Origin of the sequence: Oricola sp. (assembly GCF_022763245.1) — a bacterium.
GTDB lineage: Bacteria > Pseudomonadota > Alphaproteobacteria > Rhizobiales > Rhizobiaceae > Oricola.
Genome location: NZ_JALEGV010000043.1, coordinates 112289 through 222788, shown reverse-complemented (window position 1 = coordinate 222788; position 110500 = coordinate 112289). Strand labels below are relative to the sequence as shown.

The following is a 110500-nucleotide window of genomic DNA, read 5'->3' as shown; positions in this document are numbered from 1 at the left end:
CCGAACGGCTGACGCGACAGGCGCTGGCGGCGCGCGAGGATCCCTCCGCATGGCTTTCCATGCACGACATCTTCGGCGATCTCGGCCAGGATCCGGCCTTCGCCGACGCCTTCGCCGCGGCCTTGAACAGCCTTTGGACCAAGGGCACGGCCGCGACCCTGCAGGACTATATCGGATAAGGCTTCGAGCCTGACGCGGCCGAGCCGCGTCAGCGCACGGTGGGCGTGCGCCGCTTGCCGAAACGCGGCGGCTCTTCCTGGCGCACGACGCGCTCGCCGCCGCCGGGCGGGTCCGAAAACGGGCTGCGCGGCAGGCGGTTGATCATCTCGCGCTCCTCGCGCTGCCGGCTCCTCGACGCGTATCCGCCACGCACGCGCCGCGTGCCGGCGCCGGAGATGGCCGTTTCGGCGGCGATGTCGAGCACCAGAACCGCCCGGAACTCCCGCTCGAAGCCGGCGACGAGCGCCTTTCGCCCGTCATGCAGTTCGATCAGGAGCAGGCAGTCGCCCACGTCCTCGTTGGCGAAGGTGGGAACGATGTTCTCGATCGGCCCGAGGATCGCCGCGGCGTCCAGGCCCCAGTCGAGGCTGCTCCCGATCGACGCATGATTGTCATGCGTGACCGGCTCGATCCGCTTCACCTTGGCCAAAGGTATGTTTTCAAAGGCAAATTTCGATACGGGGAACACGAGTCCCTGTATGATGCCCTCTTCTGAAGTCCGGACCGCCAAGTCGGCGTCCGAACGCCAATCTCCGCACAGTATCTTCATCTCTTCCGCCCCACGGAATGCTGAGGAGGCCATCGTGTTCCTCGGCCGGGGTAGAGTCAATTGCCAAATACTGGCACTGCCCGAAACTGAACTACATCACGCCACGTAATGACTTTCAAACATGCCAAATATTATATAATAGAAATATTACTAGGTCACTTTCAGCTTCTGGTCTCTTCGAAGCGCGCCCAGACGGCTTCGAACATCTCGACATTGAAGTCGGGCCTGCGCGCGGTTTCCAGCACGACCTTCTCGGACTCAAGCACAAGGCGCACGGCGTCCTGCAATCCGCCGACGACTTCCGGCGGAATGACGACGGCGCCGTGCCGGTCGGCATGGATGAGATCGCCCTGGCGCACCGTCAGGCCGAAGACCTCGACCGGCATGCCGAAGCCGGTGACGTGGACGAAGGCGCGGCTCGGCCCGACCGAGCCGGCGATGACGGGAAAGCCGTCGGGCAGGTTTCCGAGATCGCGCACAAGGCCGTTGGTGACCGCGCCGGAGAGGCCCAGCCCCTTGTGCACGGTCGCGTTGATCTCGCCCCAGAACGCGCCGACGCAGTCGGGATAGTCGATGTCCTCGACCACCGCGATCGCCGGATTTCGCGCCGCGGCCATGTGGCGGTAGTAGTCGAGGCGGCGTTCGCGCACGGATTCCGGGGTTTCCGGCGACGGGAAGCGGCCGGCGACCTTGCCGGTGGAGGCGTAGCCGACCATGGGCGGCGCGTCCGGGGCGGTCGCGAACGGGGTGCCGCGGGTGAAGGCGGCGAAACCGCCCCGGCCCAGCGCGGTTTCAATGGCGTTGCAGACCGTCGGCGTGTCGACCGTCGCCAGCAGTTTCAGAAGTGCGTCGTCCATCGTCCCGTCTCCAAATCGCGCCGTCTCGCGGACGGCTTGCTGCGTCGATGGTGCACAAGGGCGGCGACAATTGCCAGCCCGCAAATGCCGGATTTCGCGACAAGTTTCGCAGTGCGGCAATCTGCCGTCGGGTCAGGTGCGGATCCTGAAATCGGCCTCGACGCTGCCCTCGATGACGCGGCGCGCATTGACGAGATCGTTGCCCTCGACCTTCGTGGCGATGACCTCCGGCGGCAGGTTGAAGCCCCGCCACCGCGCCTCCAGCCTGTCGCGCAGGACGTCGAGCGTCGCGTCGATCGACACCGTCACGTCGAAGAGCGGGCGCAGTTGCGACCATGGCGCCTCGTCGAGCAGCAGGTAGTTGCCCTCGGCGACGACGATGCGGATGTCGCGGGCGATCATCCGGGCGCCTGCGCGGGCAACCTCGATGGCGCGGTCGAAGACCGGCACGGCGACCGCGTCTTCCTCGTTGGCGCGAAGCCTGCGCAGCATGTGGGCGAAACCGCCGACGTCGAAGGTGTCGGGCGCGCCCTTGCGCGCACGCCGGCCCAATTCGTCGAGCAGGCCGTCGTCATAGTGATAGCCGTCCATCGGCAGGATCGCGGCGGCGCCCGGATCGGCGCGGTTGATCCGCTCGACCAGATCCTCGGCGAGCGTCGACTTGCCGGAACCGGGCGCGCCGGCGAGCGCGACGATCAGGCGCCCTGCCCCGGCGCGGGCGATCAGCGCTTCCGCGAGGCTTGAAGGTTCGATGTCGCGGGCAACCATGGGCTCCTCCGAATGTGTGCGACGCCGCGTGCCGGACGCGGCCTCAATCCGCCTCAGCCAGCATGGCCTCGGACGCGGCGCGGATTTCCGGCAGAAGCGGCACGGCGCGCCTCGATTTGAGGTCGAACTGCGTGGTGACGACTTCCAGTTCCGCGGCGGTCTCGCCGGTGTGGCGGTCGCACATGCGATAATGCGTCGTCAGGGACTTGTTGCCCACCCGCACGACGCGGCCGAAGACGACGGTCAGCGCGCCGGCGTTCAGTTCGGCGACGAAGGTGGTCGTCATCTTCACGTCGGCAAAGCCGATGCCGGCGGCCAGATGATCCGGCGTGAAGCCGAGCGCGGCCAGGAGGTGGTAGGAGGCGTCGTCGAACATCGCGGTGTAATGGCGCGTCGTCATGTGGCCCATGGAATCGCACAGCCACGGATGCACGACGCCGCGATAGCATTCGATCCCCTCGCCCATGACCGTCGTCCTCCACGTTGCCCCGGTGACAGTCCGTCTTAAGGCTTTCGCGCCACAAGGCAATGCGGTCGCGGCGCGGCCGTCTCGGGCAGCAACACGATTTCCCCAACGAATTCCTTGTGCTAACCATCCGGGCATCGCGGGCGACGGGGCCGTGCCGCGATTTCGGCGCGATCGCCCGATAGACGCCGGACGCTCACAGGGACAGAAGACATTGGCGACGACCAGACACGCACGACCGGCACCGCGTTTCCCTTCCCCCCGCATCCGGCGCAGACATCCATGATTGCCGTGCTTGCCTATGCCGGCATCGCCGGCCTCGTGTTGAGCCTCGCCATCGGCATTCTCGGCGCCGTGATGGCGACGCGGTCCTGGCCCGCCCATGCCGCCGACTGCCGGGCGCGAAACGAGCGGCCCGGGCTGATCTGGTCGAGCCGCTATCTCGACACGATCGAGCCGGAACACCGCCGGCTCGTCGCAAAGCGCGGCGTTCTCCTGTTCTCGGCGGGACTTGCGGGCGCGGTGCTCTTCTTTCCCTTCGTCCTGCTTTCGGGACTGGCCTCGTGACGGGCCCGCGGACACGGGGCGGCGACGCGGCATGAGGCTCGTCTCGACTCTGTTCATGGGCGCCATCGCGCTCATCGTCCTCCTCGGCCTGTGGCTCACCGGCTCGCCGCCGGCCATCTCGATCTTCTGGGACCGGGCCGAAGCCACCGTCATGCGCCACGACACGCGGCAGGTGGACGACGGCTGGGGCAACGACCAACGCACCGACCCGATCGTCGAGGTCGTGAGCGGAAGCCGCGTGCGCACGCCGATCCGGCTCCTCGTCCGGGACGCGACGGAGGAGCGCGACACGCTCGTCAGCCGCTGGCCCGTGGGCCTGACGACGGCGGTGCGCATCGCGCCCGACGGCAGGATCGCCTACCCGTCCGACTGGCGGCCCTTCATGCTCGTGCCGGCGACGGTGGCGACCGTGGTCCTGGCGCTGATCGGATACGTCCTCCTGCGGCCGTTCTTCGACGCGCGCTGGCGCCGGCAGGGCGGCCCCGCGGCACGCAAGAACGCCGGCGGGGCGTTCCGGCCCTTCGCGCTGCTGTTCGGCGTGATCTTCACCGGCACGCCGCTGTTTCTGGCCTATGTCTTCTGGACCTTCGGCGACCCGCCGCCCTACTCCATCACATGGCCGCGCCACGCCGTGACGGTCCTTGCCGCCGACATTCGTCGCCACCAGGTCGGCAACGGCACCGTCGCCGCCTATCTCGACGTCACCGTGGACGCGCCGGACGGTTTCGCCGATGGCGGCGTGCCGCTTCTCGGCGTCACCTATGGCTGGGTGCCGATCCCCGAGGCCGAGGCGCTGCGGCAGGACCGCTACCTGCCGGGCGAGACCGTGCGGGCGATGCAATCGCCGAATGGCGACCTTTATGTCGTGCGCTGGCGCTTCCCCGATTTCCTCGCCCTGATGATCATTCCGCTCGCCCTGATCAGCGTGCCGATCGGCCTCTTCGCCTTCCGGCTGGCCTTCGTGTGAGCTGCGGGAGGGACGGCATGACATTCGCGCAGACCCTCGCGGCGACGATCCGGATCGGGACCCATGCGGCCGGCGTGGCCGGCTTCGTGGCGAGCGCCATCGTGGTCGCCATCATCGCCGACGACTTCATGGAGACCAAGCTTTCCTTCGTCCTGGCGGTGTCGGCGATGGTGGCGGCGACGGCGACCATGGCGCTGTTCTGGCGGTGGCTGACGCCGACGCCCACCGGTTTCAGCTATTGGCGGGCGGGACTCGCCGGCGCGCTGTCGGCGATCTCGTCGTCGATGCTGATGTGGCTGCCGACCATCGCCTTCACCTTCCAGCCCGTGGTCGGGATGCTGGCGGAGAAGTCGGAGATGCACCTGCTGCTGCCCGGCATCCTCTATCTCTCCGTGATGACCATCGTCTTCAGCGGCTGGGTCACCGTGCCGGCCGCCATCGTCGCGGCCTGCCTGGTGACGCTGTGGGCGCGGCGCAGGATGGAGACGCCATGAGCGACAAACCCCCGACCGACGACACCCGGTCCGGCTACAAGCCGGCGCTGCTGCGCGGCCGCGAATTCTTCGAGGCGGGGACGCGCGACCTGATCTGCACCGATGCCGACGGCGCCGAGAAATGGCGCATCGCCTGGCACGACATCGACGGCCTCGCCTATGTGCAGCACAGGATGCGCGGCATGCGGCTGAGCCGGCTCGACCTCAAGCCGCGCGGGACGGCGCCGAAGCGCTCGCTGTCCTGCACCAGCCCGGCAGCGAGCGCGCATTCAGATCCCGAATTCATCGGGTTTCGCGCCTCGGTGGCGCTCGTCGCGGACCGGCTGGCCGAACTGGCGCCCGACCTGCCGGTGACGATCGGCGAATATGGCCGCTCGCGGCACTGGATATTCGCCATCGGCGCGCTCACGACGGTCGCAGCGCTGACGATCACCGTGCTGGCGACCGCCGGCGGAAGGGGCGACGCGCTGGTCGGCGAGGCGCTCGTTCCGCTCGGCATGATGTTCCTGATGGGCATCGCCCTCCTCATCGGCAACGCGCCGTGGCGCAAGCCGCCGCAGGTGCCGGTGAAGTCCTTCGCCAAGGCGCTGCAGGACATGGACAAGGAACCGGAAGCGGACGATCAGCCCGGCTGACGCGCGTCGATCCAGCTGCCGTCGATTGCCGCGTATGACACCGCGATGGCGGTGAAGCCGATCTCGTCGATCTCGTCTCGAAGCCTTTCGGCCAGCGCCCGCGCCTCGCGGAAATGCGCCTGCTCCTCCTCCGGCGTCCAGTCGCGGGCCAGGGACAGGTCGAGCGGTTCGAAGATGTCGTCGAAACGGTCCTGCCAGGCGAGGAGATCGCGGCAGAGGTCGGCGGCGTCGAACAGGCTCTGCGGCGACACGCGGCGCGCCTGCCCGTCGTGAAAGACGGCCTCCAGCGGCCACTGGTCCTGCTCGGCGGAGAGCCGGAGCGCCACGAGGTCCGCCAGCGCGACATCGTCTTCCGCGTCCTCGCCGGCGTCGAGGTCTAGACCCGCCAATGGCGAGGCGACGTCTCGCGACGCCTTCACGCCGTAGACCATCCAGACGACGAAACCCGCGACGGCGAGCGCCACGGCCACGGTGGCCGGCAGACCGGCGCCCGCGACCGGCAGGAGCGCGCCGCGCGCGCCGGCGAAGATGACGCCGACCGCGACAACGCCATAGATGATCGCCGCATTGGTCGTCTGTCTGCGCCCGCGCGGATCCGGCGGTTCGTCGACGTCGAAATAGCGCGGCGCGGCGACCAGGATGTAGACGACCTGCTGCAGGAAGCCGGCGACGAAGGCCCAGATCGCCAGCGACGACAGCGCGACGAGGCTCGCGCCCGAGGCGAATGTCACGACGGTGCCGGCGAGAAGCCAGATCGTGCGGGCGCGGTCGGCCGCGTCGGGCTGCGCCCCGCCGAGCGCGTCCAGGGCCCGGTCGATCAGCATCTCCGTGCGGATGTGGCGGCAGGCGAACCAGCCGGCGAAGACGTAAAAGGCGCCGGCGAGCAGGAGAAGAATACCCGCGGGGCTGGCGAGACGATCGAAGTAAGCGGTCAACATAGGCCGGATCTGTGGTTTGTTTGGCCTGTCACGGGCCCATTTTTTGCCATATTGCAGCGTGGCACAGTGGTTTTTCCGTCACGCCAGTGCAACACGCCGAAAGAAAGCGATTACTTTTTCAGGGTAAGCCGCTTGCAAGAAATTGCACCTGGCTTACGCTGCGAAATGCCAAAATTCCAAGGAGGGGACGGCGAATCTTGACGGGTGGGGTCGGAATGCGGAGGCAGATTTCGGACCTCGGCAGATCACCAAAGATGACAGTCCGCAAGATTTTGCGAGAACCGCCAAAATTTTTCCATGCTTGCCGCAATGCTATGCAGCACAACCCTGCCGGGCGTGTGTTCGGCACGCGGCAGGGCGAGCATCGCGCCGGGGAGGCTGCGGTGCGCAATCGAGGGATCAGGATGATGACATGGGCATCCAGCGCGGCACGTGCCGCCTTGTTCGCCGGGATGACGACGGTCGTCCTTTCGGCAGCGCCGGCATGGGCGCAGACCAATCGGGCGCTGATCGTGGCGGTTTCGGAATATCCGGAGCTCGACCCGACGCTGTGGCTGACCGGCCCCGCCAATGACGCCAGGCTGGTGCGCAGCTACCTGCTCGACAACGCGCCGATCGAGTTCTTCGATTCCAACATCGCGGTCCTGGCCGACGGCGTGGACGATTCCAAGGCGCCGACCGGCGACAACATCCGCGCCGCGCTCGCGACGCTCGCCAGCGAGACCGAGCCGGGCGACTTCGTGCTGCTGCATTTCTCCGGCCACGGCTCGCAGGCGCCGGCCCTGCAGCCGGGCACCGAGCAGGACGGGCTCGACGAGTTGTTCCTGCCGGCCGACGTCGCCGGTTGGGACCAGAAGACGGGCACCATCCGCAACGCGCTCGTCGACGACGAACTGGGCGCGATGATCAACGCGATCATCGACAAGGGCGCCCGCGTCTGGGCGGTGTTCGACAGCTGCCATTCCGGCACCGTCACGCGCGCCGGGATCACCGCCGGCGATCCGCTGGACGCCGAACGCTCCCGCAAGCTCAGCCCGCTGGCGCTGGGCGTGCCGCAGGAGGTGCTGGACGCCGTCGAGCCGGTGCGCACCCGCTCCGGCAATCCGCAACCGGAAGCGGCGACGCTGGAAACCGTCGACGACGGCGACGGCGCGTTCGTCTATTTCTACGCGGCGCAAACCAACGAGACGACGCCGGAGATGCGCCTGCCCGCCGACGACCCGGACCGGGTGTCGCACGGGCTCTTCACCTTCACGCTGTTCGAGACGCTGGCCCAGAACCCGGCGCTGACCTATCGCCAGCTCGGCGAAGAGGTGCTGCGCCGTTATTCGACGGGCTATCGCGCCCAGCCGACGCCGCTCTTCGAAGGGTCGCTCGACACGCCGGTCTTCGGCAGCGACATCGGCGAAGGCGGCCGGATACAGCAATGGCCGGTCAAGCAGGACGGCGCGGCGAAAGTGTTCTCCGCCGGACGCCTGCACGGCATCTCGGTGGGCGACGAACTGGCGTTGCTGGACAGCCCGGCGGCAAGCGACGACGCCAAGCTGGCGACGATCCGCGTCACCAAGACGGACGAGTTCAAGTCGGAATTCGAGATCGTCGACGGCGGCTTCGTGCTGCTCGAACCGGGCTATTACGCGCGCAAGCCGGCGGAAGAGCTGCGCTTTTCCATCACCGCGGCCATGCCGGACCAGGACAAGCTGACGGATGCCGAGCGCGAGGCGGTCACGGCGGTGATCGACACGTTGCGGGAGACGGACCGCGAGGGCCTTCGCCTCGAACTGGTCGGCCCCGGCGAACGCGCCGACATCTACCTGCAGGCCGCCGACGGCGCCGTCTGGCTGCTTCCGGTCGGCTCGGAATGGATCAAGGACGGCGCCAACAAGACGATCTCGGTGCAGTTCGACGGGCGCGACGCGGGCGAGGCCGCCGGCCTCCTGGCCGACACGCTGGCGCGGATCGCGCGGGTCACCAACCTGATCCGGCTCGGCGATTCCTTCGGCAACGGCGAAGGCGGGCTGGAGGTCACCTATCTGGTGAAATCCGCGCGGACCGGCGAGATGACGCCGATCGCGCCGCCGGCGATCCCGCGCGTGGAACCGGGCGACGAACTGTTCGTGGAGGCCCGCAACACCAGCAACCGACCGCTCGACCTCAACATCCTCTATGTCGGCGTCAGCTACTCGATCGACTTCATGTATAACGGCCGGATCTTTCCCAACGAGACGCTGCGCGACGGCGTGCTGGATTTCGTCGAGGGCGAATACGGGCGCGAGCGGCTGATCAACATCGTCACGCAGGCCGATCCGCAATCGGCGCTGGCGGATTTCGGCTGGCTGGCGCAGCCGGCGATCGGCCGCACCCGCGAGGCGGCGGCGGAGGAAGGCGGCGGCTTCGGCGACATGCTGGCGGAGGCGGGCTTCGGCGAGACGACCCGTGCCGCTCAGCGCAAGTCGCGCGAGGACAAGAGCTCCGGCATCGCACAGGTCGTGCTGGAGACCGTCGCGCCCGGCACGCTGGAAGACTGACATTGGCGGGGACGAGGACAAGCTCATGAGGCAGTTCTTCAAGACGACCACGGTCGCTGTTTCCGTCCTGCTCGCCGGCGTGGCGAGCACGGCGCTCATCGCCGCTTCCGCATCGGCCCAGGAGGTTGTGGAAGACACGCCGATCGACCCCGCGCTGGTCGAAGCGGCGAAAGAAGGCAACGCCGCCTCGCTCTACGATCTCGGCTGGGCCTATCTCGACCGCGAGGAAACGAGTGCGGCGGCGGAGGCCTTCCGCAAGGCCATCGACGCCTATGGCGACGCCGCGGGCGAGGACCTGAAGTGGAAGGCCGAGACCTTCGCCAGCCTCGCCGGCATTCATCTCAATACGGGCGACGCCGCCGATCTGGAGCTTGCCGAAGATTATTATCTGAAGGCCGTGGACCTCTATTCGCAGACCGAGGGCGAAGACCTCGGCAGCCTGAGAGTGGCCCTCTACAATCTCGGCTGGATCTACAGCAGCAGGGGCGGCGCGGAGAATCTCGACCGCGCCCGCACCTACATGAAAGCCGCGCTCGACGCCTATGCGGGCGCCCAGGGCGACGACCTCAAGTGGCAGGCCGCGCTCCACTCCGCGATCGGTCACGTCGACATGTCGTCGGCCCGGTTCAACGACGCGATCCAGTCCTTCGACGCCGCCGGCGCGATCTGGCAGGAGATCGGCGATCCGGCGAGCAAGGCGCAAAGCCTCGTGGACAAGGGCATGGCGCTGCAGGGCCTGTCGAAATACCAGGACGCGATCGGCTTCTTCAAAGAGGCGCGCGAGATCCTCGTCCCGACCACCGGCGAAGTCAGCTCGCAAGTGGCCGACACCTATCTCAACGAGGGCATCAGCCTGGAAGGCCTGACCGACTACGACGCCGCGCTGGAGACCTATGACAAGGCGCTGCAGCTCTATTCCGAGGCGCTCGGGGACGACGCGGTGCAGATCGCCTGGGTCACCAACAATGTCGCCTGGGTGCAGCGGCGCCTGGGGAATTTCGAGGCCTCCAAGGCCGCCTTCCTGCAGGCCGAGCCGATCATCGCGACCCTGGAGGGCCGCTATTCGTTCAATCACAGCAAGGTCGCGATCAATCTCGGCATCATCGAGCATTATCTCGGCGACCAGGACGCCGCGATCCGCTGGACGATGGACGCGATGCCGTTCATCCAGGCCAATCGCGAGATCACCCTCGACGACCAGCGATGGGCCTTCGACACGCTGGCGCGGGCCTTCCGCGCCAAGGGCGACCGCACCCGCGCGATCGCGTTCGCCAAGCTCGCCGTCAACGCCCAGCAGTCCATCCGCTCGGCCAACAGCGCTCTTTCCGCCGGCGAGAGCAAGGAATTGCAGGACGAATGGCGCTGGCTCTACCAGCACCTCGCCGACATGCTGATCGAGGAAGGCCGGTTCACGGAAGCCCAGGCCGTGCTCAACATGGAAAAGGAGCAGGAGGTCTTCGAGTTCCTGCGCCGCGACGGCAGCGCCGACCTGCGCGACACGCGGGCGATCCTCAACGATTCCGAACTCGGCGAGCAGGAGAAGATCACCGCGATCGCCGCGTTTCCCCTGAGCGCCGCCCAGGAACTGGACCGGCTGGTCGCCAAGTTCCGCGCGGGCGATGCCTCCGACGACGACAAGGGACGGATGCTGCTCCTGCAAAAGAGCGTGCAACTGGCGGTCAACGACTTCAACACGCAGGTCGACGCGTTCCTGGCCAGCGTCACGGACCAGAACCAGGAGATCTACAAGGAGAGGCTGGACGCCGTCGGCTCCTACCAGGCGCTCTTGGAGACGTTCGAGGACAAGACCGCGATCCTGCAGGTCGCGGCGATCGACGACGCGACGCATATCTTCCTGACGCTGCCGGAACTGACGCTGCACCGAAAGTCCGACGTCTCGAAGGCGGACCTGTCGCGCATGACCTTCGACGCGCTGGTGTCCATCGAGGCGCTGGACCCGGCGGCCAACGACAAGCTCGCCGCGCTCTATGACGTGCTGGTGCGGCCGGTGGCCGACACGCTCGAGGAAGCCGAGGTGAAGGTCGTGATGCTCAATCTCGACGGCTTCCTGCGCTACGTGCCCTTCGCGGCGCTCTATGACGGGAAGCGCTATTTCGTCGAGGACTATGCCGTCTCGCTCTACACGACCTCGGTGCAGACCCAGTTCAAGCGCGGCGACCGGGCGGCCAACCGCAGCGCGGGCTTCGGCGTGACGGCGGCGCATCCGGGGTTCTCCCCCCTGCCCGGCGTGAAGCGCGAGATCGAGACAATCTTCGCCGGCGACGACAAGGCGGGCGTGCTGGAGGGTCCGGTCGAACTCGACGAGGACTTCTCGGAGACGAGCCTGCAACTGACCCTGCTGCTGCAGCCGTCGATCCTGCACATTGCCAGCCATTTCAGCCTCATCCCCGGGCGCGAGGACGATTCCTTCCTGCTGCTCGGCGACGGAACGCATCTGGCGCTGTCGGACATCCGCAGCGAGCAGGCGCTGTCGTTCAAGGGCATCGACCTCGTGACCCTCTCGGCCTGCCAGACCGCGCGTGGCGGAGGCGGGGACGGGTCGGAAATCGAAGGCTTCGGCGCGACCGCGCAGCTGAGCGGCGCCTCCGCCGTCATAGCGTCGCTCTGGCCGGTGGCCGATGCCGCGACGGCCCGGCTGATGGGCGATTTCTACGACGGCATGGTGCGCCAGAACCTCTCCAAGGCCGACGCGCTGCGCGCCGCGCAGATGCGCATGCTGTCCGGCGAGACGGTGGTCGCCGCCGCCGACGCGGATGACGAGCGCGCCGCGCAATCGAAACAGAAACGCAAACGGACCGACCAGGCCGGGTTCTCGCACCCCTATTACTGGTCGCCCTTCATCCTTATGGGAAACTGGCTTTGAACCGTGAACGCCGCATGGCCAGCCCCGTTGACCCCGTCATCGCAAGAGACCCGAAAACCTCGAAAGGACCTGACATGAAATCACGACTGACGAAACTGGCAGGCATCGCCGTCGCGGCGGCCCTGCTTCCGACGATGTCCATGGCCGACCCGACCTGGGACGTGAAGGACGGCTCGCCGGACATGCCGTTCAACTTCGCCGCCAGCCCGGAAAAGGCAGCGATGCTGGAAGGCAGCACCGACGCCGAGCAGGGCCGCGTGCTCAACGGCAAGATCTCCGAGGACGGAGCCTGGCCGTGGCAGGTGGCGCTGATGCGCGTCGACGTCGAAAAGAGCGTCCTGTCGCAGTTCTGCGGCGGCTCGATGATCCAGAAGGACTGGGTGCTGACCGCTGCCCACTGCGTCGTCGAGAAGCGCGACGACGGCTATTACATCATCGATCCGGCGACCACGCGCATCATGGTCGGCACGAACCGCATCTCCAACGAGGGCGATTTCGTCGAGGTGTCCCAGATCGTCGTGCATGAGGGCTACGATCCGAACGGCTTCGACAACGACATCGCGCTGATCAAGCTCGGCCGCGTGCCGAACGCGTCGTTCAAGACGATCACGATCCCGACCGCCGAATATGCCGACGTGCTGGAACGGCCGGACACGAAGACGATCGTCACCGGCTGGGGCCGCACCGAGGCGGGCACCCCGTCGCGCGAACTGCGTGAAGGCGAGATCAAGATCATCGACCGCAACATCTGCAACGCGGCGATCATGGCCGGCCCGGTGAAGGCCGCCGCCGGCTATTTCCAGCAGGCCGCCAACGCGCTGTCGCTTTCGGGCGACGACGCCAACGCGATGTGGGACGAGCTGATGAGCCACGTGCCGACGCCGCTGACGGAAAACATGATCTGCTCGGGCACGCCGGAAGGTCCGCGCGGCGCCTGCGACGGTGACAGCGGCGGTCCGCTGGTCGTGCCGGTCGGCGACGGCAAGTTCATCCAGGCCGGCATCGTGAGCTGGGGCTTGGCCTCGGCCGACGGCGTGGGCTGCAACCGCGACGCCAAGTTCTCGGCCTATACGCGCACCGGCAACTATGCCGACTGGGTGCTGACCAAGCTCGGCTACAAGTAAGCGGCTGTCGCTTCACGACATCCGGAAGGGCGGCGGCAACGCCGCCCTTTTCTTTTGTCCCGGGGGCCGGCCTATCCGTCCGGCTGGACGCGGCGCTTGCCGCGCCGGGCGATGCCCTCGATGGAGCGCAGATAGGTGCGGAAGACCGCGTGCTGCGCCAGCGCCTGCCGGCCGGCGGAAATCGTCAGGTCGACCTCGTCGCGCGGCAGCTTCAGGCGCGTCGGCACCTTGTTCAGCCGCGCCTCCATCTTGTCGCCGAGCTGGTCGAAGCGCAGTTCGGCCACCGAGAGCTTCAGGTTGCGACAATTCCAGGTCTTCGGATCGCCGCCATATTTGCGCACCTCGGCCGGTTTCAGCGAGCAGCGATAGGCGATCAGGTCCTGCTGCCATTTCTTCATCGCGGCGTTGAAGGCGTCGAAGCCCTCGCGGGTGGCCGAGGCCATGGCGGTGTCGGCGATGGCGGAGACGAGTTCCAGCCCACCGGGGCCCGCGACTTCCGTCGCCCAGTCGCCGTCAAGCTCGCGCCCGGCATTGGAAACGATGAACAGCATGCGCTTCAGCGCGACCGCCTCCTCCTCGGTGAAGGGGGCATGCCGGGTCTGGGCGCGGGCGCGGGCGATCGAGATGCCCGTCAGGCCGAAATTGTCCGTCACCGCGCCGTCGAGCAGCTTGACGTAGCGCATCTTCTCCGGATCGCGGTAATTGCGCAGCGCCCGGGCATAGGCGCGCAGCGACGCCGACGCCTCGACATTGTGGGCCGCCGTGGTCAGCCATGCGGGCTGCTGGTAGCGGCAGCGCGGGCCGTATGCTTCCAGCACGATCGGGCTGAAGACGATCGGCACCGCCGCCGACGCCGCCACGGCCTCGGCGAGCGGCAATTTGCGCAGGTCGCTGCACAGGGCGCGGAACGTCTCCGGCTCGAAGGTGAAGGGCGTTCGGTTGTAGATGTCGGAGGCGTTGATCCAGGTCGTCGTCTTCTCGTTGCGATAGAGATCGCCGAAGGTCGCGCCCTTGAACAGGTTCTCGTCGAGCCAGCGGCCGAAGCCCTGCCGGCTGTTGACGCCGCCATTGGCGGCGCGCAGCAGGTTGACCGGATCGACCTTGGAGGTGCGCAGATACTCCTCGCCGTTGCGCAGCAGGAAGGCGCTCTTGAAGTCGGCGAAAGCGGCGTCGCCCTTCAGCCCGAAATAGGCTGCGGCGACCGAACCGCCGGAGACGCCCGACAGGAAGCGGACCTTGTCGAAGGCGCTGACGCCCTCCTCGCCCGGAAAGGGCGTCGCCTTCATTTCCTCCAGCACGCCCAGCGCGAAGGCCGCGGCGCGGGTGCCGCCGCCGGAAAAGGCCAGGGCGACGAAATCGGAAGCCGGCGCGTCGCTGTCGGCCTGGGTGGTGAAGCCCGGTTCGGCCGTCGGCTGCAGGTCGGAAAAGGAGTTGAGCGCACTGTTGACGGACACGCAGCCCGCGAGCGCCGTGGCGGCCAGCAAGGCCCCGGTCCGAGACCAGATTTTCGTTGGAAACCCCAGCATCGCCGCTTCCCGTTTTCGACTGCCCCACAATGTTCTAGGTCAAAGCGCGAGAACTGCCAAGCAGCGCGCCCACTGCCCTTTTGACGCCTGATTATTGCGAAATATCGACCGTCGGGGCATTCTTGAGCCGGCTGGAGGCGCATTCATGAGACTTCTCGGACGCAGCATCACTGTTCTTGCCATGACCGGACTTGCCGTTGCGGCAAATTCAACCGCCGGCCTCTCGGCCGAAGACGACCCGCAGGCACGGTCGCTGGAACTCATCAAGCTCTCACGGACACTGTATGAACGCGCGCTGGAACGGTCGGACCCGATCCTGATGCTGGCGGCGGCGCGGCTGCGCATGGACGCCGACGCCGAGCCGGGCAAGGTCGGCAGGACGGAGCCGTCCGGTTCGGACCTCGCGCCGCGCAACGGCCCGAATGCCAGTGGAGACGGGCAGGTTTTCTCGTCGGAACAATGGCTGCAACTGGCGGTGCGCCTGTCGAACGGCAGCTCGATCATCGCGGGGCTGGCCGACGACATCCGCAGCATGAAGCCGAAGGGGCTGGAGGAAGGCGGGATCTACACCGAGGCGACCATCGCCGCGCGCGGCAAGCGCTATCACTACGACCTGAACTTCGTCGGCGGCGCCTTCGCCGAGATCTACTCGGAAGGCCTCGGCCCGGCCGACATCGACATGTTCGTCTATGACAACAACGGCGCGCTGGTGTGCTCGCAGACCGACCCCAGCAACGTCAACCAGTGCGGCTGGACGCCGGGCGCGACCGGACCGTTCGACGTCACGCTGGAAAACAAGAGCGATTTCGCCGACACCTACGCGCTGATGACCAACTGACGGTCAGCGGCAGTCGTCGAGATACCACACGCCCGTGGTGATCATGACCGGGTTGTCGGTGCCGTTGGTGCCGTACCAGAGCGCGCTGCCGAGTTCGGGCAGGAAGATCGCGTCGGGCGCGGGCTTGCCCGCCGACGGGATGTCGTCCGGATAGGCCATCAGGCGGCCGCTCTTCTCCTCGAAGAAGAAGACCATCAGGCCGTCCTCCAGCGCGGTGTCCGCGTCGGGAATGGCGTAGACGTTGCTGTAGCCGTTGGAGGCGGTCAGGGAGAAGTTGAACGGCCCGTCATGACCCTCGATGGAGATCTCGATGCCGAGATCGGAATGGGCGGTCGGCTCGGCCAGCGGGTTCATGAGCAGCATGGCGTCGTCGGCGAAGCCCATCTTGTAGATGCCGTCCTCGGCCGCGCATTCCAGCGCAAGCGCTCCGCCGGCCGGAGCCGAGAGACACAGAAGCGCGCCCGCCAGCGCCATTCGCGCGAAGGCCGGTGCGGCGTTGACGCCATTCGTTCGAGCCATGCTGTTCTCCCCCATCGCTGGTGCGCGCCGTCGGCGACGCGGCTTCAATTCGGAGCGGCGCCCGGCTCCTGACCGGAAAAGTCCAGACGGAGCTGCGGATCGACCTCGCCGTCATAATCGGCGTCAACCTCGAAGCGTTCAAGCACAAAGCCGTCGTCGCGGAAGATCCAGACCGCCTCGTCATAGGCGTCGCCGAGGCCGCGCCAGTAGGCATGCGCGGTCAGGCGCCTCGTTTCCGGGTCGAAGCGCCCGTTGGTGACGGAGAGCGAGGCGCCGTAGCCGGTCACGGTGACGGAACGGACCGGCGAATCGTAGTCCTCGGTCTCGTTTTCCACCGCGACGGAGGGGCGCGCGAAGCTCACAGGTTCGAAATAGTCGCCGCGGTCGCGCAGGAAGACCGTGCGCACATTGTAGGCGCCGGCGTCGCAGAAGAACTCGAACAGCACCGCCTGTTCGGGCGGGTCGCCCGCACTCGCCCAACTGGCCTCGTAGGTGAATTCGTAGCGGCGCGGCATCGGGCCGCCTTCGTCCTCCAACAGGCCCACCGTCTCCGCATAGGGGCGGCAATCGCCGTTGAAGGCGGCGTCGAAATAGGCGATGGCGCCGGCCTGCGTTCCCGCCTGCGCGACGGCCGCGCTTGCGAAGAGAACGCCCGAAAAGACCGCCGCGCGGGCGCACGACAATCGGACCCACGTCCCTGAAAACGCACGAAAATCGACGTAATTGAGCCAAAATTGCAACGATTTCATTCTGTAATATTCCGTTAGGTGAAGACGAAGAGGATCTTCATCGCATCGTTTTTTCAAGAGGACGACCCATGATTTCGATACGGACTTTCGCGCTCGCGACCTGCATGACCGCCTCCCTTGCCATGCCCGGCCTCGCCGCCGACGACAGTGCAGAGATGTCGGCCGGCGCACAACAGCAATTGCAACTTTCCGACCAGTTGATCGCGCTCGGCCGCGAACGCAAGGACGCGCTGCTGATCCTTGCCGGCGCGCATCTGCGCAACAACCTGACCAACGATGCGCTCGCCGAAGCCGGTTCCGTGCCCGACAAGGCCGACCTGATGCAGGAAGCCAAGGACTATGCGCAGGGCCGCAGCGACCTGATCGGCATCGCCGACGACATCGACGCCGCGAGTTCGCGCGGCTGCTACAACTGGAACGGCGGCACGGGCGCCTTCTCCTGCCCGCCGGGTTCGCAGTTCGCCAACTGACGCCTTTTCGGGGTTCGCCCCGGAACCACACTTCCGGTCCGACCAAAGCCTGCCAAACGCCGCACCCGCCTCCCGGCCGGTGCGGCGTTTGCACGCGTGCGGCTGCCATCTCGCCGGGACCTCCTCACTGGCGGGAAAGGAATTTCCACCACCACAGCATGCAAAGATCTGACTACTACAACGTGTAGTTTTAAACACGCGATACGTGTGAGATAATGCGCATGTGAGATGTCTCTTTTGCTCTCCTCAATCTGCGCAACATGGGAGACCTCTCTCGCTTCGGCGCCTGACATGGCGCCGAATTCGCAGCGCGATGGGCAAGGCGCTGCCTGTGTCGAAACAGGAGGAAGCAATGAAAAGGACTTTCCTGAGCAGACTTGCCGGATCCGCTGCAATCATCGGTTTGCTGACGGCATCCACTCCCGCGGCCATGGCCATCGATCTCGGCGTCTCCCTTGGAGACACCAATGTCAGCGCTTCGGTCGGCGGCGGTCGCGGCAGCGGCCTTGATGCCGGAGTATCCGCCTCGGTGGGCGGCAACAACGGGGTCAATGCCGACGTTTCAGCCTCACTCGGCGGCGGACGCGGTGTCGATGCGAATGTCGATGCTTCCGTCGGCGGTGGCGTCGGCGCGACGGCGGGCGTCTCACTGGGTGGCGGCGACGGCATCGGTGTCGATATCGGCGTCGGAATTGGCGGCGGCAACGGTGGAGGCGGCGGCGGATCCGGCGGTGGCGGTGGTTCCGGCGGCGGCGGTGGTGCGGGCGGTGGCGGCGCCCAGGTCGCCGATGCCTACAACAGCATGTCGGGAGGCGACCAGGCCCGCATCCGCAAGACCTGCCGCCAAGTGCTGGCACGCAGCGCGGGATACGAGGCCGACATGGTCCGCTTCTGCCGCCTGCTGAAGCAGCTTCGCTAAGTCAAACCGCGTTGGGACGAGGCCGGAAGGCTTCGCCCCTCCCCTTCACGATCATGCCCGGCCTTTCGACCCGCCGGCAAGAATATCGCGGACATCCTCGTCCGGTCGGGGCTCGAATGAACGCAAGTGATGGTCGGCATTGTCCAGATAGAGACGGCCGCATTCGGTGCACTGCCAGGCGGTGCGCGCCATGTCGTTCAGAAGCACGCGCAGGCGCATGCAGGCCGCCTCGCGCTGGCGCGGCGTGTCGCTCGTCTCGACCGCTTCGTCGATCGCGTCGGCGAGTTCGTTCCAGCGGCGATCCGGGATGACGTGCCCCTTGTGGGCGAGACCGTCGGTGCCGTCATGGATGACGTGGCCGCATTCACAGTGGATCTTCATGAACCGCCTCCTCCGCGCTGTATGTCCGCAGCATGCCCGCTCGGGCGCGGTCAGGACAAGCGGGCGGTGACGGTTCGGGTGCGCAGCGTGCGGAAAACGAAGGCCGCGATGAAGATGCCCGTCAGGATCAGGATGATGGTGGGCGCGGGCGCGCTGTCGAGCCAGAAGCTGGCATAGACGCCGCCGGTGGTGGCGACCAGCGTGACGGCGACGGCGACCGCCAGCATGCGACCGAAGCTGCGGGTGACGAGATAGGCGATCGCGCCGGGCGCGATCAGAAGGCCGATGGCGAGGATCAGGCCGACCGCCTTGAGCGTGGCGACGATGGTCAGCGAGAGGATGGCGAGCAGGCCGTAATGGAAGACGGCGACCGGCAGGCCGGAGGCTTTGGCCTGCGCCGGATCGAAGGAATGCAGGAGCAGGTCCTTCCATTTCAACAGGATCGCGCCGGACACGAAGAGCGAGATCAGCCCGGCGGTCCACAGGTCGGCCGGGCCGACGCCGAGCATGTTGCCGAACAGGATGTGGTCGAGATGCACGGCGGTCTGGATCTTGGTGTAGAGCACCATGCCGAAGCCGAACATGCCGGAATAGACGATGCCGAGCACCGTATCCTGCTTGACGCGGCTGTTCTGCTGCAGGAAGCCCGCGCCGAGCGAACAGACCATGCCGGCGGCGAAGGCGCCGATGACGAGCGGGATGTTGGCTATATAGGCAATGACGATGCCGGGCAGGACCGCGTGGCTGATCGCGTCGCCCATCAGCGCCCAGCCCTTCAGCACGAGATAGCAGGAGAGCAGCGCGGTCGGCACGGCGATGATGAGCGAGATCCAGAAGGCGTTCTGCATGAAGGCGAACTGGAAGGGCATGAGGGCCTGCTCGATCATGCGTCGGCCTCCTCCAGAAGCGCCTCGGCCGCGCGGCGGCGGGCGGCCAGCATGCCGTGCTTGGGCGCGAAGACGAAGGTGGCGAGGAAGATCAGCGTCTGCAGCGTGATGATGACCCCGCCCGTCGCGCCGTCGAGGAAGAAGCTCAGATAGGCGCCGACGAAGCTGGTGCCCGCGCCGATGGCGACGCTGAGCGTCAGCAGCCGCGGGAAGCGATCCGTCAGGAGATAGGCCGTGGCCCCGGGCGTCACCACCATGGCGATGACGAGGAACGCGCCGACGGTCTGCAGCGCGGCGACGCAGGAGGCCGACAGGAGGGTGAAGAAGACCACCTTGAGCAGGCCGGTGCGAAGCCCGATGGAGCGGGCGTGGCTCTCGTCGAAGAAGGTGACCATCAGGTCCTTCCACTTGGCCAGAAGCACGGCGAGCGAGACGAAGCCGATGATCGCCAGTTGCAGGGTGTCCTCGGGTGTGATCGCCAGGATGTTGCCGAGCGTGATGGTCTTGATGTCGACCGAAGTGGGCGAGACCGACACCATGAACAGGCCGAGGCCGAAAAAGGAGGTGAAGATCAGCCCGATGATCGTGTCCACCTTCAGGCCGGAGCGTTCGTTGAGGAACAGCATGGTGCCCGCAGCTAGGCCGCCGGCGATGAAGGCGCCGAGCGCGAAGGGCAGGCCCAGCATGTAGGCGCCGGCGACGCCCGGCACGATGGAATGGCTGAGCGCGTCGCCGATGAGCGACCAGCCCTTGAGCATGAGATAGGCCGACAGGAAGGCGCAGACCCCGCCGACCAGCGCGCTGACCCACATGGCGTTGGTCATGTAGCCATAGGCGAAGGGCTCGAGCAGGACCGACACGCTCACTGCTCCCCCGTGTCCAGCGGGTTCGGATCGGCGCGCTGCGTCTTCTCGTCATAGATGACCAGCGGGCGCTCGTCGTCGGTGAAGATCTTCACCTGACGGCGGTCGTCGTCGTCGTGCAGGTCCTGTCCGCCGAGGACGAAGTGGCGCAGCACGCCGCCGAAGGCGCGTTCGAGGTTTTCGGCGGTGAAGGTGGTGGGCGTCGGGCCATAGGCCAGAACCGTGCCCTTGATCAGGACCGTGCGGTCGCAGAATTCCGGCACCGAGCCGAGATTGTGGGTCGAGACCAGCATGACGCGGCCCTCGTCGCGCAGGTCGCGCAGGAGCGTCACGATCGCGTCCTCGGTCTTGACGTCGACGCCGGTGAAGGGCTCGTCGAGCAGGATGACGCGGCCGTCCTGGGCGAGCGCCCGGGCGAGGAAGACACGCTTCTTCTGGCCGCCCGACAATTCGCCGATCTGGCGGTGGCGGAACTCCGACATGCCGACGCGCTCCAGCGCCTGATCGACCGCGGCGCGGTCGTTCGCCGTCGGGATGCGGAGAAAGTTCATGTGGCCGTAGCGGCCCATCATCACCACGTCCTCGACCAGGACGGGAAAGCTCCAGTCGACCTCCTCGGCCTGCGGCACATAGGCGACGAGATTGCGCTTCAGCGCCTCCCGCACGGTCTGGTCGAGCACCCGGATCTCGCCGCGCGCGGTCGGCACGAAGCCCATGATCGCCTTGAACAGGGTGGACTTGCCCGACCCGTTGACGCCGACAAGGGCGGCGATGGTGCCGGTGGGGATCTCGAAGGAGGCGTCGCGCAGCGCGGTGTGGCCGTTGCGATAGGTGACCGTGATGTCGCGGACGGTGATGCCGGCGGAGGTTTCCTGCTGCATGTCGCTCTAGCGTTTCCTGTCGGGGGCCGCCGCGCGGCGGTGCGAATTTCGGGCCGCGTCGGACATGGCGATCAGTTGACCGTCCCGGCGAGGCTCTTGGCGACCGTCTCCGACGTGACGCGCAGGAGGTCGAGATAGGTCGGCACCGGGCCGTCGGCCTCGGTCAAAGAGTCCACGTAGAGCATGCCGCCATATTTCGCGCCGGTCTCGCGGGCGACCTGCTTGGCCGGATCGTTGTTGACCGTGCTCTCGCAGAAGACGACCGGGATGTCGTGTTGCTTCACGCCGTCGATGACCTTGCGCACCTGTTGCGGCGTGCCGGTCTGGTCGGCGTTCATCGGCCAGAGATAGAGCTCCTTGAGGCCGAAATCGCGGGCCAGATAGCTGAAGGCGCCCTCGCAGGTGACGAGCCAGCGCTTGTCCTCAGGCACGGTCGCGATCATCGCCTTCAGCGGCTCGATCGCCTCGCGGATCTGCTGCTTGTAGGCCTCCGCATTGGCCTTGTAGGTCTCCGCGTGGTCCGGATCGTGCTCGACGAAGGCGTCGCGGATGTTGTCCACATAGACCTGCGCGCTTTCCAGCGCCATCCAGGCATGCGGGTTGGGCTTGCCCTCGTAGGAGCCCTCCGCGATCGAGATCGGCTCGATGCCGTCGGTGAGCGTGGCTGCCGGGACGTTTCTGAGATTGGCGAAGAACTGCTCGAACCACAGTTCGAGGTTCATTCCGTTCCACAAGACGAGATCGGCGTTCTGGGCGCGCAGGATGTCGCGCGGCGTCGGATCGTAGCCGTGGATCTCCGCGCCGGGCTTGGTGATCGATTCCACCACCGCAGCGTCTCCGGCGACGTTCTGCGCCATGTCGGCGATCACGGTGAAGGTGGTCACGGCCTTGAACTTGTCGGCGGCCGCCGAAACGCCGCTCGCCGCCAGCAGGACAGCGCCGCCGAGCAGCATGGATTTCAGGAATTTCGAGATCATCTCGCGGTCTCCATTCTCATTTTTTAATGCTTATGCAAAGCATTCGCAAGAGTCAAGTTAGATGCGAATCATTCGCAACAAAGGAGGGAAAGGACATGGAAAGGCCCGGCGTGTAGGCTGGCGGCAACCGGCTTACGCAACGAAAGGGAGGCAGCGATGCGAAAACTGCAAAGCCAGGGCGTTCACCACATCACCCTCGTGGGCGCGGACCGCCGCACGTCGATCGATTTCTGGGAGGGGCTGCTGGGCATGCCCTTCGTCTTCGAGCAGCCCAATCTCGACAATGAGGGCGAAAGCCACCTCTATTTCGATCCGGGCGACGGGCGGCTGATCACGATCTTCACCGACGAGAGCCGCACGCCCGAACCGAGCCGCACGCCAACGGACATCGGCTGCGTGCACCATCTGGCGCTGTCGATTTCGCAGGCGACCTTCTGGCAATGCGTCGAGCGGCTCGACGAGCGCGGCATCAAGCACAGCGGGCCGAAGGATCGCGGCTTCATGGACTCGATCTATTTCAACGACCCGCTCGGCTTCCTGATCGAACTGGCGTCCTACCGCTTCGAGCCGCCTTTCGGCGTGTCGCACGGCCAGGTCATGCTGGAGGCGCACCGGCTGCGGGTCGCGCGCGGCGACCACCACATCGACCGAATCCACCTCGCCGACGCGATCGAGGCGCTGACGGCCAGGAGCTTCGACAGCCTGTCGTCCGACCGGAGCCCGAAGGACCCCTATTCCGGCTGATCAGGTCGGACGCCGGACGATGTGATTGTCCCAGGACAGGCGCGTCGTGCGCCCGTCGAGCCAGCCCTTGCCGGTGGACAGGAAGAAGCCGCCGGGCTTGGCCGCGGCACCGCAGACATCGGCCAGGTCGTGCCGCGCGATCACCGCGCCGTCCGCGCAGCCGATCTCGAAGGCGACATTGCCCTGCGGCGAGGTGAAGACCACGGAGCCGGCCGCCTCGTTGGCGGCGACCGAGCCGATATAGCCGCGCATAAGGCGCAGATCCTCTTCCGGCATGTCGACGAGCCGAACGTCGCCATCCGGCGACACGGACCCTGCCAGCGGCAGCAGCGCGTGGATGTCGCCCTGGTTCTGGGTGGCGAACCAGACGGTGCCGTCGGCGGTCATCGCCAGATGGCGGATGGAGAGCTTGTGCATGGCCTGCGGCAGTTCGTGCCGGGCCGACACGGAAAGGTCGGCAAGGTCGATCAGCGCCAGGTTCGGCTTCATCGTCGCCAGGTTGAGAACCGTGCGGCCGTAGTCCGGATGGGTTTCCAGGCCGCCATTGGCGATCAGCATGGACCGTCCGCCGGGCAGCACCACCATGTCGTGCGGGCCGATGCCGCCGGAATCGAACTCGCCGATGCGGCGGAAACCGTCGGTGGCGTCATAGACGCTGATCACGCCGCGGGCGTTGTCGTAGTCGTTTTCGGTGACATAGAGCAGGCGGCCGTCGGCCGAAAAGCAGCCGTGGCCGTAGAAATGCCGGCCCTCGGGCGCGTGGATGATCAGCGGCTCGGCGTTGCGGGCGAGATCGATGACGGCGGCGAAGGTGCCCGGGCGGCGGGCGAAGACCACCAGACGGCGGCCGCTCGGATCGAACTCGGCGTCATGGCCGCGCTGCGGCAGGGCGTAGCGGTGGACGACCTCGCCGGCCTCGGTCAGAAGCGCGACGCCGAACCCCTCGTATCCGTCCATATAGGCCGAGGCGTAGACCGCGTCGGCGTTGGCGAGTGCGGCGGCCGCGCGGGGGGCGAGGCTTGCCGCAAAGGCGCCGCCCGCCGCCTTGAGCAGCGCGCGGCGGTCGATCAGTCCGGTTCGCGAGAAAAGGCGCATCAGTCACCGTCCAGGGAGGAAAAGCCGACGGAGAGGCCGAGCGTGGCGGTCAATTGCTGGCCGAACAGGCTTTGCAGGCTCTGCGTCAGGATGATCACGTAATTGAGGTCGCCGGCGCGCTCCTCGTCGGCCAGGATGTCGGCGACCGGCATCTGCAGGCGCGACAGTGTCGCCTCGGCATTGTTGAACTCGAAGGCGATGGAGTTCGCCTGCCAGCGCGCGTCCTCGGGCAGGAGGTCGGCGATGCCGGCGGCGTTGAAATAGGCGCGCAGCGCCTCCAGGCCGGCGCCGACGAACTGCACGCTCAGATCGGAACGCCAGAACAGCGCCCGCTTGGGATTGGCGTCGCCGTCGCCTGGCGCGACGGGTTTCAGACGCTGGTCGCGGATGATCTCGAAGGCCTCCGACGGGATGGAGAGGAGCTCGCTGACGACCTCCTCGCCATTGCGGAACATCGCATTGTCCGGGCCGGGATGCGACCATGCCGCGGCGAAGCCCTGCGGATCGGCCCAGGCCGTGTCCAGCTCCTGCGCGATGGCGTGGATGTTCTCGCTGACCGCGGCGGCAAAGCCGCATCGATGCGCCGCGCCGGTTCCGGCCAGCGCGTCCGACCCGGTGCCGAACAGCAGGTATTCCAGCGCCGTGAAGCCCTGCAACGCGACGCTCTTGGCGGGCAGGTTGGCGGCGTCGAGCACGGTCTCGTCTTCCTGCGCGATCGCGCCCTGCACCTGGCGCAGCGCGATGCCGCGGCGATCCGGCCAGAACAGGAGCCGCTCGAGGCGGTTGTCCTGGATGAGCGGACCGATGCGCAGGAACTCGACGCCGGCGAAGGCAAGCGCGCTGTCGCGGAAGGCGTCGCGCGCGGCCTGCAGCGAGCCCGCGCCGGGCGTTTCGCACAAAGCCCCGACCGCGCCGGCCGTCTTACCGGCGGTGGCGGCGAAATTCGCAAAGCCCGGCCGGATGAAGCCATCGACGAGATTTTCGACCGAAGCGGCGGCCTGCGCCTCGTCGATCGTCAGGGTTTGCGCGGCGGCCGGGCTGGCGACCAGCATGGCGAGACCGGCGATTGCGGCGGCAAGTTTACGCATCAAAGCGACTCCAGAAAGCGGATCAGGGCGGCGCGGTCCGCCTTTTCCAATGCGGCGAAAGCATCGCGGGAGGACTGTGCCTCGCCGCCATGCCAGAGGATCGCCTCGGTCAGGTTGCGGGCACGCCCGTCATGCAGAAAGAAGGTATGGCCGTTGACGGTTTCCGTCAGGCCGATGCCCCACAAGGGCGCGGTGCGCCATTCGCGGCCGTTCGCGACGCCGACCTGCTGGCCGTCGGCGAGCCCCTCGCCCATGTCGTGCAGCAGGAAATCGGAATAGGGCCAGATGAGCTGGAAGGCGAGCTGCTCGATCGCGGCGTCGCGGCTGGTGACGAATTTCGGCTGGTGGCACGACGTGCAGCCTAGCGCATAGAAGATTTCCTTGCCGCGCAGGACCTGCGGGTCCGACACGTCGCGGCGCGCCGGGACGGCGAGGTTTTCCGAATAGAAGGTCACCAGGTCGAGCACCGGATCGGGGGCTTCTGTGTCGCCCAGGCGCGGCTGGACGCCCGTCGGCAATCGGGTGCAATCGGTCTGCACGACCGTGCAGTCGCCATGGGCGGCCGGCGTGTCGGGGGTCGAGATGCCGATGTCGTCGGTGAAGGCATGCGCGCTCTGGATGCGGATGGTCGGATTCTGCGCCTTCCAGCCGAAGCGGCCGAGCGCCAGGGGGGCGTCGGGCGCGCTGCGCACCAGTTGCGGGCGGCCGGAAATGCCGTCGCCATCCGCGTCGTCGGGATCGGCGCGTGCAACGATGTCAGCCGGCTCGATCGCCTCGACGAGACCGAGGCCGATCATCTGCGGGGTCACCCGCGGCGACAGGGTGGTCGCGGGGTGGAGCGGCCCGTAGCCGAGATCGTCGACCGAATAGGCGGGCTTGCGCAACGACACGACCTCGCCGTCGCCCAGCGTGACCGGCGTTTCCTCGTAGGCGATGCGCATGTGGCCCTCGGCCAGGAGACCGGGCACCGCGAGATCCTGAAGCTGGCCGCCATAGACCGGGTCGGGGAAGTTCAGCGCCAGATGGTCGATCAGCGCCTGGCGCTCAGCGTCGGTTTCGGCCGGCCTGGCGAGGCGCAGGAACATCGAGGTGGCGTCGGCATCGCCTTCCGGCGGATGGCCGCGGCCGTCCTTGAGGTGGCAGCTCTGGCAGGAGCGCGCGTTGAACAGCGGACCGAGCCCGTCGGAGGCCTGCGTCGAGGACGGCGAGGACACCCAGAGCTTGCGGAACAGCGCGTTGCCGAGCTTGAAATCGCGCTCCTGCTCGAAGGTCAGATTGGCGGAGAACTGGGAAAAGGCGTCGCGATTGACCTTCTTGCGCGAGGTCGCCGCGCCGCCCTGCATCAGTTCGAAGGGCTCGGCCCTGGAAAAATCCGTCGTCGGGGCCGTGACGGCCTCGACGCGGGTCAGATCCTCATGCGTCAGATCGGCGCGAACCGCGGGAAACGCGCCGCCGGGCGCGTCGCCCGCAAGCGCCGCACCCGCGCTGAGCGCAATCAGGATCGCGAGGGCCGCATTATTCGGCCTCGTCGGCACTCGTCGCATTCAACAGTCCGTATCTCTCCTCGCCGATCTTCTCCAGGAGCTCGAGCTGGGTTTCGAGGAAGTCGATGTGACCCTCCTCGTCCGTCAGAAGCTCTTCGAAGAGGTGCATCGTGACGTAGTCTTCCTCTTCGCGGCAGATCTCGCGCGACAGCTTGTAGGAGGTGCGGGCGTCATATTCGCCGGCAAGGTCGGCTTCCAGCACTTCCTTGACGGTCTGCCCGATGCGCATCGGGGCGACGGTCTGGAGGTTGGGATGGCCTTCCAGGAAGATGATGCGCTCGACCAGCTTGTCGGCGTGCTGCATCTCCTCGATCGATTCGGCGCGTTCCTTCTTGGCGAGCTTCCCGTAGCCCCAGTCATCCAGCAGACGGTAGTGAAGCCAATACTGGTTGACTGCGCCCAGTTCGAGAAAAAGCGCCTCGTTCAGACGTTCGATAACCTTTTGATTGCCCTTCATCTATCCACTCCTGTTCAGATTCGGTCGGCCCGGCGGCAGCCGGACAAGCCCTACTCGCAACAGGTCCGGCTATCAAGCCGCAGTGCGCCGCAACCTGGCCTGGCGGGCGATCATCCGTGCCGTCTCGCAGCGTTCGTGCTCGGCCCGGATCTTCTGGATGAAGGGGATGATCTTGTCGTCGGGCGTCTCGATCTCGCGGTGATAGCGCTCGGTGACGTCCACGATGATCGAAATCACGTTCGGAAAACAGCCGCAGCAGCGGCCGCGCTTCTTCATGGCGTGATAGACGACGCCCGGCGTGATCAACTGCCAGGCGTCCTCGACGAGGAGGCCGGTGATGACCTCCTCGATGTCCTTGCGCATGATGACGTTGCAGCTGCAAACGATCATGGTCGTGAAGCCCTTACTGGAAAACCGCTCCGGGATCGTCGAGGCTGTCGGAGCCCTCGAATTCTATCGCATCGAGCTCGAGCAGCGCAACGGCCCTTTCGATGGAACGGGTCTGATCGACCAGACCGTCGATGGCGGCCTGAACGACGGCGTTGCCCTCTTCATTGCCCTCGCCGATCATCTGGTCGTAGGACTCCACCGTGTCGGCGCGCTGCGACATGACGGTCATCGCGTCGATCGTGGTCTGCAGCTTGGCCTTCAGCTCGGCGTCGAGATCGGCGTCCTTGGCGGCGACGAGCTCGGCGAGCGACGGACCGGAGACGACCGAGCCGTCAACGCGCTTGTAGGAGCCCAGATAGACGTTCTGGATGCCGACGGCGTCGTAGAGATGCGACTTGTCGGTGTTGTCGGAGAAGCAGTCATGCTCCTCTTCCGGATCGTGCAGCAGCAGGCCGAGCTTCATGCGCTCGCCGGCCAGTTCGCCGTAGGAGAGCGAACCCATGCCGGTCAGCATCGCCGACAGGCCGGCAGCCGGATCGGCAGTCAGTTCGGCGCGCGCGTCACCGCCTTCTTTCCAGTTGGCGACCATTTCCTCCAGATCGGAGACCAGCAGGTCGGACGCGGCGGCGAGATATTCGGCGCGACGGTCGCAATTGCCGTTGGTGCATTCGCTGGTCGAGAAATCCGTCCACGACCGGTTGCCGGCGCCCTCGCCGGTGCCGTTCAGGTCCTGGCCCCAGAGCAGGAATTCGATGGCATGGTAGCCGGTGGCGACATTGGCTTCGATGTCGCCGGCTTCCTGCAGCGTGCCGGACAGGAACTCCGGCGTGATCGCGGACGCATCGACCTCTTCGCCGTTGATGACGATGGTCGGGTTGGCGATGACATTGGCGGTGTAGAGGCTGTTCTCGTCGCTCTCGACGCCATAGGAAGCGTCGACATAGTCGATCAGGCCCTCGTCCAGCGGCCAGGCGTTGACGCGGCCTTCCCAGTCATCGACGATCGCGTTGCCGAAACGGTAGGCCTCGGTCTGCTGGTAGGGCACGCGCGAGGCGAGCCAGGCGTCCTTGGCAGCCTGCAGGGCGTCAGCCGACGGCGCCTCGATGAAGGCGTCCACGGCCTCGTCCAGCGCCTTGGCGGTGGCCAGCGAGTCTTCGTACTTGGCGAGCGCGATGTCGGCATATGTCTTCACGACAGCCTCCGGCGTGACGTCGGCGGCCAGGGCCGGCGCCGAAACCGCGCCGGCGAGCGCCATGCCCGCCAAGAATGTGGTCGTTCGCAATGCGATCATTGTTCCTCTCCGGATCTTTCTTTTCAATGCAAGGTTGGTGCAGGTTTCACGTCACGCCACGCCCGGCGCGAACGCTCCAGAATGTCCCGCACCACCGGTGCGGGGATGGGAAGCAGGGTCTTGTCGAGACCGCGCAGGACCAGCGCGAAGCTGCCGGCCGCCAGCGCCACTTCGTCGCAGCGCGTCGCGCAGCTCAGTTCCGTCAGGCAGAGCCCGACGACTTCGTCGTCCTGGTTCTGGATGCCGGCGATGAGCCCCATGACCAGAACCTCGTCGCGGCAGATATGGCGCGAGCCGGTTTCGAAGGTCTTCAGCGGGCAGGACGCGCAACGCCCGAGGGCACCGACGAATTCCGACAGCGCCTGGACGGCGGCGGCCGAAGCGCGCGTGCCGAGAAGGCCGGAATAGAGGTCGATCGCGCGCTGCCAGGCCGCTTCATCGGCCGTCGCGACGCCATAACTCCAGTTGCGATAGCCCTCGAGCACGAGGCGCTCGGGAGGCCGCGCGAAATAGGCGGCGGAGTTCCCGTTCTGGCAATCGAAGCGGTCGTACACGGATCGGCTCGCGGCTTTCAAAGCTGATAGTTGGTGTCAGGTTTATGCCGCAGCCGAAAACTTGTGTCAAACACTCTAGTTTTTAACGATTCTAAAGAAATGGGCCGGACGGGCCCGGCGGCCTTCACTCCGCGTCGGGCTGCCTGGACGGATGCGCCTCGGCGAAGGCGGGGAGCGCCTCGCAGGCCTCGTGGATGGCGCGGATGCGGGGCATGTCGGTCAGATCGACCTTGAAGCGATGCGCGGAGAAGACCTGCGGCACGAGGCAGATGTCGGCCAGCCCCGGCTGTTCGCCGAAACAGAAGGTCGACGGCGTCTCCTGCTTGCGCAGCATCGCCTCGCAGGCCGCCAGGCCGTCGCCGATCCAGCGCTGGCACCAGCGTTCGACGCCGTCCTGGTCCTCGTCGTAATTCTCGCGCAGATATTGCAGGACGCGGAGGTTCTGGAGGGGGTGGATGTCGCAGGCGATGATGTCGGCGAACGCGCGCACGCGGGCGCGGTCGTCGGGGCTGGCAGGCAGGAAGGCGGGGTCCGGATAGCTCTCGTCGAGCCATTCCAGGATCGCCATGGACTGGCCGATCGCAAGGTCGCCCGCCTCCAGCGTCGGCACCAGCATCTGCGGGTTGAGGGCGCGGTAGCCCGCCTGTTTCTGCTGGCCGCCGTCCTTCAGCAGGTGCACGGGCACGAATTCGTAGCCGACCGCCTTCAGATTGAAGGCGATGCGGCAGCGATAGGACGAGGAAGAGCGGAAATAGCCGTGGAAACGGAGCATGGGTCCCCCAATGCGTCGCGGGTCAGAGGCCGAGGCCGCCGATGCAGACATATTTGGTGTCGAGATATTCGTTGATGCCTTCCTTGCCGCCTTCGGAACCGAGGCCCGATTCCTTGGCACCGCCGAAGGGCGCTTCCGGCGTGGTGATGACGCCCTCGTTGACCCCGACGAGGCCGTAATTCAGCTGCTCCATCACGCGGAAGGACTGGCCGAGATCGCGGGTGTAGAAGTAGCAGGCCAGGCCGTATTCGGTGTCGTTGGCGAGCGCGATCGCCTCTTCCTCGGTCTCGAAGCGGAAGATCGGCGAGACCGGGCCGAAGATCTCCTCGCGCGAGAACCGCATCTCGGCGGTCGCGTTGGAGATGACGGTCGGCTGGAAGAAGGTCTGGCCGAGTTCGTGGCGGTTGCCGCCGGACAAGACCGTGCCGCCCTTGGCGACGGCGTCGGCGATCAGTTCCTCGACCTTTTCCACAGCCGCCATGTCGATGAGCGGACCCTGCTGCGTCCCCTCCTGCGTGCCCGGGCCGACCTTCAGGGCTTCGGACTTGCGGGCCAGTTTCTCGGCGAATTCGTCATAGACGCCGGCCTGCACGTAGAAGCGGTTGGTGCAGACGCAGGTCTGGCCGGAGTTGCGGTATTTGGCGGCGACGGCGCCTTCCACCGCGCGGTCGATGTCGGCCGAATCGAAGATCAGGAAGGGCGCGTTGCCGCCCAGTTCCATCGACACCTTCTTGACCGTGTCGGCGCACTGCTTGAGCAGCAGCTTGCCGATCTCGGTGGAGCCAGTGAAGGTGATCTTCTTGACCGCCGGATTGGAGGTGAGTTCGCCGCCGATCTCGGAGGCCGAGCCGGTGACGATGTTCATCACGCCGGCCGGCAGGCCCGCCATCTCGGCGATGACGCCCCAGGCGAGGCCCGAATAGGGCGTCTGCGAGGCGGGCTTGATGACGGCGGTGCAGCCGGCGGCGATCGCCGGACCGATCTTGCGCGCCAGCATGGAGGACGGGAAATTCCACGGCGTGATCGCGCCGACCACGCCGACCGGCTCCTTGCGCACCAGGATGCGGCGGTCGGCCCAGGGCGACGGCACGATGTCGCCATAGACGCGGCGGCCTTCCTCGGCGAACCAGAGGATGTAGTTGGCGCCGATGACGATCTCGCCCTTCGCCTCGGCCAGCGGCTTGCCTTGTTCGCGGGTCAGGAGTTCCGCCAGTTCGTCGGCATTCTCGATCATCACGTCATGCATGCGCCGCAGGATCGCGGCGCGCTCGGCGGCCGTGGTGCGGGAGAAGCTCTCGAAGGCGGCGGAGGCCGCGGCGATGGCGCGCGCGGTTTCGGCCTGCCCGGATTTGGGCACCGTGCCGATCACCGCGCCGGTGGCCGGATCGGTGACGGTCAGCGTGTTGCCCGAATCGGCTTCGACCCACTGTCCGCCGATCAGGTTGGCCTCTTTCATGAAAGCGCTGGTCTTGGTGAGCATCCCTTGGTCCTCCAGGTGGCGGCGCGGCCTAATTGGTGTTTTCACGCGTGGTCTGCACCAGCGTCGACGTCGGGTCAATGCGGGTCGCGAGGCGGTGGCCGGAACGAGCCGGCCACGCCCGGATCAGCTCCTGACGATCATCACGGAGGCGGTGGTGTGCCGCGTCACGCCCTCGGCATTCGGACCGATCAGGAGATCGACCAGTTCGGGCCGGTGCGACGCCATGACGATCAGGTCGCAGTCGTTTTCTTTGGCCGCGCGCACGATCTCGCGGAAGATCTGCCCGACGGCGACATGGCGCGTCACCTCGACGCCCGGCATCTCGCGCGCGACGAGTTCGGCCAGCCGCTTGGAGGCGTTTTCGACGAGCTTCGCCTCGTAGTCCTTCGGGAAGTACTGCATCACCGTGGGGTTGCGGATGTCCTGCTCGACGGTGACGACATGCAGGCTCGCAGCGAAGGTCTCGGCCATCTTCAGCGCGACCGGGAACGCCTTTTCCCACGAACTCTCATGCTCCAGATCGACCGGCACCATGATGGATTTGTAGATCGTCATATTCTCCCCCTGCGGACCACGGCCCTGTTCTCGGTTTCGGACGGATGCGCGACCGGCATCGCCGACGAAGCGTAGCATGGCGAGGCCTGCCCGCGGGAGGAGGCAAAGCGTCTCGCGGCTGCGACATTCAGCGCTTCGCGGCGAGCAGGCCGAGCAGCACCGGGAGGATGGCGATCAGGAACAGGATGCGGAAGACGTGATGCGTGGCGACGTAGACGGGATCGTAGCCGAGCGCCAGCGCCATGGACGACATCCCCTCGACGCCGCCGGGCGCGAACGACACCCAGACCTGGCCGAAGGGCAGGCCGAGCGTGAACGACACCAGCCAGGCGCCCGCCATCGCGATCGCCACTGCGACGCTGGTGGAGACGACGCCGGCCAGCCCCAGGCGCTTGACCTCGGCGAGCGTGATGCCGGCGAAGCGCGCCCCGATCATCGTGCCGGTGACGGCGAAGCCGAAGAAGGTGAGCGGATCGGCGAAGCGGCCGGAGACGAGGCCCGCACCATGGGCGAAGCCCGAGACGAGGAGGCCGGCCATGATGATCGGCGCGGGGACGCGCAGCCGCGTGAAGAGCTGGCCGAGGCCGAAGGTGAGGACCAGCAGGACAGCGGCCGCGGGATAGGTGAGATGCTCCAGCGGGGCGCGGCCGCCCCCCTCGCCGGCGTTTTCGGCATAGCCGATCACGGGCGGCAGCAGCATGGTGATCAGGAAGAGACGGAGGCTCTGCAGGACGGTGACGAAACGCAGGTCTGCGTCGCGATCGTTGGCGAGCGCCAGCGCGTAGGACAGGGCGCCCGGCGCGGTCGCCATCATCGCGGTCGGCAGGTCGGCCCGGAACAGGCGCTTCAACAGGAAACCGCAGATCAGCATCACCATCAGCATGGTCAGCGCCAGCATGGCGATGGACAGCGGCCAGTGGGCGAGCTCGGACCAGATGTCGGGCGTGACGCCGGACCCGAGCGTGACCGCGATGACGCACAGGCCGATATCGCGCAACGGGGCCGGAAGCGCCGGCTGCAGCCGCGCCATGGAGGCCAGCGTCACTGCGAAGGTGCTGCCGAGCAGCGCGGCGGCCGGCAATTCGAGGATATGCGCGATCGACGCGCCGGCGAAACCGGCCAGAAGCGCGATGGCCGTACGCCGCCAATCGAAACCCGCCATGCGCTCCTTCCTGCCAAACCGAACCGTGAATGTTCGGTCTCTATCAGAGGGAGATCGTCTCGCGCTACCGCGCGCGACCCGGAATGCTCACAAAACGGATCTGCGAAGGCCGGCGCGCATGTGCGCCGCGCGTCAGGGCTTGGAGAAGGCGCACATATGCGCCGAGCGGGCGCCGGAACGGCAATAGGCGAGCACCACGCCGTCCGATTCCGACAGGGCCTTGCGCATGGCGGCCACCATGTCGGCGGTCACGCCGCCATGGCCGACCGGGATGTAGTGGAAGGCGATGCCGTGCTTTTCGGCCTCGGCGCGAATCTGGTCGGAGGAAGGCTGGCCCCACCCCTCGTTGTCCGGGCGGTTGCAGATGATCGTCTTGCAGCCCTCCGCAGCGAGGGCCTCGACGTTGTCCGGCTTGATCTGGCCGGCGACGAAGACGCCGTTGTCCACCGGGCGCATGCCGTAAGGCAGGTTGCTCATCTCTGCGAACTCCTTTTTTCCTCGTAATATACATTTTTCGGCATGTGTTGAGCAAGTCCGTCATTCACCCCCGAAGCTTCGGTTGATAGTCGCCGCCCGGCATTTCGCCAGCCAGCCGAAGCCTCTATGATTCTGCCGATGAGCCACCCCCGGATACACCGCCTCGACGAGACGATCGTCAACCAGATCGCCGCGGGCGAGGTTATCGAACGCCCGGCCAATGTCGTCAAGGAACTGGTCGAGAACGCGCTCGACGCCGGCGCGGACCGCATCGAGATCCTGACCGGCGGCGGCGGCAAGACGCTGATCCGCGTCACCGACAACGGGTCGGGCATGAGCGCCGGGGAACTGCCCCTGTCGATCGCGCGCCACTGCACCTCCAAGATCGACCGCGACCTGGAAGCCATCGCCACGCTCGGCTTTCGCGGCGAGGCGCTGCCGTCGATCGGCTCGGTGTCGCGGCTCGTCATCCGGTCGCGGCGGCGCGAGGACGGCGAGTCCAACGAGATCGTCGTCGATGGCGGGGCGATCGCCGGTCCGCGGCCGGCGCCCGGCAATCCGGGCACGATGGTGGAGGTCACCGGCCTGTTTCGCAACGTGCCGGCGCGGCTGAAATTCCTGAAGTCCGACCGCGCCGAGGCAAACGCGATCTCCGAGACGGTGCGGCGCATCGCGATGGCGCGCCCGGACGTGTCGTTCACGCTCGCCGGCTCCGACCGCAGCACGCTGGACCTGCCCGCGACCGGCACGGACCCGCAGGCGCTGATCGCCCGGATCGCGCAGATCCTCGGCCGCGATTTCCAGGACAATTGCGTGGCGATCGCCGGCGACAAGGAAGGCGTGCGCGTGCTGGGCTTTGCCGGGCTGCCGTCCTTCAACCGCGCGTCGGCGAGCCACCAGTTCGTGCATGTGAACGGCCGGCCCGTGCGTGACCGGCAACTGACCGGCGCGCTGCGCGGCGCCTATTCCGACATGCTCGCCCGCGACCGGCACGCCGTCTGCGCGATCTTCATCGAGGTCGATCCGCGGCTCGTCGATGTCAATGTCCATCCGGCCAAGGCGGAAGTGCGCTTCCGCGATCCGGGCCTGGTGCGCGCGCTGACGATCTCCGCGATCCGCCGTGCGCTGGCCGAGGAAGGGGTGCGCGCCTCGACATCGGCGGCCGAGGCGATGACGGCCGCCTTCCGGCCCGGTTATTCGACGCACGGCGCGCCGCAACACCACGGCGGCGCAGCGGCCCCGTCGGTCAACCGGCCGCTCGATTTCGCGCCCGGCATGGCCGAGAAGCGACAATCGGATTTCGCCGGTTTCACGCCGTCGGCCGCGATCGCGGAGCCGGCCATGGCGGCCCCGGAGACCGAACCGGCGGCGGACCATCCGCTGGGCGCGGCACGGGCGCAGATCCACGAGAACTACATCGTCGCGCAGACCGCCGACAGCCTGGTGATCGTCGACCAGCACGCCGCCCATGAGCGGCTGGTGTTCGAGGCGCTGAAGGACGCGCTGTCGCGGCGCACCCTGCCCTCGCAGATGCTGCTGGTGCCCGACATCGTCGACCTGCCGGTGGAGGATGTCGAGCGGCTGGTGGCCGAGCACGAGACGCTGGCGCGGTTCGGGCTGGAGATCGAGCGGTTCGGGCCGGGTGCGGTCGCGGTGCGCGCGACGCCGGCCATGCTCGGCGAGGTGGACGCGCAGGGCCTGATGCGCGATCTCGCCGACGACCTTGCCGACGGCAACGGCGCGCTGCGCATCCGCGACAATATCGAGAAGGTCGCCTCGACCATGGCGTGCCACGGGTCGGTGCGCTCCGGCCGGCGCATGCGCGCCGAGGAGATGAACGCGCTTCTTCGGCAGATGGAGGCGACGCCCGGATCGGGCACCTGCAACCATGGCCGGCCGACCTTCATCGAGCTGAAACTGACCGATATCGAGCGGCTTTTCGGCCGCCGGTAAGCTTACGGCGTTGACGTTTACGTCATTTTGTGGCGCTAAGGGCGCATGAACATTTTCGACATGGCAAACGCGTCGGAAGCCAAGCTTCGCTATCTGGACGCCGACTATCAGGTGCTCTCGCCCGGAGCCTTCGTGCGTTGCGCCGTCACCGGCAAGCCGATCCCGCTCGACGAACTGAAATACTGGAGCGTCGCGCGCCAGGAAGCCTATGCCGACGCCGAGACCTCGCTGAAGCGCGAGCTCGAATTCATGCAGCGCGGCTGACACCCGACCTTTTCAGACTTTTCGATTGCGTGCCTTGCCGGCGAGCGGGGCCTGAACCGCTTCAGCCGGTGATGCGGCGCTTGTGGTAGCGTTTCGCGACGTCTTCGATCAGAGAGGCGAGCACCACCTGGTTCTCGAAGACGAGGTCGACGGGGAGCGCCTTGCTGATCGCGCGCAGTTCCGCCACGGGGCCTTCCAGCCGGGTCAGGCGCACGATGTCCTTCTCGGTCGTCACGGGCACAAGGTTTTCGGCGCGGGCCATGGCGAGCAGTTCCGCGGCTTCCCCTTCGGTGAAGACGTGGTGGTCGCCGAAACTGCGTTTCGCGCCGATCGTGTAACCGGCCGCGGTCAGCGTTTCGTAGAATTTCGACGGGTCGGCGATGCCCGAATAGGCCAGCACGGACCGGCCCTCCAGCCCTTCCAGCGGCTCGGGCACGAAGTCGGCGCGCAGGATCGGCTTGGCGGCGCGCGAGGCGGCTCGGACCACGGCGATGCCGCCCGGTCCGTCCCCGATCCTGAGCAGGGCGTCGGCGTGGCGCATCTGGTCGATCAACGGCGCGCGTAGCGGCCCGGCGGGGATGACCGCGCCGTTGCCGATGCCGCGGCGGGCGTCGAGCGCGATCAGGGCGTAGTCGAAATGCACGCGCCGGCTCTGGAACCCGTCATCCATGATCATGAAGTCGATGCCGCGATCAACAAGATACTGCGCCCCGGCGGCGCGGTTGTGCGCGACCACCGTCGGCGCCACGCGGGCAAGCAGCAGGGGCTCGTCGCCGACCGCCATGGCCGTGTCGGCCTCCAGATCGACCATGTGCGGCCCGGCATGCGAACCGCCGTAACCGCGTGTGAGAAAGCCCGGAGAATAGCCCGCCGCGCGCACCGCCTTGGCCATGGCGATCGCGGTCGGGGTCTTGCCGGAGCCGCCGACTGTCAGGTTTCCGATGCACAGGACCGGCGCCATCACCGCGGGCGGGCGGGCCCTGTCCATGCGCCAGCGCGCCACCGCGCCGTAGAGCCAGCTCACCGGCGCAAGCGCGTAGCGCCCGAAGCTTCGCTGCTGATACCAGAAAGGCGGCGCCTCACTTCCAGCCAAGAGCGCTCCTTCCCGGATGTCCCGGCCCAGCGGCGCCGAGCGCATGGTGCGACTTCGATCCCTCACCGCGCAGGGCGGCCTGGACGCGCAGGGGGTGGATGTAGGGGTCGAGCGCCTGCCACGTCCGGTCGAGCGCGCCGCCCATCTCGGCCACGACGCGCGCGCCGGCCCGGCCCATCGCCTCGCAGGCCTTGGGCTGCGACAGGAGATGGTGCACCATCTTGGCCAGCGCCGTCTCGTCGTCGACGAGGCGCGCGGCGCGGGCGTCGACCAGGCGCTGATAGGCTTCGGTGAAGGCGGAGACGTGCGGGCCGCTGAGGACGGCGGTGCCGAGCATGGCCGGCTCCAGCGGGTTCTGACCGCCCTCGCCCAACAGCGACTTGCCGACGAAGGCGATGTCGGTCAGCCGCAGATAGAGGCCCATCTCGCCGATCGTGTCGCCGAGATAGATGTCCGTCTTCGGCGTCACCGGCTCGCGCAGGCTGCGGCATGTCACGGTGAGGCCCCGTTCCTCCAGCGTGCGGCGCAGCGCGGTGGCCCTGCTGGGATGGCGCGGGACGACGATGGTGATCAGGTCGGGCCTGAATTTCTGCAGTGCCTTGTGGACGCGCGCGGCGACGACCTCCTCGCCCTCATGGGTGGAGATCGCGGCCCAGCGGGGCCGGTTGCCGATCGCGATCGCCAGGCGGCGCAGCTCGCGCTCGTCGACCGGCGGCATGTCGACATCGGCCTTCAGATTGCCGGTGACGGTCACAGGTCGCGCGCCGAGCGCGCTGAAGCGCTCGCCGTCCATCTCCGTCTGCACCGCCACATGCGACAGGTGCTCGAACAGGGATTCGGCGACCGCCATGCGCTTGGCCCAGCGCTTGTAGGAGCGGTCCGACATGCGGCCGTTGATGAGCACCTGCGGGATGCGCCGCGCGCCGAGTTCCAGGATCGTCATCGGCCAGAGTTCGGATTCCGCGAAGATCGCGAGATCCGGACGCCAGTGGTCGAGGAAGCGGCTGACGGCCGGCTTCAGGTCGAGCGGCACATATTGGTGCAGCATGTCCGGCCCGAGACGGTCACGCGCGAAATTCGCCGAGGTGACGGTGCCGGTGGTGAGGATCACGTTGATGCCGAGCGCGCGGATGCGCTCGATCAGCGCGGCCACGGCCCCGGTCTCGCCGACGCTCGCCGCATGGATCCAGATCATCGGACCGTCGGGACGGCTCAGCGTGCTGCGGCCGTAGCGCTCGCGCCGGCGGCCGCGCTCCTCCTTGCCGCGCGACAGGCGCACGGCGACATAGGTGCCCATGAAGGGATAGATCGCCGCGCCGAGCCAGCGATAGGTCTGCAACGCGGTCCTGGCCCAAAGCTCGCTCATGCGTCGGCGTCCACGATCGCATGGGCCTCGTCGAGGACCCGGTTGAGTTCGTCCTGCAGGGTCAGCCGGCAGCGCTCCATGGTTTCGTCATCCGCGTCGGCGGCCACCGCGATCGGATCGCCGAAACAGAAGGCGGCACGACCGAAGGGCAGATTGAGAACCGCCTTGTCCCATGATTTCTGAAAAACACGGCGGCGTGACGACGCATAGGCGACCGGCACGATCGGCGCGCCGGACAGGCGGGCGACCGAGACGATTCCCATGCCGGCCTTGCGCGGCGTGCCATGCGGAATGTCGGCCATCATGAAGACGGACTGCCCGGCCCTGATGTGCTTGCGCAGTTCAAGGACGCCGCGAATGGCGCCCTTCTCGACCGCCCGGCCGGCACTGCGTCCGCCGGAGGCGCGCACGGTGCTGAAACCGAGCCGCTCGATGATGCGGGCATTGAGCTCGGCGTCGCGGCTGCGCGACACCATCGCGACCGAAGGCTGGCCGTTGCGCGTGAACAGGGGCGCCATGAAATGCTGGCCGTGCCAGCAGGTCACGATCACCGGGCCCTCGTCCTGCATGATATGGTCGGCGCGCTGCTCGTCGAATTCAACAAGGCGGTTGGTCCGCTGGACGAAGAGCACCCAGGCCACGAACAGGCGCGACACCAAATCCGTCGCGAAGTCGGACTCGGTCAACGGCTTTCGGATTTTCCTCCATATCCGTTTTGTCAGACGCGGGCTGGGCCGTTTTGCCGGCTTCGTGGTCTTGTCGCTGCCTGTCATCTGCTGCCGGATCGGGACTCCATATCCGCCGCCGTGGCGTTCGCCTGGCGGAGAGATCGTAGCGACCATGTCGCTCGTCCGCCTGGCTCCCGCCGGTTCGGGGTTCATTTATTGCTCGTCTTTCTCGGGGTCCAGCAGCCGGTGGAGATGCACCACGAAATACCGCATGTGGGCGTTGTCGACGGTCTGCTGCGCCTTGGCCTTCCAGGCGGCCTGGGCCGTCTTGTAGTTGGGGTAGACCCCGACGATGTCCAGCGCGTTCAGGTCGCGGAACTTCATGCCTTTCAGCGATTCCAGTTCGCCGCCGAACACGAGATGCAAGAGTTGCTTGTCGTCGTCGCTCTCAGCCATGGCTGCACAACCTTCCAAATATGAGATTCCTGCGAGTCAAGCGACGCTTAACCGAATGCATTCGCGGTCACAACACCGAACATCGCCTGCAAGGTGTCATCCGATCCGGCCAGCATCGCCGGCTTGACGACGTCGGCGCCGTTCAGCGCGACCTCGGACCCGTCGAGCCCGGCCAGGCGGGCGCCCGCCTCGCGCAGGATCAGCAGCGCGGCGGCGATGTCCCAGTCATGCGAATTCGGCCTGACCAGGGTCGCGTCCAGCGAGCCGTCGGCGACCATGGCGAGACGGTAGGCGAGCGAGGGGATGTGACCGTGCCGCTTGAAGCCGCCGGGGAACGCGCGATCGAGCTGCGTGACGGCCTTGGCCGGCCCGGCGACCACCGGCGTCTCGCGGCGCGGCGCGACCGTCAGCCGTTCTCCGTCCTTGAAGGCGCCGCCGCCGGCCGAGGCCCAGTAGCGCGACTTGAGCGCCGGGCATTCCAGCACGCCGGCCACCGGCGCGTCGCCCTCGACCACCGCGACCGACACGCACCAGACCTTGCGCCCGTCGATGAAGGCGCGGGTGCCGTCGATCGGGTCGATGATGAAGCTGCGCGGGGCGGTCCGGCGCTTGTCGCGCTGGACGTCGATGCTTTCCTCCGACAGCCAGCCATAGTCCGGCCGCGCCGCCATCAGGAATTCGCGCAGGAAGGCGTCGGCGGCCATGTCGCCGGCGCTCACCGGCGAGGTGCCGCCCTTCATGCGCACGTCCAGGTCCTTCTTGCCGCGGAAATAGGCGAGCGCGATGCGCCCGGCCTTCTCGGCGGCGACGCGGATCAGCGCGAGGTCGTGTTCGACGGAGGTCCGCTCGGCGGCGGTGGCGGGGGGCTGCGGCACGGTCGCGCCTACTGCCCGGCCAGGGTCATGCCCTCGATGACGAGCGTCGGCGCGGCCATGCCGAAATCGCGGTCGAGATCGCTGGCCGGAACCATGCGCATGAACATGTCCTTGAGGTTGGACGCGACGGTCACCTCGGAGACGGGATGCGTGATCTCACCATTCTCGATCCAGAAGCCGGAAGCGCCGCGGGAATACTCGCCCGTCACCATGTTGACGCCCTGGCCGAAGACTTCGGTGACGTAGAAGCCGTCGCCGAGTTCGCGCATCAGTTCCTCGGGCGTCTTGTCGCCCGGCTCGAGCGAGAGATTGGTGGAGGAGGCCGAGACCGAGGTGCCGCTGCGCGCGCCGCGGCCGTTGGTTTCCAGCCCAAGTTCGTTGGCGATCGAGGTCGACAGGAACCAGTGGTTGAGGACGCCCTCGCCGACCATGGTCAGCGTGTCGCCGCCCACGCCCTCGCCGTCGAAGGGCCGCGAGCCCTGGCCGCGGCGGCGCATCGGTTCGTCGATCACCGTGATCCCGGCATGGGCGACCTGCTCGCCCATCCGATCCTTCAGGAAGGAGGTCTTGCGGGCCACCGACGCGCCGTTGATGGCGCCGGCCAGATGGCCGAGCATGCCGCGCGCGACGCGCGGGTCGAAGACGCAGGTCACGTCGCGCGTGCCGACCTTGCGCGGATTGACGCGGCGCGCGGCGCGTTCGCCCGCCTCGCGGCCGATTTCCTCGGGCGCGCGCAGGTCGGCGAAAAACAGCTTGGAGGAGAAATCGTAATCGCGCTCCATCTTGGTGCCCTCGCCCGCGATCACGCTGACCGAGCGCGAGTAGCGCGACCGGCGATAGGCGCCGGAAAAGCCGTGCGAGGTGACGAGGACCAGCCCGCCGGATCCCGCCGAGACGCCCGCGCCCGACGAATTGGTGACGCCCGGAACCGCGCGCGCCGCCTCTTCCATGGCCAGCGCGTCCGCCGTCATCTGCTCGGCGGAGATCTCCGTGTCGTCGAAGAGGTCGAGATCGGGAAAGTCGCGCGCCAGCTTCTCTTCCGGCGCCAGCGTGTTGAAGCGGTCCTCCGGCGAGACCTTCGCCATGGCGACGGCGCGGCCGGCCAGTGCGCCGACATCGCCGGCGAGATTGGCCGACACGCTGGCGACCTTCTGGCCGACGAAGACCCGAAGCGAGAAATCGTCGCTTTCCGACGCGTCGGTTCCCTCGACCTTGCCGAGACGCACGGAGACGCTCTTGGAGCGCGAACGCACGACGACCGCGTCCGCGGCGTCCGCGCCGGCGCGCTTTGCGGCCTCGACGAGAGAGGCGGCGCGGTCGATCAGGGTTTGAGTTTGATCTTGCATTGTGTCTCCGATGTCAGGCCGGTTTGCCGGGCGGCAAAATGCCTATAGATAGGGCAGAACCGTGACGGGCCCGGTCGATCGGGTTTGGCGAAACGGACTTGATGAAACGCTGTTGGCGCAACGGGTTCGGACAATCATCTATTGTCCACCGGGCGCCGCATCAAGTCGCGCCGGCCGCGACGGCAACAAGACGGGAAGGAAATGAGGCCATGGCGGGCGGCACGACGCCGGAACTTTATGTCGAAGCCGTGATGCTTCTGGGCGGTGCGGTGATCGCCGCGCCGCTGTTCAAGCGCATCGGGCTGGGCACCGTGCTCGGCTATCTGGCGGCGGGCCTGATCATCGGGCCGATCGGCCGGATGATCAGCGACGGCGAGGAGATCCTGCATGTCGCGGAGCTGGGGGTCGTGTTCCTGCTCTTCATCATCGGGCTGGAGCTGAAACCGGCGCGGCTGTGGTCGCTTCGACGCGACATTTTCGGCCTCGGCCTGGCGCAGGTGATCGTCACCGGCGCGGCGCTGACCGCGCTGGCGACGCTGATGTTCGACACCGGAGCGGCCGTCGCCATCGGCTTCGGCCTCGCCCTGTCCTCGACCGCGTTCGCGCTGCAGGTGCTGGAGGAACGCGGCGAGATCAACCGCCGGCATGGCCGCAAGTCCTTCGCGATCCTGCTGTTCCAGGACCTCGCCATCGTGCCGCTCCTGGCGCTGCTGCCCTTCCTCGCTCCGGCGGCGGCCGAAAGCGGCGGCAATCACTGGATCGACCTGGCGAAGGCGGTCGGCGCGGTCGCGGTCCTCGTCTTCGCCGGGCGCTACGTCCTCAACCCGCTGTTCCAGGTGATCGCCAGGTCCGGCGCGCGCGAGGCAATGATCGCCGCGGCGCTGCTGGTCGTGCTCGGATCGGCGCTCCTGATGCAGGTCGCCGGCCTGTCGATGGCGATGGGCGCGTTCCTCGCCGGCGTGATGCTGGCCGAATCCTCCTACCGCCACGAACTGGAGGCCGACATCGAGCCGTTCCGCGGCCTGCTGCTCGGCCTGTTCTTCATGGCGATCGGCATGTCGCTGAAACTGCCCGTGATCTACGCCAACTGGCTGACGATCCTGCTCGCCGTGCCGGTGCTGATGGCGGTGAAGGCGGCGATCATCTATGCGCTGTGCCGGCTGTTCGGCACCGAGCACGACGTGTCGGTGCGCACCGCGCTCATCCTGCCGCAGGGCGGCGAGTTCGGCTTCGTCCTGTTCTCGACGGCCGTCGCGATGGGCATCTTCGACGACGACACCGCCTCGATGCTCGTCTCCGTGGTCACGCTCTCCATGGCGCTGACGCCGCTGAGCGTCATGCTCGGCAACCGGCTGGTGCGCGAAGACGAGCCGGAGGACATGGACGAGGATTTCGAGGGCGCCGGCGCCGACGTGCTGATGGTCGGCTTTTCGCGCTTCGGCCAGATCGCCTCGCAGGTGCTGCTGGCCGGCGGGTCCGACATCACCATGATCGACCATTCCGCCGACCGTGTGCGCGCGGCGCAGAAATTCGGCTTCCGCGTCTATTTCGGCGACGGCACCCGCAAGGACGTGCTTGAGGCCGCCGGCATCAAGCGGGCCAAGATCGTCGCGGTCTGCACCCAGAGGAAGGAGATCACCGACCGGATCGTCGACCTCGTGCAGTCGGAATATCCCGACGCCAAGGTCTTCGCGCGCTCCTATGACCGCGCCCACACGCTGGAACTGCGGGCGCGCGCCATCGATTACGAGATCCGCGAAACCTTCAAGTCCGGTCTGGAATTCGGCAAGAAGACGCTGGAAGCGCTCGGCCGCTCCGAAAGCGCCGCCGCCGACATCGCCGAGGATGTCGAGAAGCGCGACGCCGAGCGGCTGCGCATCCAGCAGGCCGACGGGATCTATGCCGGCGGGCACATGCTGCACACGCGGCCGGTGGTGCCCGAACCCCTGACCAAGCCGCTGCGCGAAGCCAAGGTGATCGACACGACCGACGGCGCCGGCGCGGAATCGCTCCTCGAAAAGGACCATTCATGACGCTCACACCCTTCCACCTCGCCTTCCCGGTCGACGACCTGGAGACGACCCGCGCCTTCTATTGCGACGTGATGGGCTGCGCGCCCGGCCGGTCGTCGGAAAGCTGGGTCGATTTCAGCCTGTTCGGACACCAGATGTCGGCGCATCTGCGCGGCGGGACGGGCCAGGCGGCGGCCAGCGGCGCGGTCGACGGCAAGGCCGTGCCTATTCCGCATTTCGGCGTCGTCCTGCAGATGGCCGACTGGAAGGCGCTGGCGGCGCGGCTGGAGGCGGCGCCCGGGATCGACTGGATCCACCGGCCGATGGTCCGCTTTGCCGGCGAGCCCGGCGAACAGGCGACCCTGTTCATCCGCGACCCCTCCGGCAACGCGCTGGAGTTCAAGGGGTTCGCCTCGCTCGACGCAGTCTTTGCGCAATAGGATCGATTGATGGCCCCACCCGCTGGCGACAAGGCGAAATTCACCTCCGGCTCGACCATGCGCCATGTGGTGGTGATGACGATGACAGGCTCGATCGGCCTTGTGGCGATCTTCGCGGTCGACGCGCTCAACCTTTTCTACATCTCGCTGCTCGGCCAGGCCGAGCTGGCCGCGGCGATCGGCTATGCCGGCACGCTGATGTTCTTCACCATCTCGGCGGCGATCGGACTGACGATCGCGACCGGGGCGATGGTGTCGCGCGCGCTCGGCGCCGGCAATCGCGCCGAAGCGGCGCGGCGGGGCGGGGCGGCGATGCTGTTCATGGCCGTGGTGACGACGGTGATCTCGGTCTCCGCCTGGCTGCTCATCCCGCAACTGCTCGGGCTGATCGGCGCGCAGGGCGAGACGAAGGCGCTGGCCGACAGTTTCCTGCGCATCGTGTTTCCCTCCATTCCCGTGATGGCGCTCGGCATGTGCACGACGGGCATCCTGCGCGGCGTCGGCGACGCGCGGCGCGCCATGTATGTGACGCTGGCCGGCGGCGCGGCGGCCGCGGTGCTCGATCCGCTGCTGATCTTCGGCCTCGATCTCGGCCTGCAGGGCGCGGCGATTTCCACCGTGCTGTCGCGCATCGTCCTGCTGGCGGTCGGGCTGCATGGGGCCGTGGTCGTGCACAAGCTGATCGCCCGGCCGGACATCGCGGTGCTGCGCGAGGCGATGCGGCCGTTCTTCAACATTGGCGGGCCGGCGGTGATGACCCAGCTCGCCACACCCGTGGGCAACGCCTATGTGACGGCGCAGATCGCCTCCTTCGGCGACGGCGCCGTGGCCGGATGGGCGATCATCGGCCGGCTGATCCCGGTCGCCTTCGGGGTGATCTTCTCGCTGTCGGGCGCGGTCGGGCCGATCCTCGGCCAGAATTACGGCGCCAAGCTCTATCACCGCCTGTTCGAGACGATGCGCGACGCGCTGATCTTCACGACGATCTACGTGCTTGTCATCTGGGGGCTGCTGGCGCTTTCCTCCGGACTGGTAGCGGACGTCTTCCGCGCCGAGGGCGAGGCGCGCGAGCTGGTGGTGTTCTTCTGCCTCTTCGCCGCCGCAAGCTTCCTGTTCAATGGCGCGCTGTTCGTCGCCAACGCCGCCTTCAACAATCTCGGCTTCGCGCTCTATTCGACTGTGCTGAACTGGGGCCGCTCAACCCTCGGCGTCATCCCCTTCGTCTGGCTCGGCGCGCAATGGTACGGCGCGATCGGGGTGATCGCCGGCTGGGCGCTGGGAGCGGTGGTGTTCGGCGTGGCGGCGGTGTTTGCGTGTTTTCGCGTCATCGCCTCGATCGAGCAGCGCGACCGCCGCGACCATGACGACAACCTGCCGAGCCCGCCGCCGACGGCGCAATCGCCCTTCTCGACGGGCAAGGCGGCGACGCTGGGTTAGCCGGCCGGCTCCCGGACCCGATCCTCGAGCGCGCGTTCGAGCTTGCGCCGGACCTCGTCATAGACGGGTGCGGTGACCTCGACGATCTGCCGCGCCTTGAGGAAATCCATCACCCGGAAATTGGAGACCGGCGGCTGGATGAAGACGTCCGGCGGCTGCACCTTCAGCTTCAGCTTCAGGATCGAGCGCATCATAAGCTGCGACGTGCCGTAGAGGCTGTCGATCGGCCGGGGGATGCGGCGCGAGTCGCCGCGCGGCGTGCCGACGACGTCGATGGCCAGCACGATGTCGGCCTTGCCGAGGATGTGGTCGTAGGGCACCGGGTTGAAAATGCCGCCGTCGATGAAGATGCGGCCGTCGCGGCGCACCGGGCGAAACAGCGCCGGGATGGCCGCCGATGCCGCCAGCGCGGACCACAGGTCGCCTTCCTCGAAGACGGTCTCGTGATGGCCGTAATAGTCGGTGGCGATGACGGAGAGCGGGATCTGCAGCCGGTCGAACTCATGGGGAACCGAATCCGGCATGAAGTTCTGCACGATGCGCTGCACGTCGAACTGGCCGATGCGGAAACCGCGGTCGGTCGCGGCGGCAATCGAGGCCGGGCGGCGGAACAGGCGGGCGACGATGTCGGTCGTGTTGCCGACGAGACCGAGCGTGTAGTCGCTGATCTCCTCGCCCGTCATGCCGCTGGCCATGGCCGCGCCCATGATGGCGCCGATGGAGGAGCCGCTGATCGCGACGGGCCGGATGCCCATGTCGTCGAGCGCGCGAATGATGTGGGTATGCGCCAGGCCCCGCGCCCCGCCACCGCCGAAGGCGACGGCCACCGTCGGATCCGAAGATCGCGACGGTTGCGGTTTCACCCTGGTTTCACTCGGTCCGGTCATGGTCGCCGCCAGTCATGAAGTACATACGGGTTTCGCCGAAATCACGCGTTTCGGCAAGGTGAAACCCCTGCGGCACGGTGAACCCGGCCGACGCCGCCTCCTCCACGATGACGAGCGCGTCCGGCTTCAGCCAGCCGCCGTCGCGCAGGGAGGCGAGCGCGCGCTCGGCCAGTCCCTTACCATAGGGCGGATCGGCGAAGACCAGATCGAAGGGCTCCATCGTGCCGACCTCGCCCATGCGCGTGGCGTCGCGGCGAAACAGCTTGGTGCGCCCCTGCAGACCCAGGGCCTCGACATTGGAGCGGATCAGGCCGCGGCCTTCCACCGACTGCTCGATGAACAAGGCGGACGCCGCGCCGCGCGACAGCGCCTCGACGCCGACGGCGCCGGTGCCGGCGAAGAGGTCGAGCACGCGGCTTCCGTCGAGCTTCTCCGGCCAGGCATGGGCGAGGATGTTGAACAGGCTCTCGCGCGTGCGGTCGGTCGTCGGACGAATCGCCGACGAGCCGGCTTTCGGCGAAGCGAGCGTTCGCCCGCGAAAACTCCCGCCGACGACGCGCACGACCTATCCCTTCCCTTTCGGCCCCTTGCCGGGTCGAGAGAACGATCCGGGCCGGCCGGATTTGCCGGGGCCTGACGGTTTGCCGGGACCGCCGGGCTTGCGCGGGCCGCCGGTTTTGCCGGGACCGGCGGATTTGCCGCCGCGCGGCGCGCCCTCGGGCGCCGGCTTCGGCTTCTTGCCCATCGGGCGGGCGCCGGGGGCCATCCAGACATTGGAGGAACGCCCGTGACGCTGCTTGTCGGATTCGCCGCCGGCGGCCGACGGGGCCTTGCGACGCTCGGGCTTGCGCGTGTCCAGGCGCGACAGCGCCTCGTCGCGCTCGACGCCCTTCTTGCCGCGACGTGGCGCGCCGCTCTCCGGCGAGGCGCTGACCCAGTCGCCGTGTTTCTTCACCTTGACCAGCCGCGTCTCGCCTTCCGTGCCGCTGACCGGCTTGTTGGAGAAAGGCTTGCGCACCGGCGCGTCGAAATTCGCGCCGGCTTCGGCGATCAGCCGGTCGCCGAGCTGGTCGCGCAGCGTCTTGCCGCGGATTTCCAGAACAGCGCCCTCCGGCAGTTCGCCGAGCTGGAAGGGCCCGAAGGAAATGCGGATGAGGCGGTTCACCTCGAGGCCGAGCGCGCCGAGGACGTTCTTGACCTCGCGGTTCTTGCCTTCGCGCAGGCCGACGGTGAGCCAGACGTTGGAGCCCTGCTCGCGCTCGAGCTCGGCTTCCACCGCGCCGTAGAAGACGCCGTCGACGGCGATGCCGTTCTTCAATCCGTCGAGCTGCTTCTGGTCCACCTTGCCGTGGGCGCGCACGCGGTAGCGGCGCAGCCAGCCGGTCTGCGGCAGTTCCAGCATCCGCGCCACGCCGCCGTCGTTGGTGAGCAGCAGCAGGCCCTCGGTGTTGATGTCGAGACGGCCGACGGAGAGCACGCGCGGCATGTCGCCGGGCAGCTTGTCGAACACGGTCGGACGGCCCTGCGGATCGCGGTTCGTCGTCACCAGGCCGGCGGGCTTGTGATAGAGCCAGAGACGGGTGCGCTCGATCTCGGGGATCGGTTCGCCGTCGACCAGGATGACGTCGGACGCCGTGACGTTGACGGCCGGCGTTTCGAGCTTCACGCCGTTGAGCGTGACGCGACCGGATTCGATCATGCGTTCGGCGTCGCGGCGCGAGGCGACGCCGGCGCGCGCCAGATATTTGGAGATGCGTTCGCCTTCGGCCTCGGCCGACGAATCCGCCTGCGCATCGTCACGGGCGTCGGGTGCGGCCCGGCGATCGTCACGGCGATCTTCCCGGGGCGGGCGCGAAGGCCGATCGCGATCGCGATCCGGTCTGCCGCCGAAACTGCGCGGCCTGTCGCCGTCGCGTTGCGGGCGATCGCGAAAACCGCGCGACCTGTCGCCGTCCCGCGGCGCGCGCGGCTTGTCGTCGCCGTCGCGCTGCGGCCGCTCGCGGAATGCGCGGGGCTTGTCGCCGTCACGCGCCGGGCGCTCGCGATAGGGGCGCGGCTTGTCGTCACCCTCGCGTCGCGGGGCGCCGCCGTCAGGCCGGTCCTTGAAGCCGCGCGAGCGTCCTTCGCCCTTGCCGCCCCGGGCGCCGGCCGGGCTGCCCTTGAATCCCCTGGAGCGCAGCTCGCCGGATTTGCCGCCACGTCCCTTCTGTCCGCCGCCCGCGGGTTTGCCGGAGCGCCCGCCAGGCTTGTCTTCGTTCGTCATTTGCTGTTTGCCTTCATTCGACGGCTCCCCTAGCAGTCAGGGGCCGGTCATGCGAGAGAAACCTTGTCCGAAATTCCAGCCGCAACCGCCAAATTTCCGGACTTCATGGATCGGGCGCTGAGCGAGGCCCACGCCGCCGCACAGCGCGGCGAGGTGCCGGTCGGCGCGATCGTGGTGCGCGGCGCGACGATCGTCGGAGCGGCCGGCAACCGGACACGCGAATTCAACGACCCCACGGCCCATGCCGAAATCCTGGCCATCCGGGAAGCCTGCGGCAACCTGCAGCAGGAACGCCTGGAGGGATGCGACCTCTATGTCACGCTGGAGCCCTGCACCATGTGCGCCGCGGCGATATCCTTCGCGCGCATCCGACGGCTCTACTTCGCGGCGGAAGACGCCAAGGGCGGCGCCGTCACGTCCGGCGTGCGCTTCTTTGCAAGCCCGACCTGCCACCACGCCCCGGAAATCTATCCGGGCATCGGCGAAGCGGCGGCGGCGAGCCTGCTGAAGTCCTTTTTCTCAGAACGGCGCCAATAGGCCCCGGGCGTCAGCCAAGCGTCAGAGCCAGGGAACGAAACGGCGCCAGCCGCCCGGCTTCTCGCCGGCCTCGGCCGCCTTCTTGCGGCGGCGTTCCTTGGTGGCTTCGGTCTCGCCGAGTTCGCCATAGGCCGCGGTCTGGGCCGGCTGACGATATTCCGTCGGCGGATCGGTCAGATAGACGCGCTGATTGGCGGTCGCCACCTGGCGGCTCGTCGTCTGCACAGTCACGTCCGGATCGTCGATGTCGGTCAGGGCGGGAAGCTCGCGGCCCTCGTCGATCTCCTTCTTGATGCGCTGCAGGCGCTCTTCAGGCGATTCGGGCCATTCCTGCGACGCTTCGGCGATGTTCTGCTGCGGCGGCGGCAGGACGCTCGTGTCGCTCGGCTCGACCAGGCCGGGGCGCGGCTTGTAGTCGATCCGGGTGCGCTTTCCGCCACCCAGCGTCATCGAGCTGCCGATGTCTTCCATGAACTGGGTCATGGCCGGCTTGTCCGTCCCGTAGGTGGGGCCGAGGCAACCGGAAAGGACAAGGGCGCTCGCTGCGAGCGTGCCGTAAGCGGCGATCCGCGCCGGTCGGTTGCTGTCTGTCATCACTGCTCTGCCATATCCATGGTCGAAGGCGTCACCGCCGCTCCGCCTTCGGGCTGACCGGAAAATCCGGCGAATTCATGATGGTCTAGCGAAAAACACCGAAATCGGCAATGCACCACGTCATCGCCGCCGCTCGACCACCTCTTCGTCACAGACGGCCGAGCGCGCGCAATTCACGCAGGGCCGCCGCATCGCGCGCCGAAACCTCCGGGAATTCAGCATCGGAGCCGATATCCTCGGTCACCCGCCAGGAGCGTGCGCATTTGTTGCCCATCGCCAGTTCCGGCACGACCGCCACGCCGGCGACTTCCGGCAGCGTGAAGGCACCGCTCGGCGCCGGCTTCGGCGAGACCGAGATGGCCGAGGTGATGCAGATCTCGGCCATGTCGAGATCCTCGATCGCCGCGCGCAACGCGTCGTCGGTGACATGCACGAAGGGCGCCGCCTCCAGCGACGAGCCGATCCGCTTCTCCTTGCGCTCGATCTCGAGCGCGCCGGTGACGACGCGGCGCACCTGGCGCACCTTCTTCCATTTTTCCGACAGCGCGTCGTTGCGCCACGTGTCCGGGCAGTCGCGGAACTGCTCGAGATGCACCGACACGGCCTCGGGATGGCGCGACAGCCAGGCCTCTTCCGTGGTGAAGGGCAGCATCGGGGCAAGCCAGGTGACGAGCCGGTCGAAGATCTGGCGCACGACCTGCAGCGCGGCCTTGCGGCGCGGGCTCGACGGGGCGTCGCAGTAAAGCGCGTCCTTGCGGATGTCGAAATAGAACGCCGACAGCTCGATCACCATGAAGTCGAGCAGGGTGCGGGCGATGCGCTTGAAGTCGAAATCGTCATAGCCCTTGTTGACCACCGCATCGAGCTCCCAGAGCCGGTGCAGCATCAGCCGCTCCAGTTCCGGCATCGCCGAAAGCTCCACGTTGTCGCCCTCGTCATGGGCGAGCGTGCCGAGCATCCAGCGTATCGTGTTGCGCATCTTGCGATAGGCGTCGATGTTGGTCTGGATGATCGTCTTGCCGAGGCGCTGGTCTTCCCAGTAGTCGGTGTTCATCACCCACAGGCGCAGGATGTCGGCGCCCGATTCCTTCATCACGTCCTGCGGGAAGACCTGGTTGCCGAGCGACTTCGACATCTTCTTGCCGTCCTCGGCCATGGTGAAGCCATGGGTGATGACGGTGTCGTAGGGCGCGCGGCCGCGCGTGCCGCAGCTTTCCAGCAGCGAGGAATGGAACCAACCGCGATGCTGGTCGGAACCTTCCAGATAGACGTCGGCCGGCCATTTGAGATCCGGGCGGTCCTCCAGCGTGAAGGTGTGGGTGGAACCGGAATCGAACCAGACGTCGAGGATGTCGGTGACCTGGCGCCATGTCGCCGGATCGTGGTCGTTGCCGAGGAAGCGCTCGGCGGCGCCGTCGGCGAACCAGGCGTCGGCCCCCTCTTCCTCGAAGGCGTCGAGGATGCGCTTGTTGACCGCCTCGTCCTTCAGGACGTTGCCCTCCGCGTCGGCGAAGACGCAGATCGGCACGCCCCAGGCGCGCTGGCGCGACAGCACCCAGTCGGGACGGTCCTCGATCATGGAGCGCAGCCGCGTCTGGCCGGCCTTCGGCACAAAGCGGGTCTCTTCGATCGCCTTCAGGGCGCGGGAGCGAAGCGTCGTGTCGTCGCCGAGATCCATGTCCATGTGGACGAACCATTGCGGCGTGTTGCGGAAGATGACCGGCTTCTTGGAGCGCCAGGAATGCGGATAGTCATGCTTCAGGCGGCCGCGCGCGAACAGCCGATCGGCGGCGATCAGCGCCTCGATGACGGCCTTGTTGGCGTCGCCCTTCTTGCCCTTGTCGTCGATGACGCGCGCCGGCCCGCCGTCACGATCCGGGCCGAAGCCCGGCGCGTCCTTGGTGAAGAAGCCGGCGTCGTCGACCGTGAACGGGATCACCGTGTGGAAATCCTTGCCGGCGACGACGAAACATTCGCGCGCCGCGTCGAAGAAGAAATGCTCCTTGCCCGAGGCGGATTTGCGCATCAGGTCGCCGGTGAAGTCCATCCAGGCGTCAAAGTCCTCACGGCCATGGCCCGGCGCGGTGTGGACGAAACCGGTACCGGCGTCGTCGGTCACGTGGTCGCCGTCGATCAGCGGCACGGCGAACTGGTAGCCGTCGCCGTAGCCGGCCAGCGGATGGGCGCAGATCATCGCGCCGAGTTCGTCGGGCGTGACGGTGCGCGCGCGCTTGAACTGCAGCTTCGCCTTGGCGAAGGATTCCTCGGCCAACGCATCCGCGAAGATCAGCTTGTCGCCCGGCTGCGGGCCGAAATCGTTCTCCGCCGCCGTCACCTCATAGAGGCCGTAGGCGATGCGCGAGGAATAGGAGACCGCGCGGTTGCCGGGGATCGTCCAGGGCGTGGTCGTCCAGATGACGACAAAGGCGTCGAGCAGGTCCGGCGCGCCGTTCACGACCGGGAACTCCACCCAGATCGTGTCGGACTCGTATTCCTGGTACTCGACCTCGGCTTCGGCCAGCGCGGTGCGCTCGACGACCGACCACATGACCGGCTTGGAGCCGCGATAGAGCTGGCCGGACATGGCGAATTTCAGGAGTTCGCCTGCGATGCGCGCCTCGGCGTGGAAATCCATCGTCGTGTAGGGCTTGTCGAAATCGCCCTCGATGCCGAGACGCTTGAACTCCTCCGACTGGACCTTGATCCAGTTGCTCGCGAAGTCGCGGCATTCCTGGCGGAACTCGTTGACCGGCACCTCGTCCTTGTTCTTGCCCTTGGCGCGGTACTGTTCCTCGATCTTCCATTCGATCGGCAGGCCGTGGCAGTCCCAGCCGGGCACGTAGTTGGAATCGTGGCCGCGCATCTGGAAGGAGCGCGTGATGACGTCCTTGAGGATCTTGTTCAGCGCGTGGCCGATATGGATGTTGCCGTTGGCATAGGGCGGACCGTCATGCAGCACGTAGCGCGGACGGTCCTTGGCGTCCTCGCGCAGCTTCTTGTAGAGGTTCATCTCCTGCCAGCGGGCGACGATCTCCGGTTCCTTCTTGGGAAGGCCGGCGCGCATTGGGAAATCGGTCTGGGGCAGATAGAGCGTCTTGGAATAATCCAGCGCGGAATTGTCAGCGGAATCGGTCATTCGTCTGCATTCGTTGAAGGGCTGCGAAAGGAGTTGCAGCGGTCATTAGCGGAAAATCGGTTGGGGTGCGCGGAAAATATGCGCGAGTTCCCGGTCCTGCGGCGCTGTGCTAGCGGCAGGCCGGGCCAATAATTCGGATGATGGCGAAACGGGCCGGAGTCATGACCGGGCTTTTAGCAATGGCGGCGGCGCGAATAAAGCGCCAAATCGCCTCGGTTGAGATTTTGGCCATTTGCGCATATATTTGCCGGCATCTGGCGAAGGAGCCCATCATGAGCGTTCACAGCCCGACTGCCGAACAGTTCCGCGTATCGCCGCAGCGCGCAGCCGACCTCGTCGGGCTCGGCTTTTCGTCAGAGGAAATCTACCGCATCGTCGCGCCGCGTCGAACGCTCGACCGGCGCAAGAAGAACGAGGAACTGCTGACCCTCGCCGAGTCCGACCGCGTGCACCGGCTGGAGCGGATCGTGAAACACGCCCACCGGGTGTTCGGCAACGAGGAGAAGGCCAATCGCTGGCTGCGCGAACCCAGCCGCGCGCTCGACAAGGCCGTGCCGATCGATCTGCTGGAATCGGAAACGGGTGCGCAGATCGTCGAGGACGAACTCAATGCCATCGACTACGGCATGTTCGTGTAGCCGTGCGCATCTGGCGCATTTCCAACTATGCCGACCTTTCGGGACGGGGCGGCGAGAGCATGGCGGGACGTTGGAACAATCGCGGCACGCCGATCGTCTATTGCACCGACCATCCCTCGACCGCGATGCTGGAAGTCCTTGTCCATTTCGACCCGTGGACCATGCCGGAAAGCTACAAGCTGCTTGAAATCGAGGTTCCGCACGCCATCACGCCCGTCGCACCCGATCTGCCGGATACCTGGCGCGACGACATGCAGGTGATGCGCGACCTGTTCGACGCATTTTGCGCGGAGGCGGCTTCGCCTGTCATGGTTGTGCCGAGCGTGATCATGCCGCACGCCTTCAACCATCTGATCAATCCGCGGCATCCGGACGCCGGAGCAATCACCATCACGAGCGCCATCGAGCATCCGCTCGATCCGCGCTTCCTGACCTGATCACCAAACCTCGCCGTCGAGCCGGTCGAATATCCGCTTGCGCATGGCGCGGGTCGCGCGTTGCGGGAAAAGCCGGGCGTAGGCCGCGACCAGCTTGGCGCGCAGGCCCGGCACGATGACCGACTTGCCCGCGGTCATACCGGCGATGATGCGCCTTGCCGCCTCTTCGGGCGGCATGCGGCGACCGGCTTTGGCGCCTTCCGGCGCGTGGCGCTCGGCATGGGCGGTGCGCATCGGGCCGGGAAAGGCGCAGGAGACGGTGACGCCGAGGGCGCGGCGGAAGGGTTTGCGGATCGAGCGCGCATAGATCGCGATCGCGTCCTTGGAGGCGGCGTAGCTGGCCGCGCCGGGATAGCCCGTCCAGTGCGACAGCGAGGATATGAAGACGAGATTGCCGCCCTTGGCGAGCGCGCCGCGCGCCGCTAGCGCCGAGCACAGCACCATCGGCGCCTCCAGATTGACCGCGATCACCCGGCGATGCGCCTCCATCGGGATCGCCTCGAAACGGCCGGTCGCCGAGACCCCGGCATTCAGGATGACGAGATCGAAGGGCGCGCCGGCGCACAAATTGACGATCGCCGCATCGCGCTGCGAGCGGTCCGCAAGATCGCAGATGAGCGGTGTCCACGGCACCGCGCTGTCGGGGGCGGAGCGGTCGAGCGCCGTGACCTCGTAGCCGGCAGCCGTCAGCGCGCGGCAGAACGCCTCGCCGAGGCCGGCATGCCCGCCGGTGACGAGCGCGCGTTTCGCCCGCGTCACTGGATCCGGCTCCCGAACATCGACCCGCCGGCCAGGTAGCGGCGCAGCGACAGCGTTTCCGGCGAGCGCCCGCGCTGGATTGCCGTCTCCAGCATCGCGGCCATCGTTTCGGGCGGCAGGAAGAAGCGTTCAATCCAGCCCAGTTCAAGTCCCGCCTTGGCGTGGATGGCGGTCCTGGTCGGTCCCGGATGCAGGACCTGCACGCGCACCGTGCCGCGCCATTCCGCGCCGAGGGCGCGGGCGAGCCCGTCGAGCGCCGCCTTGGACGCGGCGTAGCTTGAAAAACGCGACGACCCGCGTCGCGCGGCCACCGATCCGATGAAGGTGAGCTGGCCTTCGGCGCGCTCCAGGAAGGGGAACAGGGCGTGCGCCAGTGCGATCGCGGAAACGACATTGACGTCGAGCGTGCGCCGGATCGCCTCGGCGGTCTCGGTCTGCGGCGCGACCGCATATCCGGTTCCGGCGTTCAGGATGGCGTGGTCGAGCCGCGACTGATTGTGTTCCAACAGCCCGCGCACGATCGCCTGGGCCGCCTCCTCGGGCGCCGACTGATCGGCCTGCAGGTAGATGACGTCTTCCGGCAGCGACGCCGCCACCTGGCCACGCGGGCGGCGCCCGGTGGCGATCACGTCGTGGCGGTCGGCCAGACGGCGCACGAGTTCCAGCCCGATGCCGTCGGTTCCGCCGGTCACGAGGATCTTGCGGCGCGCCACGCTCAGCCGTCCCTGGCGCCGAAGATCAGCGCGGCGTCGAGCGCGCCGATCGGCTCGAGATCGGCGAGGATGGCGCGGGCCTCGGCCTCGTCGGCCTTCATCTGAGCGGTCAGGGCGTCCAGGCTCTCGAATTTCTCCTCGCCGCGCAGGAAGGCGCAGATCGCGACCGTGCAGGTCTCTCCGTAGATTTCCTCGTCGAGGCCGAAGACATAGGTTTCCAGAAGCGCCGCGCCGTCTTCGTCGACGGTGGGGCGGCGGCCGAAGCTGGCGACCCCGTCATGGATCGACCCGTCGGCGCGGATGAAGCGGACCGCGTAGATGCCGTGGCGCAGGACGGCGTCGTCGGCCAGCGCCATGTTGGCGGTGGGAAAGCCGAGCGTGCGGCCGAGCTGCTTGCCGCGCACGACCTCGGCCTCGACGCGATAGCGATATCCCAGAAGGACGTTGGCGCCGGCGAGATCGCCGTCATGCAGCCTTGCGCGCACGCGGCTCGAGGAGACGACCTCGGCATCCGCGTCGCGGAAGGCGTCGACCAGCGTGACATGGAAGCCGCGCGTCTCGCCCGCCTCCATCAGGAAGGCCGGGCCGCCCTGGCGGTTCTTGCCGAAATGAAAGTCGAAGCCGGTGACCACCTGCCGGGCGGCAAGCCCGCCGACCAGCACGCGGTCGACGAACTCATCGGCCGTCAGCTGCGCAAAATCGCGGGTAAACGGCATCTCGATGACGCCGTCGAAGCCCATCGAGCGCAGGATGTCGGCCTTCATCGCGGCGGGCGTGATGCGGAACAGCGGTACGTCGGGACGGAACAGCTGGCGCGGATGCGGCTCAAACGTCAGCACCATCGCCGGGCAGTCATGGTCGCGGGCGTAGCCGAGCGCCGTGTTCAGCACCGCCTGGTGACCGCGATGGACGCCGTCGAAATTGCCGATGGCGACGACCGCTCCGCGCAGCGTTTCGGGAAGTTGCTCCAGCGACTGGAACCTGAATTGCTCCATCGTGCTTCGCTCAGCGCAGTTTCGTCATCGTGGCGACGGGATGGGCGCCGAAACCGTCGAGGTGGTCGGCCAGCCGCTGCGGATCGGGCTTGCCCGGCTCGCCGTATTCCCGCGAATGGATGCCGTCGGAAATGAACAGGAGATCAAGGCCGAAATCCATCGCGCCCTTGACGTCGGTGGTCATGCCGTCGCCGATCGCCAGCACCCTGGAACTGTCGGGCTCGCGGCCGAGCACGGATGCCGCGCGGGCCATCGCCTCGCGATAGATCGGCGCGTGCGGCTTGCCGGCGATCAGCGTGCGGCCGCCGAGCTGGCCATAATCCTTGGCGAGCGCGCCGGCGCAGTAGACCAGCCTGTCGCCGCGCTCGACGACTATGTCGGGATTGGCGCAGATGAAGGGCAGGTCGCGGGCGCGCAGGCGGCGCAGTATCTCGTGATAGTCGGCCGGCGATTCGGTGTCGTCGTCGAAGAGGCCGGTGCAGACGACGGCGGAGGCCTCGCGCTCCTCGGCCATTTCTACGTCGATGCCGTCATAGAGCGACATGTCGCGGTCCGGGCCGATGTGGAAGATCATGCGCGCGTTCTGGCTGATCAGCGCGCGGGTGACGTCGCCGGAGGTGACAACATCGTCAAAGGCCTCGTCAGGCACGCCGAGCAGCGCAAGCTGTTCGCAAACCGGCCCTTTCGGGCGCGGCGCATTGGTGATCAGCACGACCGCGCGGCCGGCCTCGCGCTCGCGGGCGAGCGCCTTCCATGCGGGCGTCCAGGAGCGGACGCCGTTGTGGAGCACGCCCCAGACGTCGCAGAAGATCGCATCGTAGTCGGCGGCGATGTCCGCCAGCGCGTTTATCTCTCGAATGGCCAAGTAAGCGTTCCCGATTGCATCGCGGCCGGCCGGTCCTAGAAGGTTTCGGCGACAAAGAAAAGTCGTGCCGCGCAACGCTGACGCTCATGGCCCGCCGTCACATCGCTAAGGATCGGTAAACCGGCCGGCAAAAATACGCGCGAATGCGTGAACCGGGTGCAAATCAGCGGTTGTTAGAATTCGTTCCTGGTCCGAAAATGCAATTTGGGGTTTGCAGCATGACACGCCGTCCAGGCCTGTCTGGGGTCGCTCGCCGTAACGCGAGCGGGTATCGCGCTTGTGCGTCCGGCGCCACCGCGCTGGAATTCGGCCTGATCATGCCGGTTTTCCTGCTGCTCGTCTTCGCGATCGTCGAAACGTCGATCTTCTACTACAAGCAGAGCCACCTGAAATTCGTGCTGCACCAGGCCGGCCGCGGCCTGCAGACCGGCGCGATCCAGAAGAGCCAGTACCCCAAGGCCAGTTTCGACGCCGGCGTCTGCGACGACGCCGCGCTGATCTTCGACTGCTCCGACGTCTATATCGATGTGCGCAACTTCGACACGATCGCGGCGGTGTCCTTTCCAAAGGCCCGGTTCGATTCGGCGGGCAAGCCGACCAATTTCGTGTTCCAGCCCGGCGGATCGGCGAAGATCACCGCCATGCGGGCCGCCGCGACCCACAATTTCGTCACGCCATTCCTCGCCGACATCCTGCAGCCGACGGGCAAGCCGGTGATCGTGGTCGGGTTTTCCATCTTCAAGAACGAGCCGTTTTGAGATGAGGACGCACGCCCCCTCCATAGTCCGGATCGTTGCCGCGGGTCGCCGCCTCCTCGCCGACCGGCAGGGCGTGGCGGCGATGGAATTCATCCTGTTCTCGCCGATCATGCTGGTGCTCGCGCTCGGCGTTGCCGAGGTCTATGTCGAGCACGCGACCGAGGACCAGTTCCTGCGCTACGTGCATCAGGCCGGCGATCTCCTCTCCCGCGAACCTAAGCTCACCAGCGCGTCGATTTCCAGCATCCTGTCGGCGGCCGACCAGATGGTCATCGGCTTCGACGCGAACCGTTCGCTGCAGATCAACGTCTCCAGCGTCGGCTTCAAGGCCGACAACACGCCGGTGCTCTTGTGGACGCGCTCGGCGGGCGGATCCGCGCTGTCGCCCGACACCGCCGGCGCGGCCGGCATGGGCCTTCCGGCCGACACTGTGCTGCGGTTCGCGGCCAGGATGGATTACACCAGCCCGTTCAACTTCGTCTGGACCTCGACAAGCCGCTCGATCTCGTCGGTGGCCTGGTTCCGGCCGCGCGAGACACGCGCGATCGCGATGGACGGCGCGATCTCCGAATACGACCAGAACTGGGACTACATCCCGAGCGAATGAACCGCACCAATCCGAAGCGATTGCCATGAGCAACCGAAAGACGACATCCATCACGCAGAAATTCACCGGCGCCTTCGCAACGGTCGCGGCCCGTATGGGCGCATGGCGCGACAACCGCCGGGGCGCGATGGCGGTCAATTTCGCGCTGCTTCTGATCCCGCTTCTCGCCTCCGTCGGGCTTTCCATCGACGGCTCGCGCTTCCTCCTGACGCGCTATCACCTGCAGGCGGCCGTGGACGCGGCCGCGCTGGCGCTCGGCACGGTCTACGAGGACCAGGCGACGCTCGACTCGCTGGGCGACACCTTCGTCGCCAAGAATTTCTCGCTGGCGGACGCCTCGCTCGATTCGGTCTCGACCGTGGTCAGCGGCGACACCGTGAAAGTGAGCGGGACGGCAACGATGCAGACGCTGTTCATGTCGATCCTGCAGGTCAGCGAGGTGAAGGTCTCGGTCTCCACGACGGTCAAGCGCGCGGGCGGCGGCCTGCTGGTGAGCCTGGTGCTCGACAATACGGGGTCGATGTGGAGCGGCAGCCCGTCGAAGATCTCGGCCCTGCGCAGCGCTTCCGACATTCTCGTGGACGCCCTGTTCGACGACGACCCGGAACCGAAGGACCTGCGCATGTCGATCGTGCCCTATGCGGCGACCGTCAATCCCGGCTCCGTCGCCGACAGCCTCGTCGGCCCGCACAGCTACGGCTTGCGGTCGGACCACAAGGACCGGTGGAAGGGCTGCGTGATGGAGCGCGACGGCGCGGACTCCATCGCCGACACCGGACCGGACGTGGCCAAATGGCGTCCCTTCTTCTGGGAGCCGTCCGTCGACAACGACTACGATCTCGACAATCCCTCAACGATCGCGCCGGGCGGAGCCTACGATTCCAACGCGATCACCGGGCCGAATATCGGCTGCCCGACGCCAATCCTGCCGCTGACCAAGTCCTACGCTGCCGTCGACGCGGCCGTCGACGCCCTGACGGCGTGGAACCGCGGCGGCACGCTCGGCGACATCGGCATGGCCTGGGGCATCCGGACCCTGTCGCCCGGCCTTCCTTTCGACGAAAGCACCGAGATCGACCCCAAGACCGGCGCGACACTGTGGGACAGCCCGCGGTGGCGTAAGGCGATCATGATGATGACCGACGGCGACAACGTCTTCTACGACCTGCCGGGCAATGCCGGCCCCAACTCGGCGCATCCCGGCAAGTCCGACTACACCGGCTACGGCCGGCTCGGCGAGAGCCAGGCCAACGCGATCTTCAACACCAGCAACACGAACACCGCCAAGGGCATCGTCGACAACCGGCTGAAGTCGCTTTGCACGAACGCCAAGAACCAGGACATCATCATCTACACGGTGACGTTCGGCTCCAGCCCGAGTTCCAGTACCAAGCAGATCTTCCAGGATTGCGCGTCCGATCCGGGCAAATACTACCATGCGCCGAGCAAGACCGAACTGGAGAACATTTTCGGCGTCATCGGCGCGGAACTGTCCAAGCTGCGCATCATCAAATAGCCCGCCCGCGGGCTGCCGCAAGCAATCGTTAATCATGCGTAACCGCGCATGCTCAAACTGTGCGATCCGCATGAACGGGACGATAAGCACCCGCGTCTTACCCTAGGTCACAAGGGGAGCATCGCCACAGCGGAGCGCATGGGATTGGGACTGCTGAGACATTTCGTTCGTGACGATCGCGGTCACGTCGCGGTCATCGGGGCGCTTGCGCTTCCGATCCTCATCGGCGGCATCGCCTTCGGCACTGAGGCCGGGGACTGGCTGGTCGAGAAGACGAAACTCAGTTTCGTCGCGGACGCGACCGTTCTGTCGGCCGGACAGCTCTACAATCGCGGCAAGACCGAAGCGCAGATCGCGACGATCCTGCGCGCCAAGCTCGTCGCCGACGGTTATCCGGACGCGTCGCTCGCGCTGAACCTCACCTATCCCGACGCCGCCTCCGATCAGATCACGGCGGAGATCTCCTACAGTCCGGACAAATATTTCGCCCAGGCGATCTGGGACGGAGCGGTCGTCATCCGGGCACGGACCGTGGCCGTGATGGAGGGGGACGAGGCCTGCGTTCTGGCGCTCAATCCGACGGCGTCCGGCGCCGTGACGGTCGGCGGGTCGGCGACCATGTCGCTGACGGGTTGCGTCGTCGCCTCGAACTCGTCATCCACCAGTTCGGTCTACATGGGCGGCTCGTCCACTTTGACCACGGAATGCATCATCTCGTCGGGCGGCATCAACGGCGAAGCCCATGCGACGACGCAGTGCCAGAAGAACCGGACCTACCGGCGACCGACGCCCGACCCCTTCGCGGACCTGACGCAACCCGCGACACCCGGCCACTGCCACAACCCGCCGAATTTCAACCCGACGGGAACCTACTCGGTCAGCGCCGGCTGCTACGACCACGATTTCGACGTCAAGGGGACCGTGACCTTCGGCAGCGGCGTCTACATTCTCGACGGGGCCGACCTGAAGATCAATTCCAGCGCCATCGTGACCGGCACGGACGTGACCTTCGTCCTGAAGAACGGCGCGGAGCTCAACTTCAACGGCGGGGCGACGATCAATCTCACCGCGCCCGAAGCCGGATCGGCCGAACCCTATCCCGGCATCCTGTTTTGGGGGTCGGACACCAACAACGCGTCGCACAAGATCAATGGCGACGCCTCTTCGGTGTTTGCCGGCGCGATCTACATGCCGGACGACGCGGTGGAATTCACCGGCTCGTCGGGCATGGATTCGGCCTGCACGCGGGTCGTCGCCGACACGATCACGCTCTCCGGCAACACCGGTTTCGAAACCGACTGCTCCGACGAACTCGGCGCCTATGACCTGTCGACCGCGCAGACGGTCATCATCGTGGAATGATCCCCATGCACCGCAATCGCCCGCCCGCCCCGCGCAGGAGGCTGGGTCCCCTTTCGGTCTCGTTTCGGTCCGACCGCTCCGGCGCGGCCGCGATCGAACTGGGCATCTTGCTGCCCTTCATCACCGCGGCGCTGATCTCGATGGTCGACGTCGGCAACGCGGTCTACATGAAATATGACGTGGAGCGGAAAATGCGCCTGGCGATCGAAGGCATCGAGCGCCACGGCATCGACAGCGACAGCGTCGTCGCCTTCGCCAATGCCGACGGCAATGCCGCCTTCAACGGGCAGAACGACGTCGCGACCAATCCCGCCACGCTTTCGCTGTCGATGTCCTATCTGTGCCGCGCCGACGACCTGACCGCGACGAGCTACGACACCATCGACGACGTGCAATGCCTGGACTACGAGACCTGGTACACGATCACCGTCACCCGCTCCTACACCGGCATGTTCGGCAAGTCGTTCGACCTGAGCACGACCGCCGACGTCATGGTGGACTGACCGTGAGACCGGGACGGCATTCGCAATGGGCATGATCCTCGCCTTCCTTCGCTGCCGCGCCGGCGCGACGGCCGTCGAGGCCGCCATCGTGAGCGGCATCTTCATGGCCGTGCTTGTCGGCGTCTTCGGCGTCGGTTTCACCATGGTGATCAAGGCCGACATCGAGAATTCGATCGCGGTCGCCGAGCGCTACGCGCTGATCAACGACGAGACGGACGCCAAGATCAAGGAGATCATCCGCGCCCGGCTGACCACCTACGACCCCGACAAGCTGACCCTGTCGCTGCAGCGCGGTTCGTCCGGCGGGGTGGATTTCGTCAAGGCGCAGGTGTCCTACCGGATCGATCTCGGCACCGGCCTCGCATTCGGTCCGATCTCGATTTCCGCGACCCGCATTTTTCCGACCTGACCTCTCCGGCATTGGCCCGGCGCGCCTTGACACGGCTGGGAGGCATCACTATGTCCGCCCCGCTAGCACTCGTCGGAGGTGAGTGCTAACCCAACCAAAGCCAACGTTTCAAAGGTTCAAGTCAATGGCAGAGATGAATTTCCGTCCGCTGCACGACCGTGTTGTCGTTCGCCGCGTCGAATCCGAGGAGAAGACCGCAGGCGGCATCATCATCCCCGACACCGCCAAGGAAAAGCCGTCGGAAGGCGAAGTCGTTTCCGTGGGCCCCGGCGCCCGTGACGAAAACGGCAAGGTTCAGCCGCTCGACGTCAAGGCCGGCGATCGCGTCCTTTTCGGCAAGTGGTCCGGCACCGAAGTCAAGGTCAACGGCCAGGATCTCCTGATCATGAAGGAATCCGACATCATGGGCATCGTCGGCTAACACCGCGCCCATCATCCGAAAACCCCTAAATCAGACAATGGGCGTTTCAGCCCGGGAGTTTTGAAGAATGTCCGCTAAAGAAGTCAAATTCGGCCGTACCGCGCGCGAGCGCATGCTGGCTGGCGTCAACATCCTCGCAGACGCCGTGAAGGTGACGCTGGGCCCGAAAGGCCGCAACGTCGTCATCGACAAGTCCTTCGGCGCACCGCGCATCACCAAGGACGGCGTTTCCGTCGCCAAGGAAATCGAACTCGACGACAAGTTCGAGAACATGGGCGCGCAGATGCTGCGCGAGGTCGCTTCCAAGACCAACGACATCGCCGGTGACGGCACCACCACCGCGACCGTTCTCGCCCAGTCCATCGTTCAGGAAGGCCACAAGGCCGTTGCCGCCGGCATGAACCCGATGGACCTGAAGCGCGGCATCGACCTGGCTGTCGCCGAAGTCGTCGCCGACCTGCAGAACAAGGCCACCAAGATCAACACCTCCGAGGAAGTTGCTCAGGTCGGAACGATCTCCGCCAATGGCGAAAGCGAAATCGGCTCGATGATCGCCGAAGCGATGCAGAAGGTCGGCAACGAGGGTGTCATCACCGTCGAGGAAGCCAAGACCGCCGAGACCGAGCTGGAAGTCGTCGAAGGCATGCAGTTCGACCGTGGCTACCTGTCTCCCTACTTCGTGACCAATCCGGAAAAGATGGTCGCCGATCTGGAAGACCCGTACATCCTGCTGCACGAGAAGAAGCTCTCCAACCTGCAGGCCATGCTGCCGATCCTCGAGTCGGTCGTTCAGTCCTCGCGTCCGCTGCTCATCATCGCTGAAGACGTCGAAGGCGAGGCTCTGGCCACGCTCGTCGTCAACAAGCTGCGTGGCGGCCTGAAGATCGCCGCCGTCAAGGCTCCGGGCTTCGGCGACCGCCGCAAGGCCATGCTCGAAGACATCGCCATCCTGACGGGCGGCCAGGTGATCTCCGAAGACATCGGCATCAAGCTCGAGAACGTCACGCTCGACATGCTCGGCACGGCCAAGAAGGTCTCGATCACGAAGGAAGAAACCACCATCGTCGACGGCGCCGGTGAAGCTTCCGACATCCAGGGCCGCGTTGCCCAGATCAAGGCCCAGATCGAGGAAACCTCCTCCGATTACGACCGTGAGAAGCTGCAGGAGCGCCTCGCCAAGCTCGCAGGCGGCGTTGCCGTCATCCGCGTCGGCGGTGCGACCGAAGTCGAAGTGAAAGAGAAGAAGGACCGCGTCGACGACGCGCTGAACGCCACCCGCGCTGCCGTTGAAGAAGGCATCGTTCCGGGCGGCGGCACGGCCCTGCTGCTCTCCTCCAAGGCCCTGACCGTGACCGGCGTCAATGCCGACCAAGAAGCCGGTATCGCCATCGTGAAGCGCGCCCTGCAGGCTCCGGCCCGCCAGATCGCGACGAACGCAGGCGAAGAAGCCTCCATCGTCGCCGGCAAGATCCTCGAGCAGGATTCGCTGACCTTCGGCTTCAATGCCCAGTCCGGCGAATATGGCGACATGATCAAGATGGGCATCGTCGACCCGGTGAAGGTCGTGCGCACCGCCCTGCAGGACGCCGCCTCCATCGCCGGCCTGCTGATCACGACGGAAGCCATGATCGCCGAGCTGCCGAAAAAAGACGCTCCGGCCATGCCCGACATGGGCGGCATGGGCGGAATGGGCGGCATGATGTAAGCCACGCGCTTACACGCCACTCTTTGGGAAAGGCCGGGCAAACGCCCGGCCTTTTTCGTTGCGCTTGACGGCAGCCGCCGCCTCGCGCAAGAAGCGACTGCCGAGAAGGACTTGGCCGGAACGGTAATGCCGGCCCCGCATATCCGCGTATCCGTATCGCCCCTGGCGATCCCACGGCGTCAACCTTTCGCAATCGCGAACGGGGACGCTTGGATATGCATCATCCTTTCGCGCTTCTCCCTTTGCCGATTGCGGACAACTCGGAGAAAGTGAAATGAACCCTCACCTGAAAATGCAGATCGTCACGGTCTTCCTGATGTCGCTTTCGATGTCGCTGCTGCTGTCCGGTTTCTTCACCGCGCTGCATGTGGGCCTGTCGGCCGATTGGCTGAAGGCGTGGCTTGGCAGTTTCGCGGTCGGCTGGCCGATCGCCTTCGCACTCGCCATGCTCATCGCGGGGCCCATTCGCCGCGTCGCGGCGCGCATATCCGGCCTCTGACGCAACGGGCCGGGCATTGCGCTCGGCCCTTTTGTCCCCGCGGCAGATTGACACCCGCCCCGCAAAGCCATATCTGCGCCATCGGTTCGAGGCGCCGGCCGTCCGCAAGCGAAAGCTCTGGTGAAGCCTCCCTGACACTCCCGATCCGACCCAGCATCGGAACGATGGCAAAGCGGACCCCATTCAGTGCCTCCGATGCGCCGGGAGACCCGGGATGCCCACATCCGCTCACGAGCCTCGCAATCCGTTCCTGACGCGCCCCTTGCCGGGCCTCTATGCCCGCACGGCGACGCCGATCATCTTCATCATGGGCATGAACGGCCTGCTGACCGTCATCGACGCCTTCTTCCTCGGCGCCTATGTCGGCGCCGACGCGCTGACGGCCGTCACGCTGATGTTTCCGGCCTACATGCTGCTGGTGGCACTCGCGACGCTTGTCGCCGGCGGCATGGCCAGCCTCATGGCGCGGCTGCTTGGCGCCGGCGAGCACGAGACCGCGCGCGAGGCCTTCGCCGGGGCGCACATGCTGGCGCTCCTGGTCTGCCTGATCATGATCGCGGGCTTCCTTGCGGGCGGCCGGGCGCTGGTCGGCCTCGCCGCCGGCTCCGACGACCTGTCTCAGATGGGCTACGACTACATCTCCATCCTCGTCTTCTGCTCGCCGGTGATGTTCTTCCTGTCCCTCAACTCCGACGCGTTGCGCTGCGAGGGACGGATGGGCCTGATGGCGCTCATCGCGCTTGCCACCTCGCTGGCCAATATCGGCTTCAACTTCGTGCTGATCGCGGTGCTGGACCAGGGCGTCGCCGGTTCGGCGTGGGGAACGGTCATCGCGCAGGGTCTGGCGCTGATCGCGGTGCTCGCCTTCCGCGTGTTCGGCGAGACGGCGGTTCACATGCGCGGCCTGCCGGCACGCGGCTGGACGCGCCGCTGGCCGGAGTTCCTCGCGCTCGGCGCGCCGCAAAGCCTGACCTTTCTCGGCATCTCGCTCGGTTCGGGCGCGATCATCGCGGCGGTTCACCACTGGAGCGGTGATCATTACGCGCTGACGGTCGCGGCCTATGGCATCGTCACGCGCATCATGACCTTCATCTACCTGCCGCTGCTCGGACTGACGATGGCGATGCAGACGATCACGGGCAACAATTTCGGCGCGTCGCTGTGGCACCGCTCCGATGCGAGCCTGCGTCTCGCCGCCGTGATCGGCCTCGTCTACAACAGCGCCGCCCAGCTGCTCCTGTTCGCGTTCCGGCACCGGATCGGCTTCCTCTTCGTCGACGATCCCGCGACGGCCGCTGAGGTCGCGCGGATCCTGCCGCTGATGACGCTGATGCTGTTCGCCGCCGGACCGATCGCCGTGCTCTCGTCCTATTTCCAGGCGATCGGCGAGCCGGCCCGCGCGGCGGTGCTGAGCCTGACGCGGACCTATCTCTACGCGCTGCCGCTGACCCTGCTGCTTCCCTTCGCGCTGGGCGAGACCGGCATCTGGCTTGCGGCGCCCGCAGCCGAGATCCTCGCCGTGGCAACGGCCGCCGCGGTGCTGGCCCGCGCCCGGATGACCACCGGCCACCGTTTCGGCGTGTTCAGGCACACGCCGTGACGGGAGGTCGGCCGGACGCTTTCCGAACCCGCCGCGGTCGATGACGCATTTGCGACAATCCACATGTCCTCACGTCGCGTCACACAAATTTCACCAACCGGTCAAGAAAGCTTCAACGGAAGCCCCTAGGCCCCGCCGAAGCGTCCCGATCCTCGGGGCGTCCTTCAGGAGGGAATCATGATCCGTCAATTGCTCGCAGCAGGCATCCTGCTGTCCTCGACCGCGCTTGCCGCTGCCGAGACCCAGATCGAATGGTGGCACGGCATGGGCGGCCATCTCGGTGACGTCGTCAACCAGATCGCCGAAGGCTTCAACGAAAGCCAGGACGAATACACCATCACCCCGGTCTTCAAGGGCTCCTATGAAGAAACCCTGACCGCCGCCATCGCCGCCTTCCGTGCCGGCGAACAGCCGAACATCGTGCAGGTCTTCGACGCCGGTGCGGCGACCGTCATCGGCGCCAAGGGCGCGGCCGTTCCGGTCCAGGACCTCCTGCTGGCCAACGGCGTGAACTTCGACATCGAGGACTACATCCCGGGCGTGCGCTATTTCTACGCCGACGCCGACGGCAAGATGATCGGCATGCCGTTCAACTCCTCCTCGCCGGTCACCTACTACAATGTCGACGCCTTCAAGAAGGCCGGCGTCGAAGCTCCGAAGACCTATGAGGAGTTCGAGCAGATCGCGCCGAAGCTGAAGGAAGCCGGCTACATCCCGCTCGTGCAGACCCACCTGCCGTGGGAATTCGTCGAGAACTTCCATTCGCGCCACAACCTGCCGTTCGCCTCCAACGACAATGGCTACAAGGGCGCCGAGGGCACCAAGATCCTCATCAACTCGCCGGAAATGAAGATGCACTTCACCAAGGTGAAGGGCTGGCTCGACGAGGGCCTGTTCGGCTTCTTCGGCACCGGCTGGGACGACAACAAGGCCCAGTTCGTGGACCAGAAGGCCGCCATGTATATCGGCTCTTCGGGTGACTTCGGCGGCCTGACCGCTCTCGACCTGCCGTTCGAGTGGTCGAACACCGAGCTGCCCTACTGGTCCTCGATCACCGGCGGCGAAGGCTACCAGACCTTCATCGGCGGCGCTTCGCTGTTTGCCATGGCGGGTCATCCGGACGAGGAAAACGCGGCCACCGCGAAGTTCTTCGAATATCTGACCTCGCCGGAAGTCCAGTACATGTGGCACCGCGAGACCGGCTATGTGCCGATCACGCAGGCCGCCTACGAACTGGCCAAGCAGGACGGTCACTACGAGCGTTTCCCGGCCGCCGAAACGGGCGTCAAGCAGCTGTCGCTGCGCGCCGGCGAGAACACCCGCGGCTACCGCATGGGCTTCTACGTCCAGATCCGCGACGTCGAGAACCGCGAACTCGCCCGCTTCCTGAACGGTGAAACCACCATCGATGACGCGCTCGCCGCCATCGAGAAGGAAGGCAACGAGCTTCTGGGCCGCTTCTCCAAGACGCTCAACTAAGCGACCGCGTCAGCGATCGCCTTTCGCGAACCCCTGCCGGCGGCCGCCCTTCGCGGCCGCCGGCTTCCGCCAAGCGAGGCCCTCCCTTGAAACGCGCTGCATTCTCGACACGGTGGCTGCCGGTCCTGCTGCTCCTGCCGCAGCTTTCGATCATCACGCTGTTCTTCTACTGGCCCGCCCTGCAGGCGCTGCGGTCGTCCTTCTACCTGGAGGACCCGTTCGGCTTCGGCTCGACCTTCGTCGGCCTGGAGAACTATCTGCGCCTCTTCCGCAGCAGCGAATACCTCAAGACGGCCTGGTTCACGGTGATCTTCACCGTGCTCGTCACCTTCTTCTCGCTGGCCATCGCGCTTCTGCTCGCGGTCAAGGCCGACGGCGTGATCCGCGGCGCCCGGAGCTACCGGACGCTTCTGATGTGGGTCTATGCCGTGGCGCCGCCGGTGGCCGGCTTCATCACGCTGATCGTTTTCAACCAGCGCTGGGGCCCGCTCACCGAGTTCTTCGCGCTGTTCGGCTGGTCGCTGCGGGTGCGGCTCGACTATTTCGACACCGCCTTCGCGATGGTGGTCGCGTCGGTCTGGAAGCAGATCCCGGTCAATTTCATCTTCTTCCTGTCCGGCCTTCAGAGCATTCCGCGCGCCATCCGCGAGGCGTCCCTGATCGACTGCAAGTCGGGCCTGCGGCGTTTCTTCACGGTCACGTTTCCGCTGCTCGCGCCGACCGGCTTCTTCCTGCTGATCATCAACATCACCTATTCGCTGTTCGACACGTTCGGGATGATCGACACGATCCTGCGCAACAATGTCGGCGATAACCCGATCACCCTTGTCTACAAGGTCTATCTCGACGGGTTCCGCGGCCAGGACATCGGCGGTTCGTCGGCGCAATCCGTCGTGCTGATGGTGCTGGTCCTCATTCTCACGATCTTCCAGTTCCGCCTGATCGAGCGGCGCATCCACTATTCCTGAGCGAGCGAACGCCATGGCAGAGATATCGTCCTCACACCCCGTGGCCGCCCCGGCCGCCGCAGCCAGACCGGCGCAAAGGCGCTTTCGCTGGGGCGCCGTCCTCGACCACACGATCCTGATCCTCGGCGCGCTGTTCATGATGGCGCCGATCGCGATGCTGCTGCAGATGAGCACCATCGCCGACACCGAGATCATGAAGCACGGCCCGTCGCTGGTGATCGGCGACCAGTTCGGCTCGAACCTGGACAAGGCGCTGTTCGGCTCGATGAGCTTTTCGGGCAGCAATTCCGGGCTGACCATGTTCATGAATTCGCTGATCCTCGGCCTCGGCTTCGCGATCGGCAAGATCGTCATCTCGATGTGCGCGGCTTATGCGATCGTCTATTTCCGGATGCGCTTCGCGACGCTCGCCTTCTGGCTGATCTTCACCACGCTGCTGCTGCCGCTGGAGGTGCGCATCGTGCCCTCCTACGAGGTCACGCAGAAGCTCGGGCTGCTCAACACCTATACCGGCCTGATCGTGCCGCTGATCGCGTCGGCGACGGCGACCTTCTTCTTCCGGCAGTTCTTCATGTCGGTGCCCGACGAATTGGTTGAAGCGGCGCGCATCGACGGCGCGGGGCCGGTGAAGTTCTTCATCGACATCCTGATCCCGCTCTCGCGCACGATGATCGCGGCGATCTTCATCATCATGTTCGTCTATGGCTGGAACCAGTATCTGTGGCCGACGATGATCGTCACCGAAGAGGGCAAGTTCACCCTCGTTCAGGGCATCAAGCAGATCACGCAGGGCCTGGAAGGCAACCACATCCCCGAATTCGGACGCTCCAACCTTCTGGCGATCCTGGCGGTGCTGCCGCCGGTCGCGATCGTGATCTTCTTCCAGAGCTGGTTCGTCAAGGGCCTGACCGAAAGCGACAAGTGAGACACCCATGGCGCATGTGAACATCGACAGCGTAAGCAAGGAATACCAGAGCGGCCTGCGCGCCGTGAACGACGTGTCCGTCAACATCCGCGCCGGCGAGTTCATCGTCCTCGTCGGACCGTCGGGCTGCGGCAAGTCCACGCTCCTGCGCATGGTCGCGGGGCTGGAGACGATCACCGAGGGCGAGATCGGCATCGGCGACCGGATCATCAACCATGTCGATCCCGCCGACCGCGACATCGCCATGGTGTTCCAGAACTACGCGCTCTACCCGCACATGTCGGTGCGCAACAACATGGCTTACGGGCTGAAGAACCGCGGCATGAACAAGCCCGAGATCGCCGAGCGCGTCGCCGAGGCCGCCGCCATCCTGCGGCTGGAAGAATACCTCGACCGCAAGCCGAAGCAGCTTTCCGGCGGGCAGCGCCAGCGCGTCGCCATGGGCCGCGCCATCGTGCGCGAGCCGGCGGCCTTCCTGTTCGACGAACCGCTCTCCAATCTCGACGCCAAGCTGCGCGTCGACATGCGCGGCGAGATCAAGCAGTTGCAGAAACGGCTCGGCACGACGTCGATCTACGTCACCCACGACCAGCTCGAAGCCATGACCATGGCCGACCGCATCGTCGTTCTGAACGCCGGCCGCATTGAGCAGATCGGCAGCCCGCTGGACGTCTACCGCATGCCGCAATCCGCCTTCGTGGCGGGCTTCATCGGGTCGCCGGCCATGAACCTGATCACGGCGCGCGGCGAAAACGGCAACCTCGTCATCGGCGACCAGACGGTGACGCTGACCAACGGCCACGGCGCGCCGGAGGGTCCGCTGACGCTCGGCGTGCGTGCCGAGGACATCCGCCTCTCCGAAACGGGCGAGACGCCGGATCTCGAACTGACGGTCAGCTATGTCGAGGAACTGGGGTCCGGCCGTCTCGTGCACGGCCATGTCGGCGAGGCGCGGCTTGCCGTGTCGCTGCACTCCGGCGGGCCGCTCTCCGACCGGCTGGGGCTGATCTTCGACCGCGAGCGGCTTCACCTGTTCGACGCGGCCAGCGGTCAGCGCCTCTAGACGTGAAAACGGCCGGCGCGAGACGCACCGGCCGGCTTCCGTGACTGCCGTTTCAGCTCAGGGCTTGATGTAGGTGTATCCCATCATCTGCAGACGGCTCAGTTCCGCGACGCCGGAGGGCACGATCTCGTCTTCGAACACCTCGAAGAGATCGTTCTGGTAGTCGATCTTGCGGCCGACCAGCGTGTTGTTGCAGACGTTGAAGACGACGTTCTGCGTCTTCAGGCTGGTGACGTCCATCTGCAGCTTCTCGTTGGTCTTGGCGTCCTGAAGCAGGCCGACGCCGTTTCCGTGCAGGACGACCTTGATCTCCATCTGGTCCTTGCCGACCGCGTTGATGTGGTTCTGGATGTTGCGCAGCGCGCCGCGATAGGCCGCGTCGTCTTCGCCGCCCTTGTAATTGATATGGTAGACGACCTTCTGCTGGCCGTAGCGCTCATTGGCGCTCGCGGCCCCCGTCAGGGATGCGGCGGCGACGGCGAGCGAGGCCATGATGACGGCCAGTCTTGCGAAGATTTTCATGTGTTTTCCTCCTGTCGGGCTCTGCCGCACCCTCCTGGCGGCATTGCCGTCATGCTCGTCGGAAAACCCCGCTGCTGCCTAGCTGGGCGGACCATCTGAATACCCTGGGGTATACCCTGGGATCGGGACGCGAACGCCTTCAGCCGGCGAGCGCAGGCCCGGCCTTGCGTACCAGCTCGGCCATGTTGCTGGCCTCGTATTTACGCATCAGGTGGCCGCGGTGAAACTCGACCGTTTTCGGACTGATCCCCAGGTCGCGGGCGATCTGCTTCGTCGTCATGCCGTTGCCGACGAGTTGCAGGATCTCCAGTTCGCGCGGCGTCAGGCGCACATCCGCCGTGTCTTCCGCAGGCCCCGCTGCTGCCGCCTCCGGCGGCGTGTGAGCCGCGTGACGGCCGCGCCAATAGATCAGCATGGCGATGCCGATCGGCACGGCGCCGGCGGCCGCGATCATCAGGCCCGACAGCGCGATGGCGGGCGAGGCGTCGCCCGGCCGCGCGGCATCGACCGTTTCGAGCAGATGGCGCACCGGCGCGTCGGGCGAGACGGTAGTCCAGCCGCCATAGCCACCCGCCACCACGGCGGGATGGTCGTCCTCGAAGGCGAGCATGGCGACCGTCACGGCCCGGCGTTCGGGTTCGGGCACATTGGCGGTGGCGCACAAGGTCCATTCCGGCAGGAGCTCGGTCGACAGCGCCGGCTCGAACCCGGGCACGCGCAACGGATTGAGGATGCGCAGCTGGTAGGCTTCCACCTTGCCTGCCATCACCGCGGCCTCCAGCATGCCGGTGCGCACGGTGCCGGCATCGGCCTTGCCGCTCATCACCGCCTCTATGACGGCGTCGTGCGGAAAGCCGAGAAAGGAGACCGATTCCAGGTCCCGCCACGGGTTGACGCCGTTGCGCACCAGGGTCGCGGCGGCAAGTTCGAAGCCGCCGAAAGCGTCCGGCGCGATGGCCGCGAAGCGCCGCCCCTTCAGGTCGGCGAGCGTCTCGATGTCGGGATTGTCGGCACGCACGAAGATCACGGCGCCGAAGCGGTTTCCCGTCACCGGCGCGCCCTCACGGTCGGAGCGCAGCCCGACCATGGGAAACAGGCGGTTGTCCTCGGCAAGCCGGTGGAGATGGCCGGGATTGGTGAAGAGATAGTCGATCTCGCCACGCGACAGCGCCGACCGCACCCCGTCCAGGGAAAGCGGCAGCACCTCGAAGCGGACACCGTCGACGGCCTTGCCCAGCGCGTCGAAGGTGGGTTGCCAGCGGGTCAGCGCGGCTTCGTCACCACGATAGGCAAGCACGCCCACCCTGCGCGACACGACCATTCCGTCCTGCGCGGCGGCTGCGACGATCAGGCCGGCAAGGGCCATGATCGAGAGCAGCGCCCTTCGCGCCAGTCCCTGCATCCCGGTATTTCCTCCCGACGCGAGTTTTGCGCGCGGCGGCGGAAGAAGTCCAGACGGCCGCGAATCTTCACCCCTGCCATGCGGAGTTTTCTGTTGCATCGCAGCATCAGTTCAGTTCAAAAGAAAAACACCCACAACAGGACCAAGATTACATGACACGAGCGACGCTCGCCGCGCTCGCAGGGCGGCTACCTCTTGCCCGCCGCGAGCCGGGCGCCTTTGCCCTCCTCAATCCCCTCACCCTGAAGACCGAGTTGCTGTCCGGCCTGACGGTCGCCTTGGCGCTGGTGCCGGAGGCGGTGGCCTTCGCCTTCGTGGCGGGCGTGCATCCGCTGGTCGGCCTCTACGCCGCGTTCATGGTGGGCCTGATCACCGCCGTGTTCGGCGGCCGGCCGGGCATGATTTCCGGCGCGACGGGTGCTTTGGCGGTCGTCATGGTGGCGCTGGTGGCGGAGCATGGCGTCGAATATCTGTTCGCGACCGTGGTGCTGATGGGCATCCTGCAGATCCTGGCGGGCGTGCTGCGGCTCGGCAAGTTCATCCGGCTGGTGCCGCATCCGGTCATGCTCGGCTTCGTCAACGGGCTGGCGATCGTGATCTTCCTGGCCCAGCTCACCCAGTTCAAGACGCCGGACGCGACCGGCGCGATGCACTGGATGAGCGGCTGGCCGCTCGTCGTGATGCTCGGCCTCGTCGCGCTGACCATGGCGATCATCTGGGGCATGCCGAAGCTGACCAGCGCCTTTCCCGCGCCGCTCGCCGGCATCGCGATCGTCGCGGCGATCGTCATCGTCTTCGGCATCGACGTGCCGCGCGTCGGCGACATGGCCTCCATCGAGGGCGGCCTGCCGCAATTCCACGTCCCGACCGTGCCGCTGACCTTCGAGACGCTCGAGGTGATCGTGCCCTACGCCGTCATCCTCGCCGCCATCGGCCTGATCGAAAGCCTGCTGACGCTGAACCTCGTCGGCGAGATCACCGGAAAGCGTGGCGGCGCGTCGAAGGAATGCGTCGCCCAGGGCACGGCCAATCTGGTGACCGGCTTCTTCGGCGGCATGGGCGGCTGCGCCATGATCGGCCAGTCGATGATCAATGTGAAATCGGGCGGGCGCACGCGGCTCTCCGGCATTTCGGCGGCGCTGTTCCTGCTCGTCTTCATCCTTGTCGGCTCGTCCTTGATCGAGCAGATCCCGCTGGCCGCGCTGGTCGGCGTGATGTTCATGGTCGTCATCGGCACGTTCGCCTGGCAGACGCTGAAGATCATGCGGCGCATTCCGCTGACCGACGCACTGGTCATCGTGCTCGTGACCGTCGTCACCGTGATGAGCGACCTTGCCGTCGCCGTCGTCGTCGGCGTGATCGTCTCGGCGCTGGCCTATGCCTGGAACAACGCCACGCGCATCCACGCCAAGTCGCACATCACGCCGGAGGGCGCGAAGGTCTACCAGATCGAGGGTCCGCTGTTCTTCGGCTCGACCGACGGTTTCGCCGAGCTGTTCGACCCGATCGCCGACCCGCAGACCGTGATCGTCGATTTCATGAACAGTCGCGTCGCCGACCAGTCCGCGCTGCAGGCGATCGAGGACCTGGCCGCCAAGTTCGAGGCACAGGGCAAAACGCTGGTGCTGCGGCACCTGTCACATGACTGCCACCGCCTCCTGAACCGGGCCGGCCAGCTGATGGTCGATTCCGACGACGATCCCGATTACGGGCTGGCCGTGAACTACTCGGTCAAGACCGGCGTCTTTGGCGGGGGACACTAGCTAGGGTCAATAACGCCTGAACTGCAGACGGGATCGGCGCATGCGCGTGCATTTCGGCGTTGTCGATCAGGGTTTCCCCACCAGGCCGTGCGCTCACGAGCGTTGGATAGCTACTGCGCGCTGTCGGAACCACTCGTGAGGCTGGTGCAGCGGGTAGAGTCTCAGCTATGCGGACGTCGGTGTTCTTGATGCTTTGACTGAGTGATCAGCCTAGATCGAGTTCAGATGCCGCATACCCTGCGCTCATACATTAGTGCGATCCCAGAAGGTCATTCTTCGCAAATTCGACAGGTTGGCCCTGGTTTCTTGGAGTCCCATCCCTTCTGGATCGCCGTTTCTATCCAAAGGGCGATATCGGCGGGGGTGACTGGCGCTACCTCAACAGTATTCCAGTCTTTTGGATGTGGGCGGTCTGTTTCGACATGCAGGGTAGCGCCCTTTTCCCTGGCATGTTCAATCGCAACGTGAATCTTCCCGGCCCCGTAATCCGTTTGTGAATGAGTCGCCTTCCTTCTCACCAACCAGCGATACTCTTCTCCTTTGACCGTGATCTTGCGAGAGCCTTTTCTTGGTATGGCCACTGAGTTACTCGAACCATCACAACTTGTTTTCAGCGCTGCCATTCGACATCGTTAACCCGCCCCAGGGCCTTGCACAAAGAAAACAACTCTCGGACCGGACTGACCGCGAAAATGAAAACGGCCGCCGTCACGAATGACGCCGGCCGTTGCCCGCTCCCCCACGGAAAAAAGCTGATTAGCGCACGATGACCTTCGTGCCAACACCGACGCGGGCGTAGAGGTCCATCACGTCCTCGTTGCGCATGCGGATGCAGCCCGACGACACCGCCATGCCGATCGTCCAGGGCTGGTTGGTGCCGTGGATGCGGTAGAGCGTGGATCCCAGGTAGAGCGCGCGCGCGCCGAGCGGATTGTTCGGTCCGCCTTCCATCATGATCGGCAGGATGCGGCCCTTGGCCTTCTCGCGCTCGATCATCTCCGCCGGCGGATGCCAGGACGGCCATTCGGCCTTGCGCGTGATCTTGTGCGAGCCGGCCCATTCGAAGCCCGGCTTGCCGACGCCGACGCCGTAGCGCTGCGCGGAACCGTTGCCCAGCACCAGGTAAAGGAAGCGGTCGATCGTATCGATGACGATCGTGCCGGGCGCTTCCGGCCCGTGATATGCGACCGTCTGCGGCAGGTAAATCGGGTCCATGCCGCGGGTCTTGGCGGGATTGGCCGGGCGCTGCACCGAGACGGGCTGCGCGCGTGGCGCGGTCGCCGCCGGCGCGTCGCGGAAGATCACCTTGCGGGCGTTGGAACGCACCGACGAGCCGGCGATCGGCCGGGGCTGCAACTGCATGACCCAAGGCGCGGCCAGGTCGGGGCTGAGCACGACCGGCGGCGGGGTGGCGTAGCGCTCCTGCGCTCCGGCAGACACGGCCATGGTGAGGCAGGCGGCGGCGACAAGGGCCGCGCGAAGGCTTGCAGGTTTCATCGACGTACTCTCCACACGATCGTCAACGCCTGCTGACACGACATTGTCAGCAGGTTTCGCCGGCAAGCATGACTCGGACGTCCCAGCCAATTATGAATCACGGGCCGCTAAAATGCGTTCGGCCGCGGCAATCTGTCGTCAAGGTTACCCCCCGGTTGCGACGCGTGGTGAATCAATGGTGAATCGGGGGGCGAAAGGCGGATCCGATGGATGGCTTGATCGAGGGACCGGACGGCAAGGTGCGCTGCGCCTGGCACGGCAACCAGGACGACTACCTCGCCTATCACGACAATGAGTGGGGCCGGCCGGTCGACAACGACATCCGCCTGTTCGAGAAGATCTGCCTGGAAGGCTTCCAGTCGGGCCTGTCCTGGCTGACGATCCTGCGCAAGCGCGAGAATTTCCGCGCCGGTTTCGCCGGCTTCGATTTCGAAAAGGTGGCGCGCTTCACCGACGCCGACGTCGAACGCCTCGTGCAGGACGCCGGCATCATCCGCCATCGCGGCAAGATCGAATCGACCATCAACAACGCCAAGCGGGCGCTGGAATTGCGGGACGCCCACGGCTCGCTTGCCGCCTATTTCTGGGCGCATGAGCCGCCGGCCTCCGAGCGGCCCGCCACGCTCGACTGGGCGACGCTGCGGGCGATGCCGAAGACGGCCACGTCGACCGCGATCTCCAAGGATCTGAAGAAGCGCGGCTGGTCCTTCGTCGGCCCGACCACGGTCTATGCCTTCATGCAGGCGATGGGGCTCGTCAACGACCACGTGGAAGGCTGCTGCTGCCGGCCTGAGGTCGAGGCCGCCCGCGACGCCTTCACGAGGCCCGCGTGACCGGCGCGCCCGTCCAGGCGCTCCACGAGACATTGCGCGCGCTGATCTTCGAGACCGCGCGCGAGACGGAGGGCGTCGGCGAACTGGCCGAGAGCCTCAAATGGGGCGAACCCAGCTTCACGCCGGCCCGGCCGCGCATCGGCAGTTCGGTGCGCCTCGCCACGCGCAAGGACGACACCGTGGCGATGCTGTTCATCTGCCATACGAACCTCGTCGACCGGTTTCGCGAGCTCTATCCCGACACCTTCGCCTTCGAAGGCAACCGCGCGCTCGTCTTCCGGCCGGGCGAGGCAGTTCCGGTCGCGGAGACGAAACACTGCATCGCCCTGGCGCTCACCTATTTCCAGCGCTGACCGGCGACTGCCCCCGCTTGATGGCGAACTCCCGCGCATCGTGGTAACGTAGGGGAAGCTATTGCGGGAGGCGGACATGACTGTCGATGTCGAGAACACCGCGCCGGCGAACTTCGCGGAACGCTATGAATCCGTCCTTTTGCCGGTGATCTTCCAGCCCTGGGCACGAGAGATCGTCGAACGGGCAGCGCCGGCTGACGGCGAAGACATTCTCGATCTCGCCTGCGGGACCGGCGTGGTGACGCGGCAAGTCGTGCAGTCAGGCGTGACGCCGGGCAGCCTGACGGGCGTCGATCACAATGCCGATATGCTTGCGGTGGCCCGGCACCGCGCCGCCGAAGCGGGGATCGAGGCCGAGTGGCTGGAAGCCGATGCGGGCGACCTCCCCTTTTCCGACGACCGTTTCGACCTCGCATTCTGTCAGCAGGCGCTGCAATTCTTCCCCGACCGCCCGCGCGCCCTGCGGGAACTTCACCGGGTGCTCAGGCCGTCGGGACGCGCAGTCTTCTGCGTGCAGCGCGAGCTGGACATCAACCCGCTGCTGCGGTCGCAGGCCGCGGCGCTCGATGCGCATGTCGGCACCAAAGCCGGCGAGGCCGTCCGGGCCATCTGCGGCCTGCCGGACGCCGAGGAGATCCGGGCCCTGTTCGAGGAGGCGGGGTTCCGTGACATCGCGGTGGAAACCGTGTCGCTGGACCTGCACCATCCCGACGGCAGGCGCTTCGCGGCCGGCGCGATGGGCGGCATGCACACCGGAGACAAGCTGTCTCGCATTTCGCAAGACCAGCAGCAGCAATGCATCGACGATTTCCTTGCAGGTCTCGGCGACTGTTTCGACGGTCAGGCGATCCGGTTTCCGCATGTGTCGAACGTGGTCGAGGCGCGCGCCTAGGCAGCCGACGTATTTCCTGGGCGATCGACGGCTAGCCGTCCATGAAATCGAACAGGTCCGGGCCGATCGCGCCCTCGATCTTCAGGAGGCGGCGCTTCATTTCGGTTCCGCCGGGGGCGGAAAAGCCGGTCATGGCGCCGCCTGCGCCGACGACGCGGTGGCAGGGTATGACGATCGGGATCGGGTTGGCGCCGAGCGCCTGTCCGACCCGCCGCGACAGGGAAACGTCGCCCAGTTCGCGCGCGATCTCGCCATAGGTGCGCGTTTCGCCCGGTCCGATCCGGCTGGTCGCCGCATAGACGCCGCGCTCGAACGCGCCGACGCCATCCAGGTCGAGCCGGGCGTCGTAGAACCCTGCCGCCTCGCCCTTCGCCAGCGCCCGGATGACGGCAACGGTCCTTTCGATGTCGGCGGGCGCGTGATGCACCTGCCGGGCGTCCGGCGCGCGGCGGCGGAGGCGTGCGAGCGTCCGCTCGTCGTCGGCCTCGGGAAAACTGGCCGCCAGAATGCCGCTGCCGGCCCAGGCCAGGCCGCAGCGGCCGATGGCCGTATCGAACAGTATGGCGAAGGTTTCGCGCATGTTCTTTCCCTGACGTCACGTCTATTTTCTGTCCCGCGTGTCGAAAAACCCTGCAAAGGGACCTCGAATTCCGGGCTGAACTGACCTATTTTTCTAACAGAAGGGACTGCATATTGCTCGGGAGAATCCAGATGGGACTCAAGACAGCATTCACGGCCTCGATTCTGGTGCTTGCCACCGTCGCGGCCGCACCGCAGGCGGGAATGGCCATGCCAGGCGCACCGCTTGCCATCGACACGCCGGCACCGCTCGTGACCCAGGTCAAGGACGGCATCAGATGGAAGAAGAAGCACCCCTACTACAAGGGTCATCGCGGCTATCGGCACAAACGGCCGGGCTATCGCTACCATAACGGCTACTGGTTCCCGGCGCTTGCCTTCGGCATCATCATCGGGTCGCAGGCGACTGGCCGGACCTACCACCTGTCCGAGTCGCATTACCGCTGGTGCGAGCACAAATATGTCAGCTACCGGCGCTGGGACAACACGTTCAAGCCCTACTACAAGCCGCGCAAGGCTTGCGTGTCGCCCTATCTGCGCTGACCGCGCGAACGACCCGGGCGGCGCGCGCCTGCCCGGGCCTGTGCGCCAGCGCACAGCAGGGCATGCATCCCGTCGATAATCGGAGGCCAACACGGCGGCGACCGCCGCCTCCCAACCTCCAATCGACGGGAAACCAACATGAAAATCGCATCCATCATGGCCGCTCTCGCGGCCACGCTCACGCTTTCGCTCGCCGCCCAGCCGGCCGCCGCCAAGGACTGGGTCGAGAAGGTCGCCATCACGACCGACGGCATCGACGCCGTCTCCATCAAGGTCTCGGCCAACGCCTCGGGCTACACCGGTGTCAAATCCGAAAAACACCGCTTCCTGCTCAGGCTCGAGGCGCAGGCGCGCAAGCGGGCCATCGTCTATGGCGGCGTGGTCGGCATGTATGACGGCGTCCGCTTCGGCCAGCCGGTCGCCGGCTGGAAATACAGCTTCCAGAGCGCCGACCGCACCTACAAGAAGCACATCGAGCCGGTCATCCCGATCTCGCAGATCCGGTGGTACGGCGCCGATCCGGTGCAGGTCTGCAAGAACCTCATGGCCAAGAAGACCAGCGAGGGCATGACCAAGGCGCAGGTGCTGTCCAAGGAATGGAACGCCAGCACGCTGGTGTTCTTCCAGTTCGACGTCATGGCGCAGCGCCCCTATCCGAAGAGCTCGTCGCATGAGCGCAAGTCGCTGATCTACCATGCGCCGGTGAAGTGCCTCTCGGGCATGCACCGCGCAAGCTGACGCGAGCGGCTCGCTCCGCTTGCGACAAGCGGGCCTGTCTTGTAGGGAAGGCGCGATTTCGCACTTGCCCGCCCGACAGGCCCTCTCATGTCCGACAAGAAGAAGAAAAAACCGCAAAAGCTCAAAGCGCGGCTGCCCCGCGGCTTCGTCGACCGTTCGCCGGCCGACATCCGCGCCACCGACGAGATGGTCGCCAAGATCAAGTCCGTCTATGAGCGCTACGGCTTCGACCCCGTCGAAACGCCGATCTTCGAATATACCGACTGCCTCGGCAAGTTCCTGCCCGACCAGGACCGCCCCAACGAGGGCGTGTTCTCCGTGCAGGACGACGACGAGCAGTGGATGAGCCTGCGCTACGACCTGACCGCGCCGCTGGCGCGCCACGTCGCCGAGAACATCAACACGATCCAGCTTCCCTACCGCACCTATCGCGCCGGCTGGGTGTTCCGCAACGAGAAGCCCGGCCCCGGCCGATTCCGCCAGTTCATGCAGTTCGACGCCGACACGGTCGGCGCCCCCGGCGTCCAGGCGGATGCCGAGATGTGCATGATGATGGCCGACACGATGGAAGCTCTCGGCATCGCACGCGGCGACTATGTGATCCGGGTGAACAACCGGAAGGTGCTGGATGCAATCATGGCGTCCGCCAAGGTTGCCGAGGACGACGGCGGCTTTCAGCGGCTAGCCGTACTCCGCTCTTTGGACAAGTTCGATAAGTTCGGCCTCGAAGGTGTGATCCAGCTTCTGAGCAAAAGCGGACGAACCGACGAGAGCGGCGACCATACGAAAGGCGCCGGCCTTGACGACTGGCAGATCACCCGCATCGTCAACGCAACCGGATGGAAAGAACAAGGCTCGGGTGCGAACAGCGATGTCTCCGATGGCCTGACTCTCGGCAATCTTGAAGACGCTCTGTCGTCCGATGGTGTCTCTACCGAGGGAGTGAACGAACTCGTTCAAATCCGGGATATGGTAAGGGCTGCGGGTTACGATCAGGATCGAATTTGGTTCGACCCCTCCGTCGTCCGCGGCCTCGAATACTACACCGGCCCGGTCTACGAGGCAGAACTGCTCTTCGACGTCACCAACGAGAAGGGCGAGACGGTGCAGTTCGGCTCGGTCGGCGGCGGCGGGCGTTATGACGGCCTCGTCAAGCGCTTCACCGGGCAGGACGTGCCGGCGACCGGGTTCTCCATCGGCGTCTCGCGCCTGATGACGGCCTTGAAGAACCTCGGCAAGCTCGGCCAGGCCGATGTGGTCGAGCCGGTGCTCGTCACCGTCATGGACGGCGACACGGCCGCGCTCGGCGCCTATCAGCAGATGGTCCAGACCCTGCGCGCGGCCGGCATCCGCGCCGAGATGTACCAGGGCAACTGGAAGAAATTCGGCAACCAGCTCAAATATGCCGACCGGCGCGGCTGTCCGCTCGCGATCATTCAGGGGTCCGACGAACGTGATCGCGGTGTCGTGCAGATCAAGGACCTGATCGAGGGCAAGCGCCTGTCGGGCGAGATCGAGGACAATGTCACGTGGCGCGAAAGCCGCCCGGCACAGGAGGAAGTCGACCAGTCCGACCTCGTCCCCGCCGTCATCCGCATGCTCGCCGCCCAGGCCGAGGACCGGGCGAAGGGTGCCTGACGTGCTGACCGTCGGCGCGCGAAGGCCCCCCTCTGTCGGCTGCGCCGACATCTCCCCCACAAGGGGGGAGAATGGGCGCGGGTTTCGCCGCGATTGGCCGGCTTCCGCCATTTGCCGTCAGGGATCCGCACACTCCCCTCTCCCCCCTTGTGGGGGAGATGTCGCGCAGCGACAGAGGGGGGTCTCCCACGCACCGGAGACGGCCGCATGAACGCACTCCGCTCCTTTTCGGCGCGCGCCGACATCGAGACGATCCTTGCCCGGCTGGGCGCGGAGCGGTTGGACGTGCCGGTGATGCAGCCGGCCGATCCGTTTCTCGACACGGCGGGCGAGGAATTGCGCCGGCGCATCTTCCTGTCGGAAAGCGAGACCGGCGAGACGCTGTGCCTGCGGCCGGAATTCACCATTCCCGTCTGCCTGCACCATCTTAGCGCGGACCAGGCCGGCCATCGCCGCTACGGCTATGTCGGCACCGTGTTCCGGCAGCGGCGCGCGGGCGGCAATGAATTCCTGCAGGCCGGCATCGAGGATATCGGCGACGAAGACAGCGCTGCGGCCGACGCGCGCTCGCTCGCCGACGCGCTGACCTTTCTCGACGAACTCGGTGTCACCGCGCCGACCGTGACCACGCTTGGCGACCAGGCGGTGTTCAACGCCGTCGTCACCGGCCTCGGCCTGCCGCAGGGCTGGGCCGTGCGGCTGAGCCACGCCTTCGGCGACCGCGACACGCTGGACGCGACGCTGAGCGCGCTGGCCGTTCCGCCGCCCCTGCCCGACCTGCCCGACGACATCGGCGCACCGGCGAAAGCCCGCGACCGGGCCGCGCTGGTCGAGGCGCTGAATCTGCGCCTGCGCGAGGCCGGGCTTGAGAATTCCGGCGGCCGCGACGCCGACGAGATCGCCGACCGGTTGATCGCCAGGTTCGACGCCGTCGAGATCGCGCCCGACGAGACCGCGCTCGCCACGCTGCGCGCGTTTCTGGCCATCCGCACGCCGCTGAACGCGGCCGCCGCGGCTTTGCGCGATTTCGCCGCCAACAACGGTCTGGACCTCGACGCGGCCGTCGCCGCCTTCGCCGCGCGCGAGGCTCAAATGACCGCCGCCAACGTCGACACCACCGCCATATTCTACGACGCGGCTTTCGGCCGAGCTCTCGATTACTACACCGCGCTGGTCTACGAGATCACCCTGCCCGACGGGCTCGTGCTCGCCGGCGGCGGGCGCTATGACCGGCTGCTGACGATGCTCGGCGCCCAAGGCGCGATCCCCGGCGTCGGATTTTCCGTCTGGCTCGACCGCATCGGCCCGCTGACGGGAGGCGACGCATGAGCGCGACGATCACCATCGCGGTGCCCTCCAAGGGCCGCCTGAAGGAAGAGGCGCTCAGCCGCATGGACACGGCCGGCTATGCCGTCGAGCCGCCGAAGGACGCGCGCACCTATCGCGCCGTCGTCCCCAGCCATCCGAATGTCGAGGTCGCCTTCCTGTCGGCCTCCGAGATCGCCCGCGAACTGGGCAAGGGCTCGATCGATCTGGGCGTCACCGGCGAGGATCTGGTGCGCGAGGGACTGCCGGACAGCGAGAACCGCGTCGAGCGGCTGGCGCAACTCGGTTTCGGCCATGCCGACGTCATCGTCGCCGTGCCGGAAGCGTGGTTCGACGTCGACACCATGGCCGATCTCGCCCTCGTGGCCGCCGATTTCCGCCATCGCCACGGCCGGCGGCTGCGCATCGCGACGAAATACTGGCGGCTGACCCAGCGCCATTTCTCGCAGACGCACGGCATCCAGCTCTATCGGATCATCGAGAGCCTCGGCGCGACCGAGGGCGCGCCGGCGGCAGGCCAGGCCGACATCATCGTCGACATCACCTCCACCGGCTCCACGCTACGCGCCAACCATCTGAAAGTGCTGAAGGACGGCGTGATCCTTCAGTCGCAGGCCTGCCTGTTCGCGCCGACGCCGCGTGCGGTCGACGCCGAACGCAGGCGGACGGTCGACGGCCTCGCCGCCGCGCTCGGCGCATGAAAAAGCCGCGCCGGGAGGGCTCCACGGCGCGGCCTGATCGGCGAAAAGAGGGGGGATATTCCGCCCGATCCATCCGGACGATCGAGAGGGGTGACCGACCGGCTGTGATCTTTCTACGTCATGCTGGTCCAATCGGATCAGCCGGCCTTCAATTGGCTTGCGCGGGCAGTGCGGCGAGGATCTCGGTGGCGGACTTGCCGGACGCCGCCGCGATCGTGCTGACCGTCTCATCCGTCGACGCCACCGCAAAGCCCTGTGCGCGCAGCCGTTCCGCCAGGCCCTCGCCGTCCTGGCCGAAGACCGGGGCGACCGCCGCGATCGGTGCCTCTTGCATGGCGCGCAACACGGCGAATTCGGGCCGTCCGCCCCGGCCGGCAGCCGGATCCGCGGTCAGTGCCGGATAGGCGAAGGCCACCGCGCCGACCAGCGACACAGCCAGTGCGACGGCCATGGCCGGACGCTTGAAATAGTTGGAAAAGGCGCGCCAGTTCTTCCACAGATGCAGCACGAAGGGCGCGATCAGCACCATCGACAGCCATTCATGCATCGAATGGAAGGTGGCCGAGCCGAGATGGAAGAACAGCGCCACGCCGGAAACGAGCGAGACGATGAAGAGGCCTGTCGTCAGCGGTGTCGCGTAGCGTGAAAGTAGGGTGGGCATCGGGCTTTTCTCCAGAGGAAACAGCCGAACGCTAGTCACGCCGCCGCGCCAAGTCCCGTTACAAATCCGTAAGGCTGCGCTGACCGCATGCCTGCCATTCCGCTGCGGAATGGCAAAAAGAAAAGCGCGGGACCGAGGCCCCGCGCTGAACATCGAATGGATTGGCCGATCAGGCCAGAGCAGGCTTCGCCGTGCCGATCCGCTCGTCGACGGAGAGCGAACCCGCGCCGGTGACGGCGAGCGCCAGGAAGCCGCCGGCGATGGCGATGTTCTTCATGAACATGATCATCTGCATCTGGTCGGCCGGCTGATAGTGGAACATGAAACCGGCGAACACGGTGAAAGCGGCAAGCGCCCAGGCCGATTCGCGGGTGCGGAAGCCGACCAGGATGGCAAGGCCGGCTACCAGTTCGAAGATCGCCGCGCCCCAGGCGAGCAGCGTCGCCGCCGGAAGGCCGACCGACGAAATGTAGCCGGCGGTGCCTTCGATGGCGAAGAACTTGCCCCAGCCGGAAACGATGAAGATGTAGGCCAGCAGCACGCGGGCGGCGAGAAGGATGATGGAGTTGGACATTGACTGTTCCTCGGTTGTTGTATGCCGCGCAACATAAGCGTCTGCTGCGGCGCAACAATCCGGGGAAGCGGCGACAATTCGTTCATCAATATGAAACGACTTGTCGTAGCACGTTCATCAAACCATTTTCTCGGGCCGCACGATGCGGTCGAACTCCGCTTCCGTGACATGACCGCTGGCGATCGCCTCCTCGCGCAGCGTGGTGCCATTCTTGTGGGCGGCCTTGGCGATGGCGGCGGCGTTGTCGTAGCCGATATCCGGGGCGAGCGCCGTGACCAGCATCAGCGACCGGCTGACGAGATCGGCGATGCGAGCTCGATCGGCCTCGATGCCCGCGAGGCAACGATCGGTGAACGACATCATCGAATCGGAGAGAAGCCGCACGGACTGCAGCACCGCGTCGGCGATGACGGGCTTGAAGACGTTGAGTTCGAAATGCCCCTGCGAAGCAGCGACATTGACCGTCGTCTGGTTGCCCATGACGCGGGCGGCGACCATGGTCAGCGCCTCGGCCTGGGTCGGGTTCACCTTGCCCGGCATGATGGAAGAACCAGGCTCGTTTTCCGGCAGGATGAGTTCGCCAAGGCCCGAGCGCGGGCCTGATCCCAGAAAGCGGATGTCATTGGCGATCTTGAACAGGTCGCCGGCGAGCGCCGCCAAAGTGCCGTGAAACGCCGCCAGCGCGCCGTGGCTCGCCAACGCCTCGAACTTGTTGCCCGCCGTGCGGAAGGGCAGGCCCGTGATGCCCGCGACATTCGCGGCGAAGGCTTCGGCGAAGCCCTCCGGCGCATTGAGGCCGGTGCCTACCGCGGTGCCGCCCTGCGCGAGCGCGAGGACGTCGCCAAGCGCGGCCTCGATGCGCGCCAGCGCGAGTTCGAGTGCGGCGCGGTAGCCGGAGAATTCCTGGCCGAGCGTCAGCGGCGTGGCATCCTGGGTGTGGGTGCGGCCGATCTTCACGATGTCGGCGAAGTCGCGCTCCTTCGCCGCCGTCGCCTCGATCATGTGTCTGAGCGCGGGGACCAATCGCCCGGCCGTCTCGACTGCGACGGCGACATGCATGGCGGTCGGGAACGTGTCGTTGGAGGACTGGCCGCGGTTCACGTGATCGTTCGGGTGGACGGGATCCTTCGATCCAATGACGCCGCCGAGCAGTTCGATGGCGCGGTTGGCGATCACCTCGTTGGCGTTCATGTTGGACTGGGTGCCGGATCCGGTCTGCCAGACCGACAGCGGGAAATTATCGTCCAGACGGCCCTCGATCACCTCGGTTGCGGCTTCGGCAATGGCGTCGGCGCGCCGCGCGTCCAGTGTGCCGAGATCGCGATTGGCGAGCGCGGCCGCCTTCTTGACGATGCCCAGCGCATGCATGAGCGGAACCGGCATCGTCTCGGTGCCGATCGGAAAATTGATCAGCGAGCGCCCGGTCTGCGCACCCCAATAGCGCTCCGCCGGCACTGTGACCTCGCCCATCGTGTCGGTCTCTGTTCGCATCGCTTCGCTCATGGTCGTCTCCTTTGCCCCGATATGGGGCGTGACCCAGCGGCTGCCAACATGCCCAAGCGGCACCTGTTACCGATGCGCTACAGTCGGCCCGGCATTCAACCGATCGGCGAAAACGGACTGGCCAAGCGGACGGCCCGGACGTAAAGGCGAGCCATCTGCAACGCGAACCGCCCGAGGACGAGATGATAAAAAGCTATCGCATTTCCCTCGCCCCATGCCTGACGGCATAACGGCGGACGCGGCTCGACGCTTAGTTTTCAGACACAATCACAAGCATCGCTTCGACTTCCGCCGGGAACGCTCTTTTCGTCCCTGAAGGAATTCCACCATGCAAAACCGGAACACCGGGCGGCCTCTATGCCGCGACACGTTCATGCGCGCGGACACGCCGCTCCACGACCACGACAGATATCGCGCCCTCATGCTCGGGCTCGGCATGCGCATGCCGTCATCAGAGCCGCCTGGGCGGCGTTTTCGCGAAGCAACGCGCGACCGAGCAGCGCACGCAGGCACCGGATTCGTCGCCCGCCTGCGGCGGCTCCTGCGATGAGGCGATCCGCCTCGTCCTGTGTCTGAGGACGCAGGCCCGGGCGGCCCGAAAGACGGGCCGCATTCGGGCGCGATGGCCTGGCTGGGCTTGCCCCGCCAGGCTCGTCGTCCGCGCGAACGGGGCTTACTTGACGGTGAGCACCGCGCAGGGGGCGAGCTGGGACACCTTGGTCGTCGTCGAGCCGACCAAGAGACCGGTCAGTGAGCCAAGCCCGCGGCGGCCCATGACGATCAGGTCGGCCTTGTGGCTCTTTGCTTCCTCGACGATGGCGTGGGCCGGGTCGCCCGACACCAGCACGCTGGTGAAATCGGACACGCCCCATTCGCGCACCTCGGCCTCGGCGGCGCCGATGACTTCGCGGCCTTCCTTTTCGATCTCTTCCTTCGTCGGCGGCACCGGAACGGCCGTGTATCCGACGATCAGCGTGTCGCCCACCGCCTGCGGGGTGTGAACGATATGCAGCTTGGAACCGTATTTCTTGGCGAGGTCGCAGGCGACCTTGATGGCCTCGCGCGCGTGGTCGGACCCGTCGGTGGCCACGACAATCTTCTCAAACATGCTGTTCTCCCGTTCTATCTGGCCGCACACCTTCGCACGGCGCGCGAACCGTCACATTGATGTCAATCATACGGCCGGACAAGCCGGAAACCGTCAGCAGTAGCGCTCCGGACCGACCGACTGTTCGTCGGAATAGCGGTCGCCATAGGCGAAGCCGACCGGCAGCAGGAGGTCGATCTCGGCGAGTTGCTCCTGGCTCAAGACCGTGTCGGCGGCAGCGGCGTTCTCCGCCAGATGCTCGGGCGAGCGCGTCCCCGGAATGGCGATGACGTGGTCGCCCTTCTGCAACACCCAGGCATTGGCCATCGTCGCCGGGGACATGCCCTGGCTCCTGGCGTAGGCGTTGAACTTGGCGACGATCGCCTTGTTGGCGGAGTAGTTCGGTTCCTGGAAGCGCGGATTGGAGCGCCGGAAATCGCCTTGCGAGAGTTCGTCGATGACCGGCATCGTGTCGGCGAAGATGCCGCGGCCGACCGAGGAAAAGGAAACGAAAGTGGTGCCCAACTCGGCGCAGGCCTGCAAGAGACCCAGTTCCGGCAGCCGCGTCCACAAAGAGTATTCGTTCTGCACGGCCATGACGGGATGCACGGCAACCGCGCGGCGCAACGTGTAGGGCGCGATCTCCGAAAGGCCGATACCGCCGATCTTTCCCTCTTCCTTGAACTTCACCATCGTGGCCATCACGTCCTCGATCGGGATCTCAGGCTGACGGCGGTGAATGTAGTAGAGGTCGACATGTTCGACGCCGAGCCGCTTCAACGAGCCTTCGAGCTGTTCGCGCAGGCTCGCTTCGGTGTTGTCGTGACGACGCACCGGCTTGGTGATGATCCCGCCCTTGGTGGCAATGGTGAAACGGTTCGGATGGTCCTTGATGAAGGAACCGATATAGCTTTCCGAGACGCCGCCGCCATAGATCAGCGCCGTGTCCAGATGGGTGACGCCGAGATCCAGCGCGGCGGCCAGCGTCTTGTGGGCCTCGGCCTCCTCGATCTTGCCGTAGGCGCCGGCGAAGCTCATGCAGCCGAGCCCGATGGCGCCGACCGAGGGTCCGTCCGTGCCGAGTTTTCGTTGTTGCATGACTGCCTCTCCAGAATTCCAAATCGATGACAGGCGTGGTCTAGCCGATGGAGCCGGTCATGACGAGACCCCGGCGGCCCGACGATGCAATCGCGCCCGGGCGATCCTATGTAAGAGGTGAACGGATAAGATGCGATGAAACTCGTCTGGATGATTCTGGGTCTTCTCGCCGTCGGCGCGGCTGTCGCCGGCGTCGTGCTGCCGCTCGTGCCGACGACGCCCTTCCTGCTGCTTGCCGCCTTCGCCTTTGCCCGCAGTTCGCCCCGGCTGGAGGCGTGGCTGCTCAATCACCCGCGTTTCGGCCCGCTGATCGTCGATTGGCGGATGGAAGGTGCGATCGGGCGCCGCTCCAAGGCCGTCGCCGTGACGACGATGGCCGCAACACCGGCCGTCACCTGGGCGATCGGGGCGAACGCGACCGTCTTGTCGGTCCAGATCGTCGTGTTGTCGGTCGCCGCGCTCTTCGTGCTCACCCGGCCTGAACCGTCGGGTCGGTGATTTCGCCGACGATTACTCGACCGCCAACAGCGCGTCAAGGCGCGAGGGCCGCGGCTCAGGCACCCCTGTGGGCTTCGGGCCTCCATAGGCCCAGTCGAGGAGTTCGACCGTGTGCAGGATCGGGATGTCCGTGCCGGTGGCGATCTGGGTGATGCAGCCGATATTGCCCGTGGCGACGATGTCCGGCTTCGTCGCCTCGATGTTGCGCACCTTGCGCGCCTTCAGCTGCGCCGAGATCTCCGGCTGCATGATGTTGTAGGTGCCCGCCGACCCGCAGCACAGATGCCCCTCGGCCGGATCCTTCACGCTGAACCCGGCTGCTTTCAGCAGCGTTTTCGGCGCGGTCGTGATCTTCTGGCCGTGCTGCATCGAGCAGGCGGAGTGGTAGGCGACCGTCAGGTTCGGCTTGAGCGCCGGTTCGGGCCGCTCGATGGAGGCGAGATACTCCGTCACGTCCTTGGCGAGCTGCGACACCCGCGCCGCCTTGTCGGCATATGCGAGGTCTTCGCGCAGCATCCAGCCATAGTCCTTGATGGTGGTGCCGCAGCCAGAAGCGGTGACGATGATGGCGTCCAATCCGCCGTTGTCGATTTCGCGCGTCCAGGCGTCGACATTGCGGCGCGCGTCGTCGAGCGCCTTTTCCTCGCGGCCCATGTGATGGACCAGCGCGCCGCAGCAGCCCTCGCCCTGGGGAACGACGACCTCGACGCCGAGCCGGGTCAGGAGGCGGATCGTCGCCTCGTTGATGCCGGGCTTCAGCACCGGCTGGGCGCAGCCGGTGAGGATGGCCACGCGGCCGCGTTTCTCCGTGGCGGGCGCATGGCTGCCCGGCATGGCGAAGGGCGACGGCTTTTCGACCGCCTTCGGCGCGAGGTCGAGCATCGCGCCGAAGGGTTTCAGCGGCGGGATCGCCTTCAGAAGGCCGGCGAAGGGCCGGCCGAGCCGGGCGGCGGCGAGCGAGGCGCGGAACCGGCCCGGATAGGGCAACACCAGCGCCAGCACGTTGCGGGTGATCCGGTCGAAGAGCGGCCGGCGGTAGGTTTTTTCGATATGGGCGCGGGCGTGATCGACCAGATGCATGTAGTGCACGCCCGACGGGCAGGTCGTCATGCAGGCGAGGCAGGACAGGCACCTGTCGATATGGGTCACGACCTGCTTGTCGGCGGGCCGGTCGTTTTCCAGCATGTCCTTGATCAGGTAGATGCGCCCGCGCGGACTGTCGAGCTCGTTGCCGAGCGTCACATAGGTCGGGCAGGTCGCCGTGCAGAAACCGCAATGCACGCAGGTGCGCAGAATCTTCTCCGCCGCCGCGACGCCGGGATCGCGCAACTGCTCGGTGGTGAAATTGGTCTGCACGGCAACTCGCTTTTCTGAACCGTCAGATCCACCAGGTGGCCGGATCGGAGATCGGTTCGTTCTTGTTGAGCGCCATCATGCCCTTGACGACGCGCACGATGACCCAGACGCCGACGGCCAGCATCAGCAGGAAACCGATCCCGACGATGAACAGCAGCGCTGAAATGAAGGAGTAGAGCAGGCCGATCCAGAAGGTCCGGATCTGCCAAGTGTAGTGGGATTCGACGAAGCCGCCGGCCTTGCCGCGGTTGATGTAGGCCATCACGATGCCGACGATGGCGGTGATGCCGACAACGAAGCCGACGAGATAGAGGATGTAGATCGCGAGCGCATTTTGCGGGCCCGCTTCAAGCCATTTGTCGGTCTCACGCGGAGCGGGTGAAGGAGCCGTGTTCTGGGGATCGGTCATGGGGGTTCTCCGTTGGATGGGTCAGGCGGCCTTGCGCCCGTCATTCCACACCATCCGTCCCGGATTGAAAACTCCCCTGGGGTCAAGCGACGCGCGAACGCGCTCCGCCAGGGCCGCCACGGCCGGCGCCTGCGGCTGGAACACCGGAACCGAGCGGCGGATTTCGTCGCCGGCCCGGATCAGCGTCGCGTGACCGCCGCCGCATTTCGCCACCGCCGCGCGCACCGCCTCGGCCGCCGCATCGGTTTCGTCATCGAGCTGCAGCCAGACGAGGCCGCCCTGCCAGTCGTAGAAGGCCTCTCCGGCGGTCTCGCGCAGGATCAGCGCCGCGACGTCATGGCCCGCCATCGGCGCGACCGAGATCTTCCAGAGCGGTCGCGTGCCCCCGGCGAAGGGAGCGACGTCGCGCAGGCCGGACCACAGGTCACGCGAGGCGGACACATCGAGCGTCTCCATGTCCGGGGCGCCGGTGAGCGTGTCACGCAGGCGCTGCAACCGAGCGTCGACGGATTCGGCAAATCCCTCCAGCCGCAGAAGCGTCGCCGCGCCTCCGTCGAGCCCGGTCCGTGCGGCCACGCCCTCCGGCAGATGCGCCGCGCCGGACACCTCCGCGCTCGTGCCAAGCGCGGCGGCCATCAGATTTGCGCCCTCGCCGTCGGACAGTCCGCGCAGGACGAGCGTCGTCTCGGTCTGCGGCCGCGGCAGCAGCTTGAACGAGACTTCGGTCAGCAATCCGAGCGTGCCCCAGCTCCCGGCCATGAGCTTGACGAGGTCGAGGCCGGTGACGTTTTTCATCACCTTGCCGCCATTCCGGATCACCTCGCCCGCCCCGTTGACGAAGCGCGCGCCGATCAGCGCGTCGCGCGCGGCGCCGACAGTGATGCGGCGTGGGCCGGCGATGTTGGCGGCGGCGATGGCGCCGATGGTGGGCACGCCATTGGCGCCAAAGAGGCCGCGCCAGTCGCCCGGCTCGAAGGCCAGCATCTGGTTGTTCTCGTCGAGCGCGGCGGCGATGTCGGCGACCGGCGTCCCAGCCCTGGCCGTCAGCACCAGCTCGCCCGGATTGTATTCCGTGATGCCGGAAAGCGCGGCCGTCGAGAGGACGCGGTCGGCCGCTAAGGGCTGACCGATCCCCCGCTTCGTGCCGCCACCGGCGATCTCCAGCGTCGTGCCGGCCGATGCCGCGTCGCGGATGATGTCGGCCGCCTCGTCCTCCGAGGCGGGCATGATCGTTTCCATGGTCGTCATGATCACCCCGCCTTGCGCATTTCGAGGTCGAGCGGGAAGACCTTGGACGGGTTGAGCAGCCACCCCGGGTCGAAGGCGGCGCGCACGCGCATCTGCTGGTTCAGATCGGTCTCGGTGAACTGGTGCAGCATCAGGTCGCGCTTCTCGATGCCGACGCCGTGCTCACCGGTCAGGCAACCGCCGGCATCGACGCAGAGTTTCAGGATCTCCATGCCCGCGGCTTCCGCCTTCTCCGCCTCGACCGGATCGTTGACGTTGTAGAGGATCAGCGGATGCATGTTGCCGTCGCCGGCGTGGAACACATTGGCGACCCTGAGGCCATATTTCTCGACGATGACGGACGTCTCGCGCAGCACGTGAGAGAGCTGACCGAGCGGCACCGTGCCGTCCATGCAGATGTAGTCGGCGACGCGGCCGGTGGCGCCGAAGGCGGATTTGCGTCCCTTCCAGATCGTCGCCGCCTCGAGAGCCGACTGGCTTTCCTTGACGCGCTTGACGTTGTGGCGCCGCGCGATCTCGATGATCTTGGCGAGCATCGCGTCCATCTCGTCGTCGGAGCCTTCCACCTCGACGATCAGCAGCGCGGCGACATCCATCGGATAGCCGGCCTGGGCGAAGGCCTCGCAGATGTCGATGGCCGGCTTGTCCATGAATTCGATGGCGACGGGGATGATGCCCGCGCCGATGATGTCGGCGACGCAGGCGCCTGCGACTTCGGAGGAATCGAAGCCGAACAGCACCGGACGCGCGCCCTCCGGCTTGGCGATCAGCCGCACGGTGGCCTCGGTGACGATGCCGAGCTGGCCTTCCGAGCCACAGACGAGGCCGAGGAGATCGTAGCCTTCGGCGTCCAGCGCCTTGCCGCCGAGCTCGATCACCGTGCCGTCATGCAGCACCATGGTGACGCCGAGCAGATTGTTGGTGGTCACTCCGTATTTCAGGCAATGGGCGCCGCCGGAATTCATGCCGATATTGCCGCCGATCGTGCAGGCGAGCTGCGAGGACGGGTCGGGCGCATAGAAGAAGCCGTCGGCTGAGACCTCGTCGGAAATGCGCAGATTGGTGACGCCGGCCTGGACCCGGGCGGTCCGGTTCTCGTAATCGACCTCCAGGATATGCGCCATCTTGGAGACGCCGATCACCACGGCATCCTCCTGCGGGATCGCGCCTCCAGCGAGCGACGTGCCTGCCCCGCGCGGTACTATCGGAACGCCGTTGTCGGAACAGTATTTCATGACGGCCGCGACCTGTTCGGTCGTTTGCGGCAGGACCACCGCCAGGGGCACGCGGCGATAAGCGGTGAAGGCGTCGGTCTCGAAGGGAACGAGTTCACGCTCATCGGTCACCAAGCAATCGGCCGCGACGAGGTCGGCGAGGCCCGCGCGGATCGCATCACGCCTGGCGAGCAGCTCGGCGCGCGGCTCCAAAAAGCGAATAGCGGTCATGCAGGCCCTCCCTGACACCCAGCCGGAACGACTGGTAAAGAAATCTTACCAGTTCAGACCAGCCGTTGCAATCAAAAGGCGAGCAACCGTCCGGACAAGGCGTTTTGCCCGGACGGCGAAAATGCCCCGTCAGTCGAGCAACACCCGCGGGAGCCACAGGGCGATGTCCGGGAAGGCGATGACCAAGCCGAGCGCGGCAAGCTGGATCAGCACGAAGGGGATGATGCCGAGATAGATCTGCTGGATCTTGATCTCGGGTGGCGCCACCGCCTTCATGTAGAACAGCGCGAAGCCGAAAGGCGGCGTCAGGAACGACGTCTGCAGGTTCACCGCGAGAAGGATCGCAAACCAGTAGGTCACCTCGTTGCGCATCACGTGGTCGCCGAAATCGAGCCCGGCGATCACCGGCGCGAAGACCGGCAACACGATCAGCGTGATCTCGATCCAGTCGAGGAAGAAGCCGAGCACGAAGACGATCGCCATGATCATCAGGAGCAGGCCCCAAGGGCCGAAACCCAGATGCTCGATGAAATTGTCGACCTGCGCCTCGCCGCCCAGCGCCCGGAACATGTAGGAAAAGAGCGTTGCGCCGACGAAGATGCCGAACAGCATCGCGTTGGTCAGGCCGGTGCGGATGATGACGTCTTTCAACACGTCCCAGAAATGGGCGAGATCGGCGCCGATGCCCCTGCCGGTGGCGTGATCGCCGAAATCTGCCTTCGCCTCACCCTCGAAATGGAATTCGGGGACCTTGAGGGTCGGCAGCAGCACCAGGTTGATGAAGGCGAGCAGGACGGCGCCCGCCGCGCCGACGCCGGCCGCTTCGGTGGGTGTCGCCAGCCCGCCGAGGATCGAGCCGAGCACGCAGACGATCAGGAAGACCGGCGGCAGGAAGGACCGCGCCAGCATGAGCCCGTAGGCGCCGGCCGTTTGCGGCCCCAGTTCGGGCGGCAGCTTGGGCGCGAGATGCGGCCGCAGGATCGTGATGACGATGATGTAGACCACATACATGGCCGACAGCATGAAGCCCGGAATGACGGCGGCGACAAAGAGATTGCCGACCGACCGCGACAGGAGGTCCGCCATGATCACCAGCATGATCGACGGCGGAATCAGAATGCCCAGCGTGCCGGAGGCGGCGATCGTGCCGGTCGAAAGCGTCTGCGCATAGCCGCGCTGGATCATCACCGGCAGCGCCAGCAGGCTCATCATCACAACCGACGCACCAATGATGCCCGTCGTCGCGGCGAGGATCGTGCCCATCAGTGTCACGGCGAGCGCCAGCCCGCCCGGCACGCGGCGCAGCAGCACCTGCAGGCAGTTCAGCAGATCACGCGCGACGCCGGACTTCTCCAGCATCGTGCCCATGAAGATGAACATCGGAATCGCGGTGAGGATCAGGTTCTCCGCGATCGCGCCGAAAATGCGCGACGGCAGCGCCCCGAACTGGGCGAGGTCGAACAGCCAGGGATCGACCATATAGGCGATGAAGCCGAAACCGAGGCCGATGCCACCGAGGACGAAGGCGACCGGGAACCCCGAAAACAGAAGTATTGCCAGCGACGCGAACATCAGCGCCGGCAGATAGGGACCGAGCCACTCCATTATTGTTCGCTCCCCAGCGTCTCGGCGACCATGTCATCGGGCAGGACGCCCCTGAAACCGGCCAGCGCCTTGATGAATTGGGAGACGGCCGCAAAGCCCATCAGCACGAACATGGCGACGAGCGCCGATTTGACGATCCAGATATGCGACAGCCCGATCGTCGATTTCGACATCTCGTGCTCGAGGAAGGAGGACAGCGCGTATTTGTAGCAATACCAGGCGCCCAGCAGGGCGTAGGTGAACAGGAACAGCGCGATACCGACCATCTCGACGAGATATTTCACCTTGATGGGGAAGCTGTCGCGCAAAAGGTCGATGCGCACATGGGCCTGCCGCTTGTAGGCGTAGCCGATCATCAGCGTGAACAGGAAGGTGTGCAGCCAGTATTCCGATTCCTGAAGCTGGGTGGAGTTCCAGCCGAAGGGCTTGGGCACGCCGAAATAGCGCGTCGCGACATCGACGCAGACGGCGATGATCAGGACGAAACCGGCCCAGGCGCCAAGCCGGCCGAAAAAGGCGAGCAGCTTGTCGATGGCCGCGCTGACGCCGAGCAAAGATTGCATGGATGTTCTCCTCCCCGTCCGCGACCCGCCGGGCTTCTGCCCCGGTCCTCCCCGATCGCGAAGACGCTTGCCCGTTACGCAGGAACGGGCAGCCGACAAGCCGGGGCCCGGCGCTCATGCGCCGGACCCCGCGTTTGATGAAAGGGGCTTACTTAAGGTAGCCGAGATCGGCCCAGACCTTGTATTCCTTGCGGAATTCCTGGAGCGAATCCCAAGAGGCCTTGAACGAGGCGTCGGCTGCGGCCTGCTCGGCTGCGACCTCGTTCCAGGTGGATTCGAGCTGATCCAGAATCTCCTGCGGCCAGCGGTGGATCTGGACGCCGTTCTCCTGCAGCTCGGCTAGCGCCTTGCCCTGGATCGCCTCACCCTCGGCCAGACCGAGCGCGATGTTGGCGCGGCAAGCCATGGTCACGAGGCTCTGCTGCGCGTCGCTCATCGCGTCCCACTTGTCCTTGTTGATCATCAACTCGAACATCGTCGATTGCTGGTGCCAGCCGGGGAAGTAGTAATGCTTGGCGACCTGGTAGAAGCCGAGATTGAGATCGATCGCCGGCATGGAGAACTCGGTCGCGTCGATCGTGCCGCGTTCCAGCGCCGGGTAGATGTCGGCGCCGGCCAGAAGCTGGGTGTCCACGCCGATCTTCTGCATGACCTTCGCGCCGAGCCCGAAGAAGCGCATCTTCTTGCCCTTGAGCTGGTCGAGCGACGTGATCTCCTCGCGGAACCAGCCGGAGGCTTCCGGTGCGATGACGGCGCAGATGATCGAATGGATGTTGTGCTTGGCATAGATCTCCTGCACCTGGTCCTCGCCGCCGCCATAGAGCAGCCATGCGAGGAACTCGCCCGCCGACGGACCGAAGGGCACGGCCGCAAACAGCGCCAGCGCGGGCTCCTTGCCCTGCCAGTAGCCCGGCGTCGACCATGCCGCGTCCACCGAGCCGTTCTTGACGGCGTCGAAGACCTCGAGGGCCGGCACCAGGGCGCCCGGCTCGAAGAACTTCACCTGCACGTCTCCTCCAGACGCTTCGGTGATGTTCGTCTCGAGAAGCTTGCCGAGCGTGCCGAGCTGGGTCAGGCTCGACGGATATGTCGAAGCCATCTTCAGACGCACGGGTTCGGCGACGGCAAGACCGGCCGTCAACATGCAGGCGGCGCCTGCAAGAAGCAGTTTCTTCAGCATAGATTTCCTCCCTTGGGTAAGTTCCGCATACTCCTCAACGGAAGACAGGCTAATGAATACGGGCGATAAAGCAACAAGACTTCACATCATCCGAAAGTTGCAGTCCGGCGCATGGCCGGACGCAGCGCGATCGCCGGAAGACGATTTTCCAGTTGGGACTGATCCAGTCAGGCGCTATCTCGTAGGAGTTTTCGACAAACGGGAAAAAATAGCTTCCCATTTGCGCCCGGATGGGTTTACCGGTTAAAGTGACGCTAGGTCACTGCGATCGCAAGCGTTCGAAAAAGAAGAAGAAGAACATTCAAGAAGAAGAAGAAAAAGAATGAGCAATTTTGGCGATCTCGAAATTTTCTCCCGCGTGGTTTCGGCCGGTTCCATGTCAGCGGCAGGGCGCGAGCTCGGCCTGTCGCCGGCCGTTGTCTCCAAGCGGCTACGCCGCCTCGAGGACCGTCTGGGGTCCCGGCTTCTGCAGCGCACGACGCGGCAGATCGCGCTGACGGAGGCCGGTCAGGGCTATTATGAGCGGGTCGTGGCGATCCTCGCCGGCATCGAGGAGGCGGAGGCTTTCGTCGCCCGCCGGTCGGCGACCGCGCGCGGCACGCTGAAGATCGCCGCGCCCACATCGTTTGCCCGCATGCATATCGCGCCGCATCTCGGCGCGTTCATGGAGGCCAATGCCGACCTTTCGATCAACCTGGTCCTGTCCGACGAATTCGTCGACATCGTCGGCGAAGGCTATGACGTCGCGATCCGCATCGCGGAACTGGCGGACTCCAGCCTGGTCGCCCGCAAGATCGCGCCGGTGCGCCGCATCCTGTGTGCATCGCCGCATTACATCGAACGACACGGCGCGCCGCGCGACCTGCACGACCTCGAGCGGCACAACTGCCTGACGCATCTGGCCGGCGAGGCCTGGCGCCTGGAAGGCCCGCAGGGCCTCGTCGCCTTCCGGCCGAATGGCGGCCTGACCACGAATTCGTCGGAAGTGGTGCGCGAGGCGGTGCTCGCCGGCATCGGCATCGGCCTCCGCTCCACATGGGACGTCGGGCCGGAACTCGCCGAAGGCAGGCTCGTCCAGGTGCTTCCCGACCACGAGGGATCGCGCAGCATCGCCGTCCACGCGATCTATCCCTCGCGCCAGTTCCTGCCGGTCAAGGTGCGGCTGTTCATCGACTACCTGGCCGATCTCTACGCCGGCGTGCCCTACTGGGAAGCCGGGCTGGCGGGCGAGGCCGGCATCGAGAACGAGGACGCCCCCCGCCGCGGTGGCAGCCGCCCGCTGACAGGCTCAGTGTGCGCCGTCGCTGTGTGACCGGCGAATACGGCGCACCACAGCCCAGATCGCAAGCACAACGAAGGGCACGGCGACAGCCGTGACCGCGGTGTCGGGAATGCCGAAGCGCTTCGGCTCCAATCCCTTCACCACATAGGCGATCAGCCCCACCACGTAATAGGAAACAGCGGCGACCGAGAGGCCCTCGACCGTCTGCTGCAGCCGCAATTGCAGCTTGGCGCGGGTGTTCATGGAATGCAGCAGGTCGCGGTTCTGCTTTTCCACCGCGACGTCGACCTTGGTGCGCAACAGCGTCGCCGCGCGGGCGAGCTTGCGCGACAGGTTGGCCAGGCGATCCTCGACGGAACGACAGGTTCGCATGGCCGGCGCAGTGCGGCGCACGAGGAAGCCCCGCCAGGTCTCGTAACCGGTGACCAGTTCCTCGCCCAGCGCGTCGAGCCGGTCATGCACGATCTCGTCATAGGCCCGGCTCGCGCCGAAACGATAGAGGCTCGAGGCGGCGTCGGCCTCCAGATCGGCGGCCAGCGCCGTGATCTCGTCGAGCAGCGATTCCGCCATGTCGGCGTCGGCGGACCGCATCCGGTTGGTCAGCGCGGCGAGTTGGTCCTCGGCCTTGCGCATGCGCGGCGACAGGCGCTGCGCGAGCGGCAGACCAAGCATGGCGAGCGTGCGATAAATCTCGATGTCGAACAGGCGCTGGGCCAGCGCGCCGGTGCGCTGTGGCGACATGCCCTTGTCGAGCACCAGGATCTGCGTCAGGCCGGACGCGTCTTGACGGAAGTCGGTGACGATGGTCGCAAGCCCCCCTTCCACCGACGAACAGCACAGGGTTGCCGGGTCGAAATGGGCGATCAGTTCCATCGCAGCCGGCGTGTGCTCGCGGATTTCCATCCGCACGCCGGCGATCAGCGTGCCGGGAGCCGGAAACTCCTCGCCGAAGGGATGGCCAAGCAGCGGCGCGCCGAACTCCGCCGGCAGCGGCCCCTGCCACAGATAGGTCGAGGCCTCCGTGTGGCGCTCCCACTGCAGCGTGCCCTTGCCGGTCACGATGGTGTGGTGGCGGGCCTGTTTCTCCGGCGGGGCCGAACCGTGCCGGCGCGACAATTCGCTGAGCACCGCGTGATCGACGGTCGATCCGCCCTCGGTCATGAAGCACAGCTTGATGAGCGCGCGCGGCGCGGACACCGACGGCGCCGGACGGGAATGGATCTCGCCCAGAGCGGTCGCCCGGTTGGCATGCAATGGAAAGCCGAAAGCGCCGCGCCGTTCGACGCTGTCTGGCGTGCTGGCGGGTTTCGGGTCTGAAGGGGTGGTTGCGTCGTTCATCGTCAATCGTTCGGCGGAGGGTCTGGCCGGACTATACCCTCGCGTTGCCGCAAAGCCACTGCGGGGATTGCCGCAGGCCGTTCAGCCACTTGCTCGTTCGATCGCCTCAGTCGTCAACCTCGTCGCGCCATGCGATCGCGTCGCGCGCCGCGTCGAGCGAGGCGAAGAGCCCGGCGCGCGGCCAGCGCGGATCAGTCTCCTTCTGCCAGGTCAGGTGAACGGCGGCGAAGCGGCCGTCGTGCGCGGCAAACAGGACGTCGTCCTGGCCGCCGACACGGCCGACCGCCCGCCAGCGCGTACCAGCAATATGGTGGCCGGGCGGCAATTGCTCGGCCAGCGCTGCGGAAAAGACCGCCGCCGCGCGCGCGTCGATCGCGACCCAACCGTCGATCGGTGACGCGGCAAACGCCTCGCGGGCACGCCGCGCCCATGCGGGCTCCATCCAGAGCGCTACCCGGCTTCTGAAATCCACCATCCGTCTCCCGTCGTGTGGCGCCGGAACAGGCTTTCCGGCCACGCCATCCAATTCGCGTCAGACAATGGACAATAAAATTGACCAATCCCTGTCCGGACCGATACTTTCGTCGCAAACAGGGAGTGCAGAATGCCGGAGGAGTTCTTTTCGCCGATCGATCACGTGCGCACGGCCGACGAGGTGTGCGCGCAGATCGAGACGCTGGTACTTGAGGGCGTTCTGCGCGTCGGCGACAAGCTCCCCGGCGAACGCGAACTGGCGCGCCAGTTCGACGTGTCGCGGCCGGTGCTGCGCGAAGCGATCAAGGATCTGGAAAGCCGCGGCCTCGTCGTCACCCGCCATGGCGGCGGCACCTTCGTCGCCGACGTCATCGGCGACGTGTTCTCGCCGATCATGCTGGAGCTGATCGCCAAGCATCCCAAGGCGACGCGCGACTATCTGGAATATCGCCGCGACGTCGAAGGCATCGCCGCCGCCTACGCCGCCGAGCGCGCGACCGACGACGACAAGGCGCTTCTGACCGACATCATGACGCGCATGAAGGCCGCGCATGGTGAGGAAAGCGTGAAGGCCGAGACGGAGATCGACATCGAGTTCCACAACGCCGTCTGCGAGGCCGCCCACAACATCCTGCTCCTGCACGCGCTGCGCTCCTGCTATCGGCTGCTGCAGAACGGCGTGTTCTTCAGCCGCGCGCTGGTCTACGGCCTGCCCGGCGCGCGCGAAGCGCTTCTGAACCAGCACCGCGCCATCTACGACGCGATCATGGCCGGCGACCCTGCCGGCGCGAAACGGGCGGCGGAAGCCCATATGGAATTCGTGGAGCGATACAGCCGCGACGCCGAGCGGCTCAAATCCTGGCAAGCCATGTCACGCCTGCGCCGCGCGCAAAGGCTGGAAGAGGTGTGATCCGCGGGCTGCGCTGACTGCGGGTGGGTGTCCACACGCACACGACTCTCGGGTTCGATACCCTGTTCAGTTCAGAGTCGTGTCTCAGCATCATCACTTTTCTTGTCCGGCTTATCAGAAGCGGATAAGATTGGATAATTGAAGGAGATCGCCATGCCGTCCAGCTATCACATCGGCCAGCACTATGAATCGCTGGTGCGCGAGATGATCAGCAGCGGCCGCTACGCCAGTGCGAGCGAGGTCGTGCGCGACGCCTTGAGGCTTCTCGAAGAACGCGAAGAACAACGCAAGGCACGGATCGAAGCACTGCGGGAGGCGATCCGTGAAGGTAGCGACAGCGGCCCCAGCATTCCAGCAGAAAAGGTCTTTGCGGAGTTGCGCGCCCGATTCGGCGGCAACGACCGCACCTGATGCGGCTGGGCTATTCCCCCGCCGCGCGCCACGACCTGATCGTGATCGGGGACTACATCCACGCCGACAATCCTGCTGCGGCGATTCGGTTTGTCGATGAACTCGAAGCCCGCTGTGCCAAACTTGTCGACTTCCCGGAACTCGGCGTCGAAAGGTCCGACATCGCGCCGGGGCTTCGCGCAATCCGCTTTCGTGCTTACCTGATTTTCTACCGACTCGAAGACGGCCCGATCCGCATCGAGCGCGTCCTCCACGGCGCGCGCGACATCGCGGCAATCATGGGCGAAGGGTAGGCGCCCCTTCAGCCCCGCCTCACCCCTTCGAAACCGGCGGTTCCAGCAGGTTATGATGGCCGACATTGCGGATGTCGGTTTCGCCGGAGAGCGCCATCGTCAGGTCCAGTTCCTTGTGCAGCAATTCCAGCGCCTTGGTGACGCCCGCCTCGCCGGCTGCGCCGAGACCGTAGATGAAGGCGCGGCCGACGAAGGTCGATTTCGCGCCGAGCGCGATAGCCTTGAAGATGTCCTGGCCGGACCGGATGCCGGAATCGAGATGGAGCTCGATCTGGTCGCCAACCGCATCGACGATCGGCGGCAGCATGTCGATGGTCGCGGCCGCGCCGTCGAGCTGGCGGCCGCCATGGTTGGAGACGATGATCGCGTCGGCGCCGGTCCTGGCTGCGATCTTCGCGTCCTCGACGTCGTTGACGCCCTTGAGGATCAGCTTGCCGTCCCAGCGCTCCTTGATCCACTCGACCGATTCCCAGTCGAGCGTCGGATCGAACTGGCTGTTGGTCCAGTCCGACAACGAGGTCATGTCTTCCACGCCCTTCACGTGGCCGACGATGTTGCCGAAGGAGCGGTTCTTGGTGCCCGCCATGCCGAGGCACCAGGCGGGTTTGGTGGCGAGGTTGACGATGTTGGCGAAGGTCGGCTTGGGCGGGGCGGACAGGCCGTTCTTCACGTCCTTGTGGCGCTGGGCGAGGATCTGCAGGTCGAGCGTCAGCACGAGCGCCGAGCAGCCGGCGGCCTTGGCGCGGGCGATGAGGTCGGCGGCGAAGCCGCGGTCGCGCATGACGTAGAGCTGGAACCAGAAGGGCTTGGTCGTCGCCTTGGCGACCTCCTCCATGGAGCAGATGCTCATGGTCGACAGCGTGAAGGGCACGCCGAACTTCTCGGCGGCACGGGCGGCGTGGATCTCGCCGTCGGGGTGCTGCATGCCGGTCATGCCGACCGGTGAAAGCGCCACCGGCATGGAGATGTCGTGGCCGATCATGGTGGTGGCGACCGAACGATTGTCGATCTTGCGGGCGACGCGCTGGCGCAGCTTGATTCGCTCGAAGGCGTCGGTGTTGTCGCGATAGGTCGATTCGGTCCATGCGCCCGAATCGCAATAATCGTAGAACATGCGCGGCACGCGCCGGCGCGCGATCCGCTGCAGATCGTAAATGTCGGTGACCTTGTCGAGATTCATCGCCTGCTCTCTTCTGCCCGCTTCGTCAGACGGTCATAGCCGTTCGTCGAGCCGAGGAAAAGACGGCAGCGGGCGCGTGAAGCGCCCGACAGTCATGAATCTGCAATGATAAAGGGGGCTTAGCGGAACGAGGCGAAGTCGCTCGCCGAAACGCCGTAGCCGTCGCTCGGCACTTTCCCCGCCATGGCGCCGTCCGTGTAGACCGCGAGGCCCCAAAACGAGATGGCGAGAAGCGTGGCAGCCGACAGAAAAGCCGCGCGTATGGACATGACGAACTCCTGGTCGTTCCGTTTACCACGGCATGGAAGCATGCCTGACGAGGGATTGGCGTGCCATTCCTCACACAGCAACATCGGCACGGTTGGTGCCTATAGAGACTGCCTTGGGCTAATGCCATAGGGTTAGTCCGGTTCCATAAATATTTCATAAAGGCGACCCGAAGTTCGGCCCATGGCGTTGCAAAACCGCATCACCGCATTCGGCGAGATCGTCGCCCATCCCGCCCGGGGCCTGTTCACGGGCAATCGCGGCATCCTGCACGATCCGCAAACCCGCACGCTGCATCCCCGAAAACGCTGGACGACAAAGGCCTGGATCATCTGCGTGTGCGCGTTCAAGGGCCGCCACCGCGAGGTGATGGGCCGCAACGGCCGAAACGGCGGCGCGGGTTGGACGGAACTGTTCTTCCTTGACGAGGCGACGGCGCTCGCCGCCGGCCACCGTCCCTGTTTCGAATGCCGCCGCGCCGATGCGCGCGCCTTCCGCGCGGCATGGACGGCCGGCAATGGCGGCGAATCACCCAAGGCACCCGCCATGGACGCCGTGCTGCATGCCGAGCGGCTCGACGGGCGAGCCAAGCGCCTGCATCCCCTGCCCTGCGCGCCAAAAGACCTTCCCGACGGTGCGATGGTCGCCAACGGCGGACGGGCGTTCCTGGTCCGCCGCGGTCGGCTTCTGGAATGGTCGCTCGAAGGCTACCGCCCGATCACAAGTCCGCCGGCCGGGCTGCGGCTTCTGACCCCGCCATCGACGGTCGCCGCGCTTGCCGCCGGATACCGGCCCGTGTTGCATCCGACGGCCTCCGGCGATTGACCTTTGACGGCCGCCGGGCCATGGCTTGGCCATGCGCGCCAATTACCGCATGCAACGCCTCTTCATCGACGCGCCGCTTCGCGGCCGCGAGACGATCGCGCTCGACAAGGCCCAGTCCAACTATCTCCTGAACGTGCTGCGCCTGAGCGACGGCGCCGAACTGCTTGTCTTCAACGGTCGCGACGGGGAATGGCGCGCGCGCCTGCGTCCGGCGGGCAGGAAACAGGCCGCGCTGGAGGTCGACAGCCTCGAACGGCCGCAGCCGGCCGCCCCCGACCTCGTCTATTGCTTCGCGCCGCTGAAGACCGGCCGGCTCGACTACATGGTCCAGAAGGCCGTAGAAATGGGTGCGGGCGTCCTGCAGCCGGTGATGACGCACCACACCCAGGTCTCCAAGCTGAATGTCGAGCGCATGGCGGCCAACGCGATCGAGGCCGCCGAGCAATGCGGCGTCCTGGCCGTGCCGGAATGCCGCGAGGCGGTGAAATTCGACCGGCTGCTCGCCGACTGGGAGCCGGACAGGCGGCTGATCTTCGCCGACGAGGACGCCGGGACCAACAATCCGCTCGCCGCGCTGCAGGCGATCACGGACAAGACGCTCGGCGTCATCATCGGCCCGGAAGGCGGGTTCTCGGATGCCGAACGGAGCCAGCTTCACGCCCTGCCCTTCGTCACCGCCATTCCGCTGGGGCCCCGCATCCTGCGCGCCGACACGGCGGCCGTCGCGGCACTGGCCGTCATCCAGGCGACGGCGGGCGACTGGTAACCCCTGAAACCTTCAACAGCGCAACCGCTCCGTATACCCTGTCGAAATCGAGGTCACCCATCCTGCCTGGCGACATGGAGTGATGCATGCAGGAGTTGATGTTATCCGCGATCTTTCTCGGTGCGGCGCTTCTGTGCGCGCTCGAGCCCGGACCGAATTTCGTTCTGCTTGGCGACGAAACGCTTCGACGCGGCCGCGCGAGCGGTTGGAAAGCGGCGCTCGGCCTTCATGCCGGCGCATGGCCGCATATCATTCTCGCATCCGCAGGTCTGGTGACCCTGCTCCAGCTCGTGCCCGAATTGCTGACGGTGCTGAAATGGATCGCGGCGGCAATGCTTCTCTGGTTCGCGTATCAGACCATCGCGGGCGGCGACACCGTTCCCGGCGGCGAGGCTCCTTCCCCGGCTGCGCGCCAGGGCGCATTCCGGCGCGGCTTCATGCTCGTCCTGCTCAATCCGCGGACATCGTATTTCTTCGCGAGCTTTCCGTTGCTGTTCATCTCGCAGGGCGCTTCGCTCCCCGTCGCCGCCCAGATCCTCGTCCTCGGAGGCCTGACGAACCTCGTCTTCCTGCTGGTGGATATCGCCTTCGTCATGATTGTCGGCAGGGCCGGAGAGGCGTTTGACCTGAACCCGGTTCACCGGCGGCTCGTTCGCTGGCTCGGCGGCGGCCTTCTTGCCGGTTACGCCGCAAGGCTGGCGACCACGCGGGATTAGGCAGACCGGACTTGTCTTGCGGTGCCTGTCGGGCTTATGTCGTGGTGGGCACCGTCCCTTCCGAAAACAGGCATCGCGACACGGCACCGCCCGTGACGCCCGCCGGGTTCAAAGGGACTGACATGACCGATTCCACCGTTTCTCCGCTCCGCTTCGGCCGCATGGCGCCAACGCTCGCCGTCACCGACATGCAGGTCGCGCGCGACTTCTACATCGACGTCCTGGGGTTCGAGATCCGCTTCGAGAACGGCGATCCGGTCGGCTTCATGATCGTGAAGCGCGACGCCGCGGAACTGCATCTGACACTGCAACGGGCGTTCAAGCCGGCCAGTTTCAACGTCGCGCATCTGCTCGTCGAGGGCGTCGATGAACTGCATGCGCGCATCGCCGCCCATGGCTGCCGGATCCTGAAAGGCATCCGCGACAAGGAGTTCGGCCTGCGCGCCTTCGTCTTCGAAGATCCGTTCGGCAACAGGATCGACGTGGGAGAGCCGCTTTGACGGTTCAGGAAAATTGACAGTTCGGCCAGAAAAATACGCTTGCCCTTATAGCTCCCCTCGTCCATCACACCTCGCGAAATCGAAGGACGAGGCGGCCCGATGGCGCGTGACACCACAGACGAAACCCCGATCTCCTCGATAGAGGAGCTCGCGGCCTATCTCGCGACGGGCTGCAAGCCGCCCGAACAGTGGCGCATAGGCACCGAGCACGAGAAATTCCCCTTCTTCGTCGAGGACAACAGCCCGGTGCCCTATGAGGGCGAGCGCTCGATCCGCGCGCTGCTGGAAGGCATGCAGAAGACGCTCGGCTGGTCGCCGATCATGGACGAGGGCCGCATCATCGGCCTTTACGAGCCGACCGGCATGGGGGCGATCTCGCTCGAACCGGGCGGCCAGTTCGAACTGTCGGGCGCGCCGCTGGAAACGATCCACCAGACCTGTCGCGAATCCAACGCCCATCTGGCGCAGCTGCGCCAGATCGCCGATCCGCTCGGCATCAAGTTCCTCGGCCTCGGCGCCAGCCCGAAATGGACGCTCGCCGAAACGCCGCGCATGCCGAAATCGCGCTACGACATCATGCGGGCCTACATGCCCAAGGTCGGCAGCGAAGGCCTGGACATGATGCATCGGACCTCGACCATCCAGGTCAATCTCGATTTCTCGTCCGAAGCCGACATGCGCAAGAAGATGCAGGTGTCCTACCGCCTGCAGCCGATCGCCACGGCGCTGTTTGCCAATTCGCCCTTCACTGACGGCAAGCCGAACGGCCTCGTGTCCTGGCGCGCAGACATCTGGCGCGACACCGACAACAACCGCGCCGGCGTTCTGCCCTTCGTCTTCGCCGACGATTTCGGCTTTATGGACTACACCCAGTGGGTGCTCGACGTGCCGATGTATTTCGTGCTGCGCGAGGGCAAGTATCGCGACTGCACCCATGTGACCTTCCGCCAGTTCATGGACGGCGCGCTGGAGGGCGAGATCCCGGACGCGCGGCCCAATCTCGGCGACTGGACCAACCACCTGTCGACGGTCTTCCCGGAAGTGCGGCTGAAGAAATTCATGGAGATGCGCGGCGCCGACGGCGGTCCGTGGCGGCGCATCTGCGCGCTGCCGGCGCTGTGGGTGGGCCTCACCTATGACGCCGACGCGCTGGAAGCCGCCGACGCGCTGACCCGCGACTGGACCTTCGAGGACGTGCTGGCCGCGCGCAACGCGGTGCCGAAGGAAGGCCTGAAGGCGACCATCCGCGGGCGCAGCGTGCGCGACATCGGCTATGACGTGCTGGGCATCGCCCGGGCCGGGCTTCAGGCGCGTGCCAGGCCGAATTCCGAGGGCTTCGACGAGACCCACTTCCTCGCGCCGCTTGAGGAGATCGTCGCGCGCGGCACCACCGCCGCCGAGCAGATGGTCACCGAATACAATTCGGTGTGGGGCCAATCGATCGATCCGGTCTTCCTCGAATACGCCTATTGAGCAGGCCTTCGGCCCGTTTCGCACCGCATTCTTGACCGGCGTCAACGCGCGCGCCGGGCGCGTCGGGTCAGATGGGCTGTCTTCCCCGATCCGGAGCCGGTCCCATGCTCAATCGTCGCACTGTCCTCGCCGGAGCGGGCGCGGCGGCCGTCGTCGGCGCGGGCGCCTATGCGCTCGCCTCCGATCCCTCGCATGACGCGCTCGCCGGCGAACTGCGCGCACCGCGCGCGCCCGAAGCCGACATCGCCAGCCTCGTTCACTTCGCGACGCTCGCCGCCAACAGTCACAACACCCAGCCCTGGCTCTTCTCGCAGCAGGGCACCGGCATTGCCGTCGCGCCCGACCTGACGCGCGCCACGCCGGCCGCCGACGCCAACAGTCACCATGTCTTCGCCAGCCTCGGCTGCGCGTCGGAAAACCTGGCACTCGCCGCCATGGCCGCCGGCCGGACGGCCGCGATCGATTACGCGGCCGACGACGAGCGGGTAACTGTCGATCTCGGCGCGGACGGTGCCGCGCGCGACCCGCTCTTCGACGCGATCATCGCGCGCCAGTGCACCCGTTCGACCTATGACGGGCGATCCGTCCCGACCGAGGACCTGAAGCGCATCGAGGCCACCGCGCGGATGAGCGGCGCGCGCCTCCGCATCGTCACCGACCGACAGGAGATCGAGCAGGTTCTGGAGATGGTGATCGCCGCCAACACCGCGCAGGTGGGCGACCCGGCCTTCCGCACGGAGTTGAAGCAATGGCTGCGCTTCAGCGCCCGACGTTCGGTCGCAACCCGCGACGGCCTCTATTCGCCGTGTTCGGGCAACCCGGCCATGCCCGACTGGCTGGCCCGAACGGTCTTCGACCTCGTCTTCACGGCCAAGGGCGAGAACGACCGATATGCCGAGCAGGTCCGCTCGTCGGCGGGGCTCGCCATCGTCGTCTCGGATGCCAGCGACAAGGCCCACTGGGTGGAGGCCGGACGCGCCTGCCAGCGTTTCGCGCTGGCCGCGACCGCGCTCGGCATCCGCCACGCCTTCATCAACCAGCCGCTGGAAGTGCCCGCCCTGCGCGGCGATTTCGAACGCTGGATCGGTGCCGACGTGTCGCCCGACCTGATCCTGCGTTTCGGCTACGCGCCGCCGATGCCCTGGTCGCTGAGACGGCCGGTGGAAGACGTTATCGTGTGAGGCCAGCCGTCAGGCCGCGAGGTCCCTCGCCGTCACGATCGTGTCGATCAGCCCCCATTCACGCGCCTCTTTGGGCGTCATGAACCGGTCGCGGTCAAGCGTCCTTTCGACCTCCTCGTAGGTCCGGCCGCAATGCTGCGCGTAGAGGCGGATCATCTGGTCCTTGGTGCGCCGCGTCTCTTCGGCATGGATCAGGATGTCGGAGGCCTGGCCCTGAAATCCACCGAGCGGCTGATGCACATGCAGGCTCGCATTAGGCAGTGCCGCGCGGTGGCCGGGTTCTCCGCCCATCAGCAGGAACGACCCCATTGAGCGCGCCGTGCCCATGCACAGCGTGTGAACGGGAGCCTGGATGAATTGCATCGTGTCATACATGGCAAGGCCGCTGGTCACGACGCCGCCGGGCGAATTGACATACATGTGGATCGGCTTCTTCGGATTGTCGGCTTCCAGGAACAGGAGTTGCGCGCAGACCAGGGCGGCCATCGCGTCATTGACCTCGCCGTTGACGAAGATGATGCGCTCGCGCAGCAGGCGCGAATAGATGTCGAAGGAGCGTTCGCCCCGGCTCGATTGCTCCACCACCACGGGCACGAGCTGCATTGTGTCGCGCATGGCGACCTCCCTTCCTGCCTTGTCGTTCGAAATCGGGCCTCAGGCGGCCAGCCGCATCACCGTACCGTTGCCGTTGGCCGGCACCCGCGCCGCCCCCGCGTCGGTCAGGCGGTGCCGGATGACGAGCCGCGTCCCGCCCTCGCCATTGGGTGAAAGGTCGAATGTCGCGAGGCTCTCCAGATGCGGCGCCTCGTCATCGCGCATGCGGTAGCTCACGCGGACGCCCGGCGTCTCGCTGACCGGTTCGGCGTCGGCGAGCGCGCTGTCGGGCAGCCATTGCGCGCGCAGTTCCGGCACGGTCACCGCGCGCCACACCTTTTCCGGGGGAGCGTCCAGATCGGCCTCGAATTGCAGCACGTCGTCCTTGCCGGCGTCGTCGGTCGTCATTGGTCCATTTCTCCCAGGAGCTTGCGCAGATCGTCGATGCGGTCCGGCCAGAAGGCGCGGTATCTGGCAAACCAGCGGCCGATCGCCTCGATCCCGCGCGGATCGACCGAGTAGTTCACGAAGCGGCCGGCCCGCTCCTCGCGGATCAGCCCGGCACCGCGCAACACGGCGATATGCTGCGAGACGGCCGGCTGGCTGATCCCCATCCCCTCCCGCAACGCCGTCGCATTGCGCGCGCCGGTCGCGAGCTTGGCAAAGAGAGCACGGCGTGTCGGATCGGCCAACGCCTTGAAGATGTCGTCTTCCATGACGATCAGATAAGCATTGACTTATGTGATTCGCAAGCGGAATTTGCGGCGCCGGTTCAGGCGGGTGCTGCCGCTCCAGTCATCCCCGGGTTTGAAGCCTTCTCAGCGGCCGGCCTTGCGCTTCAGCTCCCGGTCCTCGATCGAGACGCGCCACACCACGCCGACGCCCCAGAAGAAGACGCCGAGGCTGGCAAACAGGCCGGGCAGGAAGAGAACGACGAAGAGGCGGTCTGAAATGTCCATGACAATCTCCGGTGCTGCGTTCGCCCCCGGGTAGCAACGGGCGGCTGCCGCCTCATTGACGGCGGTCAAGCGCCGGCGCATTGCCGCGTCCGCCGCGCATGCTATGGTCGTCGTTCCAGATTGGAGGATTCGCCATGATGCCGCTGTTCGAC

The 110500-nt window shown here is 66.3% G+C and carries 120 protein-coding genes (2 of these 120 cut by a window edge); 55 read left to right on the top strand and 65 right to left on the bottom strand.

The window, feature by feature from the left end; all coding sequences use genetic code 11:
- Window positions 1–179, top strand: partial view of a mannitol dehydrogenase family protein gene (locus tag MRY80_RS26400; RefSeq protein WP_293294934.1) — the 3' end only. It extends 1288 nt beyond the left edge of the window; 179 of the gene's 1467 nt are visible here — the last part of the coding sequence; its start codon lies off the left edge, out of view; it ends in the stop codon at window positions 177–179.
- Between the two features lie 29 nt (window positions 180–208).
- On the opposite strand, the gene MRY80_RS26395 is transcribed toward MRY80_RS26400, so the two are convergent.
- The 4 genes from MRY80_RS26395 to MRY80_RS26380 all read right to left on the bottom strand — a co-directional run bounded on the left by MRY80_RS26395 (window position 209) and on the right by MRY80_RS26380 (window position 2860).
- Window positions 209–649, bottom strand: coding sequence for a hypothetical protein (locus MRY80_RS26395; protein ID WP_293294750.1), 441 nt, complete (start codon window positions 647–649; stop codon window positions 209–211).
- Between the two features lie 281 nt (window positions 650–930).
- On the bottom strand, window positions 931–1626 hold the full coding sequence (locus MRY80_RS26390) for an RraA family protein (RefSeq protein ID WP_293294749.1): 696 nt from the start codon (window positions 1624–1626) through the stop codon (window positions 931–933).
- 132 nt (window positions 1627–1758) lie between these two features.
- Window positions 1759–2394, bottom strand: a complete 636-nt coding sequence (locus MRY80_RS26385; RefSeq protein ID WP_293294748.1) for a nucleoside triphosphate hydrolase — start codon at window positions 2392–2394, stop codon at window positions 1759–1761.
- A gap of 43 nt (window positions 2395–2437) precedes the next feature.
- The gene (locus tag MRY80_RS26380; RefSeq protein ID WP_293294747.1) at window positions 2438–2860 is read right to left on the bottom strand and encodes a thioesterase family protein; all 423 of its coding nucleotides are present in this window, start codon (window positions 2858–2860) and stop codon (window positions 2438–2440) included.
- A 282-nt stretch (window positions 2861–3142) separates the two neighbouring features.
- On the opposite strand from MRY80_RS26380, the gene MRY80_RS26375 reads away from it, so the two are divergent.
- From MRY80_RS26375 to MRY80_RS26360, 4 genes are read left to right on the top strand one after another with little or no spacing between them, the layout of a single operon-like run.
- The gene (locus MRY80_RS26375; protein ID WP_293294746.1) at window positions 3143–3427 is read left to right on the top strand and encodes a hypothetical protein; all 285 of its coding nucleotides are present in this window, start codon (window positions 3143–3145) and stop codon (window positions 3425–3427) included.
- A gap of 31 nt (window positions 3428–3458) precedes the next feature.
- Entirely contained in the window at window positions 3459–4394 is a 936-nt protein-coding gene (locus tag MRY80_RS26370) for a hypothetical protein (RefSeq protein WP_293294745.1), read from the top strand.
- 17 nt (window positions 4395–4411) lie between these two features.
- Window positions 4412–4888 (top strand): hypothetical protein, encoded by a 477-nt coding sequence (locus MRY80_RS26365; RefSeq protein WP_293294744.1) that lies wholly within the window; start codon window positions 4412–4414, stop codon window positions 4886–4888.
- Window positions 4885–5523 carry a hypothetical protein gene (locus MRY80_RS26360; RefSeq protein WP_293294743.1) on the top strand — a complete coding sequence of 213 codons (639 nt, stop codon included), beginning with the start codon at window positions 4885–4887 and terminating at the stop codon, window positions 5521–5523. The genes MRY80_RS26365 and MRY80_RS26360 overlap by 4 nt, the downstream gene beginning before the upstream one ends.
- Here the strand turns inward: MRY80_RS26360 and MRY80_RS26355 are convergent.
- Complete coding sequence (locus tag MRY80_RS26355; RefSeq protein WP_293294742.1) at window positions 5511–6461, bottom strand: hypothetical protein; 951 nt, start codon at window positions 6459–6461, stop codon at window positions 5511–5513. The two genes, MRY80_RS26360 and MRY80_RS26355, sit on opposite strands and share 13 nt — an antisense overlap.
- A 407-nt stretch (window positions 6462–6868) precedes the next feature.
- On the opposite strand from MRY80_RS26355, the gene MRY80_RS26350 reads away from it, so the two are divergent.
- The 3 genes from MRY80_RS26350 (at window position 6869) to MRY80_RS26340 (ending at window position 12997) form a co-directional block, all read left to right on the top strand.
- Window positions 6869–8989, top strand: a complete 2121-nt coding sequence (locus MRY80_RS26350) for a caspase family protein (RefSeq protein ID WP_293294741.1) — start codon at window positions 6869–6871, stop codon at window positions 8987–8989.
- A gap of 25 nt (window positions 8990–9014) precedes the next feature.
- Window positions 9015–11873, top strand: a complete 2859-nt coding sequence (locus tag MRY80_RS26345) for a CHAT domain-containing protein (protein WP_293294740.1) — start codon at window positions 9015–9017, stop codon at window positions 11871–11873.
- Between the two features lie 74 nt (window positions 11874–11947).
- Window positions 11948–12997 carry a serine protease gene (locus tag MRY80_RS26340; RefSeq protein ID WP_293294739.1) on the top strand — a complete coding sequence of 350 codons (1050 nt, stop codon included), beginning with the start codon at window positions 11948–11950 and terminating at the stop codon, window positions 12995–12997.
- Between the two features lie 71 nt (window positions 12998–13068).
- Here the strand turns inward: MRY80_RS26340 and MRY80_RS26335 are convergent, their stop codons facing one another.
- Entirely contained in the window at window positions 13069–14523 is a 1455-nt protein-coding gene (locus MRY80_RS26335) for a patatin-like phospholipase family protein (RefSeq protein ID WP_293294738.1), read from the bottom strand.
- A gap of 145 nt (window positions 14524–14668) precedes the next feature.
- Here MRY80_RS26335 and MRY80_RS26330 point away from each other — a divergent pair, with 145 nt between their 5' ends.
- Window positions 14669–15361 (top strand): hypothetical protein, encoded by a 693-nt coding sequence (locus tag MRY80_RS26330; protein WP_293294737.1) that lies wholly within the window; start codon window positions 14669–14671, stop codon window positions 15359–15361.
- 3 nt (window positions 15362–15364) lie between these two features.
- Here MRY80_RS26330 and MRY80_RS26325 read toward each other — a convergent pair whose 3' ends face one another.
- Window positions 15365–15880 carry a hypothetical protein gene (locus MRY80_RS26325; RefSeq protein ID WP_293294736.1) on the bottom strand — a complete coding sequence of 172 codons (516 nt, stop codon included), beginning with the start codon at window positions 15878–15880 and terminating at the stop codon, window positions 15365–15367.
- Between the two features lie 44 nt (window positions 15881–15924).
- A complete protein-coding gene (locus tag MRY80_RS26320) occupies window positions 15925–16629 on the bottom strand; it encodes a hypothetical protein (RefSeq protein WP_293294735.1) in 705 nt (234 codons plus the stop codon).
- Window positions 16630–16697: 68 nt separating this feature from the next.
- Here MRY80_RS26320 and MRY80_RS26315 point away from each other — a divergent pair, with 68 nt between their 5' ends.
- Both MRY80_RS26315 and MRY80_RS26310 read left to right on the top strand, forming a co-directional pair.
- On the top strand, window positions 16698–17099 hold the full coding sequence (locus MRY80_RS26315; protein ID WP_293294734.1) for a hypothetical protein: 402 nt from the start codon (window positions 16698–16700) through the stop codon (window positions 17097–17099).
- A 352-nt stretch (window positions 17100–17451) separates the two neighbouring features.
- Window positions 17452–18018, top strand: a complete 567-nt coding sequence (locus MRY80_RS26310; RefSeq protein ID WP_293294732.1) for a hypothetical protein — start codon at window positions 17452–17454, stop codon at window positions 18016–18018.
- 51 nt (window positions 18019–18069) lie between these two features.
- Here MRY80_RS26310 and MRY80_RS26305 read toward each other — a convergent pair whose 3' ends face one another.
- The 5 genes from MRY80_RS26305 to MRY80_RS26285 all read right to left on the bottom strand — a co-directional run bounded on the left by MRY80_RS26305 (window position 18070) and on the right by MRY80_RS26285 (window position 21983).
- On the bottom strand, window positions 18070–18399 hold the full coding sequence (locus MRY80_RS26305) for a hypothetical protein (protein ID WP_293294730.1): 330 nt from the start codon (window positions 18397–18399) through the stop codon (window positions 18070–18072).
- 50 nt (window positions 18400–18449) lie between these two features.
- The gene (locus MRY80_RS26300; protein ID WP_293294728.1) at window positions 18450–19286 is read right to left on the bottom strand and encodes a metal ABC transporter permease; all 837 of its coding nucleotides are present in this window, start codon (window positions 19284–19286) and stop codon (window positions 18450–18452) included.
- On the bottom strand, window positions 19283–20110 hold the full coding sequence (locus MRY80_RS26295; protein WP_293294932.1) for a metal ABC transporter permease: 828 nt from the start codon (window positions 20108–20110) through the stop codon (window positions 19283–19285). Before MRY80_RS26295 ends, MRY80_RS26300 begins: the two co-directional genes overlap by 4 nt.
- A 38-nt stretch (window positions 20111–20148) precedes the next feature.
- Window positions 20149–21030, bottom strand: a complete 882-nt coding sequence (locus MRY80_RS26290; RefSeq protein ID WP_293294726.1) for a manganese/iron ABC transporter ATP-binding protein — start codon at window positions 21028–21030, stop codon at window positions 20149–20151.
- Between the two features lie 71 nt (window positions 21031–21101).
- Entirely contained in the window at window positions 21102–21983 is an 882-nt protein-coding gene (locus tag MRY80_RS26285; protein ID WP_293294930.1) for a metal ABC transporter substrate-binding protein, read from the bottom strand.
- Between the two features lie 180 nt (window positions 21984–22163).
- Between MRY80_RS26285 and MRY80_RS26280 the strand changes: the two genes are divergently transcribed.
- Entirely contained in the window at window positions 22164–22751 is a 588-nt protein-coding gene (locus MRY80_RS26280; protein WP_293294724.1) for a VOC family protein, read from the top strand.
- Here the strand turns inward: MRY80_RS26280 and MRY80_RS26275 are convergent, their stop codons facing one another.
- The 12 genes from MRY80_RS26275 to MRY80_RS26220 form a co-directional block, all read right to left on the bottom strand.
- Window positions 22752–23846 carry a DUF1513 domain-containing protein gene (locus MRY80_RS26275; protein WP_293294722.1) on the bottom strand — a complete coding sequence of 365 codons (1095 nt, stop codon included), beginning with the start codon at window positions 23844–23846 and terminating at the stop codon, window positions 22752–22754.
- Window positions 23846–24934 carry an imelysin family protein gene (locus MRY80_RS26270; protein WP_293294720.1) on the bottom strand — a complete coding sequence of 363 codons (1089 nt, stop codon included), beginning with the start codon at window positions 24932–24934 and terminating at the stop codon, window positions 23846–23848. The genes MRY80_RS26275 and MRY80_RS26270 overlap by 1 nt, the downstream gene beginning before the upstream one ends.
- The gene (locus MRY80_RS26265) at window positions 24934–26478 is read right to left on the bottom strand and encodes a di-heme oxidoredictase family protein (RefSeq protein WP_293294719.1); all 1545 of its coding nucleotides are present in this window, start codon (window positions 26476–26478) and stop codon (window positions 24934–24936) included. The genes MRY80_RS26270 and MRY80_RS26265 overlap by 1 nt, the downstream gene beginning before the upstream one ends.
- Window positions 26450–26935, bottom strand: coding sequence for a bacterioferritin (bfr, locus tag MRY80_RS26260; RefSeq protein WP_293294718.1), 486 nt, complete (start codon window positions 26933–26935; stop codon window positions 26450–26452). The genes MRY80_RS26265 and bfr overlap by 29 nt, the downstream gene beginning before the upstream one ends.
- Before the next feature lie 72 nt (window positions 26936–27007).
- Complete coding sequence (locus MRY80_RS26255) at window positions 27008–27325, bottom strand: (2Fe-2S)-binding protein (RefSeq protein WP_293294717.1); 318 nt, start codon at window positions 27323–27325, stop codon at window positions 27008–27010.
- Between the two features lie 13 nt (window positions 27326–27338).
- Window positions 27339–28616 carry an imelysin family protein gene (locus tag MRY80_RS26250; RefSeq protein ID WP_293294695.1) on the bottom strand — a complete coding sequence of 426 codons (1278 nt, stop codon included), beginning with the start codon at window positions 28614–28616 and terminating at the stop codon, window positions 27339–27341.
- A 23-nt stretch (window positions 28617–28639) separates the two neighbouring features.
- Window positions 28640–29170 (bottom strand): hypothetical protein, encoded by a 531-nt coding sequence (locus MRY80_RS26245; RefSeq protein WP_293294694.1) that lies wholly within the window; start codon window positions 29168–29170, stop codon window positions 28640–28642.
- A 124-nt stretch (window positions 29171–29294) separates the two neighbouring features.
- Complete coding sequence (maiA, locus tag MRY80_RS26240) at window positions 29295–29942, bottom strand: maleylacetoacetate isomerase (protein WP_293294692.1); 648 nt, start codon at window positions 29940–29942, stop codon at window positions 29295–29297.
- A 22-nt stretch (window positions 29943–29964) separates the two neighbouring features.
- Window positions 29965–31422 (bottom strand): NAD-dependent succinate-semialdehyde dehydrogenase, encoded by a 1458-nt coding sequence (locus MRY80_RS26235; RefSeq protein WP_293294690.1) that lies wholly within the window; start codon window positions 31420–31422, stop codon window positions 29965–29967.
- 123 nt (window positions 31423–31545) lie between these two features.
- The gene (locus MRY80_RS26230; RefSeq protein ID WP_293294688.1) at window positions 31546–31977 is read right to left on the bottom strand and encodes a universal stress protein; all 432 of its coding nucleotides are present in this window, start codon (window positions 31975–31977) and stop codon (window positions 31546–31548) included.
- A 127-nt stretch (window positions 31978–32104) separates the two neighbouring features.
- Entirely contained in the window at window positions 32105–33139 is a 1035-nt protein-coding gene (locus MRY80_RS26225) for an AbrB family transcriptional regulator (RefSeq protein ID WP_293294686.1), read from the bottom strand.
- 132 nt (window positions 33140–33271) lie between these two features.
- Window positions 33272–33616: a TIGR01244 family sulfur transferase gene (locus MRY80_RS26220; RefSeq protein ID WP_293294684.1), complete on the bottom strand. Its 345-nt coding sequence runs from the start codon at window positions 33614–33616 to the stop codon at window positions 33272–33274.
- A gap of 138 nt (window positions 33617–33754) precedes the next feature.
- Here MRY80_RS26220 and mutL point away from each other — a divergent pair, with 138 nt between their 5' ends.
- Window positions 33755–35569 carry a DNA mismatch repair endonuclease MutL gene (mutL, locus tag MRY80_RS26215; RefSeq protein WP_293294682.1) on the top strand — a complete coding sequence of 605 codons (1815 nt, stop codon included), beginning with the start codon at window positions 33755–33757 and terminating at the stop codon, window positions 35567–35569.
- A 45-nt stretch (window positions 35570–35614) separates the two neighbouring features.
- Window positions 35615–35833 (top strand): DUF2093 domain-containing protein, encoded by a 219-nt coding sequence (locus tag MRY80_RS26210; RefSeq protein ID WP_293294680.1) that lies wholly within the window; start codon window positions 35615–35617, stop codon window positions 35831–35833.
- Between the two features lie 61 nt (window positions 35834–35894).
- On the opposite strand, the gene lpxK is transcribed toward MRY80_RS26210, so the two are convergent.
- The 6 genes from lpxK to MRY80_RS26180 all read right to left on the bottom strand — a co-directional run bounded on the left by lpxK (window position 35895) and on the right by MRY80_RS26180 (window position 41637).
- Window positions 35895–36926, bottom strand: a complete 1032-nt coding sequence (gene lpxK / locus MRY80_RS26205) for a tetraacyldisaccharide 4'-kinase (protein ID WP_293294678.1) — start codon at window positions 36924–36926, stop codon at window positions 35895–35897.
- Window positions 36913–38292 carry a lipid IV(A) 3-deoxy-D-manno-octulosonic acid transferase gene (gene waaA, locus MRY80_RS26200; RefSeq protein WP_293294676.1) on the bottom strand — a complete coding sequence of 460 codons (1380 nt, stop codon included), beginning with the start codon at window positions 38290–38292 and terminating at the stop codon, window positions 36913–36915. Before waaA ends, lpxK begins: the two co-directional genes overlap by 14 nt.
- A complete protein-coding gene (locus MRY80_RS26195) occupies window positions 38289–38978 on the bottom strand; it encodes a lysophospholipid acyltransferase family protein (protein ID WP_293294674.1) in 690 nt (229 codons plus the stop codon). Before MRY80_RS26195 ends, waaA begins: the two co-directional genes overlap by 4 nt.
- A gap of 195 nt (window positions 38979–39173) precedes the next feature.
- Window positions 39174–39416 (bottom strand): DUF4170 domain-containing protein, encoded by a 243-nt coding sequence (locus tag MRY80_RS26190; protein WP_293294672.1) that lies wholly within the window; start codon window positions 39414–39416, stop codon window positions 39174–39176.
- A 47-nt stretch (window positions 39417–39463) separates the two neighbouring features.
- On the bottom strand, window positions 39464–40291 hold the full coding sequence (locus tag MRY80_RS26185) for a 3'(2'),5'-bisphosphate nucleotidase CysQ (protein WP_293294670.1): 828 nt from the start codon (window positions 40289–40291) through the stop codon (window positions 39464–39466).
- A gap of 8 nt (window positions 40292–40299) precedes the next feature.
- Window positions 40300–41637 (bottom strand): TldD/PmbA family protein, encoded by a 1338-nt coding sequence (locus MRY80_RS26180; RefSeq protein ID WP_293294668.1) that lies wholly within the window; start codon window positions 41635–41637, stop codon window positions 40300–40302.
- Between the two features lie 209 nt (window positions 41638–41846).
- Between MRY80_RS26180 and MRY80_RS26175 the strand changes: the two genes are divergently transcribed.
- The 3 genes from MRY80_RS26175 to MRY80_RS26165 are packed head-to-tail and all read left to right on the top strand — an operon-like array spanning window position 41847 to window position 45526.
- On the top strand, window positions 41847–43670 hold the full coding sequence (locus MRY80_RS26175) for a monovalent cation:proton antiporter-2 (CPA2) family protein (RefSeq protein WP_293294666.1): 1824 nt from the start codon (window positions 41847–41849) through the stop codon (window positions 43668–43670).
- Window positions 43667–44089 (top strand): VOC family protein, encoded by a 423-nt coding sequence (locus MRY80_RS26170; RefSeq protein ID WP_293294664.1) that lies wholly within the window; start codon window positions 43667–43669, stop codon window positions 44087–44089. The genes MRY80_RS26175 and MRY80_RS26170 overlap by 4 nt, the downstream gene beginning before the upstream one ends.
- Window positions 44090–44098: 9 nt before the next feature.
- A complete protein-coding gene (locus MRY80_RS26165) occupies window positions 44099–45526 on the top strand; it encodes an MATE family efflux transporter (protein WP_293294662.1) in 1428 nt (475 codons plus the stop codon).
- Here MRY80_RS26165 and MRY80_RS26160 read toward each other — a convergent pair.
- From MRY80_RS26160 to MRY80_RS26150, 3 genes are read right to left on the bottom strand one after another with little or no spacing between them, the layout of a single operon-like run.
- Window positions 45523–46413 carry a patatin-like phospholipase family protein gene (locus MRY80_RS26160; protein ID WP_293294660.1) on the bottom strand — a complete coding sequence of 297 codons (891 nt, stop codon included), beginning with the start codon at window positions 46411–46413 and terminating at the stop codon, window positions 45523–45525. The two genes, MRY80_RS26165 and MRY80_RS26160, sit on opposite strands and share 4 nt — an antisense overlap.
- Window positions 46397–46975, bottom strand: a complete 579-nt coding sequence (gene rsmD, locus MRY80_RS26155) for a 16S rRNA (guanine(966)-N(2))-methyltransferase RsmD (protein WP_293294658.1) — start codon at window positions 46973–46975, stop codon at window positions 46397–46399. The genes MRY80_RS26160 and rsmD overlap by 17 nt, the downstream gene beginning before the upstream one ends.
- Before the next feature lie 3 nt (window positions 46976–46978).
- Window positions 46979–48676 (bottom strand): pseudouridine synthase, encoded by a 1698-nt coding sequence (locus tag MRY80_RS26150; RefSeq protein WP_293294656.1) that lies wholly within the window; start codon window positions 48674–48676, stop codon window positions 46979–46981.
- A 105-nt stretch (window positions 48677–48781) separates the two neighbouring features.
- Here MRY80_RS26150 and MRY80_RS26145 point away from each other — a divergent pair, with 105 nt between their 5' ends.
- The gene (locus tag MRY80_RS26145; RefSeq protein ID WP_293294929.1) at window positions 48782–49213 is read left to right on the top strand and encodes a nucleoside deaminase; all 432 of its coding nucleotides are present in this window, start codon (window positions 48782–48784) and stop codon (window positions 49211–49213) included.
- A 21-nt stretch (window positions 49214–49234) separates the two neighbouring features.
- Here MRY80_RS26145 and MRY80_RS26140 read toward each other — a convergent pair whose 3' ends face one another.
- Window positions 49235–49807, bottom strand: coding sequence for a hypothetical protein (locus MRY80_RS26140; protein ID WP_293294654.1), 573 nt, complete (start codon window positions 49805–49807; stop codon window positions 49235–49237).
- Window positions 49808–49955: 148 nt separating this feature from the next.
- Window positions 49956–52943, bottom strand: a complete 2988-nt coding sequence (gene ileS / locus MRY80_RS26135; protein ID WP_293294652.1) for an isoleucine--tRNA ligase — start codon at window positions 52941–52943, stop codon at window positions 49956–49958.
- 272 nt (window positions 52944–53215) lie between these two features.
- On the opposite strand from ileS, the gene MRY80_RS26130 reads away from it, so the two are divergent.
- Window positions 53216–53581, top strand: a complete 366-nt coding sequence (locus MRY80_RS26130; protein WP_293294650.1) for an antitoxin Xre/MbcA/ParS toxin-binding domain-containing protein — start codon at window positions 53216–53218, stop codon at window positions 53579–53581.
- Between the two features lie 2 nt (window positions 53582–53583).
- Entirely contained in the window at window positions 53584–54018 is a 435-nt protein-coding gene (locus tag MRY80_RS26125; protein ID WP_293294648.1) for an RES family NAD+ phosphorylase, read from the top strand.
- Here the strand turns inward: MRY80_RS26125 and MRY80_RS26120 are convergent, their stop codons facing one another.
- From MRY80_RS26120 to MRY80_RS26105, 4 genes are read right to left on the bottom strand one after another with little or no spacing between them, the layout of a single operon-like run.
- Window positions 54019–54777: an SDR family NAD(P)-dependent oxidoreductase gene (locus tag MRY80_RS26120; protein ID WP_293294646.1), complete on the bottom strand. Its 759-nt coding sequence runs from the start codon at window positions 54775–54777 to the stop codon at window positions 54019–54021.
- Window positions 54774–55490 carry an SDR family oxidoreductase gene (locus MRY80_RS26115; RefSeq protein ID WP_293294644.1) on the bottom strand — a complete coding sequence of 239 codons (717 nt, stop codon included), beginning with the start codon at window positions 55488–55490 and terminating at the stop codon, window positions 54774–54776. The genes MRY80_RS26120 and MRY80_RS26115 overlap by 4 nt, the downstream gene beginning before the upstream one ends.
- Window positions 55491–55492: 2 nt before the next feature.
- Window positions 55493–56485: a bifunctional riboflavin kinase/FAD synthetase gene (locus MRY80_RS26110; protein ID WP_293294642.1), complete on the bottom strand. Its 993-nt coding sequence runs from the start codon at window positions 56483–56485 to the stop codon at window positions 55493–55495.
- A 10-nt stretch (window positions 56486–56495) separates the two neighbouring features.
- Window positions 56496–57350 carry a TIGR01459 family HAD-type hydrolase gene (locus MRY80_RS26105; protein WP_293294640.1) on the bottom strand — a complete coding sequence of 285 codons (855 nt, stop codon included), beginning with the start codon at window positions 57348–57350 and terminating at the stop codon, window positions 56496–56498.
- Between the two features lie 218 nt (window positions 57351–57568).
- Here MRY80_RS26105 and MRY80_RS26100 point away from each other — a divergent pair, with 218 nt between their 5' ends.
- The 14 genes from MRY80_RS26100 to ugpC all read left to right on the top strand — a co-directional run bounded on the left by MRY80_RS26100 (window position 57569) and on the right by ugpC (window position 71165).
- On the top strand, window positions 57569–58108 hold the full coding sequence (locus MRY80_RS26100) for a TadE/TadG family type IV pilus assembly protein (protein ID WP_293294638.1): 540 nt from the start codon (window positions 57569–57571) through the stop codon (window positions 58106–58108).
- A 1-nt stretch (window position 58109) separates the two neighbouring features.
- Window positions 58110–58715 carry a hypothetical protein gene (locus tag MRY80_RS26095; RefSeq protein WP_293294636.1) on the top strand — a complete coding sequence of 202 codons (606 nt, stop codon included), beginning with the start codon at window positions 58110–58112 and terminating at the stop codon, window positions 58713–58715.
- Window positions 58716–58740: 25 nt separating this feature from the next.
- Entirely contained in the window at window positions 58741–60231 is a 1491-nt protein-coding gene (locus tag MRY80_RS26090) for a TadE/TadG family type IV pilus assembly protein (RefSeq protein WP_293294635.1), read from the top strand.
- Window positions 60232–60375: 144 nt separating this feature from the next.
- Entirely contained in the window at window positions 60376–61593 is a 1218-nt protein-coding gene (locus MRY80_RS26085) for a hypothetical protein (protein WP_293294634.1), read from the top strand.
- A gap of 5 nt (window positions 61594–61598) precedes the next feature.
- On the top strand, window positions 61599–62096 hold the full coding sequence (locus MRY80_RS26080) for a hypothetical protein (RefSeq protein WP_293294632.1): 498 nt from the start codon (window positions 61599–61601) through the stop codon (window positions 62094–62096).
- 25 nt (window positions 62097–62121) lie between these two features.
- Window positions 62122–62505: a hypothetical protein gene (locus MRY80_RS26075; protein WP_293294630.1), complete on the top strand. Its 384-nt coding sequence runs from the start codon at window positions 62122–62124 to the stop codon at window positions 62503–62505.
- A 124-nt stretch (window positions 62506–62629) separates the two neighbouring features.
- Window positions 62630–62926, top strand: coding sequence for a co-chaperone GroES (groES, locus tag MRY80_RS26070; RefSeq protein WP_293294628.1), 297 nt, complete (start codon window positions 62630–62632; stop codon window positions 62924–62926).
- Between the two features lie 67 nt (window positions 62927–62993).
- Window positions 62994–64631 (top strand): chaperonin GroEL, encoded by a 1638-nt coding sequence (gene groL / locus MRY80_RS26065; RefSeq protein WP_293294626.1) that lies wholly within the window; start codon window positions 62994–62996, stop codon window positions 64629–64631.
- Between the two features lie 274 nt (window positions 64632–64905).
- Window positions 64906–65130, top strand: coding sequence for a DUF2798 domain-containing protein (locus MRY80_RS26060; protein ID WP_293294624.1), 225 nt, complete (start codon window positions 64906–64908; stop codon window positions 65128–65130).
- A gap of 214 nt (window positions 65131–65344) precedes the next feature.
- A complete protein-coding gene (locus MRY80_RS26055) occupies window positions 65345–66730 on the top strand; it encodes an MATE family efflux transporter (RefSeq protein ID WP_293294622.1) in 1386 nt (461 codons plus the stop codon).
- 177 nt (window positions 66731–66907) lie between these two features.
- Window positions 66908–68209 carry an extracellular solute-binding protein gene (locus tag MRY80_RS26050; RefSeq protein WP_293294620.1) on the top strand — a complete coding sequence of 434 codons (1302 nt, stop codon included), beginning with the start codon at window positions 66908–66910 and terminating at the stop codon, window positions 68207–68209.
- A gap of 86 nt (window positions 68210–68295) precedes the next feature.
- Window positions 68296–69177 (top strand): ABC transporter permease subunit, encoded by an 882-nt coding sequence (locus MRY80_RS26045; RefSeq protein WP_293294618.1) that lies wholly within the window; start codon window positions 68296–68298, stop codon window positions 69175–69177.
- A gap of 136 nt (window positions 69178–69313) precedes the next feature.
- Window positions 69314–70102 carry an ABC transporter permease subunit gene (locus tag MRY80_RS26040; protein WP_293294927.1) on the top strand — a complete coding sequence of 263 codons (789 nt, stop codon included), beginning with the start codon at window positions 69314–69316 and terminating at the stop codon, window positions 70100–70102.
- A gap of 7 nt (window positions 70103–70109) precedes the next feature.
- Window positions 70110–71165, top strand: coding sequence for a sn-glycerol-3-phosphate ABC transporter ATP-binding protein UgpC (gene ugpC, locus MRY80_RS26035; protein ID WP_293294616.1), 1056 nt, complete (start codon window positions 70110–70112; stop codon window positions 71163–71165).
- 57 nt (window positions 71166–71222) lie between these two features.
- Here the strand turns inward: ugpC and MRY80_RS26030 are convergent, their stop codons facing one another.
- Together MRY80_RS26030 and MRY80_RS26025 are read right to left on the bottom strand one after the other, a co-directional pair.
- Window positions 71223–71687 carry a DsrE family protein gene (locus MRY80_RS26030; RefSeq protein ID WP_293294614.1) on the bottom strand — a complete coding sequence of 155 codons (465 nt, stop codon included), beginning with the start codon at window positions 71685–71687 and terminating at the stop codon, window positions 71223–71225.
- Window positions 71688–71826: 139 nt separating this feature from the next.
- Complete coding sequence (locus tag MRY80_RS26025) at window positions 71827–73089, bottom strand: PhnD/SsuA/transferrin family substrate-binding protein (RefSeq protein WP_293294612.1); 1263 nt, start codon at window positions 73087–73089, stop codon at window positions 71827–71829.
- 152 nt (window positions 73090–73241) lie between these two features.
- Between MRY80_RS26025 and MRY80_RS26020 the strand changes: the two genes are divergently transcribed.
- Complete coding sequence (locus tag MRY80_RS26020; protein ID WP_293294610.1) at window positions 73242–74852, top strand: SulP family inorganic anion transporter; 1611 nt, start codon at window positions 73242–73244, stop codon at window positions 74850–74852.
- Between the two features lie 269 nt (window positions 74853–75121).
- On the opposite strand, the gene MRY80_RS26015 is transcribed toward MRY80_RS26020, so the two are convergent.
- Window positions 75122–75475, bottom strand: coding sequence for a hypothetical protein (locus tag MRY80_RS26015; RefSeq protein WP_293294608.1), 354 nt, complete (start codon window positions 75473–75475; stop codon window positions 75122–75124).
- Window positions 75476–75608: 133 nt separating this feature from the next.
- Window positions 75609–76349 carry a L,D-transpeptidase gene (locus tag MRY80_RS26010; protein ID WP_293294606.1) on the bottom strand — a complete coding sequence of 247 codons (741 nt, stop codon included), beginning with the start codon at window positions 76347–76349 and terminating at the stop codon, window positions 75609–75611.
- Window positions 76350–76555: 206 nt separating this feature from the next.
- On the opposite strand from MRY80_RS26010, the gene MRY80_RS26005 reads away from it, so the two are divergent.
- From MRY80_RS26005 to MRY80_RS25995, 3 genes are all read left to right on the top strand, one after another.
- On the top strand, window positions 76556–77182 hold the full coding sequence (locus MRY80_RS26005; RefSeq protein WP_293294604.1) for a DNA-3-methyladenine glycosylase I: 627 nt from the start codon (window positions 76556–76558) through the stop codon (window positions 77180–77182).
- Window positions 77179–77535, top strand: a complete 357-nt coding sequence (locus MRY80_RS26000; RefSeq protein WP_293294602.1) for a DUF1801 domain-containing protein — start codon at window positions 77179–77181, stop codon at window positions 77533–77535. Before MRY80_RS26005 ends, MRY80_RS26000 begins: the two co-directional genes overlap by 4 nt.
- 76 nt (window positions 77536–77611) lie before the next feature.
- Window positions 77612–78427: a methyltransferase domain-containing protein gene (locus MRY80_RS25995; protein ID WP_293294600.1), complete on the top strand. Its 816-nt coding sequence runs from the start codon at window positions 77612–77614 to the stop codon at window positions 78425–78427.
- A 31-nt stretch (window positions 78428–78458) separates the two neighbouring features.
- On the opposite strand, the gene MRY80_RS25990 is transcribed toward MRY80_RS25995, so the two are convergent.
- A complete protein-coding gene (locus MRY80_RS25990; RefSeq protein ID WP_293294598.1) occupies window positions 78459–79007 on the bottom strand; it encodes a methylated-DNA--[protein]-cysteine S-methyltransferase in 549 nt (182 codons plus the stop codon).
- A gap of 131 nt (window positions 79008–79138) precedes the next feature.
- Between MRY80_RS25990 and MRY80_RS25985 the strand changes: the two genes are divergently transcribed.
- The 5 genes from MRY80_RS25985 (at window position 79139) to hisG (ending at window position 83952) form a co-directional block, all read left to right on the top strand.
- Window positions 79139–79549: a BA14K family protein gene (locus MRY80_RS25985; RefSeq protein WP_293294596.1), complete on the top strand. Its 411-nt coding sequence runs from the start codon at window positions 79139–79141 to the stop codon at window positions 79547–79549.
- Between the two features lie 138 nt (window positions 79550–79687).
- Window positions 79688–80287: a hypothetical protein gene (locus MRY80_RS25980; RefSeq protein WP_293294594.1), complete on the top strand. Its 600-nt coding sequence runs from the start codon at window positions 79688–79690 to the stop codon at window positions 80285–80287.
- A gap of 87 nt (window positions 80288–80374) precedes the next feature.
- Entirely contained in the window at window positions 80375–81925 is a 1551-nt protein-coding gene (hisS, locus tag MRY80_RS25975) for a histidine--tRNA ligase (RefSeq protein WP_293294592.1), read from the top strand.
- A 207-nt stretch (window positions 81926–82132) separates the two neighbouring features.
- A complete protein-coding gene (locus tag MRY80_RS25970; protein ID WP_293294590.1) occupies window positions 82133–83254 on the top strand; it encodes an ATP phosphoribosyltransferase regulatory subunit in 1122 nt (373 codons plus the stop codon).
- Complete coding sequence (gene hisG, locus MRY80_RS25965) at window positions 83251–83952, top strand: ATP phosphoribosyltransferase (RefSeq protein WP_293294588.1); 702 nt, start codon at window positions 83251–83253, stop codon at window positions 83950–83952. The genes MRY80_RS25970 and hisG overlap by 4 nt, the downstream gene beginning before the upstream one ends.
- Before the next feature lie 148 nt (window positions 83953–84100).
- Here the strand turns inward: hisG and MRY80_RS25960 are convergent, their stop codons facing one another.
- The 5 genes from MRY80_RS25960 to MRY80_RS25940 all read right to left on the bottom strand — a co-directional run bounded on the left by MRY80_RS25960 (window position 84101) and on the right by MRY80_RS25940 (window position 88875).
- Complete coding sequence (locus tag MRY80_RS25960) at window positions 84101–84613, bottom strand: DUF4405 domain-containing protein (protein WP_293294586.1); 513 nt, start codon at window positions 84611–84613, stop codon at window positions 84101–84103.
- 169 nt (window positions 84614–84782) lie between these two features.
- Complete coding sequence (locus MRY80_RS25955) at window positions 84783–85187, bottom strand: DoxX family protein (RefSeq protein ID WP_346433423.1); 405 nt, start codon at window positions 85185–85187, stop codon at window positions 84783–84785.
- Window positions 85188–85304: 117 nt separating this feature from the next.
- Window positions 85305–86690: a class II fumarate hydratase gene (gene fumC, locus MRY80_RS25950; RefSeq protein ID WP_293294584.1), complete on the bottom strand. Its 1386-nt coding sequence runs from the start codon at window positions 86688–86690 to the stop codon at window positions 85305–85307.
- A 673-nt stretch (window positions 86691–87363) separates the two neighbouring features.
- Window positions 87364–87798: a universal stress protein gene (locus MRY80_RS25945; protein ID WP_293294582.1), complete on the bottom strand. Its 435-nt coding sequence runs from the start codon at window positions 87796–87798 to the stop codon at window positions 87364–87366.
- A 93-nt stretch (window positions 87799–87891) separates the two neighbouring features.
- On the bottom strand, window positions 87892–88875 hold the full coding sequence (locus tag MRY80_RS25940) for an aldo/keto reductase (RefSeq protein WP_293294580.1): 984 nt from the start codon (window positions 88873–88875) through the stop codon (window positions 87892–87894).
- 135 nt (window positions 88876–89010) lie between these two features.
- Here MRY80_RS25940 and MRY80_RS25935 point away from each other — a divergent pair, with 135 nt between their 5' ends.
- The gene (locus MRY80_RS25935; RefSeq protein ID WP_293294578.1) at window positions 89011–89373 is read left to right on the top strand and encodes a YbaN family protein; all 363 of its coding nucleotides are present in this window, start codon (window positions 89011–89013) and stop codon (window positions 89371–89373) included.
- A 12-nt stretch (window positions 89374–89385) separates the two neighbouring features.
- On the opposite strand, the gene glcF is transcribed toward MRY80_RS25935, so the two are convergent.
- From glcF to MRY80_RS25900, 7 genes are all read right to left on the bottom strand, one after another.
- Entirely contained in the window at window positions 89386–90729 is a 1344-nt protein-coding gene (gene glcF, locus MRY80_RS25930) for a glycolate oxidase subunit GlcF (protein WP_293294576.1), read from the bottom strand.
- A gap of 22 nt (window positions 90730–90751) precedes the next feature.
- Complete coding sequence (locus MRY80_RS25925; protein ID WP_293294574.1) at window positions 90752–91138, bottom strand: DUF4870 domain-containing protein; 387 nt, start codon at window positions 91136–91138, stop codon at window positions 90752–90754.
- A 21-nt stretch (window positions 91139–91159) separates the two neighbouring features.
- The gene (gene glcE, locus MRY80_RS25920; protein ID WP_293294924.1) at window positions 91160–92377 is read right to left on the bottom strand and encodes a glycolate oxidase subunit GlcE; all 1218 of its coding nucleotides are present in this window, start codon (window positions 92375–92377) and stop codon (window positions 91160–91162) included.
- An 11-nt stretch (window positions 92378–92388) separates the two neighbouring features.
- Window positions 92389–93831, bottom strand: a complete 1443-nt coding sequence (locus tag MRY80_RS25915; RefSeq protein WP_293294572.1) for an FAD-linked oxidase C-terminal domain-containing protein — start codon at window positions 93829–93831, stop codon at window positions 92389–92391.
- A 129-nt stretch (window positions 93832–93960) separates the two neighbouring features.
- Window positions 93961–95436, bottom strand: a complete 1476-nt coding sequence (locus MRY80_RS25910; RefSeq protein ID WP_293294571.1) for a TRAP transporter large permease subunit — start codon at window positions 95434–95436, stop codon at window positions 93961–93963.
- Window positions 95436–95999, bottom strand: coding sequence for a TRAP transporter small permease subunit (locus MRY80_RS25905; RefSeq protein WP_293294569.1), 564 nt, complete (start codon window positions 95997–95999; stop codon window positions 95436–95438). The genes MRY80_RS25910 and MRY80_RS25905 overlap by 1 nt, the downstream gene beginning before the upstream one ends.
- A 148-nt stretch (window positions 96000–96147) precedes the next feature.
- Window positions 96148–97179, bottom strand: coding sequence for a TRAP transporter substrate-binding protein (locus tag MRY80_RS25900; RefSeq protein WP_293294568.1), 1032 nt, complete (start codon window positions 97177–97179; stop codon window positions 96148–96150).
- Window positions 97180–97501: 322 nt separating this feature from the next.
- Between MRY80_RS25900 and MRY80_RS25895 the strand changes: the two genes are divergently transcribed.
- Window positions 97502–98491: a LysR family transcriptional regulator gene (locus tag MRY80_RS25895; protein WP_293294567.1), complete on the top strand. Its 990-nt coding sequence runs from the start codon at window positions 97502–97504 to the stop codon at window positions 98489–98491.
- Here MRY80_RS25895 and MRY80_RS25890 read toward each other — a convergent pair.
- Together MRY80_RS25890 and MRY80_RS25885 are read right to left on the bottom strand one after the other, a co-directional pair.
- Window positions 98468–99799 (bottom strand): DUF3422 family protein, encoded by a 1332-nt coding sequence (locus MRY80_RS25890; RefSeq protein ID WP_293294566.1) that lies wholly within the window; start codon window positions 99797–99799, stop codon window positions 98468–98470. The two genes, MRY80_RS25895 and MRY80_RS25890, sit on opposite strands and share 24 nt — an antisense overlap.
- Window positions 99800–99905: 106 nt before the next feature.
- Window positions 99906–100271, bottom strand: coding sequence for a hypothetical protein (locus MRY80_RS25885; protein ID WP_293294564.1), 366 nt, complete (start codon window positions 100269–100271; stop codon window positions 99906–99908).
- A gap of 132 nt (window positions 100272–100403) precedes the next feature.
- Here MRY80_RS25885 and MRY80_RS25880 point away from each other — a divergent pair, with 132 nt between their 5' ends.
- From MRY80_RS25880 to MRY80_RS25870, 3 genes are all read left to right on the top strand, one after another.
- Window positions 100404–101183 carry a FadR/GntR family transcriptional regulator gene (locus MRY80_RS25880; protein ID WP_293294563.1) on the top strand — a complete coding sequence of 260 codons (780 nt, stop codon included), beginning with the start codon at window positions 100404–100406 and terminating at the stop codon, window positions 101181–101183.
- A gap of 153 nt (window positions 101184–101336) precedes the next feature.
- Window positions 101337–101594, top strand: coding sequence for a type II toxin-antitoxin system ParD family antitoxin (locus MRY80_RS25875; protein WP_293294562.1), 258 nt, complete (start codon window positions 101337–101339; stop codon window positions 101592–101594).
- On the top strand, window positions 101594–101887 hold the full coding sequence (locus tag MRY80_RS25870; RefSeq protein ID WP_293294561.1) for a type II toxin-antitoxin system RelE/ParE family toxin: 294 nt from the start codon (window positions 101594–101596) through the stop codon (window positions 101885–101887). The genes MRY80_RS25875 and MRY80_RS25870 overlap by 1 nt, the downstream gene beginning before the upstream one ends.
- A gap of 19 nt (window positions 101888–101906) precedes the next feature.
- Here the strand turns inward: MRY80_RS25870 and MRY80_RS25865 are convergent, their stop codons facing one another.
- The gene (locus tag MRY80_RS25865) at window positions 101907–103067 is read right to left on the bottom strand and encodes an alpha-hydroxy acid oxidase (protein WP_293294559.1); all 1161 of its coding nucleotides are present in this window, start codon (window positions 103065–103067) and stop codon (window positions 101907–101909) included.
- Between the two features lie 119 nt (window positions 103068–103186).
- Window positions 103187–103336, bottom strand: a complete 150-nt coding sequence (locus MRY80_RS25860) for a hypothetical protein (protein WP_293294558.1) — start codon at window positions 103334–103336, stop codon at window positions 103187–103189.
- A gap of 181 nt (window positions 103337–103517) precedes the next feature.
- Here MRY80_RS25860 and MRY80_RS25855 point away from each other — a divergent pair, with 181 nt between their 5' ends.
- The 6 genes from MRY80_RS25855 (at window position 103518) to MRY80_RS25830 (ending at window position 108795) form a co-directional block, all read left to right on the top strand.
- A complete protein-coding gene (locus MRY80_RS25855; protein ID WP_293294557.1) occupies window positions 103518–104159 on the top strand; it encodes a hypothetical protein in 642 nt (213 codons plus the stop codon).
- Between the two features lie 31 nt (window positions 104160–104190).
- Window positions 104191–104925 (top strand): 16S rRNA (uracil(1498)-N(3))-methyltransferase, encoded by a 735-nt coding sequence (locus MRY80_RS25850; RefSeq protein ID WP_293294556.1) that lies wholly within the window; start codon window positions 104191–104193, stop codon window positions 104923–104925.
- 86 nt (window positions 104926–105011) lie between these two features.
- Window positions 105012–105641: a LysE family translocator gene (locus MRY80_RS25845; protein WP_293294555.1), complete on the top strand. Its 630-nt coding sequence runs from the start codon at window positions 105012–105014 to the stop codon at window positions 105639–105641.
- A 122-nt stretch (window positions 105642–105763) separates the two neighbouring features.
- Window positions 105764–106141 (top strand): glyoxalase superfamily protein, encoded by a 378-nt coding sequence (locus tag MRY80_RS25840; protein ID WP_293294554.1) that lies wholly within the window; start codon window positions 105764–105766, stop codon window positions 106139–106141.
- 99 nt (window positions 106142–106240) lie between these two features.
- On the top strand, window positions 106241–107614 hold the full coding sequence (locus MRY80_RS25835) for a glutamate--cysteine ligase (protein ID WP_293294553.1): 1374 nt from the start codon (window positions 106241–106243) through the stop codon (window positions 107612–107614).
- Window positions 107615–107718: 104 nt separating this feature from the next.
- A complete protein-coding gene (locus MRY80_RS25830) occupies window positions 107719–108795 on the top strand; it encodes a nitroreductase family protein (RefSeq protein ID WP_293294552.1) in 1077 nt (358 codons plus the stop codon).
- A 9-nt stretch (window positions 108796–108804) separates the two neighbouring features.
- Here the strand turns inward: MRY80_RS25830 and MRY80_RS25825 are convergent, their stop codons facing one another.
- The 4 genes from MRY80_RS25825 to MRY80_RS25810 form a co-directional block, all read right to left on the bottom strand.
- Entirely contained in the window at window positions 108805–109410 is a 606-nt protein-coding gene (locus tag MRY80_RS25825; RefSeq protein ID WP_293294551.1) for an ATP-dependent Clp protease proteolytic subunit, read from the bottom strand.
- 39 nt (window positions 109411–109449) lie between these two features.
- Window positions 109450–109797 carry an SRPBCC domain-containing protein gene (locus MRY80_RS25820; RefSeq protein WP_293294550.1) on the bottom strand — a complete coding sequence of 116 codons (348 nt, stop codon included), beginning with the start codon at window positions 109795–109797 and terminating at the stop codon, window positions 109450–109452.
- Window positions 109794–110105 (bottom strand): metalloregulator ArsR/SmtB family transcription factor, encoded by a 312-nt coding sequence (locus MRY80_RS25815; protein ID WP_293294549.1) that lies wholly within the window; start codon window positions 110103–110105, stop codon window positions 109794–109796. The genes MRY80_RS25820 and MRY80_RS25815 overlap by 4 nt, the downstream gene beginning before the upstream one ends.
- A 102-nt stretch (window positions 110106–110207) precedes the next feature.
- The gene (locus MRY80_RS25810) at window positions 110208–110348 is read right to left on the bottom strand and encodes a hypothetical protein (RefSeq protein ID WP_293294548.1); all 141 of its coding nucleotides are present in this window, start codon (window positions 110346–110348) and stop codon (window positions 110208–110210) included.
- A 134-nt stretch (window positions 110349–110482) separates the two neighbouring features.
- Here MRY80_RS25810 and MRY80_RS25805 point away from each other — a divergent pair, with 134 nt between their 5' ends.
- Window positions 110483–110500, top strand: the 5' portion of a protein-coding gene (locus MRY80_RS25805) for a DUF937 domain-containing protein (RefSeq protein WP_293294547.1). 882 nt of this gene lie beyond the right edge of the window; 18 of the gene's 900 nt are visible here — the first part of the coding sequence; its start codon is at window positions 110483–110485; the stop codon falls past the right edge of the window.

Coding starts and splice junctions, on each gene's coding strand:
- hisG (WP_293294588.1), top strand. CDS start 83,251: ATGAGCGCGACGATCACCATCGCGGTGCCCTCCAAGGGCCGCCTGAAG.
- MRY80_RS25815 (WP_293294549.1), bottom strand. CDS start 110,105: ATGGAAGACGACATCTTCAAGGCGTTGGCCGATCCGACACGCCGTGCT.
- MRY80_RS26380 (WP_293294747.1), bottom strand. CDS start 2,860: ATGGGCGAGGGGATCGAATGCTATCGCGGCGTCGTGCATCCGTGGCTG.
- MRY80_RS26100 (WP_293294638.1), top strand. CDS start 57,569: ATGACACGCCGTCCAGGCCTGTCTGGGGTCGCTCGCCGTAACGCGAGC.
- MRY80_RS26030 (WP_293294614.1), bottom strand. CDS start 71,687: ATGAAAATCTTCGCAAGACTGGCCGTCATCATGGCCTCGCTCGCCGTC.
- MRY80_RS26075 (WP_293294630.1), top strand. CDS start 62,122: ATGGGCATGATCCTCGCCTTCCTTCGCTGCCGCGCCGGCGCGACGGCC.
- MRY80_RS26285 (WP_293294930.1), bottom strand. CDS start 21,983: ATGCTGCTCGGCGGCGCTGTCCTGCTGGCGGCGAGCGGCGTTTCGGCG.
- MRY80_RS26355 (WP_293294742.1), bottom strand. CDS start 6,461: ATGTTGACCGCTTACTTCGATCGTCTCGCCAGCCCCGCGGGTATTCTT.
- MRY80_RS26005 (WP_293294604.1), top strand. CDS start 76,556: ATGGATGGCTTGATCGAGGGACCGGACGGCAAGGTGCGCTGCGCCTGG.
- MRY80_RS25845 (WP_293294555.1), top strand. CDS start 105,012: ATGCAGGAGTTGATGTTATCCGCGATCTTTCTCGGTGCGGCGCTTCTG.
- MRY80_RS26160 (WP_293294660.1), bottom strand. CDS start 46,413: ATGACCGGACCGAGTGAAACCAGGGTGAAACCGCAACCGTCGCGATCT.
- MRY80_RS26235 (WP_293294690.1), bottom strand. CDS start 31,422: ATGCTCACCAAGACCAGCGCTTTCATGAAAGAGGCCAACCTGATCGGC.
- MRY80_RS26270 (WP_293294720.1), bottom strand. CDS start 24,934: ATGCGTAAACTTGCCGCCGCAATCGCCGGTCTCGCCATGCTGGTCGCC.
- MRY80_RS26330 (WP_293294737.1), top strand. CDS start 14,669: ATGAGACTTCTCGGACGCAGCATCACTGTTCTTGCCATGACCGGACTT.
- MRY80_RS26300 (WP_293294728.1), bottom strand. CDS start 19,286: ATGATCGAGCAGGCCCTCATGCCCTTCCAGTTCGCCTTCATGCAGAAC.
- MRY80_RS26150 (WP_293294656.1), bottom strand. CDS start 48,676: ATGACGAACGAAGACAAGCCTGGCGGGCGCTCCGGCAAACCCGCGGGC.
- MRY80_RS26310 (WP_293294732.1), top strand. CDS start 17,452: ATGAAAAGGACTTTCCTGAGCAGACTTGCCGGATCCGCTGCAATCATC.
- MRY80_RS26305 (WP_293294730.1), bottom strand. CDS start 18,399: ATGAAGATCCACTGTGAATGCGGCCACGTCATCCATGACGGCACCGAC.
- MRY80_RS25895 (WP_293294567.1), top strand. CDS start 97,502: ATGAGCAATTTTGGCGATCTCGAAATTTTCTCCCGCGTGGTTTCGGCC.
- MRY80_RS26335 (WP_293294738.1), bottom strand. CDS start 14,523: ATGCTGGGGTTTCCAACGAAAATCTGGTCTCGGACCGGGGCCTTGCTG.
- MRY80_RS26060 (WP_293294624.1), top strand. CDS start 64,906: ATGAACCCTCACCTGAAAATGCAGATCGTCACGGTCTTCCTGATGTCG.
- MRY80_RS26175 (WP_293294666.1), top strand. CDS start 41,847: ATGGCGGGCGGCACGACGCCGGAACTTTATGTCGAAGCCGTGATGCTT.
- MRY80_RS25900 (WP_293294568.1), bottom strand. CDS start 97,179: ATGCTGAAGAAACTGCTTCTTGCAGGCGCCGCCTGCATGTTGACGGCC.
- MRY80_RS26095 (WP_293294636.1), top strand. CDS start 58,110: ATGAGGACGCACGCCCCCTCCATAGTCCGGATCGTTGCCGCGGGTCGC.
- MRY80_RS26040 (WP_293294927.1), top strand. CDS start 69,314: ATGATGGCGCCGATCGCGATGCTGCTGCAGATGAGCACCATCGCCGAC.
- MRY80_RS25925 (WP_293294574.1), bottom strand. CDS start 91,138: ATGACCGATCCCCAGAACACGGCTCCTTCACCCGCTCCGCGTGAGACC.
- mutL (WP_293294682.1), top strand. CDS start 33,755: ATGAGCCACCCCCGGATACACCGCCTCGACGAGACGATCGTCAACCAG.
- MRY80_RS26265 (WP_293294719.1), bottom strand. CDS start 26,478: ATGCGACGAGTGCCGACGAGGCCGAATAATGCGGCCCTCGCGATCCTG.
- ileS (WP_293294652.1), bottom strand. CDS start 52,943: ATGACCGATTCCGCTGACAATTCCGCGCTGGATTATTCCAAGACGCTC.
- MRY80_RS26025 (WP_293294612.1), bottom strand. CDS start 73,089: ATGCAGGGACTGGCGCGAAGGGCGCTGCTCTCGATCATGGCCCTTGCC.
- MRY80_RS25995 (WP_293294600.1), top strand. CDS start 77,612: ATGACTGTCGATGTCGAGAACACCGCGCCGGCGAACTTCGCGGAACGC.
- MRY80_RS26130 (WP_293294650.1), top strand. CDS start 53,216: ATGAGCGTTCACAGCCCGACTGCCGAACAGTTCCGCGTATCGCCGCAG.
- MRY80_RS26295 (WP_293294932.1), bottom strand. CDS start 20,110: ATGACCAACGCCATGTGGGTCAGCGCGCTGGTCGGCGGGGTCTGCGCC.
- MRY80_RS26145 (WP_293294929.1), top strand. CDS start 48,782: ATGGATCGGGCGCTGAGCGAGGCCCACGCCGCCGCACAGCGCGGCGAG.
- MRY80_RS25990 (WP_293294598.1), bottom strand. CDS start 79,007: ATGCGCGAAACCTTCGCCATACTGTTCGATACGGCCATCGGCCGCTGC.
- MRY80_RS26110 (WP_293294642.1), bottom strand. CDS start 56,485: ATGGAGCAATTCAGGTTCCAGTCGCTGGAGCAACTTCCCGAAACGCTG.
- MRY80_RS26250 (WP_293294695.1), bottom strand. CDS start 28,616: ATGATCGCATTGCGAACGACCACATTCTTGGCGGGCATGGCGCTCGCC.
- MRY80_RS26315 (WP_293294734.1), top strand. CDS start 16,698: ATGATTTCGATACGGACTTTCGCGCTCGCGACCTGCATGACCGCCTCC.
- MRY80_RS25890 (WP_293294566.1), bottom strand. CDS start 99,799: ATGAACGACGCAACCACCCCTTCAGACCCGAAACCCGCCAGCACGCCA.
- MRY80_RS25880 (WP_293294563.1), top strand. CDS start 100,404: ATGCCGGAGGAGTTCTTTTCGCCGATCGATCACGTGCGCACGGCCGAC.
- MRY80_RS25940 (WP_293294580.1), bottom strand. CDS start 88,875: ATGCAACAACGAAAACTCGGCACGGACGGACCCTCGGTCGGCGCCATC.
- glcE (WP_293294924.1), bottom strand. CDS start 92,377: ATGGAAACGATCATGCCCGCCTCGGAGGACGAGGCGGCCGACATCATC.
- groL (WP_293294626.1), top strand. CDS start 62,994: ATGTCCGCTAAAGAAGTCAAATTCGGCCGTACCGCGCGCGAGCGCATG.
- MRY80_RS25870 (WP_293294561.1), top strand. CDS start 101,594: ATGCGGCTGGGCTATTCCCCCGCCGCGCGCCACGACCTGATCGTGATC.
- MRY80_RS25830 (WP_293294552.1), top strand. CDS start 107,719: ATGCTCAATCGTCGCACTGTCCTCGCCGGAGCGGGCGCGGCGGCCGTC.
- ugpC (WP_293294616.1), top strand. CDS start 70,110: ATGGCGCATGTGAACATCGACAGCGTAAGCAAGGAATACCAGAGCGGC.
- MRY80_RS25915 (WP_293294572.1), bottom strand. CDS start 93,831: ATGACCGCTATTCGCTTTTTGGAGCCGCGCGCCGAGCTGCTCGCCAGG.
- MRY80_RS26080 (WP_293294632.1), top strand. CDS start 61,599: ATGCACCGCAATCGCCCGCCCGCCCCGCGCAGGAGGCTGGGTCCCCTT.
- MRY80_RS26340 (WP_293294739.1), top strand. CDS start 11,948: ATGAAATCACGACTGACGAAACTGGCAGGCATCGCCGTCGCGGCGGCC.
- MRY80_RS25835 (WP_293294553.1), top strand. CDS start 106,241: ATGGCGCGTGACACCACAGACGAAACCCCGATCTCCTCGATAGAGGAG.
- MRY80_RS25905 (WP_293294569.1), bottom strand. CDS start 95,999: ATGCAATCTTTGCTCGGCGTCAGCGCGGCCATCGACAAGCTGCTCGCC.
- MRY80_RS25980 (WP_293294594.1), top strand. CDS start 79,688: ATGAAAATCGCATCCATCATGGCCGCTCTCGCGGCCACGCTCACGCTT.
- MRY80_RS25970 (WP_293294590.1), top strand. CDS start 82,133: ATGAACGCACTCCGCTCCTTTTCGGCGCGCGCCGACATCGAGACGATC.
- groES (WP_293294628.1), top strand. CDS start 62,630: ATGGCAGAGATGAATTTCCGTCCGCTGCACGACCGTGTTGTCGTTCGC.
- fumC (WP_293294584.1), bottom strand. CDS start 86,690: ATGAGCGAAGCGATGCGAACAGAGACCGACACGATGGGCGAGGTCACA.
- MRY80_RS25825 (WP_293294551.1), bottom strand. CDS start 109,410: ATGCGCGACACAATGCAGCTCGTGCCCGTGGTGGTGGAGCAATCGAGC.
- MRY80_RS26290 (WP_293294726.1), bottom strand. CDS start 21,030: ATGCAGCAGGAAACCTCCGCCGGCATCACCGTCCGCGACATCACGGTC.
- MRY80_RS25935 (WP_293294578.1), top strand. CDS start 89,011: ATGAAACTCGTCTGGATGATTCTGGGTCTTCTCGCCGTCGGCGCGGCT.
- MRY80_RS25860 (WP_293294558.1), bottom strand. CDS start 103,336: ATGTCCATACGCGCGGCTTTTCTGTCGGCTGCCACGCTTCTCGCCATC.
- MRY80_RS25810 (WP_293294548.1), bottom strand. CDS start 110,348: ATGGACATTTCAGACCGCCTCTTCGTCGTTCTCTTCCTGCCCGGCCTG.
- MRY80_RS25960 (WP_293294586.1), bottom strand. CDS start 84,613: ATGCCCACCCTACTTTCACGCTACGCGACACCGCTGACGACAGGCCTC.
- waaA (WP_293294676.1), bottom strand. CDS start 38,292: ATGAGCGAGCTTTGGGCCAGGACCGCGTTGCAGACCTATCGCTGGCTC.
- MRY80_RS26010 (WP_293294606.1), bottom strand. CDS start 76,349: ATGAAACCTGCAAGCCTTCGCGCGGCCCTTGTCGCCGCCGCCTGCCTC.
- MRY80_RS26220 (WP_293294684.1), bottom strand. CDS start 33,616: ATGAGCAACCTGCCTTACGGCATGCGCCCGGTGGACAACGGCGTCTTC.
- MRY80_RS25955 (WP_346433423.1), bottom strand. CDS start 85,187: ATGTCCAACTCCATCATCCTTCTCGCCGCCCGCGTGCTGCTGGCCTAC.
- MRY80_RS26230 (WP_293294688.1), bottom strand. CDS start 31,977: ATGACGATCTACAAATCCATCATGGTGCCGGTCGATCTGGAGCATGAG.
- MRY80_RS26090 (WP_293294635.1), top strand. CDS start 58,741: ATGAGCAACCGAAAGACGACATCCATCACGCAGAAATTCACCGGCGCC.
- MRY80_RS26275 (WP_293294722.1), bottom strand. CDS start 23,846: ATGCGCCTTTTCTCGCGAACCGGACTGATCGACCGCCGCGCGCTGCTC.
- MRY80_RS26370 (WP_293294745.1), top strand. CDS start 3,459: ATGAGGCTCGTCTCGACTCTGTTCATGGGCGCCATCGCGCTCATCGTC.
- MRY80_RS26375 (WP_293294746.1), top strand. CDS start 3,143: ATGATTGCCGTGCTTGCCTATGCCGGCATCGCCGGCCTCGTGTTGAGC.
- MRY80_RS26320 (WP_293294735.1), bottom strand. CDS start 16,629: ATGAAATCGTTGCAATTTTGGCTCAATTACGTCGATTTTCGTGCGTTT.
- MRY80_RS26350 (WP_293294741.1), top strand. CDS start 6,869: ATGACATGGGCATCCAGCGCGGCACGTGCCGCCTTGTTCGCCGGGATG.
- MRY80_RS26225 (WP_293294686.1), bottom strand. CDS start 33,139: ATGGCGGGTTTCGATTGGCGGCGTACGGCCATCGCGCTTCTGGCCGGT.
- MRY80_RS25840 (WP_293294554.1), top strand. CDS start 105,764: ATGACCGATTCCACCGTTTCTCCGCTCCGCTTCGGCCGCATGGCGCCA.
- MRY80_RS26280 (WP_293294724.1), top strand. CDS start 22,164: ATGCGAAAACTGCAAAGCCAGGGCGTTCACCACATCACCCTCGTGGGC.
- bfr (WP_293294718.1), bottom strand. CDS start 26,935: ATGAAGGGCAATCAAAAGGTTATCGAACGTCTGAACGAGGCGCTTTTT.
- MRY80_RS25850 (WP_293294556.1), top strand. CDS start 104,191: ATGCGCGCCAATTACCGCATGCAACGCCTCTTCATCGACGCGCCGCTT.
- MRY80_RS26165 (WP_293294662.1), top strand. CDS start 44,099: ATGGCCCCACCCGCTGGCGACAAGGCGAAATTCACCTCCGGCTCGACC.
- MRY80_RS26170 (WP_293294664.1), top strand. CDS start 43,667: ATGACGCTCACACCCTTCCACCTCGCCTTCCCGGTCGACGACCTGGAG.
- MRY80_RS26055 (WP_293294622.1), top strand. CDS start 65,345: ATGCCCACATCCGCTCACGAGCCTCGCAATCCGTTCCTGACGCGCCCC.
- MRY80_RS25820 (WP_293294550.1), bottom strand. CDS start 109,797: ATGACGACCGACGACGCCGGCAAGGACGACGTGCTGCAATTCGAGGCC.
- MRY80_RS26210 (WP_293294680.1), top strand. CDS start 35,615: ATGAACATTTTCGACATGGCAAACGCGTCGGAAGCCAAGCTTCGCTAT.
- MRY80_RS25855 (WP_293294557.1), top strand. CDS start 103,518: ATGGCGTTGCAAAACCGCATCACCGCATTCGGCGAGATCGTCGCCCAT.
- MRY80_RS26385 (WP_293294748.1), bottom strand. CDS start 2,394: ATGGTTGCCCGCGACATCGAACCTTCAAGCCTCGCGGAAGCGCTGATC.
- MRY80_RS26365 (WP_293294744.1), top strand. CDS start 4,412: ATGACATTCGCGCAGACCCTCGCGGCGACGATCCGGATCGGGACCCAT.
- MRY80_RS26325 (WP_293294736.1), bottom strand. CDS start 15,880: ATGGCTCGAACGAATGGCGTCAACGCCGCACCGGCCTTCGCGCGAATG.
- MRY80_RS26360 (WP_293294743.1), top strand. CDS start 4,885: ATGAGCGACAAACCCCCGACCGACGACACCCGGTCCGGCTACAAGCCG.
- MRY80_RS26020 (WP_293294610.1), top strand. CDS start 73,242: ATGACACGAGCGACGCTCGCCGCGCTCGCAGGGCGGCTACCTCTTGCC.
- MRY80_RS26180 (WP_293294668.1), bottom strand. CDS start 41,637: ATGCAAGATCAAACTCAAACCCTGATCGACCGCGCCGCCTCTCTCGTC.
- hisS (WP_293294592.1), top strand. CDS start 80,375: ATGTCCGACAAGAAGAAGAAAAAACCGCAAAAGCTCAAAGCGCGGCTG.
- MRY80_RS26015 (WP_293294608.1), bottom strand. CDS start 75,475: ATGGCAGCGCTGAAAACAAGTTGTGATGGTTCGAGTAACTCAGTGGCC.
- MRY80_RS26390 (WP_293294749.1), bottom strand. CDS start 1,626: ATGGACGACGCACTTCTGAAACTGCTGGCGACGGTCGACACGCCGACG.
- maiA (WP_293294692.1), bottom strand. CDS start 29,942: ATGCTCCGTTTCCACGGCTATTTCCGCTCTTCCTCGTCCTATCGCTGC.
- MRY80_RS26255 (WP_293294717.1), bottom strand. CDS start 27,325: ATGATCGTTTGCAGCTGCAACGTCATCATGCGCAAGGACATCGAGGAG.
- MRY80_RS25875 (WP_293294562.1), top strand. CDS start 101,337: ATGCCGTCCAGCTATCACATCGGCCAGCACTATGAATCGCTGGTGCGC.
- MRY80_RS26345 (WP_293294740.1), top strand. CDS start 9,015: ATGAGGCAGTTCTTCAAGACGACCACGGTCGCTGTTTCCGTCCTGCTC.
- MRY80_RS26050 (WP_293294620.1), top strand. CDS start 66,908: ATGATCCGTCAATTGCTCGCAGCAGGCATCCTGCTGTCCTCGACCGCG.
- MRY80_RS25985 (WP_293294596.1), top strand. CDS start 79,139: ATGGGACTCAAGACAGCATTCACGGCCTCGATTCTGGTGCTTGCCACC.
- MRY80_RS25865 (WP_293294559.1), bottom strand. CDS start 103,067: ATGAATCTCGACAAGGTCACCGACATTTACGATCTGCAGCGGATCGCG.
- MRY80_RS25945 (WP_293294582.1), bottom strand. CDS start 87,798: ATGTTTGAGAAGATTGTCGTGGCCACCGACGGGTCCGACCACGCGCGC.
- MRY80_RS25910 (WP_293294571.1), bottom strand. CDS start 95,436: ATGGAGTGGCTCGGTCCCTATCTGCCGGCGCTGATGTTCGCGTCGCTG.
- MRY80_RS26140 (WP_293294654.1), bottom strand. CDS start 49,807: ATGACAGACAGCAACCGACCGGCGCGGATCGCCGCTTACGGCACGCTC.
- MRY80_RS26190 (WP_293294672.1), bottom strand. CDS start 39,416: ATGGCTGAGAGCGACGACGACAAGCAACTCTTGCATCTCGTGTTCGGC.